101 protein-coding genes and 1 pseudogene (2 of these 102 only partly in view) are annotated in these 115,343 nt (G+C 55.1%); 37 read left to right on the top strand and 65 right to left on the bottom strand.

Annotated features, from left to right (window positions below; genetic code table 11):
• Positions 1–43, top strand: partial view of a tRNA (N6-threonylcarbamoyladenosine(37)-N6)-methyltransferase TrmO gene (gene tsaA, locus K5Y32_RS17730; RefSeq protein WP_192235639.1) — the final stretch only. The gene continues 665 nt to the left of window position 1, outside the view; only the last 43 of its 708 coding nucleotides appear in the window; its start codon lies off the left edge, out of view; the stop codon is at positions 41–43.
• 89 nt (positions 44–132) lie between these two features.
• On the top strand, positions 133–1,851 hold the full coding sequence (gene proS / locus K5Y32_RS17725) for a proline--tRNA ligase (RefSeq protein WP_222185307.1): 1,719 nt from the start codon (positions 133–135) through the stop codon (positions 1,849–1,851).
• 30 nt (positions 1,852–1,881) lie between these two features.
• Here the strand turns inward: proS and arfB are convergent, their stop codons facing one another.
• Positions 1,882–2,292 (bottom strand): alternative ribosome rescue aminoacyl-tRNA hydrolase ArfB, encoded by a 411-nt coding sequence (gene arfB / locus K5Y32_RS17720; RefSeq protein ID WP_101762033.1) that lies wholly within the window; start codon positions 2,290–2,292, stop codon positions 1,882–1,884.
• A 214-nt stretch (positions 2,293–2,506) separates the two neighbouring features.
• Here arfB and K5Y32_RS17715 point away from each other — a divergent pair, with 214 nt between their 5' ends.
• Complete coding sequence (locus K5Y32_RS17715) at positions 2,507–2,707, top strand: YaeP family protein (protein ID WP_036622231.1); 201 nt, start codon at positions 2,507–2,509, stop codon at positions 2,705–2,707.
• Entirely contained in the window at positions 2,694–2,957 is a 264-nt protein-coding gene (gene rof, locus K5Y32_RS17710) for a Rho-binding antiterminator (RefSeq protein ID WP_210080832.1), read from the top strand. Before K5Y32_RS17715 ends, rof begins: the two co-directional genes overlap by 14 nt.
• Before the next feature lie 39 nt (positions 2,958–2,996).
• On the opposite strand, the gene K5Y32_RS17705 is transcribed toward rof, so the two are convergent.
• The 21 genes from K5Y32_RS17705 to rpsB form a co-directional block, all read right to left on the bottom strand.
• Positions 2,997–3,305, bottom strand: a complete 309-nt coding sequence (locus K5Y32_RS17705; RefSeq protein WP_222185316.1) for a cytochrome c — start codon at positions 3,303–3,305, stop codon at positions 2,997–2,999.
• A gap of 14 nt (positions 3,306–3,319) precedes the next feature.
• Positions 3,320–4,621, bottom strand: coding sequence for a tRNA lysidine(34) synthetase TilS (gene tilS / locus K5Y32_RS17700; RefSeq protein WP_222185306.1), 1,302 nt, complete (start codon positions 4,619–4,621; stop codon positions 3,320–3,322).
• 54 nt (positions 4,622–4,675) lie between these two features.
• Positions 4,676–5,065 carry a VOC family protein gene (locus K5Y32_RS17695; protein WP_008108470.1) on the bottom strand — a complete coding sequence of 130 codons (390 nt, stop codon included), beginning with the start codon at positions 5,063–5,065 and terminating at the stop codon, positions 4,676–4,678.
• A 75-nt stretch (positions 5,066–5,140) separates the two neighbouring features.
• Complete coding sequence (locus K5Y32_RS17690; RefSeq protein WP_222185305.1) at positions 5,141–7,291, bottom strand: lysine decarboxylase LdcC; 2,151 nt, start codon at positions 7,289–7,291, stop codon at positions 5,141–5,143.
• A gap of 258 nt (positions 7,292–7,549) precedes the next feature.
• Complete coding sequence (gene accA, locus K5Y32_RS17685; protein WP_101762038.1) at positions 7,550–8,509, bottom strand: acetyl-CoA carboxylase carboxyl transferase subunit alpha; 960 nt, start codon at positions 8,507–8,509, stop codon at positions 7,550–7,552.
• 12 nt (positions 8,510–8,521) lie between these two features.
• A complete protein-coding gene (dnaE, locus tag K5Y32_RS17680; RefSeq protein WP_101762039.1) occupies positions 8,522–12,004 on the bottom strand; it encodes a DNA polymerase III subunit alpha in 3,483 nt (1,160 codons plus the stop codon).
• 31 nt (positions 12,005–12,035) lie between these two features.
• Complete coding sequence (gene rnhB, locus K5Y32_RS17675; protein WP_222185304.1) at positions 12,036–12,662, bottom strand: ribonuclease HII; 627 nt, start codon at positions 12,660–12,662, stop codon at positions 12,036–12,038.
• Complete coding sequence (gene lpxB, locus K5Y32_RS17670; protein WP_101762041.1) at positions 12,655–13,803, bottom strand: lipid-A-disaccharide synthase; 1,149 nt, start codon at positions 13,801–13,803, stop codon at positions 12,655–12,657. Before lpxB ends, rnhB begins: the two co-directional genes overlap by 8 nt.
• Positions 13,804–13,806: 3 nt before the next feature.
• Complete coding sequence (lpxA, locus tag K5Y32_RS17665; RefSeq protein WP_101762042.1) at positions 13,807–14,595, bottom strand: acyl-ACP--UDP-N-acetylglucosamine O-acyltransferase; 789 nt, start codon at positions 14,593–14,595, stop codon at positions 13,807–13,809.
• A 3-nt stretch (positions 14,596–14,598) separates the two neighbouring features.
• Positions 14,599–15,054 carry a 3-hydroxyacyl-ACP dehydratase FabZ gene (fabZ, locus tag K5Y32_RS17660; RefSeq protein WP_007893924.1) on the bottom strand — a complete coding sequence of 152 codons (456 nt, stop codon included), beginning with the start codon at positions 15,052–15,054 and terminating at the stop codon, positions 14,599–14,601.
• A gap of 191 nt (positions 15,055–15,245) precedes the next feature.
• Positions 15,246–16,271 (bottom strand): UDP-3-O-(3-hydroxymyristoyl)glucosamine N-acyltransferase, encoded by a 1,026-nt coding sequence (lpxD, locus tag K5Y32_RS17655; protein ID WP_110867574.1) that lies wholly within the window; start codon positions 16,269–16,271, stop codon positions 15,246–15,248.
• Between the two features lie 3 nt (positions 16,272–16,274).
• The gene (locus K5Y32_RS17650; RefSeq protein WP_007893920.1) at positions 16,275–16,775 is read right to left on the bottom strand and encodes an OmpH family outer membrane protein; all 501 of its coding nucleotides are present in this window, start codon (positions 16,773–16,775) and stop codon (positions 16,275–16,277) included.
• Between the two features lie 95 nt (positions 16,776–16,870).
• On the bottom strand, positions 16,871–19,282 hold the full coding sequence (gene bamA, locus K5Y32_RS17645; RefSeq protein WP_222185315.1) for an outer membrane protein assembly factor BamA: 2,412 nt from the start codon (positions 19,280–19,282) through the stop codon (positions 16,871–16,873).
• Positions 19,283–19,333: 51 nt separating this feature from the next.
• On the bottom strand, positions 19,334–20,683 hold the full coding sequence (rseP, locus tag K5Y32_RS17640) for a sigma E protease regulator RseP (protein ID WP_101762045.1): 1,350 nt from the start codon (positions 20,681–20,683) through the stop codon (positions 19,334–19,336).
• A 12-nt stretch (positions 20,684–20,695) separates the two neighbouring features.
• Entirely contained in the window at positions 20,696–21,553 is an 858-nt protein-coding gene (gene cdsA, locus K5Y32_RS17635; RefSeq protein ID WP_101762046.1) for a phosphatidate cytidylyltransferase, read from the bottom strand.
• Positions 21,554–21,571: 18 nt separating this feature from the next.
• Positions 21,572–22,324: a (2E,6E)-farnesyl-diphosphate-specific ditrans,polycis-undecaprenyl-diphosphate synthase gene (gene ispU, locus K5Y32_RS17630; RefSeq protein ID WP_222185303.1), complete on the bottom strand. Its 753-nt coding sequence runs from the start codon at positions 22,322–22,324 to the stop codon at positions 21,572–21,574.
• 166 nt (positions 22,325–22,490) lie between these two features.
• The gene (gene ispC, locus K5Y32_RS17625) at positions 22,491–23,693 is read right to left on the bottom strand and encodes a 1-deoxy-D-xylulose-5-phosphate reductoisomerase (protein ID WP_176970649.1); all 1,203 of its coding nucleotides are present in this window, start codon (positions 23,691–23,693) and stop codon (positions 22,491–22,493) included.
• Between the two features lie 114 nt (positions 23,694–23,807).
• Positions 23,808–24,365: a ribosome recycling factor gene (gene frr / locus K5Y32_RS17620; RefSeq protein WP_036649587.1), complete on the bottom strand. Its 558-nt coding sequence runs from the start codon at positions 24,363–24,365 to the stop codon at positions 23,808–23,810.
• 142 nt (positions 24,366–24,507) lie between these two features.
• The gene (gene pyrH, locus K5Y32_RS17615; protein WP_007893903.1) at positions 24,508–25,233 is read right to left on the bottom strand and encodes a UMP kinase; all 726 of its coding nucleotides are present in this window, start codon (positions 25,231–25,233) and stop codon (positions 24,508–24,510) included.
• A 154-nt stretch (positions 25,234–25,387) separates the two neighbouring features.
• Positions 25,388–26,239: a translation elongation factor Ts gene (gene tsf / locus K5Y32_RS17610; RefSeq protein ID WP_101762048.1), complete on the bottom strand. Its 852-nt coding sequence runs from the start codon at positions 26,237–26,239 to the stop codon at positions 25,388–25,390.
• Positions 26,240–26,421: 182 nt separating this feature from the next.
• The gene (gene rpsB, locus K5Y32_RS17605; RefSeq protein WP_007893898.1) at positions 26,422–27,141 is read right to left on the bottom strand and encodes a 30S ribosomal protein S2; all 720 of its coding nucleotides are present in this window, start codon (positions 27,139–27,141) and stop codon (positions 26,422–26,424) included.
• 318 nt (positions 27,142–27,459) lie between these two features.
• On the opposite strand from rpsB, the gene map reads away from it, so the two are divergent.
• From map to K5Y32_RS17585, 4 genes are all read left to right on the top strand, one after another.
• On the top strand, positions 27,460–28,254 hold the full coding sequence (gene map, locus K5Y32_RS17600; protein ID WP_008108487.1) for a type I methionyl aminopeptidase: 795 nt from the start codon (positions 27,460–27,462) through the stop codon (positions 28,252–28,254).
• A gap of 70 nt (positions 28,255–28,324) precedes the next feature.
• Complete coding sequence (gene glnD / locus K5Y32_RS17595) at positions 28,325–30,979, top strand: bifunctional uridylyltransferase/uridylyl-removing protein GlnD (RefSeq protein WP_101762367.1); 2,655 nt, start codon at positions 28,325–28,327, stop codon at positions 30,977–30,979.
• A 76-nt stretch (positions 30,980–31,055) separates the two neighbouring features.
• Positions 31,056–31,880 carry a 2,3,4,5-tetrahydropyridine-2,6-dicarboxylate N-succinyltransferase gene (gene dapD, locus K5Y32_RS17590; RefSeq protein ID WP_008108489.1) on the top strand — a complete coding sequence of 275 codons (825 nt, stop codon included), beginning with the start codon at positions 31,056–31,058 and terminating at the stop codon, positions 31,878–31,880.
• Positions 31,881–32,173: 293 nt separating this feature from the next.
• Entirely contained in the window at positions 32,174–32,566 is a 393-nt protein-coding gene (locus tag K5Y32_RS17585; protein ID WP_007893894.1) for a DUF3461 family protein, read from the top strand.
• Positions 32,567–32,608: 42 nt separating this feature from the next.
• Here K5Y32_RS17585 and K5Y32_RS17580 read toward each other — a convergent pair whose 3' ends face one another.
• The 4 genes from K5Y32_RS17580 to dgt form a co-directional block, all read right to left on the bottom strand.
• On the bottom strand, positions 32,609–33,835 hold the full coding sequence (locus K5Y32_RS17580; RefSeq protein ID WP_222185302.1) for an alginate lyase family protein: 1,227 nt from the start codon (positions 33,833–33,835) through the stop codon (positions 32,609–32,611).
• Positions 33,835–34,992: a CdaR family transcriptional regulator gene (locus K5Y32_RS17575; RefSeq protein WP_222185301.1), complete on the bottom strand. Its 1,158-nt coding sequence runs from the start codon at positions 34,990–34,992 to the stop codon at positions 33,835–33,837. The genes K5Y32_RS17580 and K5Y32_RS17575 overlap by 1 nt, the downstream gene beginning before the upstream one ends.
• A gap of 184 nt (positions 34,993–35,176) precedes the next feature.
• Entirely contained in the window at positions 35,177–36,619 is a 1,443-nt protein-coding gene (degP, locus tag K5Y32_RS17570) for a serine endoprotease DegP (protein ID WP_222185300.1), read from the bottom strand.
• A gap of 136 nt (positions 36,620–36,755) precedes the next feature.
• Positions 36,756–38,249: a dGTPase gene (gene dgt / locus K5Y32_RS17565; protein WP_222185299.1), complete on the bottom strand. Its 1,494-nt coding sequence runs from the start codon at positions 38,247–38,249 to the stop codon at positions 36,756–36,758.
• Between the two features lie 98 nt (positions 38,250–38,347).
• Here dgt and mtnN point away from each other — a divergent pair, with 98 nt between their 5' ends.
• The 3 genes from mtnN to K5Y32_RS17550 all read left to right on the top strand — a co-directional run bounded on the left by mtnN (position 38,348) and on the right by K5Y32_RS17550 (position 40,208).
• Positions 38,348–39,046 carry a 5'-methylthioadenosine/S-adenosylhomocysteine nucleosidase gene (gene mtnN / locus K5Y32_RS17560; protein WP_222185298.1) on the top strand — a complete coding sequence of 233 codons (699 nt, stop codon included), beginning with the start codon at positions 38,348–38,350 and terminating at the stop codon, positions 39,044–39,046.
• The gene (gene btuF / locus K5Y32_RS17555; RefSeq protein ID WP_222185297.1) at positions 39,039–39,848 is read left to right on the top strand and encodes a vitamin B12 ABC transporter substrate-binding protein BtuF; all 810 of its coding nucleotides are present in this window, start codon (positions 39,039–39,041) and stop codon (positions 39,846–39,848) included. Before mtnN ends, btuF begins: the two co-directional genes overlap by 8 nt.
• A 108-nt stretch (positions 39,849–39,956) precedes the next feature.
• Positions 39,957–40,208 carry a hypothetical protein gene (locus K5Y32_RS17550; protein ID WP_222185296.1) on the top strand — a complete coding sequence of 84 codons (252 nt, stop codon included), beginning with the start codon at positions 39,957–39,959 and terminating at the stop codon, positions 40,206–40,208.
• A gap of 35 nt (positions 40,209–40,243) precedes the next feature.
• Here K5Y32_RS17550 and erpA read toward each other — a convergent pair whose 3' ends face one another.
• The gene (gene erpA / locus K5Y32_RS17545) at positions 40,244–40,591 is read right to left on the bottom strand and encodes an iron-sulfur cluster insertion protein ErpA (protein WP_007893884.1); all 348 of its coding nucleotides are present in this window, start codon (positions 40,589–40,591) and stop codon (positions 40,244–40,246) included.
• A gap of 200 nt (positions 40,592–40,791) precedes the next feature.
• Between erpA and hemL the strand changes: the two genes are divergently transcribed.
• Positions 40,792–42,072 (top strand): glutamate-1-semialdehyde 2,1-aminomutase, encoded by a 1,281-nt coding sequence (gene hemL / locus K5Y32_RS17540; protein WP_101762056.1) that lies wholly within the window; start codon positions 40,792–40,794, stop codon positions 42,070–42,072.
• Between the two features lie 131 nt (positions 42,073–42,203).
• Positions 42,204–44,237: a glycosyltransferase family 9 protein gene (locus K5Y32_RS17535; protein ID WP_222185295.1), complete on the top strand. Its 2,034-nt coding sequence runs from the start codon at positions 42,204–42,206 to the stop codon at positions 44,235–44,237.
• Between the two features lie 2 nt (positions 44,238–44,239).
• Here K5Y32_RS17535 and fhuB read toward each other — a convergent pair whose 3' ends face one another.
• The 6 genes from fhuB to hrpB form a co-directional block, all read right to left on the bottom strand.
• Complete coding sequence (fhuB, locus tag K5Y32_RS17530) at positions 44,240–46,213, bottom strand: Fe(3+)-hydroxamate ABC transporter permease FhuB (protein WP_222185294.1); 1,974 nt, start codon at positions 46,211–46,213, stop codon at positions 44,240–44,242.
• Positions 46,213–47,091, bottom strand: coding sequence for a Fe(3+)-hydroxamate ABC transporter substrate-binding protein FhuD (gene fhuD / locus K5Y32_RS17525; protein ID WP_222185293.1), 879 nt, complete (start codon positions 47,089–47,091; stop codon positions 46,213–46,215). Before fhuD ends, fhuB begins: the two co-directional genes overlap by 1 nt.
• Before the next feature lie 9 nt (positions 47,092–47,100).
• A complete protein-coding gene (fhuC, locus tag K5Y32_RS17520; RefSeq protein ID WP_007888799.1) occupies positions 47,101–47,895 on the bottom strand; it encodes a Fe3+-hydroxamate ABC transporter ATP-binding protein FhuC in 795 nt (264 codons plus the stop codon).
• Positions 47,896–47,950: 55 nt separating this feature from the next.
• Positions 47,951–50,149: a ferrichrome porin FhuA gene (fhuA, locus tag K5Y32_RS17515; RefSeq protein WP_222185292.1), complete on the bottom strand. Its 2,199-nt coding sequence runs from the start codon at positions 50,147–50,149 to the stop codon at positions 47,951–47,953.
• Positions 50,150–50,363: 214 nt separating this feature from the next.
• Positions 50,364–52,907, bottom strand: a complete 2,544-nt coding sequence (mrcB, locus tag K5Y32_RS17510) for a bifunctional glycosyl transferase/transpeptidase (RefSeq protein WP_101762062.1) — start codon at positions 52,905–52,907, stop codon at positions 50,364–50,366.
• Positions 52,908–53,005: 98 nt separating this feature from the next.
• Positions 53,006–55,480: an ATP-dependent helicase HrpB gene (hrpB, locus tag K5Y32_RS17505; protein WP_222185291.1), complete on the bottom strand. Its 2,475-nt coding sequence runs from the start codon at positions 55,478–55,480 to the stop codon at positions 53,006–53,008.
• Positions 55,481–55,516: 36 nt separating this feature from the next.
• On the opposite strand from hrpB, the gene thpR reads away from it, so the two are divergent.
• The 9 genes from thpR (at position 55,517) to panD (ending at position 62,524) form a co-directional block, all read left to right on the top strand.
• Positions 55,517–56,056, top strand: coding sequence for an RNA 2',3'-cyclic phosphodiesterase (gene thpR / locus K5Y32_RS17500; protein WP_222185314.1), 540 nt, complete (start codon positions 55,517–55,519; stop codon positions 56,054–56,056).
• Entirely contained in the window at positions 56,057–56,761 is a 705-nt protein-coding gene (gene sfsA / locus K5Y32_RS17495; protein ID WP_101762065.1) for a DNA/RNA nuclease SfsA, read from the top strand.
• Positions 56,762–57,006: 245 nt separating this feature from the next.
• Positions 57,007–57,462, top strand: coding sequence for an RNA polymerase-binding protein DksA (dksA, locus tag K5Y32_RS17490; protein WP_007888770.1), 456 nt, complete (start codon positions 57,007–57,009; stop codon positions 57,460–57,462).
• Between the two features lie 70 nt (positions 57,463–57,532).
• Positions 57,533–58,462 carry a tRNA glutamyl-Q(34) synthetase GluQRS gene (gene gluQRS / locus K5Y32_RS17485; protein ID WP_222185290.1) on the top strand — a complete coding sequence of 310 codons (930 nt, stop codon included), beginning with the start codon at positions 57,533–57,535 and terminating at the stop codon, positions 58,460–58,462.
• A gap of 38 nt (positions 58,463–58,500) precedes the next feature.
• Positions 58,501–59,913 (top strand): polynucleotide adenylyltransferase PcnB, encoded by a 1,413-nt coding sequence (pcnB, locus tag K5Y32_RS17480; protein WP_206098210.1) that lies wholly within the window; start codon positions 58,501–58,503, stop codon positions 59,911–59,913.
• The gene (gene folK / locus K5Y32_RS17475; RefSeq protein ID WP_222185289.1) at positions 59,910–60,395 is read left to right on the top strand and encodes a 2-amino-4-hydroxy-6-hydroxymethyldihydropteridine diphosphokinase; all 486 of its coding nucleotides are present in this window, start codon (positions 59,910–59,912) and stop codon (positions 60,393–60,395) included. Before pcnB ends, folK begins: the two co-directional genes overlap by 4 nt.
• A gap of 42 nt (positions 60,396–60,437) precedes the next feature.
• On the top strand, positions 60,438–61,232 hold the full coding sequence (gene panB, locus K5Y32_RS17470; RefSeq protein WP_222185288.1) for a 3-methyl-2-oxobutanoate hydroxymethyltransferase: 795 nt from the start codon (positions 60,438–60,440) through the stop codon (positions 61,230–61,232).
• Between the two features lie 15 nt (positions 61,233–61,247).
• Positions 61,248–62,102 (top strand): pantoate--beta-alanine ligase, encoded by an 855-nt coding sequence (gene panC, locus K5Y32_RS17465; protein WP_222185287.1) that lies wholly within the window; start codon positions 61,248–61,250, stop codon positions 62,100–62,102.
• A gap of 41 nt (positions 62,103–62,143) precedes the next feature.
• Entirely contained in the window at positions 62,144–62,524 is a 381-nt protein-coding gene (gene panD / locus K5Y32_RS17460) for an aspartate 1-decarboxylase (protein WP_007888760.1), read from the top strand.
• 83 nt (positions 62,525–62,607) lie between these two features.
• Here panD and K5Y32_RS17455 read toward each other — a convergent pair whose 3' ends face one another.
• The 3 genes from K5Y32_RS17455 to hpt all read right to left on the bottom strand — a co-directional run bounded on the left by K5Y32_RS17455 (position 62,608) and on the right by hpt (position 65,030).
• Positions 62,608–63,378: an ABC transporter permease gene (locus K5Y32_RS17455; RefSeq protein WP_101762076.1), complete on the bottom strand. Its 771-nt coding sequence runs from the start codon at positions 63,376–63,378 to the stop codon at positions 62,608–62,610.
• Positions 63,375–64,301 (bottom strand): ABC transporter ATP-binding protein, encoded by a 927-nt coding sequence (locus K5Y32_RS17450; RefSeq protein WP_008108526.1) that lies wholly within the window; start codon positions 64,299–64,301, stop codon positions 63,375–63,377. The genes K5Y32_RS17455 and K5Y32_RS17450 overlap by 4 nt, the downstream gene beginning before the upstream one ends.
• A 192-nt stretch (positions 64,302–64,493) precedes the next feature.
• Positions 64,494–65,030 carry a hypoxanthine phosphoribosyltransferase gene (hpt, locus tag K5Y32_RS17445; RefSeq protein ID WP_222185286.1) on the bottom strand — a complete coding sequence of 179 codons (537 nt, stop codon included), beginning with the start codon at positions 65,028–65,030 and terminating at the stop codon, positions 64,494–64,496.
• A gap of 165 nt (positions 65,031–65,195) precedes the next feature.
• Between hpt and K5Y32_RS17440 the strand changes: the two genes are divergently transcribed.
• The gene (locus K5Y32_RS17440; protein ID WP_222185285.1) at positions 65,196–66,485 is read left to right on the top strand and encodes a cystathionine gamma-synthase family protein; all 1,290 of its coding nucleotides are present in this window, start codon (positions 65,196–65,198) and stop codon (positions 66,483–66,485) included.
• Here the strand turns inward: K5Y32_RS17440 and cueO are convergent.
• Positions 66,478–68,067: a multicopper oxidase CueO gene (gene cueO / locus K5Y32_RS17435; protein ID WP_222185284.1), complete on the bottom strand. Its 1,590-nt coding sequence runs from the start codon at positions 68,065–68,067 to the stop codon at positions 66,478–66,480. The two genes, K5Y32_RS17440 and cueO, sit on opposite strands and share 8 nt — an antisense overlap.
• Positions 68,068–68,244: 177 nt before the next feature.
• Between cueO and K5Y32_RS17430 the strand changes: the two genes are divergently transcribed.
• A complete protein-coding gene (locus tag K5Y32_RS17430) occupies positions 68,245–68,592 on the top strand; it encodes a YacC family pilotin-like protein (protein WP_007888732.1) in 348 nt (115 codons plus the stop codon).
• Positions 68,593–68,774: 182 nt separating this feature from the next.
• On the opposite strand, the gene K5Y32_RS17425 is transcribed toward K5Y32_RS17430, so the two are convergent.
• The 5 genes and pseudogenes from K5Y32_RS17425 to K5Y32_RS17405 all read right to left on the bottom strand — a co-directional run bounded on the left by K5Y32_RS17425 (position 68,775) and on the right by K5Y32_RS17405 (position 74,035).
• Positions 68,775–69,536 carry a DeoR/GlpR family DNA-binding transcription regulator gene (locus tag K5Y32_RS17425; RefSeq protein ID WP_101762081.1) on the bottom strand — a complete coding sequence of 254 codons (762 nt, stop codon included), beginning with the start codon at positions 69,534–69,536 and terminating at the stop codon, positions 68,775–68,777.
• Positions 69,537–69,542: 6 nt separating this feature from the next.
• Positions 69,543–69,629: pseudogene (locus tag K5Y32_RS17420) on the bottom strand (hypothetical protein); the annotation flags it as partial.
• Positions 69,630–69,670: 41 nt separating this feature from the next.
• Positions 69,671–70,033, bottom strand: coding sequence for a protein YacL (yacL, locus tag K5Y32_RS17415; RefSeq protein WP_101762088.1), 363 nt, complete (start codon positions 70,031–70,033; stop codon positions 69,671–69,673).
• Between the two features lie 170 nt (positions 70,034–70,203).
• Positions 70,204–72,801 carry a bifunctional aconitate hydratase 2/2-methylisocitrate dehydratase gene (acnB, locus tag K5Y32_RS17410; RefSeq protein WP_101762089.1) on the bottom strand — a complete coding sequence of 866 codons (2,598 nt, stop codon included), beginning with the start codon at positions 72,799–72,801 and terminating at the stop codon, positions 70,204–70,206.
• A gap of 238 nt (positions 72,802–73,039) precedes the next feature.
• Positions 73,040–74,035, bottom strand: coding sequence for an aldo/keto reductase (locus K5Y32_RS17405; RefSeq protein ID WP_222185283.1), 996 nt, complete (start codon positions 74,033–74,035; stop codon positions 73,040–73,042).
• A gap of 98 nt (positions 74,036–74,133) precedes the next feature.
• On the opposite strand from K5Y32_RS17405, the gene K5Y32_RS17400 reads away from it, so the two are divergent.
• Together K5Y32_RS17400 and K5Y32_RS25070 are read left to right on the top strand one after the other, a co-directional pair.
• Positions 74,134–75,033: a LysR family transcriptional regulator gene (locus K5Y32_RS17400; protein WP_222185282.1), complete on the top strand. Its 900-nt coding sequence runs from the start codon at positions 74,134–74,136 to the stop codon at positions 75,031–75,033.
• A gap of 283 nt (positions 75,034–75,316) precedes the next feature.
• The gene (locus K5Y32_RS25070; RefSeq protein ID WP_222185281.1) at positions 75,317–75,463 is read left to right on the top strand and encodes a Hok/Gef family protein; all 147 of its coding nucleotides are present in this window, start codon (positions 75,317–75,319) and stop codon (positions 75,461–75,463) included.
• A gap of 144 nt (positions 75,464–75,607) precedes the next feature.
• Here the strand turns inward: K5Y32_RS25070 and lpdA are convergent, their stop codons facing one another.
• The 4 genes from lpdA to pdhR form a co-directional block, all read right to left on the bottom strand.
• Positions 75,608–77,032, bottom strand: coding sequence for a dihydrolipoyl dehydrogenase (gene lpdA, locus K5Y32_RS17390; protein WP_008108560.1), 1,425 nt, complete (start codon positions 77,030–77,032; stop codon positions 75,608–75,610).
• Between the two features lie 173 nt (positions 77,033–77,205).
• Complete coding sequence (gene aceF, locus K5Y32_RS17385) at positions 77,206–79,101, bottom strand: pyruvate dehydrogenase complex dihydrolipoyllysine-residue acetyltransferase (protein ID WP_192235708.1); 1,896 nt, start codon at positions 79,099–79,101, stop codon at positions 77,206–77,208.
• A gap of 14 nt (positions 79,102–79,115) precedes the next feature.
• Positions 79,116–81,782: a pyruvate dehydrogenase (acetyl-transferring), homodimeric type gene (gene aceE / locus K5Y32_RS17380; protein ID WP_110867538.1), complete on the bottom strand. Its 2,667-nt coding sequence runs from the start codon at positions 81,780–81,782 to the stop codon at positions 79,116–79,118.
• Between the two features lie 127 nt (positions 81,783–81,909).
• Positions 81,910–82,674 (bottom strand): pyruvate dehydrogenase complex transcriptional repressor PdhR, encoded by a 765-nt coding sequence (gene pdhR / locus K5Y32_RS17375; protein ID WP_008108566.1) that lies wholly within the window; start codon positions 82,672–82,674, stop codon positions 81,910–81,912.
• Between the two features lie 513 nt (positions 82,675–83,187).
• Between pdhR and aroP the strand changes: the two genes are divergently transcribed.
• From aroP to K5Y32_RS17360, 3 genes are all read left to right on the top strand, one after another.
• Positions 83,188–84,543: an aromatic amino acid transporter AroP gene (gene aroP, locus K5Y32_RS17370; protein WP_110867537.1), complete on the top strand. Its 1,356-nt coding sequence runs from the start codon at positions 83,188–83,190 to the stop codon at positions 84,541–84,543.
• A 162-nt stretch (positions 84,544–84,705) separates the two neighbouring features.
• The gene (locus tag K5Y32_RS17365) at positions 84,706–86,112 is read left to right on the top strand and encodes a glycoside-pentoside-hexuronide (GPH):cation symporter (RefSeq protein ID WP_222185280.1); all 1,407 of its coding nucleotides are present in this window, start codon (positions 84,706–84,708) and stop codon (positions 86,110–86,112) included.
• On the top strand, positions 86,109–87,062 hold the full coding sequence (locus K5Y32_RS17360) for a family 43 glycosylhydrolase (protein WP_101762097.1): 954 nt from the start codon (positions 86,109–86,111) through the stop codon (positions 87,060–87,062). Before K5Y32_RS17365 ends, K5Y32_RS17360 begins: the two co-directional genes overlap by 4 nt.
• Here the strand turns inward: K5Y32_RS17360 and ampE are convergent.
• Together ampE and ampD are read right to left on the bottom strand one after the other, a co-directional pair.
• Positions 87,044–87,898 carry a beta-lactamase regulator AmpE gene (gene ampE, locus K5Y32_RS17355; RefSeq protein ID WP_222185279.1) on the bottom strand — a complete coding sequence of 285 codons (855 nt, stop codon included), beginning with the start codon at positions 87,896–87,898 and terminating at the stop codon, positions 87,044–87,046. The genes K5Y32_RS17360 and ampE overlap by 19 nt on opposite strands.
• Positions 87,899–87,914: 16 nt before the next feature.
• Positions 87,915–88,466: a 1,6-anhydro-N-acetylmuramyl-L-alanine amidase AmpD gene (gene ampD, locus K5Y32_RS17350; RefSeq protein WP_192412383.1), complete on the bottom strand. Its 552-nt coding sequence runs from the start codon at positions 88,464–88,466 to the stop codon at positions 87,915–87,917.
• A gap of 182 nt (positions 88,467–88,648) precedes the next feature.
• Between ampD and nadC the strand changes: the two genes are divergently transcribed.
• The 4 genes from nadC to hofC all read left to right on the top strand — a co-directional run bounded on the left by nadC (position 88,649) and on the right by hofC (position 92,747).
• On the top strand, positions 88,649–89,545 hold the full coding sequence (gene nadC, locus K5Y32_RS17345; RefSeq protein WP_222185278.1) for a carboxylating nicotinate-nucleotide diphosphorylase: 897 nt from the start codon (positions 88,649–88,651) through the stop codon (positions 89,543–89,545).
• 178 nt (positions 89,546–89,723) lie between these two features.
• Positions 89,724–90,167, top strand: coding sequence for a prepilin peptidase-dependent pilin (gene ppdD / locus K5Y32_RS17340; RefSeq protein WP_222185277.1), 444 nt, complete (start codon positions 89,724–89,726; stop codon positions 90,165–90,167).
• Positions 90,167–91,555, top strand: coding sequence for a type II secretion system protein GspE (gspE, locus tag K5Y32_RS17335; RefSeq protein WP_222185276.1), 1,389 nt, complete (start codon positions 90,167–90,169; stop codon positions 91,553–91,555). Before ppdD ends, gspE begins: the two co-directional genes overlap by 1 nt.
• Positions 91,548–92,747 (top strand): protein transport protein HofC, encoded by a 1,200-nt coding sequence (gene hofC / locus K5Y32_RS17330; protein WP_222185275.1) that lies wholly within the window; start codon positions 91,548–91,550, stop codon positions 92,745–92,747. The genes gspE and hofC overlap by 8 nt, the downstream gene beginning before the upstream one ends.
• Positions 92,748–92,780: 33 nt before the next feature.
• Here hofC and K5Y32_RS17325 read toward each other — a convergent pair whose 3' ends face one another.
• Positions 92,781–93,821 carry a GMP reductase gene (locus K5Y32_RS17325; protein WP_222185274.1) on the bottom strand — a complete coding sequence of 347 codons (1,041 nt, stop codon included), beginning with the start codon at positions 93,819–93,821 and terminating at the stop codon, positions 92,781–92,783.
• Positions 93,822–94,039: 218 nt separating this feature from the next.
• On the opposite strand from K5Y32_RS17325, the gene coaE reads away from it, so the two are divergent.
• Genes coaE through yacG form a run of 3 tightly spaced genes read left to right on the top strand, consistent with a single transcriptional unit; the run spans position 94,040 to position 95,602 of the window.
• A complete protein-coding gene (coaE, locus tag K5Y32_RS17320) occupies positions 94,040–94,648 on the top strand; it encodes a dephospho-CoA kinase (protein ID WP_222185273.1) in 609 nt (202 codons plus the stop codon).
• Between the two features lie 4 nt (positions 94,649–94,652).
• Positions 94,653–95,396, top strand: a complete 744-nt coding sequence (zapD, locus tag K5Y32_RS17315) for a cell division protein ZapD (RefSeq protein ID WP_222185272.1) — start codon at positions 94,653–94,655, stop codon at positions 95,394–95,396.
• Between the two features lie 8 nt (positions 95,397–95,404).
• Positions 95,405–95,602 carry a DNA gyrase inhibitor YacG gene (yacG, locus tag K5Y32_RS17310; protein WP_064737573.1) on the top strand — a complete coding sequence of 66 codons (198 nt, stop codon included), beginning with the start codon at positions 95,405–95,407 and terminating at the stop codon, positions 95,600–95,602.
• 27 nt (positions 95,603–95,629) lie between these two features.
• On the opposite strand, the gene mutT is transcribed toward yacG, so the two are convergent.
• Positions 95,630–96,025, bottom strand: a complete 396-nt coding sequence (gene mutT, locus K5Y32_RS17305; protein WP_222185271.1) for an 8-oxo-dGTP diphosphatase MutT — start codon at positions 96,023–96,025, stop codon at positions 95,630–95,632.
• A 138-nt stretch (positions 96,026–96,163) separates the two neighbouring features.
• Here mutT and K5Y32_RS17300 point away from each other — a divergent pair, with 138 nt between their 5' ends.
• Positions 96,164–96,598 carry a response regulator gene (locus K5Y32_RS17300; protein WP_255602682.1) on the top strand — a complete coding sequence of 145 codons (435 nt, stop codon included), beginning with the start codon at positions 96,164–96,166 and terminating at the stop codon, positions 96,596–96,598.
• 40 nt (positions 96,599–96,638) lie between these two features.
• Here the strand turns inward: K5Y32_RS17300 and secA are convergent, their stop codons facing one another.
• The 15 genes from secA to K5Y32_RS17225 form a co-directional block, all read right to left on the bottom strand.
• Positions 96,639–99,344 carry a preprotein translocase subunit SecA gene (gene secA / locus K5Y32_RS17295; RefSeq protein WP_154154201.1) on the bottom strand — a complete coding sequence of 902 codons (2,706 nt, stop codon included), beginning with the start codon at positions 99,342–99,344 and terminating at the stop codon, positions 96,639–96,641.
• Positions 99,345–99,420: 76 nt separating this feature from the next.
• Positions 99,421–99,921, bottom strand: coding sequence for a secA translation cis-regulator SecM (gene secM / locus K5Y32_RS17290; protein ID WP_222185270.1), 501 nt, complete (start codon positions 99,919–99,921; stop codon positions 99,421–99,423).
• Between the two features lie 274 nt (positions 99,922–100,195).
• On the bottom strand, positions 100,196–101,113 hold the full coding sequence (lpxC, locus tag K5Y32_RS17285) for a UDP-3-O-acyl-N-acetylglucosamine deacetylase (protein WP_007888639.1): 918 nt from the start codon (positions 101,111–101,113) through the stop codon (positions 100,196–100,198).
• A 101-nt stretch (positions 101,114–101,214) separates the two neighbouring features.
• A complete protein-coding gene (gene ftsZ, locus K5Y32_RS17280) occupies positions 101,215–102,369 on the bottom strand; it encodes a cell division protein FtsZ (protein WP_008108602.1) in 1,155 nt (384 codons plus the stop codon).
• A 71-nt stretch (positions 102,370–102,440) separates the two neighbouring features.
• The gene (gene ftsA, locus K5Y32_RS17275) at positions 102,441–103,697 is read right to left on the bottom strand and encodes a cell division protein FtsA (RefSeq protein WP_007888634.1); all 1,257 of its coding nucleotides are present in this window, start codon (positions 103,695–103,697) and stop codon (positions 102,441–102,443) included.
• The gene (gene ftsQ / locus K5Y32_RS17270) at positions 103,694–104,533 is read right to left on the bottom strand and encodes a cell division protein FtsQ (RefSeq protein WP_222185269.1); all 840 of its coding nucleotides are present in this window, start codon (positions 104,531–104,533) and stop codon (positions 103,694–103,696) included. Before ftsQ ends, ftsA begins: the two co-directional genes overlap by 4 nt.
• A gap of 1 nt (position 104,534) precedes the next feature.
• Entirely contained in the window at positions 104,535–105,455 is a 921-nt protein-coding gene (locus tag K5Y32_RS17265) for a D-alanine--D-alanine ligase (RefSeq protein ID WP_222185268.1), read from the bottom strand.
• A complete protein-coding gene (gene murC / locus K5Y32_RS17260; RefSeq protein WP_222185267.1) occupies positions 105,448–106,923 on the bottom strand; it encodes a UDP-N-acetylmuramate--L-alanine ligase in 1,476 nt (491 codons plus the stop codon). The genes K5Y32_RS17265 and murC overlap by 8 nt, the downstream gene beginning before the upstream one ends.
• Before the next feature lie 70 nt (positions 106,924–106,993).
• Positions 106,994–108,052 (bottom strand): undecaprenyldiphospho-muramoylpentapeptide beta-N-acetylglucosaminyltransferase, encoded by a 1,059-nt coding sequence (gene murG / locus K5Y32_RS17255; protein ID WP_222185266.1) that lies wholly within the window; start codon positions 108,050–108,052, stop codon positions 106,994–106,996.
• The gene (ftsW, locus tag K5Y32_RS17250) at positions 108,049–109,263 is read right to left on the bottom strand and encodes a cell division protein FtsW (protein ID WP_222185265.1); all 1,215 of its coding nucleotides are present in this window, start codon (positions 109,261–109,263) and stop codon (positions 108,049–108,051) included. The genes murG and ftsW overlap by 4 nt, the downstream gene beginning before the upstream one ends.
• Entirely contained in the window at positions 109,263–110,579 is a 1,317-nt protein-coding gene (gene murD / locus K5Y32_RS17245; RefSeq protein ID WP_222185264.1) for a UDP-N-acetylmuramoyl-L-alanine--D-glutamate ligase, read from the bottom strand. Before murD ends, ftsW begins: the two co-directional genes overlap by 1 nt.
• 2 nt (positions 110,580–110,581) lie before the next feature.
• Entirely contained in the window at positions 110,582–111,664 is a 1,083-nt protein-coding gene (gene mraY / locus K5Y32_RS17240) for a phospho-N-acetylmuramoyl-pentapeptide-transferase (RefSeq protein ID WP_007888613.1), read from the bottom strand.
• Complete coding sequence (gene murF, locus K5Y32_RS17235; RefSeq protein ID WP_222185263.1) at positions 111,658–113,019, bottom strand: UDP-N-acetylmuramoyl-tripeptide--D-alanyl-D-alanine ligase; 1,362 nt, start codon at positions 113,017–113,019, stop codon at positions 111,658–111,660. Before murF ends, mraY begins: the two co-directional genes overlap by 7 nt.
• Positions 113,016–114,503 (bottom strand): UDP-N-acetylmuramoyl-L-alanyl-D-glutamate--2,6-diaminopimelate ligase, encoded by a 1,488-nt coding sequence (gene murE / locus K5Y32_RS17230; RefSeq protein WP_137385152.1) that lies wholly within the window; start codon positions 114,501–114,503, stop codon positions 113,016–113,018. Before murE ends, murF begins: the two co-directional genes overlap by 4 nt.
• Positions 114,490–115,343: the 3' end of a peptidoglycan glycosyltransferase FtsI gene (locus K5Y32_RS17225; protein WP_222185262.1), read on the bottom strand. 913 nt of this gene lie beyond the right edge of the window; only the last 854 of its 1,767 coding nucleotides appear in the window; its start codon lies beyond the right edge, outside the window — the gene reads right to left on this strand; the stop codon is at positions 114,490–114,492. The genes murE and K5Y32_RS17225 overlap by 14 nt, the downstream gene beginning before the upstream one ends.

Genomic DNA, 115,343 nt, shown 5'->3' with positions numbered 1-115,343 from the left:
TGATGAGGCAGGAACCGAGGTGATCGCCCTCGATCCCCGTTAAAACCCGCTTTTGAGTGATTGATCTCGCTGGTACACTAGCCGCCAGAAAAATTTTGTCAGTTTCCTTCCGTATAACTGGAATCGTAATCAATGCGTACTACTCAATATCTGCTCTCCACTCTGAAGGAGACACCTTCCGATGCAGAAGTGATCAGCCACCAGCTGATGCTGCGCGCCGGCATGATCCGCAAACTGGCTTCCGGTCTCTACACCTGGTTGCCGACCGGGATTCGCGTGTTGCGAAAAGTTGAAAACATCGTGCGTGAAGAGATGAACAACGCCGGTGCGATTGAGATCTCCATGCCGGTTGTCCAGCCTGCCGATCTGTGGGAAGAGAGCGGCCGTTGGGAGCAGTACGGCCCGGAACTGCTGCGCATTAAAGATCGTCACGAGCGTCCCTTCGTGCTGGGTCCAACCCACGAAGAAGTGGTCACCGATTTGATCCGCAACGAGCTGAGCTCTTATAAACAGCTGCCGCTCAATCTGTATCAGATCCAGACCAAATTCCGCGATGAAGTGCGCCCGCGTTTTGGTGTGATGCGTTCACGCGAGTTCATCATGAAAGATGCTTACTCGTTCCACACCACGCAGGAATCGCTGCAGGAAACCTACGACGCGATGTACCGCGCCTACAGCCAGAGCTTCAGCCGTATGGGCCTGGATTTCCGCGCCGTACAAGCTGACACCGGTTCTATCGGCGGCAGCGCATCACATGAATTCCAGGTGCTGGCGCTGAGCGGTGAAGATGACGTGATCTTCTCCAGCGAATCTGATTACGCGGCCAACATTGAGAAAGCCGAAGCCTTAGCGCCGGCTGGCGAGCGTCCGCAGGCCACAGAAGCCATGACGCAGTTCGATACGCCAAACGCCAAAACTATCGCCGAGCTGGTTGAGCAACATCAGTTGCCGATTGAGAAAACCGTTAAGACGCTGTTCGTCAAAGCCACCGAAGAGAGCGGCCACACGCTGGTTGCCCTGCTGCTGCGCGGCGATCATCAGCTGAACGAAATTAAAGCGGAGAAGCTGGATATCGTCGCTGAACCGCTGGAGATGGCGAGCGAAGAACAGATTCGCGCGCTGCTGGGTGCCGGTCCAGGCTCGCTTGGCCCGGTCGGTTTGACCATGCCAGTGATCGCCGATCGTACCGTGGCGAAAACCAGCGACTTCTGCGCTGGCGCGAACATTGATGGCAAGCATTTGAGCGGCATCAACTGGGGACGCGATCTGCCAGAACCTCGTGTGGAAGATATCCGTAACGTAGTGGAAGGCGATCCAAGCCCAGACGGCAAAGGCACGCTGCTGATTAAGCGCGGTATCGAAGTCGGCCACATCTTCCAGCTGGGTACCAAGTATTCCGAAGCGATGAAAGCGGCGGTACAGGGCGAAGATGGTCGTAACCAGGTGATGACCATGGGTTGCTACGGCATTGGTATTACGCGCGTTGTGGCGGCTGCGATTGAGCAGAACAACGACGAGCGCGGTATCATCTGGCCTGCGGCATTGGCACCGTTTGAAGTGGCAATTCTGCCAATGAATATGCACAAATCTTTCCGTGTGCAGCAGTTGGCTGAAGAGCTGTACAACACGCTGCGTGCCAAAGGCATTGACGTGATTCTGGATGACCGTAAAGAGCGTCCAGGCGTGATGTTCGCGGATATGGAGCTGATTGGCGTGCCGCACACCATCGTAATTGGCGATCGTAATCTCGATAACGAAGAGATTGAGTACAAGGCGCGTACCGCCAGCGAGAAGCAGATGATTAAGCAACATGACATCGTCGACTTCCTGGTGAAAGCACTCAACAAGTAACGCTAAAACGCCTCCAGCCGGAGGCGTTTTTTATTGCACCTTTCCGCGCATCGCCTTCACGTTACTGCGCCGCGTTTTACCTTCCAGCCGCCTCACTTTAGAGCCGTGCGTCGGTTTGGTCGCACGCCGCACTTTTTCCACCGTGGTTAACTCCCGAATCAGATTTATCAGCCGCTGCACGGCCGCTTCCCGATTCATTTCCTGGCTGCGATGTTCCTGTGCTTTGATGATCACCACGCCTTCCGCGGTAATCAAATGATGGCTTGCCGCCAGCAGCCGCTCTTTATAAAACGGCGGCAGCGATGAGGCATGAATATCAAATCGCAGGTGAATCGCCGTCGACGTTTTATTCACATGCTGGCCACCGGCACCTTGCGCACGGATGGCACTGAGTTCCACTTCATTATCTGCAAGTGAAAGCGATCGAGACAGCACAATCATCTGTCACCTACCGTTTGGCTCGACGTTGCGTCGCGTAATAACCTGTTCATCAACTTAACCTTTTGTGCGCACGCTGAATGCATAAGACCAGCGCGAAATGTCACTTTTGCCCATTTGCTTGCATCATTCCCGTGACGACCGGGCTGATTTCGATGAAATTCCTGTGATATAGTCGCCTATCATCCAGAGTATCAACTCTGCTGAGGAGGTGTATGTGCAAAAGTATTGTGAGTTAGTTCGCCAGAAGTATGCCGAAATTGGTAGCGGCGACCTTGGGTATGTGCCAGACGCCATAGGTTGTGCGTTGAAGGCTCTCAACGATATTGCCGCTGATTCTGCGCTAAACTCTTCTCTCAGGGAACAAGCAGCGTATGCCGCTGCAAACTTATTGGTGAGCGACTATGTTGACGAATGAAGCCTACAAACCCATCAACTGCGATGATTACGACAACCTTGAACTCGCCTGCCAAAAACACTGGACGCTGTCGTTAGAGTTAAAAAACGGCGATCAGCTCAAGGCGAAAGCCGTGGACATGGTCTCACGTAAAAACGTCGAGTACCTTGCCGTCGATCTCTCAGGCGAGACCCGCGAAGTGCGGCTCGACCACATCGCCAGCTTCACACATCCGGAGCTGGGCACCGTCATCGTCAGCGAAGACGAGTAAAACCTCTCTCGGGCGGGAACCACATCCCGCCCACCTCGCTTAAGGTTTTAACGAACTGTAATACGCTGATAAATCTGCCATATCCTGATCGCTCAATCCCGCCACAAACGCTTTCATCACTTCCGCCTGGCCGCCGCTCCGCTCGCCTTTTTTATAAGCTTGCAGTGAATGGAGCAGATAAGGCGCATGTTGCCCGGCCAGATTGGGATAGAGCGGCACGGCGCTTTTGCCTTCCGCACCGTGACACGCCATGCAGCTTGCCGCTTTTTGCGCGCCCGCGTTCACATCGCCGTCGGCCAACGCCGGCAGCGCCGCAGCGAATAACATCGCTGTCAGCCAAAGTTTCATCATTGCTCTCCATTTTATTGTTGTGGTAACCAGATCGCCTGCCAGCCTTGCTCATGGCTGGCCGCGCCTTCGCGGGTGATAAACAGCCCCGGCGCGCTAATTAGCGTCTGGTTAAAGTAAATCAACGGGATACGTTCACGCAGCCAGGGCGCAATGCCCAGCTCTTGCCACAGCTTCTTCATCTCGCGGCCACCTGCGCGCCCCTGTATATGATAATAACCCTGCGCCTGGAAGCGGATCGTGATCGCTTCATCCGCTGCAGGCTGGCGCAGCTCGGCAATCCACGCATTCGCGTGCAGCGAACCTAAACCAGCGGGTAAATTAAGCGGCTGCGTGCGGTCTTGCCAGGTTAGCAAGTGCTGACTAAGTGATGGCTGCGGCGTTAACCAATAGAGTTGCTGGCGATAGCGGCGTAGCTCAAAAGCGCCGAAGCGCAAACAAGGTTTGGCGTCTTCACGGCTGTTGATGACTTCATCGGTGATACGTTTTAATGCCTCGCGCGAAGGCATCGCGCCGCCTTGTTGAGCAATCCAGCGGCGTAACAGCGCATGACGCCGCGCTTCGCTCATGTTCATTAACGGCGGGAAGTGCAGCGCGCCCTGTGCATCGCTAAGCTGCGCCAGCTGTTCCGCCAGCAACTCGTCGAGCAGTTGCTCCTGCTCGCCACAGAGCGCGGCGCTGCGTGCACTGGCGGCACTGAAGTGCGGCCAGCGTGCCTGCAGCTGCGGCAGAATCTGCTGACGCAGGAAGTTGCGGTCATAGCGGCTATCGGTGTTGCTTTCATCTTCAATCCAGCGCAGTTGATGCTCGGCAGCATAGTTTTCCAGCTGCTGACGGCTAACGTCGAGCAACGGACGCAGATGCCAATGTTCACCCACGCTGCGCTGCAGCGGCATCGCGGCCAAACCCGCCGGTCCGCTGCCGCGTTTTAACGCCAGCAGCAGCGTTTCCGCCTGATCGTCAAGGTGCTGAGCGGTAAGTAAGTGTTCACCGGGTTGCAGATGCTGAAACAGCGCCTGATAGCGTGCTTCGCGGGCAGCCGCTTCAATGCCGTTGGCGCGGCCATCAACCTGCACATGCAGCACTTCACAGGGAATCTGCCACTGCTGGCAAACTTGCTGGCAATGCAGCGCCCAGCTATCGGCATTCGGGCTAAGACCATGATGGACGTGTAACGCGCGCACGCGTAGCGCTGGCTGCTGACGTTGCCAGCAGACCAATTGATGCAGTAGCACGGTGGAATCAAGTCCGCCGCTGAACGCCAGCACATAGCCAGCGTCGGGTGTCAGCAGCGAAGCAAGATGAGATAAAGACATGAGCGCGTTCCGTCCGGGCGAGCCACCGAATTGCGGCTCGCGGCGGACGCTAGTTTACGCCTGATACAGCTCCAGCGGCAAACCATCCGGATCGGGGAAGAAGGTGCAGGCTTTACCGGTTAACGCATCGATACGAATCGGCTCACACGTCACGCCCTTCTCCGCCAGCGCCGCTATGGACTGCTCAACATCCTCAACGCAAAACGCCAGATGACGCAGGCCGCAGGCTTCCGGTCCACTAACGCGTGGTGGCGGCGAGGGGAAAGAGAACAGTTCGATGGTATAAACCCCATTCAGGCCAAGATCGCCTTTCCACGAGTCACGCTCGGCGCGGTAATATTCACCCAACAATTCAAAGCCCAGCACATCACAATAAAACGCCTTACTGCGCTGATAATCGGTGGCAATAATGGCGATGTGATGGATCTGTTTAATCTGCAGCATAGCGACTCCGGTTTTCACATAAGCCGCTTACCCTACGTGGCAAATGCGACGATGAAAAGAGGTGATTGTCCTAAGTTAGCCTTCATCATCTTCACGCAATACGCGCACCAGATAGCGCCCATCGTCCGTCAACGTCGCACCGTGAATGTCGGTCTCGAAGCCGGGATAGTGCCGGCCGATGGTGCATAGCATCAGCAGAAAATCGAGTACGGAACGGCTCTCTTCGGTGATCATCTCGCCCGGCATCACCACCGGCACGCCAGGCGGATACGGCAGAATCATGTTGGCGGAAATGCGCCCCACCAGCTCGCGAATATCCACCGTTTCCACCTGACCTTTTACCTGGCGCTGAAATGCCTGATGCGGCGTCATCTTCATCTCCGGCAGCACGTCGAACGCTTTCAACATCAGGCGCGGCAGATCGTGTTGCAGGATCAACTGATGAATGCCCTGCGCCAGCGTTTGAATACGCATGTTGCGGTAGAAGTCGGGATCTTCAGCGTAGAGATCCGGCAGCATGTTTTTCACCCGCAGGTTGAGATCGTATGCGCGCTTAAACTCCGTCAGCCCACGCAGCACGCTCATCGCTTTTGTTTTATCAATGCCGATGCTGAACAGGAACAGCAGATTGTATGGCCCGGTTTTCTCCACCACGATGCCGCGTTGATCGAGGAACTTCGCCACCAGCGCGGCTGGAATGCCCTCTTCCGCCATGTTACCCAGCTCGCTCATGCCCGGCGTCAGAATGGTGACTTTGATCGGATCGAGATACATATGATCGCGATCGGCATGGGTGAAACCGTGCCAATCCTCCTCGCCCGGCTGGATAGGCCAGCATTCGGCCTGATCGACCTGCTCCGGCTGCCAGATATCAAAGAACCAGCCGTCAGACTCTTCCCGCAAGCGCTGAATCTCACGACGAAAATGCAGCGCACGTTCAACCGAGCGGTTGATCAGTCGCTTACCCGGATTGCCGCGCAGCATCGCCGCCGCGGTTTCAATCGACGAGACAATCGCGTAGCTCGGCGAGGTGGTGGTATGCATCATGTAGGCTTCGTTGAAGGTGTGCTCGTCGTAATCACCTTTGATGTGAATCAGCGAAGCCTGCGAGAACGCCGCCAGCAGTTTGTGCGTCGATTGCGTTTCATAGATCACTTTGCCGGAAATACGATCGCCACTCATGCCGCTTTTACCGGCATAGATCGGATGGAAATTGGTGTACGGCACCCACGCAGAATCAAAGTGGATCGATGGCACATCCAGCGTCTGTTTGATGAACTGCGTGTTGTACAGCAGGCCATCGTAGGTTGAGTTGGTAATCACCGCATGCACCGGCCAGCTGGCACGCGGCGTGCCGTTGACCTTTTGCTGGATGCTGTCACGCGTAAACTCGCGCTGCGGAATGCCGCCCAGAATGCCGAGCGCGTTTCGCGTCGGTTTGAGCCAGATTGGGATGATGTCGCTCATCATCAGCAAATGGGTCAGCGATTTATGGCAGTTGCGGTCAATCAGCACCGTGCTGCCCGATGGAGCCGCATACATGCCGACGATTTTGTTCGAGGTCGAGGTGCCGTTGGTCACCATATAGCTTTGCTCGGCGCCAAAGGTGCGCGCGACGTACTCCTCCGCTTCCAGATGCGGGCCGGTGTGATCGAGCAATGAACCCAATTCCGTGACCGAGATCGAGACATCCGCTTTTAAGGTGTTCGAGCCAAAGAAGTCATAAAACAGGCTGCCCACCGGGCTTTTCTGGAAGGCGCTGCCGCCCATGTGACCCGGCGTGCAGAAGGTGTATTTGCCCTCTTTGACGTAGGTGAACAACGCTTTAGTTAGCGGCGGCGTGATGTTATCGATGTACTCATCGGTGTACTGACGAATATGCAGCGCGATGTCATCGGCAGCGCTCAGGGCATACTCGAAGAAGTGCAGCGCCATGCGCATCTCGTTGATGCTGACATCCATCTGCGAATGGGTGTTGATGAAGGCATAGAGCGGCAGATATTCATTAAGCTGATTGATGTCGCTACACAGCGCCAGACTGTAATCGTCCCAGTCAAAAATCACACCGCAGATACGCGGATTGTGTTCAATCAACTTCAGCAGGTCGCTGGCATTATTGGGGTAAACGGTTTGGAAGCCTTGCAGCTTGAGGGCAGCATCCAGTTCGCGAATAGGCTCATCTTTGTAGAAAGCGCCGTGCAGTCCCATGATCGCAATAATATTCAATGCTCACCTCCTGTGGTGTTGTGGCAATGAATAAGGATAGCGAAAAGCGCGCGCGGATAAACCTGGAATGCTCTGCTGTTGAGCTTCATAGCGCTTTGGGTTGTGTGCTGAGGCCAGAAAAGGTCGCCATTAATGGCGACCCTACGGAAGACGGTGCGGTTTTGTAGGGGCGCCATTTATGGCGACCAATGCGAAATTACCGATCAGCAGACATAAAAAAAGCGGACCGAGGTCCGCTTCTTGCTTAGCTCTGATGTATCAAGCGTAGCCGTAGTTCATCAGGCGCTGATAGCGACGGTTGAGCAACTCTTCGGTGCTCAGCACATCGAGATCGGCCAGATCCGCTAACAGCTGCTGCTTAAGAGAAGCCGCCATGTCTACCGGTTGACGATGCGCGCCGCCCAGCGGCTCAGGAATGATGGAATCGATCAGCTTCAGCTCTTTCAGACGCTCAGCTGTGATACCCATCGCTTCGGCAGCCAGCGGAGCTTTGTCGGCGCTTTTCCACAGGATCGACGCACAACCTTCCGGTGAAATCACCGAATAGGTGCTGTACTGCAGCATGTTCACTTTATCGCCCACGCCGATTGCCAGCGCACCACCGGAACCGCCTTCGCCGATTACGGTACAAATCACCGGAATTTTCAGGCCAGACATTTCACGCAGGTTGCGTGCGATCGCTTCAGACTGACCGCGCTCTTCCGCACCCACGCCCGGATAAGCTCCCGGTGTGTCGATGAAGGTGATCAGCGGCATCTTAAAGCGTTCAGCCATTTCCATCAGACGCAGCGCTTTGCGATAGCCTTCTGGTGCCGGCATACCGAAGTTACGACGGATTTTCTCTTTGGTTTCGCGACCTTTCTGATGACCAATGATCATCACTGGACGACCGTCGAGACGGGCAATACCGCCGACAATCGCTTTATCATCGGCATAAGCACGATCGCCAGCCAGTTCGTCGAAATCATCAAACGCGTTGCGGATATAGTCCAGTGTATAAGGACGCAGCGGATGACGCGCGAGTTGCGCCACTTGCCATGCGCCTAAATCGGAGAAGATTTTACGGGTCAGCTCAACGCTTTTTTCGCGCAGACGCTGCACTTCCTCATCCAAATTAATATCGTGTTTCTCATCCGAACGGCCAATCGATTTTAACGAGTCGATTTTCGCTTCAAGCTCTGCGATTGGCTGTTCAAAATCCAGGTAATTAAGACTCATAATGTTCCTGTTTTAGTCAAACTCCAGTTCCACCTGCTCCGATCCTACTAACGACCGCAAATCGTTGAGTAAACGATCGCTGGGCGAAATACGCCACGCTGCACCAAAGCGTAGCTTCGCTCGCGCATCGGCTCTCTGATAGTAGAGATGCACCGGAATGGTCCCGGAGCGATGAGGCTCCAGAGACTGGCGGAGACGGTTTAAAAGCTGGTCATCAATTTGCCTGTCCGTCAGCGAGATAGCAAGTCCGCGCGCGTATTTTTCCCGCGCTTCGTCGATGTCCATAACTTCTCGAGCGGTCATTTTAAGGCCACCGCTAAAGTCATCAAAGCTGACCTGTCCACTGACGATCAGGATACGGTCCTTCTCCAGCAACTGCTGGTATTTATCTAACGCATCGGTAAATAACATCACTTCAAGACGACCAGAACGATCGTCAATGGTACAAATACCAATTCGGTTGCCGCGTTTAGTGACCATCACGCGGGCGGCAATCACCAGCCCCGCTGCGACGGTTACTTTACCACGATCTGTCGGATGCATGTCTTTCAGCCGCATGCCGCCGACGTAACGCTCAATTTCTTTCAAATACTGATTAATTGGATGGCCGGTAAGATAGAGACCCAAAGTCTCTCGTTCGCCATCCAGTTGAATTTGTTCCGGCCACGGCGTGATGCTGGCGTAGGATTTCTCCACCTGCTCCGGCTCTTCCGCCAACACGCCAAACATATCGGCCTGGCCGATGGCTTCGGCTTTGGCATGTTGATCGGCCGCTTTTAAGGCATCGCCAAGCGCGCTCATCAAGGCCGCGCGATGCGGGCCGAGACGATCGAACGCGCCCGACATGATCAGTTTTTCCATCACGCGACGGTTGATCTTTTTGGTGTCGGTGCGCGCGCAGAGATCAAACAGCTCTTTGAAGTAGCCGCCTTCATTACGCGCATCAATGATCGCTTCGATCGGACCTTCACCCACGCCTTTGATCGCGCCGATGCCGTAAACGATCTCGCCTTCGTCATTGACGTGGAACGGATACAAACCTGAGTTGATGTCTGGCGGCAGAACTTTAAGGCCCATGCGCCAGCATTCGTCGACCAGGCCAACCACTTTCTCGGTGTTATCCATATCGGCGGTCATTACGGCCGCCATAAACTCTGCCGGATAGTGTGCTTTCAGCCACAACGTTTGATAGGAAACCAGCGCGTAAGCGGCGGAGTGCGACTTGTTAAAGCCATAACCGGCGAACTTCTCTACCAGATCGAAGATTTTCATCGACAGTTCGCCGTCGACGCCCATCTTCTCCGCACCATCCCGGAACACCGAACGCTGCTTCGCCATCTCTTCGGGTTTCTTTTTACCCATCGCACGACGCAGCATGTCCGCGCCGCCCAGCGTGTAGCCAGACAGCACCTGCGCAATCTGCATCACCTGTTCCTGATACAGAATGATGCCGTAGGTCGGCTCCAGCACCGGCTTCAGGGTTTCGTGCTGCCACTGAATATCCGGATAAGAGATCTCTTCGCGACCGTGCTTACGGTCAATGAAGTTATCTACCATGCCCGATTGCAGCGGTCCCGGACGGAACAGCGCCACCAGTGCGATCATATCTTCGAAGCAGTCAGGCTTCAGACGTTTGATCAGATCTTTCATGCCGCGCGATTCAAGCTGGAACACCGCCGTGGTTTCCGAGCGCTGCAGCATATCAAAGCTTTTCTTGTCATCCAGCGGAATGGCGGCGATATCAATCGGTGGCAAACCCTGCTTTTCACGGCGCGGGTTAATCATCTTCAGCGCCCAGTCGATGATGGTAAGCGTACGCAGGCCGAGGAAGTCAAACTTCACCAGCCCGGCATATTCCACGTCATTCTTATCAAACTGGGTAACCGGGAATTGCCCGTTTTCATCGCAGTACAGTGGCGCAAAATCGGTGATTTTGGTCGGCGAGATCACCACACCACCAGCATGTTTACCGGCGTTACGCGTGACACCTTCCAGTTTGCGCGCCATGTCGATCAGCGCTTTCACCTCTTCATCAGCCTCGTAGATCTCCGGCAGCTGCGGTTCAGCCAGGAAGGCTTTCTCCAGCGTCATGCCCGGATCCGGCGGGATCAGTTTCGAGATACGATCAACAAAACCGTACGGATGGCCGAGTACGCGGCCCACATCACGGATAACCGCTTTTGCCGCCATGGTACCGAATGTGATGATCTGTGATACCGCATCGCGTCCATACATATCGGCCACGTGGTCGATTACCTGGTCGCGCTTCTCCATGCAGAAGTCGACGTCGAAGTCGGGCATCGAGACACGTTCCGGGTTCAGGAAGCGTTCGAACAGCAGGTCAAACTCCAGCGGATCGATATCGGTAATTTTCAGCGCATACGCCACCAAAGAACCGGCACCCGAACCACGGCCTGGGCCGACGGGAATGCCGTTGTCCTTCGACCACTGGATAAACTCCATCACGATCAGGAAGTAGCCGGGGAAGCCCATCTGGTTGATAACGGTGAGTTCAATCTCCAGACGTTCATCATATTCCACGCGTTTTTCAGCGCGCACCGCCGGATCCGGGAAGAGGAATTCCATACGCTCTTCCAGGCCTTCGCGCGACTTCGCCACGAGGAAGTCTTCGGTGCTCATGTCACCGGTTGGGAACTGCGGCAGGAAATATTCGCCGAGGCGCACCGTAACGTTACAGCGCTTAGCAATCTCTACGCTATTTTCCAGCGCTTCCGGGATGTCCGAGAACAGCTCGCACATCTCCTCTTCACTGCGCATATATTGCTGAGGACTGTAATTGCGCGGACGCTTGGGATCGTCCAGCGTGTAGCCGTCATGAATCGCGACGCGAATTTCATGCGCATCAAAATCTTCTTCATTCAGGAAGCACACTTCGTTGGTGGCAACGACGGGAATGCCTTCGGCAACCGCCAGCTCGACGGCGGCATGCAGATACGCTTCTTCATCGGCGCGACCGGTGCGCATTAATTCGAGGTAATAACGATTCGGGAAGTGTTCCTGATAGAAGCTCAAACACTGCGCTACCATCGCGCTATTGCCGCGCAGCAGGCTGCGGCCGACATCGCCGCGACGTCCGCCCGACAGCAGAATCAGGCCTTCACCCAATTCCAGCAGCCAGTCGCGATCGATGATGGGGCCCGCGATGCCGTAACCGCGCTGATACGCACGCGAAATCAGCAAGGTCAGGTTTTGATAACCGGTGTTATTGGCCGCCAGCAGCGTTAACTGCGTCAGCTCATCGCCCATCAATTCGCTGGCAACCTGGAAGTCAGCACCAATAATCGGCTTGATCCCCGCGCCGTGTGCGCTACCGTAAAAACGCACCAGCCCGCACAGGTTGATGTAATCGGTAATGGCAATCGCCGGCATGCCCAGCGCAGCCGCCTTCTTGACTAAGGGTCCGGTTTTCGCCAGACCATCAACCATGGAGTAATCACTGTGGACGCGCAGATGTATAAAACGAGGTTCAGCCATATCAGTTTCCGGTTAAAACAGCGTCAGGCTATTAAAGCGTAGTTGGCTGGCGGGCTGCCAGCACATCGGCATCAATCAAGGCGTTACGCACCGGCGCAAAGCTGCGACGATGATGAGGTGTGGCGCCGTGCTGCGTCAGCTTTTCCATGTGCAGCGCGGTTGGATAGCCTTTGTGTTGCGCAAAGCCATATTGCGGGAACAGCAAATCCAGCTCGGTCATTTCACGATCGCGCGTGACTTTTGCGATGATCGAGGCGGCACTGATCGCTTGCACCAGGCTATCACCCTTCACCACCGCCTGCGAGGGCATCGGCAGCGCCGGGCAACGGTTACCATCGACCAGTACGAAGTCCGGAGCAATGTGCAAACCCGCGACCGCGCGCTGCATCGCCAGCATAGTAGCGTGCAGAATATTGAGCTGATCGATCTCCTCTGGCTCGGCACGACCAAGGCTCCAGGCCAGCGCCTTCTCTTTGATCTCGTCATACAGCGCCAGACGACGCTTCTCGGAGAGCTTTTTCGAGTCGGCCAGTCCGGCAATCGGGTTGGCGGGATCGAGGATCACCGCCGCCGTGACCACGGCGCCAACCAGCGGGCCGCGCCCTACTTCATCAACGCCAGCAATCCGCTGCGCGTTGGGATAGATAAATTCAGCCATTGATGATCTCCAGTACCGCATCCGCCGCCTGCTCATCGGCATTCCAGCGAATCTGTTGATGCAGTTCGGTGAAGGTTTTCAGTAGCGCTTCGCGCTCAGGGCCAGCGTGCAGTAACGGCTCCAGCGCCGCGGCGAGCGCGTCGGGCTGGCATTCGTCCTGCAGCAACTCTTTCACCAGCTCGCGACCGGCCAGCAGATTTGGCAGGGAAACGTACGGCGTTTTTACCAGACGTTTTGCCAGCCAAAAAGTAGACGGCTTCATGCGATAACCGACCACCATCGGGCATTTCGCCAGCATGCACTCCAGCGCGGCGGTGCCAGACGCAAGAATAGCGGCATCGCTGGCCAGCATCGCCTGACGGCCTTTGCCATCCAGCAAATGCATCGGCAGTTCTGGCGCAACTTGCGCTTTGATCTGCTCAAACTGCGCGCGGCGTTTGGCATTCACCAGCGGCACCACGATTTCCAGCGTGGGATAGCGCTGACGCAGCAGCTGCGCGGCGCGCAGGAAATCGGCGCTGAGCATTTCCACTTCGGCACCGCGACTGCCCGGCAACAAGCCAAGGCAAATCGCCTCGTCAGCAATGCCTAACTCGCGGCGCGCCGCCAGCTTATCGGGCTGCAACGGCATCGCATCAGCCATGGTGTGGCCGATAAAGCGGCACGGCACGTTAAAGCGATCGTAGAAAGCTTTTTCAAACGGCAGAAATGCCAGCACCAGATTGGTGTTGCGGCCGATTTTGAAAACGCGCTTTTGACGCCACGCCCAAACGGAAGGGCTGACGTAATGAATTGTGCGAATGCCCGCGCGCTTAAGGCGACCTTCCAACGTGATATTGAAATCCGGCGCATCAATGCCCACGAACACATCCGGCTTGAGTTCGGTGAAGCGCTGCGTCAGGTCACGACGAATTTTCAGCAGACGCCGCAGGCGTCCCAGCACTTCGACGATGCCCATCACCGCCAGCTCTTCCATCTCATACCAGGCTTCGCAGCCTTCGGCCTGCATCAGCGGACCGGCCACGCCAACAAAGCGCGCATCAGGATGGCGCGCTTTTAACGCACGGATGAGACCTGCACCAAGAATATCGCCGGAGGTTTCTCCGGCGACCAGGGCAATCGTTAGGGGACGCGCTGACATGGATTAACGAATCAATCCACGCGTTGAACGGGCAAAGAAGTCATAGAAAGGCTGCACTTCGCTGTGTTGTTTCGCCAGCTCTTCAATCTCTGGTTTCACTTCATCCAGCGTTTTGCCGCTGCGGTACAGCAGTTTGTACGCGTTGCGAATGGCATGCAGCGCTTCTTTGCTAAAGCCGCGACGCTTCAGACCTTCGATGTTGATACCGTATGGCGTTGCGTGGTTGCCCTGCGCAATGACATAAGGCGGCACATCCTGCGCGACGCCTGAACAACCGCCAACCATCACGTGAGCACCAATGGTGCACCACTGATGTACCGCCGTCATGCCGCCGATAATCGCAAAATCATCAACGGTGACGTGACCGCCCAGCGTGGCATTGTTAGCAAAGATGCAGCGATTACCGATCACGCAGTCATGCGCGATGTGAGCATTCACCATCAGCAGGTTATCGCTGCCGACTTTAGTCACATTGCCGCCCTGCGTAGTGCCACGATGAATGGTGACGCTCTCGCGGATGCGGTTACGATCGCCAATTTCAACGCGCGTCGGTTCGCCCGCATATTTCAGGTCCTGATTCACTTCACCAATGGAAGCGAACTGGTAGATCTGATTGTCTTTGCCGATACGCGTGTGGCCGTTCACCACCACGTGCGATTTGAGTACGGTTCCTTCACCAATTTCCACATTAGCGCCGATAAAGCAGAACGGGCCGATATGAACATTGGCACCGATGACGGCACCCTCTTCAATGACAGAACTGGGATGGATATTGGCGGTTGAATCAATCACTTATTATGCCTCCCGGCTACGGGCACACATCATGGTCGCTTCACAGACAATTTTACCGTCCACGGTCGCCACGCCTTTAAAGCGCGTCAGACCACGACGGGTTTTCTCGAAGGTCACTTCCATGATCATCTGATCGCCCGGCACAACCGGACGTTTGAAACGGGCTTCATCGATACCAGCGAAGTAATAGAGTTCGCCTGGTTCCAGTTTCCCAACGCTTTTGAACGCCAGAATACCGGTCGCTTGCGCCATCGCTTCCAGGATCAGAACGCCTGGGAAAATCGGCTTACCAGGGAAATGTCCCTGGAAAAACGGTTCGTTAACAGAAACGTTCTTCACCGCGCGCAGATATTTATGCTCTTCAAAATCCAGCACGCGATCAACCAGCAAGAAAGGATAGCGGTGTGGCAGCAGTTCTAAAATCTCTTCAATTTTCAGAGTATGCGTTTCAGTAGTCAAAATACTCTTCCTGTCCTAAAAAATCTGATGGCAACAATAACACGGCCTGCACCGATCAAAATGATCTTCCGCAGGCCGCAAATTAGTTCGGGGCGTTTCGCTTTCTTACGATACCTGCTGCCATTCTCGGGTGACCCGAAGGTGGAAGAAAGTACACTTCTTGTTATGAAAGCGAGTAGCGTGGGATGCGTTTAGTCGTCTTTGCCGACCTTACGTTCGATGGCTTTTAAGCGTTTGCTTATTTCATCGATGTTCATCACCAGCGCTGCTGTTTTACGCCAGGTTTTGTTGGGTTGCAGTGGAATACCCGACGAATACACGCCTGGCTCTGTGATAGGGCGCATTACCATGCCCATGCCCGTTACGGTCACTTTGTCACAGATTTCCATATGGCCGTTAATGACGCTGGCGCCGCCGATCATACAGTAACGTCCAATCTTCAGACTACCCGCCATGATCACACCACCCGCAACTGCGGTGTTATCACCAATCACGACGTTGTGCGCAATCTGACACTGGTTATCTATGATAACACCATTGCCGATCAGAGTGTTATCCAGCGCGCCGCGATCGATGGTGGTACAGGCACCAATTTCTACCCGATCACCAATCACTACGGTACCCAGCTGCGGGATTTTCACCCAATTGCCGCGATCGTTAGCATACCCGAAACCATCAGCACCAATGACGGTGCCGGACTGAATCAGACAATCCTGACCAATCTGGATTTCGTGATAAATCGTGACGTTAGCCCACAAACGTGAGCCGCGACCGATACGCGTCTGCTTACCAACAAAACATCCTGCGCCAATAACGACATCGTCACCCAGCTCTACACCGGACTCGATCACCGCATTTGCGCCTACCGAAACGTTGTTACCCAGCTTAGCCGTTGCATCGATCACCGCGCTGGGCGCGATATTCTGCGCGGGCTGCGGCGTTGTGTCCAGCAGTTGTGCCATGCGGGCATAAGTCAGGTAAGGATTTTTCACCACCAGGGCGGCCGTTTTACACCACTCCAGATCCGCTTCCGTCAGCACCACGGCTGAAGCCTGGATAGTAGCGAGCTGCTCGCGGTAGCGGCTGTTTGCAAGAAAAGTGATTTGGCCAGTTGTGGCGGATTGCATAGAAGCAATGCCGGAGATGACGATATCGCCATCTCCGTGCAATTCTGCATCCAACTGCTGGGCTAAATCAGCCAGTCGAATTGATGACATCAATTATTTAACCTGTTTTACAACGTCAGCAGTGATGTCTTTAGCATCAGAAGAAGAGTACAGCACGGCCTGAGAGTCCAGAACCAGATCGTAACCTTCGCTTTTCGCTACAGACTGAACAGCGGTCTGGATTTTAGCCAGCAGCTTGTTACGCTCCTGCATCTGACGAGTTTGGTTGTCTTTGTCAAAAGCCTGTGCTTTTTGTTCAAAGGCAGCACGCTCAGAAGAGATTTGCTTCTCTTTCTTGGTGCGGTCGCTCGCTTTCATGGTCGATGCATTACGCTGCAGATCCTGAATTTCTTGCTGGATCTTCTGCTGCTGAGACTGGAGGTCAGAGGCGCGGCTCTGGAATTCACCTTCAAGCTGTTTAGCAACAGCGGCACGCTGCGGAGACTGCTGGAAAACCTGGCTCAGGTTCACGACGGCAACTTTATCAGCCGCTTGGGCACCCGCAGAAGCAGCTAATGCAACACCCAGAGCAGCAGCACAGAACAACTTTTTCACTATAAACTCCTTACCTCAACGTGTGTGTTTGCAGCGTGCCGCATTATCAGGCAGCACGCGTGCAAGACGGTATTTTCACTTCCCTGCTCAGAGCCTTACCAGGTTTTACCAATGTTAAACTGGAATTGCTCTGACTTGTCTCCCTCGACTTTCTTCATCGGCTGGGCGTATGAGAATACCAGCGGTCCTAACGGTGACATCCACTGCAGTGCCACACCGGCAGAGACGCGAATGTTATTAGGATCGCTGTAATCTGGCACACCCGCCGCGCGTGTTTCCGCGGTGTTCTGCCATTTAGTATCCCAAACGGTACCGGCATCCATAAACACCGAGGTACGCACGGAATTCGCATACTTCTCGCTCAGGAACGGCGTTGGCGTGATCAGCTCAAGGCTGGCAATCGCCATGGCGTTACCACCGACCGCATCATCCGACTTACAGACGCCGTTTGGATCAGAGATATTACAGGTTGACGAGCCATCGTTCAGATACGCAGCTTTAGGACCAATGGTATTGGACTGGAAGCCACGAACCGTGCTCGAACCACCGCCGTAGAAGTTCTCATAGAACGGCATCTCTTTTCCATTAAGTCCGTCACCATATCCAACACGGCCACGGCCTAACACCACCCACGTACCATCGCGGTTCAGCGGCACATATTGCTGGCTATCCAACGTCGCTTTGTAGAACGCGTTATCAGAGCCTGGAATCGTCACTTTACCGTTCAGGTTGGTACGGTTACCGCGCGTTGGGAAGAAGCCACGGTCTAAGGTGTTATAGGTCCAACCGTAGTTGAAGGTGAAGTCATCTGCAGAGAAATCACCGTCATCGTTCAAGCCTTGATGGCGACCGACCGAATCCAGATAACGCCACATTGCAACCTGTGGACGCATGTTGGACAGGTCGTTATGCACGTAACCTAAACCAACACGCAGCGTGTTATTTTCGTTAACCGGGAAGCCCAGCGTACCGTCGAGACCATAACTTTTGTTGGTATAGTCAGACAGATCCGCGTTATCGGCCTTAAAGTCGTTGTAGAACAAACGACCGCCAAGGCTCACACCGTCAACCGTGAAGTACGGATCGGTTAGTGAGAACTCAGCATAGGTCTGGTAATCGTTTTTGGTACCGCTAAGGCCAACGGTGTTACCGGTGCCGAGCCAGTTTTCCTGAGTCACGCCCACCTGGAAACTGACGCCACTTTCAGTACCGTAACCGACACCAAAGTTGAAGGTACCGGTGTTACGCTCTTTCACCTTGTAGACCACATCAACCTGATCCGGTGCACCCGGAACACGTTGCGTATCCACATCTACGGTTTCGAAGTAACCGGTACGATTCAGACGCTCTTTACCCTGATCGACGAGGTCGCTGCCCAACCAGGCACCTTCCATCTGACGCATTTCACGGCGCAGCACTGAATCTTTTGAGGTGTCGTTACCTTCAAAGCGCACTTTACGCACGTAGTAACGGTTGCCCGCATCCACGTTGATGTGCAGCTTGACGGTTTTGTCAGCATCGTTGATTTCTGGCTGCGTCATTACGCGCGGATAGGCGTAACCGTAGCGACCCAGCAATTTCTTGATGTCATCTTCCATCTGGGTGACTTTGGTGCCGTTATACAGCTCACCCGCTGGAATTCTGGTCATCTTTTCGATTTCAGCAGAATGGCCCGCCATGCTGCCGTTCACGATCACGCCGGCAATCTTGTACTGATCGCCTTCGTTGATGTTCACGGTGATGTAGATGCCTTTCTTATCTGGCGTCAGGCTCACCTGCGTGGAATCGATGTTGAAACGCGCATAACCGCGATCCAGATAGAAGCTGCGCAGGGTTTCGAGATCGCCCGCTAACTTCTGTTTCTGGTATTTACGATCGCCCACCACGTTCCACCACGGCACTTCGTCACGCAGTGAGAAGCGCGAGATCAGTTCGTCAGAGCTAAATGCTTTATTACCGACGATGTTGATCTGCTGGATCTGCGCTGAAACGCCTTCCTGGAAGACGAACTTTAGATCCACACGGTTGCGCGGCAGCGGCGTAGCAATCGCTTTGACGCTGGCGGTGTATTTACCGACGCTGTAGTAGAAGTCTTCCAGGCCCTTCTCGATTGAAGAGAGCGTGGTGCGGTCCAGCGCTTCGCCAACGCGAACGCCAGACGCTTCGAGGTTCTGTTTCAGCTGATCTTCTTTCACCGCTTTGTTGCCGGAGAAAGTGATGTTGGCAATGGTTGGACGCTCTTTTACCTGAACAATCAGGGTTGTACCGTCACGCAGAACCTGCACATCTTCAAAGTTACCGGTGGCGAACAGTGAGCGAATGGTGTTTCTGACGTCATCGTCATTCACCGTATCACCGACACGTACCGGCATGCTGAGCAGAGCCGCGCCGACGGCGACTCGCTGGAGACCTTCGAAATGAATGTCCTTCACTACGAAATCGTCTGCACCGTAAACGGTGGCGCTGCTAAACAGCAGCGACGCTATGAGCAACTTTTTCATCGCCATCGTTGTTATGCGTTTTCCTAACACATCCCGCGCCTGTATGCGTTCCAGCTATTACAGACGAGAGAAATCATTGAAAAGTGCAAGCCCCATTAACAGCACTAGCAAGATTGAGCCAATGCGATAACTAAAGTCCTGAACTCGCTCGGACACCGGTCCACCTTTGATCTTTTCGATCGCCAGAAAGAGCAGATGACCACCATCTAAAACCGGCAGAGGGAACAGGTTAATGATGCCCAGGTTGACGCTGATCAGCGCCAGGAACATCAGGTAATAAATCACCCCGTACTCAGCTGATAACCCGGCACCCTGCGCGATCGAAATCGGCCCGCTCAGGTTATTCAGCTTCACATCCCCGATTATCAACTTGCCCAGCATGGAGACTGTTAGCTTCATCAACTGCCAGGTTTTTACACTGGCTTCGCCGATCGCCGCAAAAGGTCCATACTGCCTTACCGTTTTGTACTCATCAGGCAGCGGAATCACACGCGGGATGACACCCGCGAAGCCTTCCGCTTCATTGCCCGGTTTCGCTTCCGGCGTTAACGTCAACGCCACAGGTTCGCCGTTGCGCTCGATATCTAGCGCCATGTTTTTGCCCGGATTATCCCGCACCTGTGCCGCAAAAGCCTGCCACTGTGACAATGGCTGACCATCGACTTTAACGATCCTATCGCCCGCTTGCAAACCAGCATTGCTTGCCGGTGAGTTTGCCTGAACTTCAGCTAAGGTCGTTTCAATCTGCGGCCCACGTGGACGAATACCTAAAGCGACCACCGGATCCTGTTTATCAGGCTCAAATTGCCAATCGCGCAAATTTAATTGCTTTTGCTGCGTGGCTTCTTCGCCAAATTGCGAGACGGTAAGCGTGGCATCGCTGTCGCCGATTTTACCGATCAGCGCCATACGCACAGCATCCCAATCAGGCGTTTCGATACCATCTACCGCTTTAAGTTCCATGCCGGAGGTAATTTGCGCTTCGGCAGCGACGGAACCGTTCAGAATTTCACCAACTACAGGACGCACACCTGGCACGCCGTGAATAAACACGACCCAGTAAGCAAAGATGGCGAAGATGAAGTTGGCGATAGGACCGGCTGCGATAATCGAAGCACGCTGCAGCACGGTTTTGTTATTGAAGGCTTGATGACGCAGTTCGGCGGGAACGCTTTCCACGCGTTCGTCGAGCATTTTGACGTAGCCGCCAAGAGGGATCAGCGCGATGACATATTCGGTGCCCTGACGATCGCTGCGACGCCACAGCGCTTTACCGAAGCCAATCGAGAAACGTTCAACTTTAACACCGCAGCGGCGCGCCACCCAGAAATGGCCAAACTCGTGCACGGTAATTAGCACGCCAAGCGCCACGATAAAGGCGGCAAAACTCCAGAGTATACTCAACATCGCCAGCTATCCTCAGAGGGTGCGAAACACCAACAGCAGCAGGCAGGCAAACACCGGCACCGCAGCAGTCAGGCTATCAATACGATCGAGAATACCACCGTGCCCCGGAATCAAGTTACCGCTGTCTTTAATGCCCGCTTCACGCTTGAACATACTTTCTGTCAGGTCGCCCAATACCGATGCCAGCGTTGCAATCACCGCACAGATAATCAGCGTGCCCGGCGCCACCGAAAGCGGTGCCAGCAGAGCAAACAGCCAGGCGATGATGGCAGATGACAACAGGCCACCGAAGAAACCTTCCCAGGTTTTACCCGGAGAGACTTTCGGTGCCAGCTTGTGTTTGCCAAACAGACGACCAAACATGTAAGCACCGGAATCTGCGCCCCAGACGAGGAACATCACGAACAGCAGCCACCATGCGCCGGCGAAATGATCGGTATCGTAATGATACTGACGCAGCGCCATCATGCCCCAGAAGAACGGTATCAAGGTGAGCACGCCAAACAGCAGGCGCAGCGTACGTGAGTGACGCCACAACGCGGCAGAAGCGGGATAGAACAGTACTAAGATGAGCGCGACAATCCACCACAATAGCGATGCCCAGAGCGAGCCTTCCATCTGGAATTGGTGCAGATTGCGTTGATAGGGTTCAAGGGTAAAGAGCATCGCGGACAGCAACAGGCCGCAAAGCACGGCCAGCCAGATACGTTGCTGACGCGTTTTCATGCCAGCAAACTGCCCCCATTCCCAGGCGGCAAGCATGCAGATGATGATAGTGATAATCGCAAAACCGGACAGGGGTAACCAGAACAGTGCAGCGATCACCAGCGGAATCAAAATTAACGCGGTAATCAGACGAGACTTCAGCAAAGGTTACCCCCAAATTGCTTAGGCGCCGCCTGGTGCAGTACCGCCATAGCGTCGCTCCCGCGTAGAGAATGCATTCAGTGCACCTTCAAAAACGTTTTCATCAAAATCAGGCCAAAGAACATCGGTAAACCAAAACTCAGCATAGGCGATTTGCCACAGCAGGAAGTTGCTAATCCGATGCTCTCCCCCGGTCCTTATCACTAAATCCACTGGCGCCAGCTCCTGCATACACAAATACGGAGCCAGGCTTTCTTCGGTAATCTGGTCAGGACGCAGTAAACCTTCCTGAACCTGTTCGGCCAATTTTCTGGCACCCTGGATAATATCCCAACGGCCGCCATAGTTGGCAGCAATGTTAAGGGTCAGTCCATTATTTTGCTGAGTCAGTTCCTCGGCGCGGCGAATGCGTTCCTGAATACGGTTATTGAAACGACTGATATCACCAATAATGCGCAGACGCACATTGTGCTTGTGCAGGCTTTTGACTTCGCTGTCGAGCGCCCAGACAAACAACTCCATTAACGCTGTCACTTCCTGAATCGGACGGCTCCAGTTTTCACTGCTGAACGCATAAAGCGTGAGCGCTTCCAGTTTATGGCTGACCGCAAAGCTGACAGCCCGGCGTACTGATTTTACCCCGGCTTTGTGGCCTGAAATACGCAGTTTGCCCTGATTTTTTGCCCAGCGACCATTACCATCCATAATGATGGCCACGTGACGTGGCGTGCAGTACGACTCGTCATCGATTGTGTTGTGATTGTTGGACAACATAACGCGTAATAATTCCTTTCATCAGAAATGCTGTGGTTTCTGAATACATTGCGCCTGCAGCAAACTCCGGCAAACACGCCAGATGACATCGAAACAATGTCGGGCTGTGAAACGCGAGCGAGCGACTATACCATTTTCACCCAGAGCGAACAAATAGCGGGAACTATCAACCTGCTAAACGAAAGCGCGGTAACAATTCATTGGCACGCACGCGCGCTAACCGATCGATCTCCATCACCTCGTCAATGCTGCCCGGCTCCTGACAACTCAGGGACGCCAGCACTTCGCTGTTGATGGCGGCGATATCGGTAAAGCGAATCTGGTGCTGCAGAAAAGCTGCCACCGCCACTTCATTCGCTGCATTCAGCGACGTCGTCGCGGCCTGACCTGTGGCACAGGCATCAATCGCAAGCTTCAGGCAGGGATAGCGCTCGTAGTCCGGCTCGGCAAACGTCAACGACTTCATGCGCGTGAAGTCGAGCGGCGTTACGCCCGCAGAGATACGTGCTGGCCATGCCATGCTGTGCGCGATAGGCGTCCGCATATCCGGAGAGCCCAGTTGCGCCAGCACGCTGCCGTCGCAATAACGCACCATCGAATGGATAACCGACTGCGGATGCAGGATTACCTCCATCTGCGCGTCAGTCGCATTAAACAGCCAGCGGGCTTCAATGTATTCAAGACCTTTATTCATCATGGTGGCCGAATCAACGGAGATTTTACGCCCCATTGACCAGTTCGGATGCGCACAAGCCTGATCCGGCGACATACCGGCTAAATCCGCTAATGGCGTGTCACGAAAAGGACCACCCGATCCCGTAAGGAGAATCGACTCGATGCCGTTTCCCCGCAGATCAGCGTACCCCAACTGATGCTGTATGGAAGCGGGTAAACTCTGAAAAATGGCGTTGTGCTCGCTATCGACCGGCAGCAATTGCACCTGATGTTGGCGTACCGCCTCCATAAACAGACGGCCGCATGTGACAAGCGACTCTTTGTTGGCCAGCAGCACGGTTTTACCAGCGCGAATTGCTGCCATGGTGGGCTGTAAACCTGAGGCGCCAACAATCGCCGCCATCACCTGATCCACGTCATCCAGCGCGGCCAATTCGCAGGCTGCCTGAACGCCGGAGAGCACTTCGGTATTAACGTTGAGTGCTTTCAGTCGCTCACGCAGCGCTTGTGCGGAAGTCTCGTCGGACATCGCAGCATAGCGCGGTTGGAATTGCAGGCATTGCTCAGCCATCAACGCCACATTCTGGCCGGCCACCAGCGCGGTCACCTGATAAAGTTCAGGATTTGCGGCAATCACCGCCAGCGTGCTGGTGCCAATGGAGCCGGTTGAACCCAGCAGAGTTAATCGCTTCATCATGCTATCCCTGTGAAGTCGTGGAGGGTGTCCGCAACAGCGCCGGACACAATGTAAAACGCCGCCAGAGTCGAACACGTCTCTGAACGGCGTTTTGAAAAGCAGTTGATGGAATTAGAAGTCCATCAGTTCCTTTTCTTTATCGGCCAATGCCGCATCAACACTCTTGATGTGCGCATCGGTCATTTTCTGGATCTCGTCCTGCGTACGACGTTCGTCGTCTTCGCTGATCTCTTTATCTTTCAGCAGCGCTTTGATCTTGTCGTTCGCGTCACGACGGACGTTACGTACAGAGACACGGCCCTGCTCAGCTTCGCCACGCACGATCTTGATCAGATCTTTACGACGCTCTTCGGTCAGCGCTGGCAGCGGCACACGAATATCGCTACCGGCTGAGCTTGGGTTAAGCCCCAAATCAGACGTCATAATCGCTTTCTCAACGGCAGCGCTCAGCGAGCGATCAAATACGTTGATTTTCAACGTACGTGAATCCTCTACCGTCACGCTAGCCAGCTGGCGCAGCGGCGTAGGTGTACCGTAATAAGGAACCACAATGCCGTCGAGCAGTGAAGGCGAAGCACGGCCGGTGCGGATTTTGCTGATGTTGTTTTTAAATGCATCCACACATTTTTCCATGCGCGTGTCTGCATCTTTTTTAATGTCGTTAATCACGTTGAAACCCTTGAATTCGGTTGACCTGGCCATTTCCGGGCTAACCGGAAGCGGTATCGATAAACATCGATCATCCTAATTGCTGCGCGATGTCAGAGCATCGCGGCAAAAGAATATACCTTATTTTAACGCGCGTCGGGTATTAATGCGTAATCAGGGTGCCTTCTTTTTCACCCATCACGACGCGACGCAATGCGCCAGGCTTGTTCATGTTGAAGACGCGGATAGGCAGCTTGTGGTCACGCGCCAGCGTAAAGGCGGCGAGATCCATTACTTTAAGCTCTTTATCCAACACTTCTGCATAGCTCAGTTGGTCATACAGCGTGGCATCCGGGTTTTTCACCGGATCTTCAGAGTAGACGCCGTCTACTTTGGTGGCTTTCAGTACCACGTCGGCTTCGATTTCGATGCCGCGCAGGCAGGCTGCAGAGTCAGTGGTAAAGAACGGGTTGCCGGTACCGGCCGCAAAGATCACGACGCGGTTATTACGCAGCAGGCTGATCGCTTCTGCCCAGCTATAGTTATCACACACGCCGTTCAGCGGAATCGCTGACATCAAGCGCGCATTGACATACGCACGGTGCAGCGCGTCACGCATTGCCAGGCCATTCATCACTGTTGCCAGCATGCCCATATGGTCGCCGACCACACGGTTCATGCCCGCCTGGGCCAGACCTGCGCCGCGGAACAGGTTACCGCCACCAATAACCACACCCACCTGAATGCCCAGCTCAACCAGCTCTTTCACCTCTTGCGCCATGCGGTCAAGCACGCTCGCGTCGATGCCAAAACCTTCGGCACCTTGCAGTGCTTCGCCACTCAGTTTTAGCAGGATACGTTGATATACAGGTTTTGCGTTGGTCGCCATGGTCAGTTCTTCCTGGAAGATATGATGAAAAGGAGAAGTAAAATCTGGTCGATCATCCGCAAAGACCGCGAGAAAAGCTATTGGGATGAGACTGAAAGTGCTGCACTAAATCGCAGACAAAAAAGAACCGCCTTGTGGCGGTTCTTTCGGACCATTAAGACTGTTTGGACATTGCAGCAACTTCTGCTGCGAAGTCAGCTTCAACTTTCTCAATGCCTTCGCCCACTTCGAAGCGGATGAAGTTGATGACGTCAGCGTTTTTCTCTTTCAACGCCTGGCCAACGGTTTTGCTTGGGTCAATAACGAAAGCCTGACCGGTCAGAGAAACTTCGCCGGTGAATTTCTTCATGCGGCCTTCAACCATTTTCTCTGCGATTTCTTTTGGCTTGCCAGACTGCATGGCGATATCCAGCTGAACCTGGTACTCTTTCTCAACCACGTCTGCAGACACGTCTTCTGGCTTAACGAATTCTGGCTTGCTTGCAGCGATGTGCATAGCAACTTGCTTGCTCAGTTCTTCGTCAGCACCGGTGGTAGAAACAACCACACCGATACGTGCGCCATGCTGATAGCTGTTCAGCTCAGCGCCTTCCAGGATAGCAATACGACGGATGTTGATGTTCTCACCGATTTTCGTAACCAGCGCTACGCGTTCTTCTTCGAACTGCGCTTTCAGAACTTCCACATCGGTAACTTTGCCAGCGACAGCTGCATCCAGAACCTTGTCAGCAAACGCCTGGAAACCGCCATCTTTTGCAACGAAGTCGGTCTGGCAGTTTACTTCAAGGATCGCCGCGAAGCCGTCAGCGATTTTGGTTTTGATCACGCCATCAGCAGCAACGTTGCCTGCTTTCTTAGCCGCTTTGATTGCGCCAGATTTGCGCATGTTCTCAATCGCCAGCTCGATGTCGCCGTTCGCTTCGGTCAGCGCTTTTTTGCAGTCCATCATGCCTGCGCCAGTACGCTCACGCAGTTCTTTTACCAATGCAGCGGTAATATCAGCCATTCCAGAATCCTCGATTCGTCTCTGTGTGCTCACACACTGTCAGAAACTTGTTGCGGAAAATTTACTCTGCCCCGCTCGCTCTGCAGTGAGCGTGACAGACTTAGATAAAATAAAGGGGCCTGAACGGCCCCCTTAACAGATAACATCTGATGTCTAAGGGCTCTTAGAAAGAGCGAACCTTATTAAGCTTCAGCAGCTTCTTCAGCCTGCTCAGCCAGATCCTGTGAACGGCCTTCGCGCACGGTAGTGGCAACGGCAGTCAGGTACAGGCTTACAGCACGGATCGCATCGTCGTTACCTGGGATAACGAAGTCAACGCCGTCTGGATCAGAGTTGGTATCAACGATAGCAAATACTGGGATACCCAGGTTGTTTGCTTCTTTGATAGCGATGTGCTCGTGATCAGCGTCAACAACGAACAGTGCATCCGGCAGACCGCCCATATCTTTGATACCGCCCAGGCTGTTTTCCAGCTTGGCCAGTTCGCGAGTGCGCATCAGCGCTTCTTTCTTGGTCAGTTTGTCGAAAGTACCGTCCTGAGACTGAGACTCAAGATCTTTCAGGCGTTTGATTGACTGACGAACGGTTTTCCAGTTAGTCAGCATGCCACCCAACCAGCGGTGGTTTACGAAGAACTGGTCGCAGCTCAGAGCTGACTCTTTTACCGCTTCGGCAGCAGCGCGCTTAGTACCAACGATCAGGATCTTACCTTTACGGGAAGAGATCTTTTTCAACTCAGCCAGAGCGTCGTTGAACATTGGCACAGTCTGCTCGAGGTTGATGATGTGAACCTTGTTACGTGCGCCGAAGATGAATGGCTTCATTTTCGGGTTCCAGTAACGGGTCTGGTGACCAAAGTGAACACCAGCCTTGAGCATGTCGCGCATTGAAACAGTTGCCATGATTACCTCTAAAGTTTGATTTGGGGTTGGGCCTCCATGTATCCCATACGACCGACCTCTTTCAAGGCACCCCGGCGTATGTGTCGATACATGTGTGTTTTAGTACACATAATGAGTTTTATGCGTTTCCTGCCAGCCAAACGTCGGTGACAGAGAATCGTCGGCGCGCTTTATACCACAATGCGCAGGAATACGCCAATAGTAGTTGAGCGCCGCAGGCGCAGACAATCGCCATTTGGCAGCCCTTTTGCTGGCTGCTAACATGACTGCCACAGAACTCATTATTGTCGAAAAATTCGACGATTGCGGATTAATTTAATGGCTATTTCAATTAAAACCCCTGAAGAAATCGAAAAAATGCGCGTGGCGGGCCGCCTGGCCGCTGAAGTGCTGGAGATGATTGCCCCGCACGTGGTGCCTGGCGTCACCACCGGTGAACTGGATCGTCTCTGCCACGAACACATCACGCAGAAGCAGCAGGCGATTTCCGCCTGCCTCGGCTATCACGGCTTCCCGAAATCGGTGTGTATTTCGGTGAATGAAGTGGTATGTCACGGTATTCCGAGCGACGATCGCGTGCTGAAGGATGGCGACGTAGTTAACGTCGATGTCACGGTGATCAAAGATGAGTATCACGGCGATACCTCAAAAATGTTCATCGTCGGTAAAGCCACCATTCAGGGCGAGCGCCTGTGTCGCGTTACTCAGGAAAGTCTCTATATCGCGCTGCGTCTGGTGAAACCGGGTATTCGTCTGCGTGAACTGGGCCGCGCGATTCAGCAGTATGTCGAAGCACAGGATTTTTCGGTGGTGCGCGAGTATTGCGGTCACGGCATCGGCAAAGGCTTCCATGAAGAGCCGCAGGTACTGCATTACGACGCGGATGATAGCGGCGTGGTGTTGCAAGCAGGCATGACCTTCACCATCGAACCGATGGTCAATGCCGGTGATTACCGCATCCGCACCATGAAGGATGGCTGGACCGTGAAAACCAAAGATCGCAGCTTGTCCGCGCAGTATGAGCATACTATTGTGGTGACAGAAAACGGCTGTGAGATTCTGACGCTGCGTGAAGACGACACCATTCCAGCGGTGCTCGAAAACGTCGCGTAATCATCTCGCTAACAGTACCAGGCCGGCTTATCGCTGGCCTTTTTTATGTGCGTAATGAAGAGGCATGTTGATGAGTGGTAGCGTGACCGAAGCAGTACACAAAGGCCTGACCGATTCCCCCGCCAGCTGGCCGGATGACGCCCTGACGCGCGACAAGCTCAAACACTATCTTGAGCAATTCCAGCAGCACCTGGGCATTGCATTTGATGCGGGCACCGATATTGAATCTCTGATTGATGCCCGCACGCTGTTTATCGACCGCTTATTGCGTCGTCTGTGGCGCTTCTTTGGTTTCGACCAGATGAAGGAGATCGCACTGGTTGCCGTTGGCGGTTATGGTCGCGGCGAACTGCATCCGCTCTCCGATATTGATGTGCTGATCCTCAGCCGCCAGCCGCTGGACGACACAGCCGCGCAGCGCACCAGCGAGCTGCTAACGCTGATGTGGGATTTGAAGCTGGAAGTTGGTCACAGCGTACGTACGCTGGAAGAGTGCCTGCTGGAAGGTTTATCCGATCTTACGGTCGCCACCAACCTGATTGAATCGCGCATGCTCACCGGCGATGTGGCGCTGTTTCTCGAACTGCAAAAGAACATCTTCAGCGATGGTTTCTGGCCGTCTTCACGCTTCTTCGCCGCCAAAATTGAAGAGCAGCAGGAGCGCCACCAGCGCTATCACGGCACCAGCTACAACCTTGAACCGGATATCAAAAGCAGCCCCGGTGGCCTGCGCGACATACACACGCTGCAATGGGTGGCGCGTCGTCACTTTGGCGCCACCACCATGGATGAGATGGTCGGTTTCGGCTTTATCACCGAAGCGGAACGCAATGAAATCAACGAGTGTCAGGAATTTTTGTGGCGCATTCGCTTTGCGCTGCACTTAACGCTGCCACGCTATGACAATCGTCTGCTGTTTGATCGCCAACTCACCGTCGCTCAGCGCCTCAACTATCTGGGCGAAGTCAACGAGCCGGTTGAGCGCATGATGAAGGATTTCTACCGCGTCACGCGCCGTATCGGCGAACTCAATCAGATGCTGCTGCAGCTGTTCGATGAAGCGATTCTGGCGCTGTCGACCACTGAAAAACCGCGCAACATTGATGACGATTTCCAGATTCGCGGTGACCTCATCGACCTGCGCGATCTCACGCTGTTTGAGCGTGAGCCGCAAGCCATCCTGCGTATGTTCTACGTGATGGTGCGTAACGAAAACATCAAAGGTATTTACTCCACCACGCTGCGGCAGCTGCGCTATGCGCGCCGCCATTTGAAGCAGCCGCTGTGTCAGATTCCTGAAGCGCGTGAAACCTTTATGGCGATTCTGCGTCATCCTGGCGCGGTTAAGCGCGCGCTGGTGCCGATGCATCGTCACAGCGTGTTATGGGCCTATACGCCGCTGTGGGGCAACATCGTTGGCCAGATGCAGTTCGATCTGTTCCACGCTTACACGGTGGATGAGCACACCATCCGCGTGCTGCAGAAGCTGGAGAGTTTTGCCGACGAAGCCACACGCCCGATGCATCCGCTGTGCGTTGAACTCTGGCCGCGCCTGCCACAGCCGGAACTGTTGCTGATGGCTGCGCTGCTGCACGATATCGCCAAAGGCCGCAACGGCGATCACTCCATTCTCGGCGCGCAGGATGCGCTCGACTTTGCCGAATTACACGGACTGAACTCCCGCGAAACGCAGCTGGTTGCCTGGCTGGTACGCCATCATTTATTGATGTCAGTCACCGCGCAGCGCCGCGATATTCAGGATCCCACCGTGATTCAGCAATTCGCCGAAGTGATGCAGAACGAAAATCGCTTACGCTATCTGGCGTGCCTGACGGTTTCCGATATCTGCGCCACCAATGAAAGCTTGTGGAACAGCTGGAAGCAGAGTTTGTTGCGCGAGCTGTTCTTCGCGACCGAAAAACAGCTGCGCCGCGGCATGGAAAACAGCCCGGATCTGCGCGAGCGCGTGCGCCATCATCGTCTGCAAGCGCTGGCGCTGCTGCGGATGGAAAACCTCGACGAAGAGCGTTTGCACCATATCTGGAGCCGCTGCCGCGCCGACTATTTCCTGCGCCACACACCGAATCAGCTCGCCTGGCATGCGCGTCATTTAATTCATCACGATCTCAACAAACCGCTGGTGCTGGTCAGCCCGCAGGCCACGCGCGGCGGTACCGAGATCTTTATCTGGAGCCCGGATCGTCCGCACCTGTTTGCGGCGGTGGCCGGCGAGTTGGATCGCCGCAATCTCAGCGTGCATGATGCGCAGATCTTTACCAGTCGCGATGGCATGGCGATGGACACTTTTATTGTGCTGGAGCCGGATGGCAGCCCGCTGGCAGCCGATCGCCATCCGCTGATCATTCAGGCGCTGGAACAAGCCATCACGCAAAACGAATGGGTTCCACCGCGTACGCGTCGCCAGTCTGCGCGCCTCAAGCATTTCAGTGTCGATACCGAAGTCAATTTCCTGCCGACGCACACCGACCGCCGCAGTTATCTGGAATTGGTCGCGCTCGATCAGCCCGGCTTACTGGCGCGCGTGGGTGAAGTGTTCGCCGATTTGGGCGTGTCGCTGCACGGCGCACGCATCAGTACGATTGGTGAACGGGTTGAGGATCTTTTCATCCTCGCCGATAGTGAGCGACGTGCGCTTGGGGTGGAAATGCGCAATGTGTTGCAACAGAGGTTGACAGAGGCCCTTAATCCAAACGATAAAGTGTGACCGCAATCGATTAATCAAATTTATTTACCGTGCCAGTGCGATGCTGGCACCCGTATTACAGACTTAGGAAATCATTATGCAACAGTTACAGAGCGTTATCGAATCTGCCTTTGAGCGCCGCGCCGACATCACGCCATCTAGCGTAGACAGCGCGACCCGCGATGCTATCACCCAGGTTATTGGCCTGCTGGATAGCGGTGAACTGCGCGTGTCTGAAAAGATCAACGGTGAGTGGGTAACGCATCAGTGGCTGAAGAAAGCAGTGCTGTTGTCGTTCCGCATCAACGACAATCAGGTCATGGAAGGTTCTGAAACCCGCTTCTACGACAAAGTGCCAATGAAGTTTGCTGGCTGGGATGAAGCGCGTTTTAAAAACGCCGGTTTCCGCGTTGTGCCACCTGCTGCCGTGCGTCAGGGCGCATTCATCGCACGTAATACCGTGCTGATGCCTTCCTACGTCAACATCGGCGCTTACGTTGATGAAGGCACCATGGTTGATACCTGGGCGACTGTGGGTTCTTGCGCGCAGATCGGTAAAAACGTCCACCTGTCAGGCGGCGTGGGCATCGGTGGCGTGCTGGAGCCGCTGCAGGCTAACCCAACCATCATCGAAGATAACTGCTTCATTGGCGCACGTTCAGAAATCGTTGAAGGCGTGATCGTCGAAGAAGGTTCCGTGATCTCCATGGGCGTTTACATCGGCCAGAGCACCAAAATCTTTGACCGCGAAACCGGCGAAGTGCATTACGGCCGCGTTCCAGCGGGTTCCGTGGTGGTTTCCGGTAACCTGCCGTCTAAAGATGGTAGCTACAGCCTGTACTGCGCGGTAATTGTGAAGAAAGTTGACGCTAAAACGCTCAGCAAAACAGGCATTAACGAACTGCTGCGCAGCATCGACTGAGCTTCTCCTGCCTGAAGATCTTCCCGACGGGCCTGCCTACAGGCCCGTAATTATTTGTTTACACTCCCGCCAGAATTACCTGTTTCGCGCCGCGAATTAACACGTGCGTTTATTTTTCAAACAGTTCATAATCCGCGCCAAGTTAACTCCGGTCGCGCACTGTTCATCCCGGTTTTTGTGTCTACAGTTGATTAAGTATGCCGTAAGCGTTCCGGTTGCCGCGTTTCTGCTGCATCCCGAATGATGATGATAGTCCTGCGCGCTCACCCACTCTTAGATGGAATATAAACGCTATGTACGACAACCTGAAAAGCTTAGGTATCAGCAACCCTGACGACATCGACCGTTACAGCCTGCGTCAGGAAGCTAACAACGACATTCTTAAAATCTACTTCCGCAAAGACAAGGGTGAATTCTTCGCTAAAAGCGTGAAATTCAAATATCCACGTCAGCGCAAAACCGTTGTCGCCGATCACACCAGCCAGGGTTACAAAGAAGTGCAGGAAATCAGCCCGAACCTGCGTTATGTGATCGATGAGCTGGACCAGATTTGCCAGCGCGACCAGGTTGAAGTGGATCTGAAGCGCAAAATTCTGGCGGATCTGCGCCATCTGGAAAGCGTGGTTTCGAACAAGATCGCTGAAATCGAATCAGACCTTGATCAGCTGACCCGCAACAACCGTTAATTTCGCGCTTTAGATAACAGGCCAGCCAATGCTGGCCTTTTTTTATGGCTGCTGATAAGGCAGCGAAAGCAGCCAGGTATCACGCTGTGCCTGCCTCACCGCCCCACTCTTTTGATCTTTCCATTGCGTCTGCATGATCCACTGTTGATAACGCGGCTGCTGCAGGCTGTTATCGGCCATTGAAAGCAGCGGAATGATGCGCTGGCTCACGCGATCGCGGTTTTTCCACGGCCAGAGTTTAGTGGCATCGCTGTACGGCGCCATCATGTCGAGCGCAGCCAGCAACGATCCGCCCGGCTGCTGGCTATGCCATAAATCGCCTAACCCTGCTTTACCGGCTAGCTGCGCCAATGCGCTAAGCGCCTGCAGATTGAAGTAGCTGTAATGGAAGGATCGCGTGCGCGCTAACTCTGCGGGCTGGCTGCCATCGGCACGAATTTGCAGCGCAATTTTATTGCGCGCCAGCTCTACCATCGCTGTGACTGTCTCACGATCGCCCAGATACCACGCGATTCCCGCCACCTGCGTGCAATACCAACTGCCATGATTATTCACCGCCGCCGCTTCTTGCAGTGCTAGCGGATTGTGCCGCAGCCAGTGCAGATACTCGCGAAACCACTGCTGCATTGCCTGCTGATCGGCTGGCTGCCAACCGGGCGCATTGCGTAGCAAAGTCAACGCATCCACCACGCGCGTGGCAAAGTAGCGTCCATCGAGCACGCCATCATGGCGGCCTGCGGATCGGCCCGGAATGCCTTGGGCAAAATTAAGGTTGGGATGCATACGGCTGGCGGGATTGATAAACCAGTGACGCATCATCGCCAGCGCTTTGTCGGCATAACGTTGATCGTGAGAAAAATACCAGGCCAGCGTCAGCGCCTGAAAATCAGCGGTAAAGCGCGCCAGCCTTACGCCATCACTTTGATCATTCTTACTGGCAGGATTCACTTCGCCATCACGACGCTGCCACGGCAGGCCGTCGGCGCTGCTGGCGTCCGGCCACCAATAGGCGCTCAGGCTTAAATAATCCTGCTTCGAGCCGCTCGGCGGCATCATACCTTTATCGGTGACGCTGGGATTGGGGTGTTGCAGCGCGTTATCCGCTTGCTGTTTAAGCTGATGCCAGGCGTCGAGCGTTGGCGGCGCGGCCTGATGATGTGCCAGCTGCTGCTTAACTTTCTGCAGATCGTTTAAAGAGAGAAAGGTTGGATCGTTAGCCAAACTTAGCGCGCTATACAGCCACAGCAACGCAATCCACAGGTTTCTCATTAACTTTGCTCATCCAGTTGAAGCGCCACGTACAGCAGCAAACGATCGTCAAAATTGCCCAGATCGAGCCCGGTAAGCTCGGAAATACGGTTGAGGCGATACTCCAGCGTGTTGCGATGAATGAATAGCGCGCGTGCCGTGGCGCTGGGTTGCACGTTGTGGCTGAACCACGCCACCAGCGTGCGTCGCAGCAAGCCATTGTTATCCATGCTTTTCAGCTTTGCCAGCGGGCGCGCCAGTTCGTTGGCCTGCCAGCCGCCGCGTAAACTGTCGAGCAGCACCGGCAGCACCAGATCCTGATAAAAATAGCTGCGCTGTTCCGGCATGCGCTGTTTGCCCACCATCATGGTGGTACGCGCGGTGCGGTACGAACGTGCGATGCTGCCGGGACCGGTAAAGTAGTTGCCGAGCGCGATGCGCATTCGCACCTGGCCGCTCTCCTTCATGCGTTGCAGCAGTTGATCCACGCGACGACGATGATCGTCCTGATCGTAGCGGCCATGCGTATTCAGTGCCGGTTTCAGCACCACCATTTCGGTGAGTGAAACAATCGCAATCAGGTTGTCGCGCTCTGGCGTGGTCAGCAGCGTTTGCAGCTGTTGCAGCTCGGACATGGCGCTATCAACGCCGAGCTGGCCGCTGTCCACTTCCACCACCGCCACCACGCGCGGTTGATTGAGATCGATGCCGAGCCGCTGCGCCCATTCGCTGAGCGCTGGCGATAAGGTTTCGCTGCGCACCAGATTCAGCACCAGCTCTTCTCGCAAGCGGCTATCCTGCGCCAGCATGTGTAGCAAACGCGCCTGTTCCAGCATCATTTCGGCGGTCATACACACCAATTCGCCGTAGTGACGCAGCGTTGCCGGTTGGCCGGTCAAACCGATCACGCCAACGATATCCCCATCAATACGCAGCGGCAAATTGATGCCAGGACGCACGCCGTGCAGATGTTTTGCCACCGCTTCGTCGATGTCTACCACGCGCCCTTGTGACAGCACCAAAAGCGCCCCTTCGTGCAATTCGCCAATGCGCTCACGATCGCCACTGCCGATGATGCGACCACGCGCATCCATCACGTTGACATTGCTGTCAATAATTTGCATGGTGCGGGCAACAATATCCTGAGCCAGTCGCGCATCGAGATGATAGGTGGCCATCAAACACTCCGGAGATAAGGACGAACAGACAGAATACGCATCCGTTACGGCGCTGACATTGTGCAACTGCACATAGCCAGCGGGATTATGCGGGATTTGCGGTAAGCGTCACATTCAGTACCGGACATTTGCACAGACACAAAAAAGGCGAGCCAAAGCTCGCCTGTTATCAACAACCTGAAACTTACTGCATCAGCAGATACAGGCTGCTGTCACCGCGCTGCACGTTCAGTGCCAGCACCGAAGGTTTGGTGTCGAGCACTTTACGCAGCTCGCCAAGATTAGCTACGGCTTGCTGATTGACACCGAGAATCACGTCACCTTTCTTCAAGCCAATTCGCGCCGCTGCGCTGCCAGGCTTGACGCTATCGACGCGCACGCCTTTCTGGCCGTTGGTATCAATATTGCTGAGATCGGCACCTTCAATACCGGTGTAAATGGTGGCGGACTGCACTTTATCCTGCGAGCTCTGCTGCAGTTCAACCGTGACGTTCACCGGTTTGCCTTCGCGCAGCAGGCCCAGCTGCAGCTTGGTACCGACCGGCAGCGAGCCGACTTCGGCACGCAGCGCTGCAAAGCTCGTCAGCGCTTTACCGTTCATCGACACCACCACGTCACCCGCTTTCACGCCGGCTTTCGCCGCAGCAGAGTTCGGCAATACCTGGCTAACAAAGGCGCCGCGCTGCGCATCGACTTTCATCGCTTTCGCCAGCTCTGAGTTGAGCTCGGTGCCCATAATGCCCAGCTCGCCGCGTTTCACCTGGCCGTATTCAACCATCTGCGCGGTAAGGTTTTTCACCATTGAGCTTGGGATCGCAAAGCCGATACCGATGTTGCCACCGTCCGGAGCCAGAATCGCGGTGTTAATACCGATCAGCTCGCCGTTAAGGTTAACCAACGCGCCGCCGGAGTTACCACGGTTAATCGCCGCATCGGTCTGGATGAAGTTTTCATAGTTTTCAACGTTCAGGCCGCTGCGGCCCAGCGCCGAAACAATTCCCGAGGTCACCGTTTCGCCAAGGCCGTACGGGTTACCGATCGCCACGGTATAATCACCGACGCGCAAGTTGTCGGAATCGGCAATCTTGATTGCGGTGAGGTTTTTCGCATCCTGCAGCTGAATCAGCGCGATGTCTGACTGCGGATCTTTACCGATCACTTTGGCGTCATAACGACGGCCATCGCTGAGCTGCACCTGAATTTTGGTCGCGTTATCCACCACGTGGTTGTTGGTCACCACATAGCCTTTATCCGCGTTAATCACCACGCCGGAACCGAGCGCGCGGAACTGCTGTTTCTGCGCGTTAGCACCGCCATCCGCGCCGCCGCCGTCACCGCCGTTTTGACACATGGGTGAGCTTTGGAACGGTGAACCGTCCTGGCAGAATGGAGAATTATCACCAAAGAATTGCTGGAACTGCTGCGGCATACGCGGCGTTTTAACTGTCGTCGAGCCTTCCACGCTGATACTCACTACGGAAGGCATAACTTTTTCCAGCATCGGTGCCAGGCTTGGCAGCTGCTGGCTGGAAGAAGAAGCGGTCTCTGCGGCAAATACACTCACAGGGCTCAACGCCGTCGCGCCGAAACTCAGCGCCAACGCCAGCATAATTGTGTTTTTTTTCATTTATCTGTGTCTCTCTAAGAATTACGGCCAGACCATTGCTGTGGTCGTGATGGTGAGATTAAGTTTTTAGCGCGAAGTTCCTAATAAAGTTTTAGGTAAAGGTAAAAAATTGTTCTTCATCTTTACAATTGTGCGCTTATTCAACCGCCATTAAACGACGATATTCATCCCAGGCATAATTGTCCGTCATCCCACTAATGTAGTCCTGAATCAGGCGCGCACGATAATAACGTTCCCACAACAAGCGCTGATATTTATGCTCAACAATCAATGAACGCATGTGTTGCTGATAAGCTTTGCGATGTTTGCCGGAAAGCTTATGAAACAACCGGGTTTCAATCGGATGCTTTGCCAGAAAATCCTCGTTCATTAAGGTGGAAAATTGCTCGTAATCCAGCAACAGCAAGGATTGATATATTTCGAGCAGACCTTTAATCACCCGATAACCCTGCAATTCCAGTTGTTCAACTTCCGGATGATTAAACACTTTCTGACGCGCGACCGTTTTAAACAGGTTCAGCAAGCGCCCTTCTTCGCCATCATCTTCCAGTAAAGCGTGATTAAAATCGCCTTCGAAAATAGCCGGCAGGTTGTCGATAAAACGCTTAACCGCATGGCTAACCAGCACGTTTTGTACGTTAACCCGCAATGACATAAAGAATTGATCGCTGATACTACGGCGTTTTTTCTGATTAGCCTCTTTCCAGGCATCGCCGATAGTGCGGCTGAAAACATCGCCGTTTTTTACTGTGCCCCAGGCATCCAATAAATGCTTATACAGCGTTTCAACATGGAAAATATCTTTTTCCACGGCGTCATCCAAATCGGCAATGCAATAAGAGATATCGTCGGCGGCTTCCATTATCCAGGTAAGCGGGAAACGATGGTGCTGTTTAATATTGGTCGCTTCACGCAACTCAGCCACATATTCTCGCTCAGATAAATAGAAGCCCGGCTTTTTCATTAATACGCTAAATTCGGCCGGTTTATCGCCTTGCCACCATGCGGGCGCGGTATATTTCAAAATACAGGCGACCTGCGCATAGCTGAGATTGAGTTGCAGCAGCGTATGCACCAGGCGAATCGCCTGCGCGTTACCCTCGAAATGGCATAAATCTTGACGAATCATTGCATTCAACTGGTCAAAAGCGGCGCGCTCAGCCTCATCGGCAACGCCCGCCACCAGCGGATCGACCAGCTCGGCAGGCAGATTTTCGTCGAACCAGTCATTGATCGCCGCCTCGCCAAAATGACCAAACGGCGGATTGCCGACATCGTGCAGTAAACAGGCCATCTCAATCAGGCTTTCGAAGGCACCTTCAAACTCATCCAGCCCATAATTCGCCAGCCCGCCGCCCTGGGTTTTCAGTGCTTGCAGAATCTCTTTGGTGATATATCGCCCGGTTTGCTGCACTTCCAGCGAGTGCGTTAGACGCGAACGCACCGCCGCATTGCGCTCGAGCGGGAATACCTGGGTTTTCTGTTGCAGACGACGAATGGCGGCGGAGTTAATAATACGTCCGCGATCGCTTTCAAAGTGGCGGGTAATAAAGTATTCCCCTTCGGGATCTTTGCGGCTGGTATAAGGGCGGGTGAAACTGATCTTCTTCCTGAAATTGATCGTCGCCATAATTACCCCTTATTTTTTTCGTGAATTCTTCCTCAATCAGCCATGTTAGACTATGCCTCACTTTTGCGGGTTACATCCATTAAATTAGCGAGATTCTTATGAAAGTAGGCATTATTGGCGCGATGGAGCAGGAAGTTACTCTGCTGCGTGACAAAATCGAAAACCGCCAGACACTGACGCTGGCCGGCTGCGAAATTTATACCGGCACGCTGAACGGTGTTGAGGTGGCGCTGCTGAAATCAGGCATCGGCAAAGTGGCAGCAGCGCTCGGCACCACGTTGCTGCTTCAGCTGTGCAAGCCGGATGTAGTAATTAACACCGGTTCTGCCGGCGGCCTGGCGCCAACGCTGAAAGTGGGCGATATCGTGGTGTCGGATGAAGTGCGCTATCACGATGCCGACGTCACCGCCTTCGGTTACGAGCCAGGCCAAATGGCCAGCTGCCCCGCCGCTTTCGTGGCAGATGACAAACTGATTGCCGCCGCTGAGCTGGTTATCAAGCAGCTCGATCTCAACGCGGTACGCGGTTTGGTGGTGAGCGGCGATGCATTTATCAACGGCGCTGCACCGCTGGAACGCATCCGCACCACCTTCCCGCAGGCGATTGCGGTGGAGATGGAAGCGACCGCGATTGGTCACGTTTGCCATCAGTTCAAGGTGCCATTTGTGGTGGTACGCGCCATTTCTGACGTCGCCGATCAGGAATCACACCTCAGCTTCGACGAGTTCCTCAGTGTTGCGGCAAAACAATCTTCACTGATGGTTGAAAACCTGCTGGTTCAGCTGGCGCGTGGCTAAAATCCTGCTGCTTGGGCTGTTGCTGCTGTGCAACAGCCTGTTCGCCGCCGCGCCGCGCGTCATCACTCTTTCGCCCCATCTGACGGAACTGGCTTTCGCCGCAGGCATTACGCCGCTCGCCGTCAGCGCCTTCTCCGATTATCCCGCGCAGGCCAACGCGCTGGAACAGGTGGCGAACTGGCAAGGCATTAAAGTGGAACGCATTCTGCAACTGAAGCCGGATGTGGTGCTGGCGTGGCGCGGCGGTAATCCACAGCGGCAAATTGAACAGCTGCAGCGTTTCGGGATTAAGGTTGAGTGGATCGATCCGCAAACCATTGACCAAATGATCGATGCGCTGGCGGCGTTACAGCGCTGGAGTCCGCAGCCGCAGCAAGCCATCGATGCGGCGCAGGCATTACGCGCGCAGGAAGCGGCGCTGCGCAAGCAGTATCAGCAAAGTACGCCGCTGCCGCTGTTTTTGCAGTTTGGTCAGCAGCCGCTGTTTACGGCTTCGCGTAACACCATGCAAAACCAGGTCATTGAGCTGTGCGGCGGCAGGAATATTTTTGCCGATAGCGGCGTTAGCTGGCCGCAGGTGAGCCGCGAACAGGTGCTGATGCGCCATCCGCAGGCGATTGTGATCGGGGGTGATGCCGCTCGGGCCGCCAGCATCGCGCAATATTGGCAGCCGCAATTGGATGTGCCGGTGATCGCCATCAATGACGACTGGCTTAGCCGTCCGGGGCCTCGCATGCTGCTGGCAGCGAAACAGCTGTGTGCAGATTTATATCCGACGAAAAAAAGCACCAATAAAGATTAAAGATCCGGCAGAAATTGTCGTAAATCATAATACAAGGCGCAGCGGCCACGTATGCTCTGTGCCCATTTTTAGCGCTTAGCGCAATTTTGTCTTCACCAGGAACTATTCATGACCAGAGCACTGCTGCTGGCCATAGGGCTCGTGATCGCTGCACCTCTGAGTGCGGCCACGTCGACCGGCTCTATCGCCGTCACCTTAACGTTATTCTCGCGTTGCGATATCTCACGCCAGAGTGAACATACTCTGCCCAAAGTGGATTGTGGACGTCACTTCAGCGCGCAGCCGCGCATTACTGAACGAGTATTAAAACGCGATGCTAAACGCCGCGAATCTGCGCGTTTAGTGACTATTGAATGGTAGGAATCTGGCTACCAGAACGGCAGCCAGAACCAGCATTAGATGCTGAAGGAAGAACCACAACCGCAGGTGGTTTTGGCATTCGGGTTGGTCACGATAAAACGTGAACCTTCCAGGCCTTCGGTGTAATCCACGGAACCGCCCACCAGATATTGCAGGCTCATCGGATCCACCACCAGCGCCACGCCTTGTTTCTCGATGGTCATGTCACCGTCATTCATTTGATCGTCAAACGTGAAGCCGTACTGGAAACCGCTGCAACCGCCGCCGGTAATGTAAACGCGCAATTTCAGCTCGGGATTTTCTTCATCAGAAATCAGGTTTTTCACTTTTTTTGCTGCTGCATCAGTGAATTGCAAAGGCAGCGCTGCTAAGTCGTCACTCATCTTTTACTCCGGGTAAACGTCGAGGTCAGAAAACGACCTTAATCTCGCTATTATCTGCCAGCCGTCCAGTGCAATCAAGTGTCACGCTTGACACTGCGTGCCGCCGCATGCGCAGGAAAGTATATACCCTAAACTTTAGCGCAAGCCGTTATTCCCGTAGAATGGCGCCAGATTTTTTCCCGAACAGCAGGAGCAGAACAATGAGTAAGTCAGAAAACCTGTATGCCGCAGCGCAACGCCTGATCCCTGGCGGTGTGAACTCCCCGGTACGTGCATTTACCGGTGTGGGCGGTGTGCCGCTGTTCATCGAACGCGCTGACGGTGCGTATCTGTATGACGCCGACGGCAAAGGCTATATCGATTATGTCGGTTCGTGGGGCCCGATGGTGCTGGGTCATAACAACGCCAACATCCGTAACGCAGTGATTGAAGCGGCTGCGCGCGGTCTGAGCTTCGGCGCGCCAACCGAGATGGAAGTGAAAATGGCCGAGCTGGTGTGCGAGCTGGTGCCAAGCATGGACATGGTGCGCATGGTTAACTCCGGCACCGAAGCCACCATGAGCGCCATTCGCCTGGCGCGCGGCTTCACCCATCGCGACAAAATCATCAAGTTCGAAGGCTGCTATCACGGCCACGCCGACTGCCTGCTGGTGAAAGCCGGCTCCGGCGCGCTGACGCTCGGCCAGCCAAACTCGCCGGGCGTACCGGCCGATTTCGCTAAGCACACGCTGACCTGCACCTATAACGATCTCAGCACTGTGCGTGCAGCTTTCGAGCAGTATCCTGAGGATATTGCCTGCATCATCGTTGAGCCGGTAGCGGGCAACATGAACTGCATTCCACCGCAGCCAGACTTCCTGCCAGGCCTGCGTACGCTGTGTGACGAATTCGGTGCGCTGCTGATTATCGACGAAGTGATGACCGGCTTCCGTGTCGCATTAGGCGGTGCTCAGGCCTATTACGACGTGACGCCAGACCTGACCTGTCTTGGTAAAATCATCGGCGGCGGCATGCCGGTCGGTGCCTTTGGTGGTCGTCGTGATGTGATGGATGCGCTGGCACCAACCGGTCCGGTTTATCAGGCCGGTACCTTGTCCGGTAACCCGATTGCCATGGCGGCGGGCTTCGCGTGTCTGTCGCAAATTGCGCAGCCAGGCACCCACAGCACGTTGACCGATCTGACCACGCAGTTAGCACAAGGCTTGCTGGCCGCAGCGAAAGCCGAAAATATTCCGCTGGTGATCAACCACGTGGGCGGTATGTTCGGGATTTTCTTCACTGATGCCGATGAAGTAACCTGCTATCAGGACGTCACTCAGTGTGACGTTGAGCGCTTTAAGCGTTTCTTCCACCTGATGCTGGAAGAAGGCGTTTACCTTGCGCCATCTGCTTTTGAAGCGGGCTTTATGTCGCTGGCGCACAGTAAAGAAGATATTCAACGCACCATCGATGCGGCACGCCGCAGCTTCGCCAAACTCTAATCAGGGTGGGCTGGGATAGAACCAGCCCATTCTTATTTTCCGGAAACCCTACTTCCTCACACCTCATCAAATTATTGATAAATAAGAAAGTTAATCTTGGCGCGATTTTTGCTAGTGATTAGTTTTCTGTGATGATGAGAGTTATTAAAGTGAAGGTATCGTTAAAAATCTATTCTCTGGAGATGGGATTCTCTCGGCTCGCCATGTTGGTTGACTATCTTGAAACCAAGCTCGATTCCCGTGTCATTCATGTATTCATTGCTGCACCAGGCACCTTGAATAGCAAATATCTAAATGTGAATAACAGTCTTATTATTGAGAAGGATGTTTATCTCAATGCTCGCCTGCAACAGACGCTGCAATCGCTGAACAAAAAATTTCATTACACGCTCGTTACCGTTTTTAGCCAACAAAACATGCTGCTTACTATCATGCAACAAATCTTGCAGAGCCTGCCTGGATCAGTGGCAAAGTCACTTCATCTCAACATTTATGATGGTAATCACAGCGATGTCGAAAAACGTCAGCAGTTGTTCGCCTATCCTGAGATATCTCTGGCATCGCTGATGAACATTGAAGAGCAGCAACTCAGTAATTGGCTTAAAAAGCCTGAAATCCCATTGGTTAATGGTGGCAAGCAAATTTCACATCTGCTATGGCAACGTTTTTACTCCACCACTTACTTCTGGTTGGACATTACGATGTTACAGAGCACATCATCGTTGGCCTCTGAATTGAGCCAAGACATTTATAAGTTGCCTTTACCTGCTAACAAACATCTTAGCCAGATAGACAAATTAACCCTCTGTAAATTATTAAACATTCCAGCTAAAGTGCTCAGCAACCTGATCAATCCTGGTCTTCCTTTATTATGGATAATGGATAGCAATGAAATGCCCTGGTTTAAGCCTATACCTGCACTGAATATATATCGCGAAAGTATTCAGCATGAAGGGAATATTATATATCAAACCTTCGCATCAAATTTAAATGACATGCCCTCGGCTGCCCAAGTACAGATGTTACCCTGGTGGGTTTCGCCAGAAATTGCCACATTTTTCCCACAAGACGAGATGAAAAGTGCGGGAGACGTTGAGATTTGGAATCAACTTAAAGTGGAGGCCACATCGCATGACGCGGCTATTCTTCGGGAAGATTACTGGGTATTTAATATGGAAGCATCGATGGGCGACTTACTCTTTTTGCTCAGTACGCTGCCTACTTTCCGCGCTAAATACGCTGGCGAAATCGTTATTAACTTACCGAAAATATATCATTCGCTCGCTCTGCGATCGCCCTATGTAGATGCCGTTTGGGATATTGATCATCCCATTAAACATTATGAGGAGTTGCAGCGAGCAATTAAAAAAAATAAATACATCAATATTATAGATTGGCAAACTGTCCTTGCTCCCGAACACATGCAATCAGCAATATGCACAAAATTATCCATCTCTTACCGAGAGACTGAACAGCAATTAATCTTGCAAAAAACAGTCGATGATCAAAAGCGGGTTGAACAATTTATTCAGCAGCACCAACTCTTGAATGTTAAAACCGTCCTATTGCATCCGGCGATCGGGGCTCCTAATCGCTCATGGCCGCAACAGCATTGGTCAGCCCTTTGCAATAATTTCCTGGATAATGGCTGGCGCGTGGTATTCATTGGCAGTAATCACAATAAGTACAAACAAAAAGGCATGCCGGTTTGGGATGATCCGCGCATTGTCGATGCCATTGATGTGTTCTCACCAATTGAAAGCACGATTTTAATGGACCACTGCGATTTACTGGTCAGTTGCGATGCAGGCCCAGTAGCTTTAGCCGCCAACAGCAACATTGCCATTTGCGCGCTCTATTCAAACATTCCTGGACAGTATCGTCTTCCCATACGCAAGGGAAAAATGGGCTGGAATGCTAGCGCGATAAATCGCGGCTGTCAGTTTGGTCAATGTGGTGAAACCTTTATTAATGAAGCGTTCAGAATACCAACCCGCCCGGAAACACAGCAATATTTCTCTGGTGAAGCATTCGCGAAATGGTGCCCTAATGAGAACGAATATGCCTGCCTGAATGAATACTCTCCAGCGCACTTCTGGCAAGCAATTCAAGACTTCCTGGATTCGGACCATTACATTCCATTCGCCGATCGCCTACCCTTTTAACGTCAACGCCGCAATAGCCAGATAAAGTATGGTGCACCAAAGAAGGTCGCCATCAATCCGGCGGGGATCTGATCAGGAAACGCCAACACCCTGCCGCACCAGTCGGCGAACATCATCAAACCGCCGCCCAACAAACCGGCCATCAGCACCTGCGGTAATGCACGGCGGAACCCGAGCATGCGCACGATATGCGGCGCCATCAGCCCGATAAAGCTCAGCGGCCCGATGGTTAACGTGGCCGTGGCGGTCAATGACGCCGCCAGCAACAGCAGGCTGAGTCGCGAAGTGGTGAGCGCCATGCCCGCTGAACGCGCGGTAGCGCTACCGAGTGGTAATAGCGTCAACCAGCGACTCGCCAGCGGCGCCAGCGCCATCAGCACCAAACCCACCACCGCACTTTGCACGGCCTGTTGCATATTGATGTTGTAGGTTGAACCGGAAATCCAGCTCAGCAAGCCCGCCATGCGCGGATCGCCGCTGGCCAGCAGCACCATCAAAAGTGTGACAAACGCGCTGTTAAGCGCCATGCCCGCCAGCAACATGCGTTCTGGCGAGAAGCCGCCGCGACTCGCCACCAGCATAATAATCAACAGCGTCAACGCCGCCCCCAGCGCACCGGCAGGCAACAGCCACGCCACCGCATCGCCCGGCACGAAGAACATCATCACCACCACGCCGCACGCTGCACCCGAGCTAATGCCCAACACTTCCGGGCTCGCCATCGGATTACCGGTAAGCCGCTGGATCAGCGCACCCGCCACGCCGAGCATCATGCCCACCATCAGCGCGGCCAATACGCGCGGTGCGCGCCACGGCAGCAGCTGCTGCAGCATATCGCCGCCCACCCACGCAAAGCCGTGCGCATCGCGGCCAAAGGTGATGCCAACCCAGCTAAACACGGCCAGAATCAGCAAACCGACCAGACACCAGCGCAAGACGTTCTGCCGCTCAGCCGGCACGCTATCGCCCTGATTAAGCGCTGGCGGCACCGATCCGGTACGCAGGCGCGGCAGCAACCAAAGCAGAATCGGCACGCCGATTAGCGCGGTCGCCGTGCCGGTAGACACTTCACGCCAGTGGCTGGTCAGCCATAGCACGCACTGATCGGCCAGCCACAGCAGCAGCGCACCGATCAGCGGCGCCAGCATCATGCGGCTGATCAGGCGACGCCCGCCGAGCATCTTCGCCAGCAGCGGCGCGAACAGGCCGATAAAGCCGATGATGCCTGCAACATTGACCAGTTGCGCGCTAAGTAAAATCGCCAGCGCCAGCGCAGCAATACGTGCCGCCGACAGCGCCAGACCGAGGTTTTTTGCTACGCCATCGTCGAGCCCCATCAGCGTCAGCGGACGCAGCAGCGCCAGCGCCACCACAAACGCCAGCAGCAGACGCGGCCACAGCTGCGCCACATTGTGTCCATCCAGCTGGTTGAGCGCGCCGGTGCTCCACAGGAACATGTTCTGCAACTGATCGTGATTGAAAATAGCGAAGATTTGATTCACCGAACCGGCGTACAAACTCAGCACCAGGCCAGCCAGAATCAGTGTCACCGGCGACAGACGTTTGCCCCAGGCCACGCCGAACACCAGAATACCGACAATCACCGCGCCGCCCATCGCCGCAAACTGCTGCGTTAGCTCGCCGCCCGGCAAATGCCACAACGTCGCGACGGTAATCCCCAGCTGAGCGCCCGACGACACGCCCAGCGTGGTGGGTTCCGCCAGCGGATTACGCAGCACCTGTTGAAACAGCAAACCAGCCAGGCCAAGGCCTGCGCCAACCAGCAGCGACAGCGCCAGCCGCGACAACAAGCTGTGATGAAACACCACTTGCTGGATGTTGTTGATGTCCGGGGCGAAAAACGCCTGCGACCACTGATCGCTCGGCAGCGCCTGGCGCAGATTGATCACGCTTAAGGCCAGCGCCAGCAGAAAGACCGCACTCAGCAGCGCGACGGGAAAAAGACGATTGCGCATCAGTGCGACTCCAGCGCGTGTTCCAGCACGCGGACAAATTTCAGCGCCGAATAGGTCGCGCCGTAATACCACACCGCCGGCACGCGCTGGAAACGCTGCGCACGCACAAATGGCAGCGCCTGCCACAGCGCGGTAGCCATCACTTGCTGCATATCGCGATCGTTATCGTGATCGAAGCAGATCACCTGCACATCACCCACGTCCGCCAGCCGCTCCAGCCCAACGACTGCGCTGCCCCAGAAGTTGGTTTCGCCCTGCCAGGCATTGCTCAAGCCAAGGATCTCCATCACCTCAAGGAACAAACTATTTTTACCGAAGGTAATCGCGTGGCGGCTGTCCATCAGCGACATCAGCAGCACCGGACGATCGGCCCACGGCTTGAGGCGTTCACGCGCCGCCGCCAGCTGTTCATCCACATACTGCAGATGCTGCACGGCCTGCGCTTCACGGCCAAGACGCATGCCGAGCGCCTGCAATGAGTGACGCGCGGTGCTGAGCGGTTTGCCATCGCCGCTATTGAGGTCAAAACCCATGGTCGGCGCGATGCGCTGCAGCTTATCCAGCGCCGGACCGTAACCATTGGAGTGCAGAATGAGTGAAGGTTCGAGCTGCGTCATCAGCTCCAGATTGGGTTCGGTGCGCAGGCCAAGATCGATAACGCTGGACGGCAGCTGCGGATCGCCGACCCAAATGTTGTAGTTGTGCATGTCGGCCACGCCGAGTGGCGTCACGCCGAGCGCCATCAGCAGCTCCACCGGCAGCCACTCCAGCGCCAGAATGCGCTGTGCATCCGGCACGGCGGCACGCAGCGGCAACGCGGACATCAACGGGGAAAGCGCCAGCGCCGTCAGCAGGCGGCGGCGAGAAATGTCGAACATGGCGAGGCCTTAGTAAACGAAACTGACGGGCGCGCCGCCCAGCGGATGCGGCAAAATGCCCATCGGAATACCGTAAATGTTGCCCAGCACATCGGCCTGCATAATCACCTCGGGGCCGCCTTCGGCAATCACTTCGCCACCGCGCAATGCCACCAGACGATCGCAATAGCGCGCCGCCATGTTGAGATCGTGCAGCACCGCAATCACCGTCAGCCCACGCTCGCGGCTGAGACGCTGAATCAGCGCCAGCACATCAACCTGATGCGCGATATCCAGCGCCGATGTCGGTTCATCCAGCAACAGGCAGCGACTGTTCTGCGCCACCAGCATCGCCAGCCAGGCACGCTGACGCTCGCCGCCGGAAAGGCTATCCACCAGACGCCCGGCAAAAGGCTTTAATCCCACCAGCGTAATCGCCTCTTCCACTCGATCGCGATCTTCCTGACCATAACGGCCCAGCGCGCCGTGCCACGGATAGCGGCCAATCGCCACCAGCTCGCGCACCGTCATGCCTTCCGCTGCCGGCAGCTGCTGCGGCAGATACGCCACCTGACGCGCAAAATCTTTGCTGCCCCAGTTATCAACCGCGTCCTCATTCAGCAACACGCGCCCTTCACTCGCCGCATGGTGACGACCAAGCATTTTTAGCAGCGTGGATTTGCCGGAACCGTTATGACCAATCAGCGCGGTGACTTTGCCCGGTGCAAAAGTAAGAGACAGCGGATGCAGCAGCGTGCGGCCTGGCACACGAAAACTGACGTTATCCAGCCTGAAGGTGGTTTCTGCGTGGTGCGGATGCTGCATGATAATCCCTGGTTAATCAGTAGAGTCGCCATTTATGGCGACCTACGTAACACGATTAGAAACGGAAAGTCGCAGTACCGACAATCTGGCGCTCAGCGCCCCAGTAGCAGGCATAATCGCGGTAGCAGCTGGCGACGTATTCACGATCGAACAGGTTATTGACGTTAACGCCGATGGTGGAGCCCGGCATGCCAAAGCGTGCGAGATCGTATTTCAGCGCGGCATCAACGGTGGTGTAACCGGCTACGTCGAAGTTTTGGTTCACATCGTCGCCGCTGGCGTACAACCCTTTGCTCTCGCCCACATAACGCACACCCGCACCCACGGTCATGCCCGACAGCGCCGTCTCATGGAAGGTGTAATCACTCCACAGCGATGCCATATGCTTCGGCACCTGCACTGGCGTTTTGCCTTTCAGATTAGTGTCTTCGGTGTATTCCGCATCGGTGTAGGTATAAGACGCGGTCATATTGATGTTGGCATTCAACGCGGCTTTGGCTTCCAGCTCCACGCCACGCGAGCGAATTTCACCACTCTGAATGCTGGCATTTGGGTGGTTAAGGGTATCCGGATCGGCTGTCAGGTTTTTGGTTTTAGTCAGCTGATAGACCGCTGCAGTTAATACCACCGGACGATCTTTCGGTACGTATTTCACACCGGCTTCATATTGCTTCGCGCGTGAAGGATCGAAGGCTTGGCCATCAAAGGTTGAACCTGAGTTCGGAATGAAGGCTTCGCTGTAACTGAAGTAAGGCGCGATACCGTTATCAAACACATAGTTCAGACCGCCACGCCAGGTGAAAGCCTGATCGTTCTGGCGATCAACGCTATTGGCTACGCGATTGTAAACCGAGTTCATAGCGTAGTCGTAACGGCCGCCGAGGGTTAACACCCAGCGGTTCCACTCCATCTGATCCTGCGCGTATAAACCGGTTTGGCGCTGCTTATTAAGGTGCTGATAAGGATCAGGGAACGGCGTAACGCTGTCGTCGCCATATTGTGGATTAACGGCATTCAGCGGTGATGCAGTACCAAATTGCGCATCAATATCGTTACGCGTGCGCTGGAAATCGACACCCAGCAAAAGTGTGTGATCAACCTGTCCCGTCGCAAATTTAGCCTGCGCCTGGTTATCGACTGCAAACTGATTCAGCTTTTCATTAGAAACCGCTGAACCGCGGGTGATTTGCTGTGTCTCGGCATTAAAACCATTGCCATAAATACTGCGATAATCCGTTCTCAGATCCGCATAGCGCAGATTCTGCCGCACCGTCCAGGTGTCGTTGAAGCTGTGCTCGAAGTTGTAGCCCACCATCTTGGTGTTGCGCGAAATCTTGTTGCTGTCTTCGCCTTCATCAAAGTTGGTCGGCAGCTTGTAGCTGCTGCCGTCAGGACGCGTGATGCCCACCACGGTGCCCTGACGCGGCAACCAGCCGTAGTAGCCAGTTTCCGGTTCGTTCTGGAAGTAGGTCAGCAGATCGAAACGCGTATTTTCATCCGGACGCCAGCTGAACGACGGCGCAATGGTGTAGCGCTTCTCTTTGTTCATATCCTGCTGCGCATCGGCGCTGCGCGCGAGGCCGGTCAGGCGATAGCTGTAAACGCCGTCATCATCCAGCGAGCCGCCGAAATCAAAACCGGTGGAAAACTGATTGTTGGTGCCCATCTTGAACTGCACTTCACGCAGCGTCTCCTGCGTAGGACGCTTACTCACCAGCGACACCACGCCGCCCGGATTGCTCTTGCCGTACAGCACCGAAACCGGACCGCGCAACAGTTCGGCGCGCTCGAGGAAATAGGGATCGATAGCAAACTCAGAGTAGTTATCACCCTGCAGTTTCAGGCCATCAAGATATTGGTTGGTGTTGGTTTCGCTGAAGCCGCGAATAGATAGCGCATCGATGACATTGGAGCTACCGCGGTTACCGGTCAACACGCCTGGCGTGTAGTTGAAAGCCCCTTTCACGCTGGTGACGTTTTTCATCGCCATCTCTTCCTGCGTAACCACCGAGATGGACTGCGGGTTCTTCTCAATCGGCGTATCGGTTTTGGTGCCGGTGGCGCTGCGTTTGGCCGCGATGGTTGGCGACGGGCCCCACGCTTTCTCTTGCTCAACACCGCTGCCGCCATCGGCGCTAACAACCACAGTATCTTCTGCCAACGCCTGCACGCTGAACGTACCCAGAGTCAGTGAAATAAACCAAGCCAGCGAACGCGGGCGTAAGAAACAAGGATTGGTGTTTCGCGTATTCATAAGTGAGGTCTCTCGAAAAAAAGTCGATGCAGGCGAATACAAACGAGAATGATTATTATGACGCACGGATTTTAGGCGAAATAGTGTCATATTCGCAACGATTAATGGCTTTTCGCGGGGCGTTAGCGCCCATATCGCGTATATCCATGATCGTGCTTAACGAAAATGCAGGCATGAAAAAGGGCGCCGCAGCGCCCTGTGTTTTCTCAGCAACTTATTTGCTGCCGAACATATCTTTAATCCAACCCGCCACGCCGTCAGAATCTTTCTGCTCATTCTGTGGCTGCTGCTGTTGTTGCTGCTGTTGCTGTTGCTGCTCTTGTTGCTGCTGCAACTGCTGCTGTTGTTGCTGAACCTGCTCTTGCTGCTGCTGACACAGCGCGTTCGGATCCAGCGACCACACTGGCAACGAACGCCATGTGCTGCTGCCCGTACCGCAGATAAAGTTACCGGCAGAATCGATATTCATCTGCGTGATATCTTCCGGCGGCGTCAGCACCAGCGGCATTGGCGCCTGGTTGTCGAGATAGCGACGATAAAGCTGCATTGCACCGCTGGCACCGTACAGCTTCGAGGTTTGGTTGTTATCGCGGCCAACCCAGGTAATCGCCACTTCTTTGCCATCAATACCGGCGAACCAGCTATCGATCAGGTCATTGGTGGTACCGGTTTTGCCAGCCAGATGCGCTTTAGGATAACGCGCACCCAGCGCACGCGCAGTACCGTGATCGGCGACCTGCTGCATGGTGTAGAGCGTCAGATACGCCGCCTGCGCCGGTTCAACACGCTGCGCCTGCGGATAGCTCTGATACAGCACCGTGCCATCTTCCGCAATCACCGAACGTACCGCCGACAGCTCAGCGCGGTTACCGCCGCTGGCGATCGACTGGAACGCCTGCGCCACTTCAATCGGCGTCAGGTTCAGCGCACCGAGAAGCATTGACGGCACCGGATGCAGCTGATCTTTCGGCACGCCGAGCTTGTTCCAGGTATCGACAACCGCATCCAGTCCCAGCGTCATACCGAGGTTGACGGTTGGCACGTTCATCGAGTTGGTTAGCGCATCCACCAGCATCACTTTGCCGCTGAAACGACGATCGTCATTCATCGGTTTCCAGATGGTGCCGTTCGGTTGTTTCAGCGCAATCGGCTCATCGGCGATCCAGCTGTTGAGGCGATAGCTGTTCGGCTGGCTCAGCGCGGTAAGATAGGTGGCCGGTTTTGCTAGCGAGCCAATCGAACGACGTGCCTGCAGCGCGCGGTTGTAACCGGCAAACTGCGGATCGGCACCGCCGACCATGGCGCGTACTTCACCGCTGAAGCGGTCAACCACCACCATCGCGGTTTCCAGATCTTTCAGGCCACGCTGTTTTTTCAGCGTTGGAATGCCTTCAATTACCGCTTTCTCGGCGGCATCCTGCGAAATCGCATCCAGCGTGGTGAAAATCTTCACGCCGGAGAGATCTTTCATTTTGTCGCCGAGCTTGGCCTGCAGCTCGTTACGCACCATCTGCATAAACGCTGGCTGAGGCGTGATCACACCGCCTTTCGGCTGCACGCCAAGCGGACGCGCCGACAGCATGTCATACAGTTCCTGATCGATGACGTTCTGCTGCTGCAACAAACGCAGCACCAGATTACGTCGCTCCAGCGCCAGTTTCGGGTTACGCCACGGATTGTACAGCGACGCGCCTTTCACCATGCCGACCAGCATCGCCTGCTGATCGAGGCTCAGCTCATCCACCGGACGACCGAAGTAGTAAAGACTCGCCAGCGGGAAGCCGCGGATCTGATCGTTGCCGGTCTGGCCGAGATACACCTCGTTGAGATACAGCTCGAGGATGCGATCTTTGCTGTAGCGCGCATCCATGATCACCGCCATATAGGCTTCACGCGCTTTACGCCACAGCGAACGCTCGTTGGTGAGGAACAGGTTTTTCACCAGCTGCTGCGTCAGCGTACTGCCGCCCTGCACCGCTTTACCGGCGGTGATGTTGGCGAGGAACGCACGACCAATTGAGTACGGGCTAATGCCGTCGTGCTCGTAGAAGTGGCGGTCTTCGGTGGCGATCAAGGTGCTAACCAGCAGATCCGGGAAGCCGGCGCGCGGCACGAACAGGCGCTGTTCACCGTTCGGCGACTGCAACATGGTGATCAGGCGCGGATCGAGGCGGAAGAAGCCAAAATCGCGGCCGGTATCGAGGTTTTTAATCTCGCTCAGCTCATTGTTGCTAAAGGTCAGGCGCGCGTTGATCTGCCCCTCTTTGCTGTCCGGGAAATCAAACGGACGGCGCAGCAGATCAATGGTGTTGCCTTTGACGCTAAACTCGCCCGGACGGGTAATGCGCGACACTTCGCGATACTGCGTGCCTTCCAGCAGCGCAATCATCTCTTTTTTGTCGTACGACATGCCCGGTTCGAGGCTGACCATGCGGCCATAAACGGCAGCAGGCAGTTGCCACACTTTACCGTCGATGCGGCTGCGGATTTCCGAGTCGAGATAGACGCCCCAGGCGGCCATCACCACCACAAAGACCAGGAAGAGTTTAATCAACCAGCCCAACCAGCGACGTTTGCCGCGTGGCGGACGTTTTTTACTTTTTGGTGGCACCGGTCCACTCTCCTCATCTTCTTCGTCAAAATCGTCCTGATCGATATCATCATCAAGTTCCCTGCGGCGACCCCGCCGCGCACTGCTGCGCGGCGGCTTTGGCGCTTTTCCTTTGCGCCCGATAGGTTCGCGATCGTTCCCAGACATGCTTTTATTCTCCAGGTATTGCTACGGCGGCGGCCGTTACTCTAACTGCTTTCTCATGCGACGCATGGCAGAACCCTCTGAATTCGATCCACGGCGTTTCACGATGAAAATTTCTTGGTCCGCCTTGTGGGTAAGGCGTTGGCCGGATCGTCCGGCCACGGATGCTTTGGATAGCGCCCTTTCATCTCTTTCTGCACTTCGGGATACGCACCACGCCAGAACGCCGCGAGGTCACGGGTGATCTGCAGCGGACGATGCGCGGGCGAGAGCAGCTCTAACACCAGCGGTACGCGGCCATCGGCCACCGCCGGGTTCTGTGCTTCGCCAAACATCTCCTGAATCCGCACCGCCAGCGCGGGTGGCTTCTCTGCATCGTAGCGGATCGGCAGGCGGCTTCCGGTCGGCACAGTGTAATGAGTTGGCAGCACAGTATCCAGCCGCTGACGTTGTGACCATGTCAGCAAATGTAATAATGCGCTGACAAGGTTGATGCTCTGCAATCCTTTCAGATCGCGTACCGCGCTCATCTCCGGCAGCAGCCAGCTTTCAAGCGTATCGAGCAGGCTTTCATCGTCCAGCGCCGGCCACGCCTCTTCCGGCAGCCACTGCGCGGCACAGTGCACCCGCAAGCGTAGCTGTTCGGCGTCTTCTTTCCAGCCCAGCACCGACAATCCTTTTTCGCGGATCCAGCGCAGCATCGCCGGATGCAATATTTCCGCCTCCGGGCGTGCCTGCGGCTGCGCTTTTAGGACCAGCGCGCCGATCAGTTCGCGTTTCCACGCGCGCAAGGTGCCTTTCTCTTCGTCCCACTCCACATCGGTACGCTGCTCAATTAAGGTGGGGCATTCGCGGCGCAGCGCGTCGATATCCACCGGCAGCGCCAGTAACATACGCGCATCGGCGGCGCTGGCGCCCTGCAGCAGTGTCGGTGCAATTAGCCACTCATAGCGGCTCAAACCATCCTGCTCGTTGAGCATCGCGCCAATGCCGTTCGCCAGCTGATAGCGCGCGCTGTCGCCACGACGCTGCGCCAGACGATCGGCAAAACCGGCGGCCAGCAGCTGCGGGAACAGGTCGGGATTAATGGTGCCGCCGCTGGCGTTGAGGCGCTTCTGCCACTGACGCGCGCGGCGCTGCCAGTGCGACTGCGGATGGTTAAGCGCATCACGCAGATCGGCGCTGCCGCTGCGTGGCGGATCTTCAAGAATCGCCACCAGCAGCGCGGCGCTGGCGATGGCATCGTTGTTTTGCCCGGCGGCCACCAGAATCGCGCTCAGGCGCGGATCGCTGCCCAGCGCGGCCATTTTTCGACCGCGCGCGTTGAGCTGGTGATTCTCCAGCGCGCCTAGCTGGGTTAACCGCTCGCACGCCGCACGCACGTTGCGCGGCGGCGGCGCGTCAAGCCACATAAGCTGCGACGCATTCTGACATCCCCATTGCAGCAGATCGATCTGCAGCGAGGTCAAATCGCTATTGAGAATTTCCGGTTCACTCTGCGCCGCCGCACGCAGCGCCTGCTCTTGTGGCAGTAAGTGCAGGCAGATGCCAGGTTCCAGACGACCAGCACGACCGGCGCGCTGCGTCATCGACGCCTGGCTGATACGCTGCGTTTGCAGCCGCGTCACGCCGCTGCGCACGTCAAACTGCGCCGAGCGCTCCAGCGCGCTATCGACCACTAAGCGGATACCTTCGATGGTCAAGCTGGTTTCGGCGATGTTGGTCGCCAGCACCACTTTTCGGCGGCCCGCCGGAGACGGCAGGATGGCGCGGCGTTGCGCCTCCAGCGACAGCGCGCCATATAAAGGAGAAAGATCCACCTCGTCACTGACCCGCGCTTCCAGCTCGCGCTTAACCCGTTCGATCTCCGCCACGCCGGGCAGGAACAGCAGCAGCGATCCTGACTCTTCGCGCAGCAATTGCGCCACCTCGCGCGCTACCGCTTCTTCAAAACGTTGCTGGCTGTTGAGCGAAGCATAGCGGCGCGTGACCGGGAAACTGCGGCCCTCAGAGACCACAAAGGGCGCATCCGGCAGCAGCTGACGCAAACGCTGATTATCGAGCGTGGCAGACATCAGCAGAATTTTCAGATCGTCGCGCAATCCTTGCTGCACATCGAGCAGCAGCGCCAGCGCGAGATCGGCCTGCAGGCTGCGTTCATGGAATTCATCGAGGATCACCAGCGAGACGCCTTCCAGCATCGGATCGCGCTGCAACATGCGCGTCAAAATGCCTTCGGTGACCACTTCGAGGCGCGTGTTGGCACCGCAGCAGTTTTCACCGCGCATGCGATAGCCAACGATGCCGCCCGGCTGCTCGCCAAGCTGTTCTGCCAGACGCTGCGCCACGTTGCGTGCCGCCAGTCGGCGCGGCTCCAGCATGATGATGCGGCCGGGCAATGGGGCGTGTTGCAGCAGTTGTAACGGCAGCCAGGTCGATTTACCTGCGCCGGTCGGCGCCGCCAGCAACACCTGCGGCGACTGCGCCAGCGCGTCCAGCAACGCAGGCAGCACCTCGCTTACCGGTAACTCACTCAAACTCAACTCCCAAAATGCCTGTGCTAAGATGGCGCGCATTGTAGCACTCTGAGGCGCGGATTACCGGAGGCCAACCTGGCAACGCAACGTCTGTTTTTTGCTCTTGAACTGCCCGCTCCGCTCCAGCAACAGTTGGTGCAGTGGCGCGCGGATAATTTTGCTGCCGAAGCCGGGAAACCGGTGGCGGCGGCTAACCTGCACCTGACGCTGGCGTTTCTCGGCGAGGTCAGCGATGAGACGTCACGCAAGCTGCAGCGGCTGGCCTCACGCATCGAACAGCCCGGTTTTGCCCTCGATTTGGATGACGCCGGTCACTGGCCGCGTCCCGGCGTGGTGTGGCTCGGTTGTCAGCGGGCGCCGCGCGGATTACTGCAGCTCGCCAGCCTGCTGCGCGCACAAGCCGCACGTCATGGCTGCGCACAGAGCCCGCAGCCGTTTCATCCGCACGTCACGCTGTTGCGCCAAGCAGCGTCACAGATCGCGCTGCCGCCGCGCGGTTTTCACTGGCACACCGATATCCGCCATTTTGCGCTGTTCACTTCGAACGTAACGCGCGGCCGCACACGTTATCAGGCGCTGGCCCGCTGGCCGCTACTATCATCCACAGGAGAGTAAATGGAGTTCGACCCACCGCTTAAACCCGCCCGCTTGATTGCCCGTTACAAACGCTTTTTAGCCGATGTAGTTACGCCAGAAGGTGAAACGCTGACCATTCACTGCGCCAATACCGGCGCGATGACCGGCTGCGCCACGCCGGGCGATACCGTGTGGTATTCGACGTCCAGCAGTGCCACGCGGAAATATCCGCACAGTTGGGAACTCACCGAGACCCAACAAGGCCATTGGATCTGCGTGAATACGCTGCGCGCCAATCAGCTGGTGCGCGAGGCGCTGACGCTCGACACGATTCCGGAATTATCCGCTTACAGCCGCTGCCAGCCTGAAGTGAAATACGGCACGGAAAAAAGCCGAATTGACTTCCTGCTGCAAGCGGATGGCCGATCCAACTGCTATATTGAAGTCAAGTCCGTCACCCTTTTACAGGCAGGTAAAGGCTATTTTCCGGATGCGGTGACGGCTCGTGGACAGAAACATCTGCGCGAATTGAGCACCATCGTGGCAGAAGGTCATCGAGCCGTTTTGTTGTTCGCAGTTCTGCATACGGGGATTGAGGACGTTTCCCCGGCACGCCATATCGACGTGCACTACGCAGAACTACTGGAACAGGCGCAGCGTGGTGGTGTGGAAGTTTTGGCGTATCAAGCTCAAATTTCACCGTTAAAGATATTACTTACGCAACCGATTAACGTAGCGTTGTAATATTTAAAGCAATTTGGTGTGATAGGAATGTTCTGGGCGAGGCGCTGAATACGCGATTGTTCAGAGGCTTGTCAAGTAGTGGTCAGGAATAATTGCCAACCTTGATTGCTTCTGCTATTTATAGCGGCCTGTTTTTTTCCCTTTATGGGAATCGATAAGCCCTAAATCGTTTAGGTTGCAGGCACACAGTCAACACATGCAACTTGACGTATCTAGGGAAGTGCGTGTTATCCAGGAGAAACAACATGCAAGAAGGGCAAAACCGTAAAACATCGTCCCTGAGTATCCTCGCCATCGCTGGAGTGGAGCCGTATCAGGTGAAACCGGGCGAAGAGTATATGAACGACGCCCAGCTAGGCCATTTCCGTAAGATTCTGGAAGCCTGGCGCAACCAACTTCGGGATGAAGTAGATCGCACTGTGTCACATATGCAGGACGAAGCTGCCAACTTCCCGGATCCGGTCGACCGTGCTGCGCAGGAAGAAGAGTTCAGCCTGGAATTGCGTAACCGCGATCGTGAGCGCAAACTCATTAAAAAGATTGAGAAAACGCTCAAGAAAGTGGATGACGACGATTTCGGTTACTGCGACTCCTGCGGTGTAGAAATTGGTATTCGCCGCCTTGAAGCGCGTCCGACTGCCGATCTCTGCATTGACTGCAAAACGCTGGCAGAAATCCGCGAGAAGCAGATGGCTGGCTAATGGCCGTAAGCAAATTGCTACCGCACAGCCGGGAAAATCCCTGTTTTCCCGACGTGCGGTACACTTCGTTATGAATCCTTCAAACTGCATTGGGCGTTTCGCTCCCTCTCCTTCTGGTGACCTCCATTTTGGTTCGCTGATTGCTGCGTTAGGCAGCTACCTGAGTGCGCGCGCGCAACAGGGACGCTGGCTGGTGCGCATCGAAGATATTGATCCCCCGCGTGAAGTTCCCGGTGCCGCAACGCGTATTTTGCAGCAGCTGGAACATTATGGTCTTTACTGGGATGGCGACGTTTTGTGGCAGTCACAGCGCCACGATGCCTATCGCGCCGCGCTGAGCTGGCTGCAAACCCATCGACAAAGTTACTTCTGCACCTGCACGCGCAGCCGCATCCAGCAGCTGGGCGGTTTTTACGATGGTCACTGCCGCGATTTGCAACTGCCGCCGGACAACGCCGCGCTGCGTCTGCGTCAACATGCGCCGGTTAACGGCTTTGACGATCGCCTACGCGGCCATTTGCAGGCTGAAGCGCAGCTGGCGCAGGAAGATTTTATTATCCATCGCCGTGATGGGCTTTTTGCCTACAACCTCGCGGTGGTGGTTGATGATCATTTTCAGGGCGTGACGGAAATCGTGCGCGGCGCGGATTTAATTGAGCCAACGGTGCGCCAGATTGCGCTGTATCAGCAGTTTACCTGGCCGGTGCCGGATTACCTGCATTTGCCGCTGGCGGTTAATCGCGATGGCAACAAGCTTTCCAAGCAGAATCATGCGCCCGCGCTGCCCGATGGTGATGCGCGGCCACTGTTGGTGCAAGCGTTGCGCTTTCTTGGCCAGCCGGTTTCGTCAGGCTGGCAGGATGAATCGCTGGAAAGCCTGTTGAAACAGGCGGTCGCGCAGTGGAATATCCGCCTGATTCCGTTGCAGAACGGTCTTAAAGAGGATGAAACGACATCACCATTCCTAAATGGTTCTCAACAGGCTATGATTAGCCGCTGATTTTATTAACACCCTTTTTCTCACTGTCGAGGTGTCCCATTTTTACCCGAGTCGCTAATTTTTGCCGGAGAGTCCTCAAGCGTGATGAGGAGGCGCCTGAAGAGGTGGAAGCTGAAAGTCCTGGTCAGATGACTGTCATTCCACGAGAAAGCCACAACATCTCACGCAAAGATATCAGCGAAAACGCCCTCAAAGTGCTCTATCGCCTGAACAAAGCCGGATTCGAAGCCTACCTTGTTGGCGGCGGCGTGCGCGATTTGCTGCTCGGCAGCAAGCCGAAAGACTTTGATATCACCACCAACGCCACGCCTGAACAGATGCGTAAGCTGTTCCGCAACTGCCGTTTGGTTGGTCGTCGTTTTCGTCTGGCACATGTGATGTTCGGTCCGGAAGTGATCGAAGTCGCCACCTTCCGTGGTCATCATCATGAAGAGAGCGAAGAAGATCGCAACAGCTCGCAGCGCGGCCAGAACGGCATGCTGCTGCGCGACAACATTTTCGGCAGCATTGAAGACGATGCCCAGCGCCGCGATCTCACCATCAACAGCCTCTATTACAGCGTGGCCGATTTCACCGTACGTGATTACGTCGGTGGCTTGCACGATCTGCACGAAGGCATCATTCGTATGATTGGCGATCCGGAAACGCGCTATCGCGAAGATCCGGTGCGCATGCTGCGCGTGGTGCGCTTCGCCGCCAAGCTGCAGATGCGTATCGCGGCAGAAACTGCCGAGCCGATCCCGCGTCTGGCGACGCTGCTGAATGACATTCCGCCGGCGCGCATGTTTGAAGAGTCGCTCAAGCTGCTGCAGGCCGGTTACGGCTACCGCACCTATCAGATGATGCGTGAATATCAGCTGTTCCAGCCGCTGTTCCCGATGCTGACGCGCGGTTTCACCGCCGAAAGCGACAGCCTGATGGAACGTATGCTGGCGCAGGTTCTGAAAAATACGGATACCCGCCTGCAAAATGATATGCGCGTCAATCCGGCCTTTCTGTTTGCCGCAATGTTCTGGTATCCGCAGCTGGAATCCGCCGAACGTATTGCGCAGGAAAGCGGCCTAACCTATTACGATGCTTTCGCCTTGTCGATGAACGAAACGCTGGATGAAGCCTGCCGCGCGCTGGCGATTCCCAAACGTATCACCACGCTGATTCGTGATATCTGGCAGCTGCAGCTGCGCATGTCGCGTCGTCACGGCAAACGTGCGTGGAAGCTGATGGAGCATCCTAAGTTCCGTGCCGCTTACGATTTGATGGCGCTGCGTGCCGACGTGGAAAACAATCCTGAGCTGCAAAAGCTGACGCATTGGTGGGGCGAGTTCCAGGCGGCGGCACCGGTGCAGCAGAAAACCATGATGACCACGCTGGGCGACGATCCGGCCCCGCGCCGTAAACCGCGCCGTCCGCGTCGCCGTCCAACCGGGCCTCGCACAAACAGTCCGCAATGACCCGCGTTTACCTCGCTTTAGGTAGTAATCTGGCCGATCCGCTGCATCAGGTTGATGCAGCGTTGGCCGCGCTCGATGCCATTCCGCACACCTCGCGCATCGCCACATCTTCCCTGTATCGCACACCGCCGTACGGCCCGCCGGATCAGCCTGATTACCTTAATGCGGTAGTGGCGCTGAAAACCGCGCTGGACGCCGACGCGCTGCTCGATCATACCCAGCGCATTGAGCTGGAACACGGTCGCGTGCGCAAAGCTGAACGCTGGGGACCGCGCACGCTGGATCTCGATATCATGCTGTTTGGCGACGCCACCATTAACACGCCGCGCCTGACCGTGCCGCATTACGACATGCACAATCGCGCCTTTATGCTGGTGCCGCTGCTGGAAATTGCCCCGCAAGTGTCGCTGCCGAATGGACAAGCCTTATCTGTGATTCTTGCCACCCTGGATCGCAGCGCTATCCGTTTGTGGTCTGAGTAAGCCGTAGTACACTGCGCGCATCAGAAAACTCTGGAGCGTGTGATGAAACCAACAACCCTCTCCCATTTACGCCAGCTCAAAACCAGCGGCCGCAAATTTGCCACGCTGACGGCGTACGACTTCAGTTTTGCCCGCTTGTTTGCCGATGAAGGCATTCAGGTAATGCTGATTGGCGATTCGCTCGGCATGACCGTGCAGGGCCACGAATCAACCTTGCCGGTCACCGTGGATGATATCGCCTATCACACCGCCGCCGTGCGCCGTGGCGCGCCGCTGGCGCTGCTGATGGCCGATCTGCCGTTTATGAGTTACGCCACGCCGGAACAGACCTTCAACAACGCCGCACAGCTGATGCGCGCGGGCGCCAATCTGGTGAAGCTGGAAGGCGGCGAGTGGCTGGCGGAAACCGTGCGAATGCTAACCGAGCGCGCCGTCCCGGTGTGCGGTCATCTGGGCCTGACGCCGCAGTCGGTGAACATCTTCGGTGGCTACAAAGTGCAGGGCCGCGATGAAGCTGCCGCTGAACGTCTGCTGGCCGATGCGCTGGCGCTGGAAGCCGCCGGTATGCAGCTGCTGGTGCTGGAGTGCGTGCCGGTGGCGCTGGCGGAACGCGTGACCAAAGCGCTGTCGGTGCCGGTGATCGGCATCGGCGCGGGCAACGTCACTGACGGCCAGATTCTGGTGATGCACGACGCCTTTGGCATTACCGGCGGTCACATTCCCAAATTTGCCAAAAATTTCCTCGCAGAAACCGGCGACATTCGTGCGGCGATTCGCCAATATATCGCCGACGTTGAAGCGGGCCTCTATCCAGCCGCTGAACACAGTTTCCAGTAAATCAGGAGATTTGCAGTGCTGATCATTGAAACACTGCCGATGCTGCGTCGTGAGATTCGTCGCTGGCGTCAGGCAGGTAAACGTATCGCGCTGGTGCCCACTATGGGCAACCTGCACGACGGTCATCTTACGCTGGTTGATGAAGCGCGCGAGCGCGCCGATGTGGTGGTGGTATCGATTTTCGTCAATCCGATGCAGTTTGATCGTCCCGACGATCTGGCGCGCTATCCGCGCACGCTGCAGGACGACTGCGAGAAGCTAAATCGTCATAGCGTGGATCTGGTGTTCGCACCCGCGCCCGCGGATGTCTATCCGAAAGGCCTGGATAGCCAAACCTTCGTGGAAGTGCCGGGTTTATCATCGCTGCTGGAAGGTGCCAGCCGTCCGGGACATTTCCGTGGCGTCTCCACCATCGTCAGCAAACTGTTTAATCTGGTGCAGCCTGACATCGCCTGCTTTGGCGAGAAGGATTTCCAGCAGCTGGCGATCATCCGCAAGATGGTGGCGGATATGGGCTTCGATATTGAGATTGTGGGCGTGCCAACGGTGCGCGCGAAAGATGGTCTGGCGCTGAGTTCGCGCAATGGCTATCTCACCGCCGACGAGCGTAACATCGCGGCCGGTCTCAGCCAGGTGATGAACAGCATGGCCGCACGTCTGAGCAACGGCGAGCGTCATGTCGAAGAGATTATCGAGCAAGCGGAAGTGGCGTTGCGTGAGAAGGGTTTCCGTCCGGATGGACTGGCGATTTGCGATGCCGAAACCCTACAAGCACTGAACGTGGACAGCCAGCGCGCGGTGATTTTGATGGCCGCATGGCTCGGCAATGCGCGTCTGATTGATAATCAGCAAGTGGATCTGACGGAGTAGTTTTCCGTCGTTTATTGGCAGCTTAACAAGGTTAGACAGTTATGATTCGCACCGTACTTCAAGGCAAACTGCATCGCGTTAAAGTCACTCAGGCAGATTTGCATTACGAAGGTTCCTGCGCCATTGACCAGGATTTCCTCGACGCATCCGGCATTCTGCAATATGAAGCCATCGACATCTACAACGTCACCAACGGCCAGCGTTTTTCCACTTACGCGATTGCCGCTGAACGTGGCTCGAAGATCATCTCAGTCAACGGTGCCGCCGCGCGCTGCGCCTGCGCTGGCGATATCATGATCATCTGCTCTTACGTGCAGGTCGAAGATGAAGTCGCGCGCAGCTGGCAGCCGAAAGTCGCCTACTTCGAAGGCGATAACGAAATGAAGCGCCTCGCCAAAGCGTTGCCGGTTCAGGTGGCCTGATACAACAAGGGCGGGATTAAATCCCGCCCTTGTTATCGTAGGGTCGCCATTCATGGCGACCTTCTTAAACGCCGCACTAAAACCTACGTCCGCAACCCGCGCCCACGCTGAATCAGCGAATACACCAGCACATAAAACACCACGATAAAGGCGATCAACACCGACAGCGTGAACACCAGCGGCACATCGTTGATGCCGAGGAAACCGTAACGGAAGCCGCTAATCATATACACCACCGGATTCAGCTTCGACACCGCTTGCCAGAACGGCGGCAGCAGCGTCAGCGAATAGAACACGCCGCCGAGGTAGGTTAACGGCGTCAGCACAAAGGTGGGAATCAGGCTGATATCGTCAAAAGTGCGTGCGAATACCGCATTCAGCAGGCCCGCCAGCGAGAACAGAATCGCCGTCAGCAGCAGCGTCAGCGCCACCATTGACCATGAATGCACGTGGAACGGTACGAAGAACAGCGAAATCGCGGTAACCAAAATCCCCACGCACACGCCGCGCGCCACGCCGCCGCCGACATAACCGGCGATGATGATGTGCGTTGGCACCGGCGCTACCAGCAGCTCTTCAATGTTGCGCTGGAATTTGGCGCTAAAGAACGACGACGCCACGTTGGCGTAAGCGTTGGTGATCACCGCCATCATGATCAGGCCCGGCACGATAAACTGCATGTAGCTGAAACCGTGCATATCGCCGATGCGTGAACCGATCAGGTTGCCGAAGATGATGAAGTAGAGCGTCATGGTGATCACCGGCGGCACCAGCGTCTGAATCCAGATGCGGGCGAAGCGGTTGATCTCTTTGCTCCAGATGCTCTTGAGCGCCACCCAATACAAGTGCGTCATGCTTTCACTCCTGTTTTTCCCTGTGTCAGGCTGACGAACAGCTCCTCAAGGCGGTTAGCTTTATTGCGCATGCTCAGCACCTGCACGCCTTGCGCGCTCAGCTGGCTGAACACGCTGTTCAGACCTTGCTCACGCATCACTTCCACTTCCAGCGTCGAGGTATCGACCAGTCGATACTGGAAGCCTTCCAGCTGCGGCAGCGGGCTGCGCGGTGCCAGATCGAGAATAAAGGTTTCGGATTGCAGCTTGGAGAGCAACCCTTTCATCGAGGTGTTCTCCACCAGCTCGCCGCTCTGAATAATACCGATATTGCGGCACAGCATTTCCGCCTCTTCCAGATAGTGCGTGGTGAGGATAATGGTGGTGCCTTTGATATTCAGCTCTTTCAGGAAGCTCCACATCGAACGGCGCAGTTCGATATCTACGCCGGCGGTCGGTTCGTCGAGGATCAGCAGCTTCGGCTCATGCATCAGCGCACGCGCGATCATCAGGCGGCGCTTCATACCGCCCGAAAGCATGCGCGCACGTTCGTTGCGTTTACCCCACAGGTCGAGCTGATTGAGGTATTTTTCCGCGCGTTTATTAGCTTCAGCGCGTTCAACACCGTAATAACCAGCCTGATTGACCACGATCTGCATTACGGTTTCAAACGGGTTGAAGTTGAACTCCTGCGGCACCAGACCGAGCTGGCGCTTGGCGTTGACCACGTCTTTTTGCAGGTCGTAACCAAACACGCGCACGCTGCCGCCGGTTTTATTCACTAACGAGCTGATAATACCGATGGTGGTGGATTTACCGGCGCCGTTTGGCCCCAGCAAGGCGTAAAAGTCGCCCGCTTCCACGTTGAGATCGAGTCCTTTCAGCGCCTGTACGCCGCCGGGATAGGTTTTGGTCAGCCCGGAAATTTCCAGTGCATATGTCATTGCGAATCCATACCTTGTTGTAGAGACATCAAAGGCCTATGAAAATGATAATGCGCACGAGCGATGTCGCGGTCATTAACATTAAGAAATCAATGGAGTTTAGCAGAGAGTCGAGCCAGCCCATAAACCGTTGGCTTACGGGCTGCGCAGTGTATCGCAGGCGAGGAAGTTTAGCCTTGGACGATTGTGCGGTTATTCACCGGTCGGGATAACTTTGCCGATATACGGCAGATGGCGATAGCGCTGGGCGTAATCGATACCAAAGCCGACCACGAACTCATCGGGAATGGTAAAGCCAACGAATTCGACGGTGACGTCCACTTCGCGACGCTCTGGCTTATCCAGCAAGGTACAAATCGCCAATGACTTTGGCTCGCGCAGGCGCAGGATTTCACGCACTTTGCTCAGCGTGTTGCCGGAATCGATGATGTCTTCCACGATCAGCACATCCTTGCCACGAATATCTTCATCAAGATCTTTGAGGATTTTCACATCGCGGCTGCTCGACATGCCGCTGCCGTAGCTTGACGCAGTCATAAAATCGACTTCATGCGGCACGTCGATGGCGCGGCACAAATCGGCCATAAACATAAAGGAGCCGCGCAGCAAACCCACCAGCACCATTTCGCTGCCGCTGTCGCGGTAGTGCTCGTTGATCTGCTTGCCCAGTTCGGCAATTCGGGTTGCGATCTCTTGCTCGGAGATCATCACGTCGACGGTATGTTTCATTGCATGCGTCCAGTTACGGTTTTTGGAAAGCCACGAAGTCTATCATAGTCGAGCCAGCGTCTAACGCCGCGCACAGAACGCAAACGATTCCGTAGCGAAATTTATCGCGCTGGCGTTAACTGTAGGAACACGTCCGCCCCTTTACCGCCGAGTTCTGGAGTTCCTATGACCGCTTCATCCAGTAAAAAAACCAAGATTGGTACGCGCGAGCTGCACCCGGAAACGCAGATGCTGAATTACGGTTACGATCCGCAGTTATCAGAAGGCGCGGTGAAACCGCCGGTGTTTCTCACCTCCACCTTTGTGTTTAACAGCGCCGAAGAGGGGCAGGACTTTTTCGATTTCGTCGCCGGGCGCAAGCAGCCGCCGGAAGGCAAAAGTGGCGGACTGGTCTATTCACGCTTCAACCATCCGAACAGCGAAATCGTTGAGGATCGGCTGGCGGTGTATGAAGGCGCGGAAAGTGCGGCGCTGTTCTCCTCCGGCATGTCGGCGATTGCCACCACGCTGCTGACGTTTGCGCGTCCGGGTGAAGTGATTCTGCATTCCCAGCCGCTGTACGGCGGCACCGAAACGCTGCTGAGCAAAACGCTGCACGATTTGGAGATTAAAGCGGTGGGTTTCAGCGATGGCACCGATGAAGATAAGGTGCATGAAGCGGCGAAGCTGGCGTGGCAGCGCGGACGCGTGGCGCTGATTCTGATTGAAACGCCCGCCAATCCCACCAACAGTTTGGTGGACATCCAGTTGATGCAGCAAGTGGCGGATGTGATTGCGCAGCAGCAAGGTTCACGGCCGATTCTCGCCTGCGATAACACGCTGCTCGGGCCGGTTTTTCAGCAGCCATTGCTGCATGGCGCAGATTTGTCGCTCTATTCACTGACCAAATATGTCGGCGGCCATTCGGATCTGATTGCCGGTGCGGTGCTGGGTAGCAAAGCGCTGGTCGGCAAAGTGCGCTCACTGCGCAGCGCCATCGGTACGCAGCTGGATCCGCACTCCAGCTGGATGATTGGCCGCTCGCTGGAAACGCTGTCGTTGCGTATGGAGAAAGCCACCAGCAATGCCGAAAAAGTGGCGGCGTTTTTACGCGATCATCCGCAGGTGGAAAAACTGCATTGGCTGCCGTATCTGGCGGCTGAAAGTCCGGCGGGCAAAACGTATCAGCGCCAGTGCAGCGGCGCGGGTTCAACTTTCTCGTTTGATATTCGTGGCGGGCAAGCGGCGGCGTTCCGTTTCCTTAATACGCTGGAACTGTTCAAGCTGGCAGTGAGCCTCGGCGGCACCGAGTCGCTCGCCAGCCATCCTGCCAGCACCACCCATTCGGGCGTGCCGCAGGATGTACGACAGCGTATTGGCATCACCGATGCGACCGTGCGCTTGTCGATTGGTATCGAACATCCTGACGACCTGATTGAAGATATGCGCCTGGCGCTGGAGGCGTCGGTTAACTGACGCTAAAACCGAGCATCATGCCGGTATCTTCATGCTCCAGCAGATGGCAATGCGCCATGTACGCATTGTCGGCGTTGGCGACATAGTTGAAGCGCACCAACACTTCGCTGCGCCAGCCGTTAACGCTGACGATGTCTTTCCAGCCTGCGCGATGTGGCGCAGGCGGTTTGCCGTTTTCGGACAGGATGCGGAACTGCGTGCCATGAATATGGAACGGATGCAGCATGTGATCGCCTTCACCGGAAATCGTCCACTTCTCGACTTTGCCCAATTCCATGTTGAACATCGGCTTGGTCATGTTAAATGCCTGGCCGTTGATCTTGTTGCCGTTATGGAAATCATAGGCGACAGTTTTGCCGTGGCTGCCGTGATCCATCGCCATCTCGCCATGATCCATCGGCTTCGTGCTATCACTCATCGCCATGCTGCCATGATCCATTTTCATGCCGCCCATGGCTTTATCGCCGTAACGATCCATCAGCGCTTGCATGCCTTGCTGATCAAGCTGCGGATCCATCATCAGCTGCAGCCAGCGGCTTTGCAGGCCTTCGGTGGCTGGAATGGGCGGCAGATCCACCAACTTGTCCGGCAGCGTTCCGCTGGCCATCACGCGCAGCGGCAGAATGTTGACCAGCGGCAGCGGTTGATCGAACGGCGCCAGCGTCATGCCCATCTGCGTCACCGGCAGCGTCACCACGTCGAAAGCTTTGCCATCTGACGTATCCACCAGCACTTCAAAACGCTCGCCCGGCAGCAGCGGCAAGCTATCGACTTTCACCGGCTCGGCCAGCAATCCGCCGTCGCTGCCAATCACATACAGCGGACGTTGATCGCTAGTGGCAATGTGCAGCGAACGCGCGTTACAGCCGTTAAGCAAACGCAGACGCAGCCAGCCGCGTGGCACCGCATGCTGCGGATATTGCACGCCGTTGGTGAGCATCAGATCGCCAAACCAGCCGACGGCGGCACGCATGATATCGAGCTGATAATCGATTTGCGTTCCCGCTTTGTTCAGCTGCTTATCCTGGAAAATCAGCGGCACATCGTCTTCGCCCCACTGCATCGGAAGACGCAGCTTGCCGGACGCTTCATCTTCCAGCAGCACCAAACCAGCGAGACCTTGCGCCACCTGATAACCGGTTTTGCCGTGGTGATGCGGATGGAACCAGCAGGTCGCTGCGGGTTGATCAGGGGTGAAACTGACCTGACGCGTCGCGCCGGGCGCAATAATCCCTTGCGGGCCGCCATCAACATCGCCGGGGATCTCCAGCCCGTGCCAGTGCAAGGTGGTGGCTTCCGGCAGCTGGTTATGGATGTTCACCGTGACGGCTTTTTCGCGTTGCAGACGCAGCGCGGGTCCGAGCAATCCACCGTTGTATCCCCAGGTAGGCACCGCTTTGCCATTCCATTGGCTGCTACCGGTCATGGCAGTCAAGGTGTATTGCCCGCGGGCATCAGGCTGCAAAATGGAGGGAATCGGTAATAATGGGCGCGTGGCGGCCATTAGTGAGCGGCTCCACAGCGGCAGCGCACCGGCGGCGCTGAGTGCGGCAGTCAACTTTAGAAAATGACGACGTTGCATATTCTTATCCTTGTCGTGAATAAGGGCACAGCGTAAACCTTTACCCTGCGGGAGGGTCAAGCCCTGAAACAGATTGCACTGATAAAATTGGTGGGAATGGCCCGAAAGGGCAAATTTAGCGGAATACCGGCAATAACTGTGCTAACGTCAATAAATTGTCCCTTGTTGAGAATGATTATGACGAAAAGCATCAAGATCCTGCTGCTGGCGGGACTCCTTGGCTTCTCCTCCACCAGTTTTGCCCTGAGCGAATCCGAAGCAGAAGATCTGGCCGACCTCACCGCCGTGTTCGTTTATCTCAAGAACGATTGTGGCTATCAGGATTTGCCGGACGCACAGATTCGTAAAGCGCTGGTGTTTTTTGCCCAACAGAACCGTTGGGATTTAAGCAACTACAGCAATTACAACATGAAATCGCTGGGTGAAGAGAGCTACAAGGATTTGAGCGGTATCGCCATCACTAACGACAAGAAGTGTAAGTCGCTGGCGCGCGATTCGTTGAGTTTGCTGGCTTACGTTAAGTAATCATTGCCCGCTGTCCCCCTCCTCGAATGGTGCTTGCTGTCCCCCTCCTCGGTCCTCCCCCACAAGTGGGGGAGGAAGATGCTGCAATATGCGGCTCTGAGGTTGCATGTGGCAGCGTCTCCTTCCCCCGCTGGCGGGGGAAGGCAGGGATGGGGGACAGCCAGCACAATCTCAATCTAAATCTAAACCGTCAACTCCAAGCCAATACCACGCTCGCGCAGGTCGCGGCACACCGCTTCATCCAGACGGGCATCCGTTACCACATCGGTCAGGCTATCAATCGGCGCGGCGCAATACAGCGACCATGAACCGTATTTACTGCTGTCAGCCAGCAGAACGCGGCGGCGCGCGTTGGCCAGCAGATCCATCTTCAATCCGGCTTTCTCTTCGGTTGGCGTGGTAATCCCGCGTTCGATGCTCCACGAGTTGCAGCTGACAAAGGCAATATCAGGATTGATGCTGCGCAGCAAACGGCGACCGTGTTCGCCAATGCACGACTGGCTGGAATCGTCGATACGTCCACCAATAATGGTGGTTTCGATTTGCTTAAACTCCGACAGAAACAGCGCGATATGCAGATCGGCGGTGATGACCCGCAGCTTGAGGTGCGTCAGCTGGCGCGCCAGCTCCAGCATGGTGGTGCCGGCATCCAGCACCACCGCATCACCCGACTGCACGTAGCTGGCGGCAAACTGCGCGATGGCCTGCTTCTCGGCGAGATTACGCTGCATCTTCTCCAGCGTGGTCGGCTGATTGGGGATAAAGCGATTCAGCGTAACGCCGCCATGGCTGCGGCTGATAACGCCTTCTTTATCCAGCTTGATCAGATCGCGGCGGATCGTCGCTGGCGAGGCAGAAATCGCGCTCACCAGTTGTTCAACAGTGACCAAATTATGGCTCTTCAGATAATCCATAATCTGGTCGAGACGGCTTTGTCCCTTCATCTTTCCCTATGCAAGCTGCATCGCGAGTTTAATGGAGATCGCCATGCTCGCAGAGTTCGCTTTACCTGTCCAGGCGATATCAAACGTGGTGCCAGAGGTGCTTATCCACGTCTATCATAATCTGAGTACAGCTGTTATTTACCGGCAATAAACAGCCGATAAGCGGCAATCACTGCGAGAAAATCGTCGACGCCACAGAAAGAGAGGCTCTCTTCGTCGTAATAAGTCATGCCCTCTTCCATGCCGTCATCTTCCAGCGCCAGCTGGTTGGCACGAATCATCACCTCTTCATCATCCAGCCACAGCGTGTACTCATGCCCGACACGCTGCCACTGATTGATGGTGCCTTTCACCTGTTGGGCGGCGGCCTCAACCTCATCCAGCAACGGCAGATTGTCTTTGACCTCTTCGTTGAACCAGTGCCCCACCGCTTCGTGGTCCATCGACATACGCACTTTGACCTGACCGGTCAAATCACGCAGAAATTCATATTCCATGATTGCCTCATACTGATGACGCGCTGTGCAGCACAGTGTTAGTGCATTTTGTGCGCAGCACGCTGAATAAAGTGGGATCGCGCTCGCATTATGCCTGGAGATGTCAGCGGAAAAAAGGGCATAAAAAAAGGGACGATTTTCATCGTCCCCTTGTTCATCCCGATAACCGATTAAACGGCAGTCTGGAAGATCACTGTGTCGGCTTTGTCAGTGTATTGTCCCAGCTGATCAAAGTTGAGGTAGCGATACGTGTCAGCCGCGGTTTTATCAACCTGCAGCATGAACTGTTGATACTCGTCCGGCGTTGGCAGCTTGCCAAGCAGCGAAGCGACCGCCGCCAGTTCCGCTGACGCCAGGAAGACGTTCGCACCGGTACCCAGACGGTTCGGGAAGTTACGGGTTGAGGTGGAAACCACCGTCGCGCCGTCTGCCACACGCGCCTGGTTACCCATGCACAGTGAACAGCCTGGAATTTCGATACGCGCACCGCTCTTACCAAAGACGCTGTAATAGCCCTCTTCGGTCAGCTGTGCGGCGTCCATTTTGGTTGGCGGCGCAACCCACAGACGTGTTGGCAGTTGGCCTTTATGGGCATCCAGCAGCTTACCGGCCGCGCGGAAGTGACCGATGTTGGTCATGCACGAACCGATGAACACTTCGTCAATCTTCTCGCCCTGCACGTCAGACAACCAACGCGCGTCATCTGGATCGTTCGGTGCGCACAGAATTGGCTCTTTGATCTCGGCCAGATCGATATCGATCACCGCCGCGTACTCAGCATCCGCATCGCCTTCCAGCAGTTGCGGATCGGCCAGCCATTTCTGCATGCCTTCAATGCGGCGCTCCAGCGTACGACGATCGCCGTAGCCTTCCGAGATCATCCACTTCAGCAGCACGATGTTCGAGTTGAGATACTCGATGATTGGCTCTTTATCCAGCTTAATAGTACAGCCGGCAGCAGAACGCTCAGCCGAGGCATCGGTCAGCTCAAATGCCTGCTCAACTTTCAGTTTCGGTAGACCTTCGATTTCCAGCACGCGGCCAGAGAAGATGTTTTTCTTCCCTTTCTTCTCAACGGTCAGCAAGCCAGCTTTGATCGCATACAGCGGGATGGCGTGTACCAGATCGCGCAGGGTGATACCCGGCTGCATTTCGCCTTTGAAGCGCACCAGCACCGATTCCGGCATATCCAGCGGCATCACGCCCGTCGCAGCAGCAAACGCCACCAGACCAGAACCTGCCGGGAAGGAAATACCGATTGGGAAACGGGTGTGTGAGTCACCGCCGGTACCCACGGTATCTGGCAGCAGCATACGGTTCAGCCAGCTGTGGATAACGCCATCGCCCGGACGCAGCGACACGCCGCCACGGTTCATGATGAAGTCTGGCAGCGTATGGTGCGTGGTCACGTCAACCGGCTTCGGATAGGCGGCGGTGTGGCAGAATGACTGCATCACCAGGTCAGCGGAGAAGCCGAGGCACGCCAGGTCTTTCAGTTCATCACGGGTCATTGGACCGGTGGTGTCCTGAGAACCGACAGAGGTCATTTTTGGTTCGCAGTATGAGCCCGGACGGACCCCCTCTACGCCGCACGCGCGGCCAACCATTTTCTGCGCCAGCGAGTAACCGCGGGTGCTAACAGCCACATCTTTGGCTTGCACGAACACATCGCTATGCGGCAGACCCAGCGATTCGCGCGCTTTGGTGGTCAGGCCACGACCGATGATCAGCGGAATACGACCGCCAGCACGGACTTCGTCCAGCAGCACGTCGGTCTTCAGCTCGAAGGTCGCCAGCAATTCGTCGGTTTCGTGATTGCGCACTTCGCCTTTGTACGGGTAAACGTCGATGACATCGCCCATGTTCAGACGATCAACGTCAAGCTCGATCGGCAAGGCGCCAGCATCTTCCATGGTGTTGAAGAAGATAGGAGCGATTTTACCGCCGAGGCACAGACCGCCGCCCTTCTTGTTCGGCACGTAAGGAATATCGTCGCCCATAAACCACAGCACCGAGTTGGTGGCGGATTTACGTGAAGAACCGGTACCGACCACGTCGCCGACGTAGGTCAGCGGGAAGCCTTTGGTCTGCAGTGCTTCGATCTGTTTGATCGGGCCAATGTTACCAGCATCGTCGGGTTCGATGCCTTCACGGGCGTTTTTCAGCATTGCCAGCGCGTGCAGTGGAATATCCGGACGTGACCATGCATCCGGCGCCGGAGAGAGGTCGTCGGTGTTGGTTTCGCCGGTCACTTTGAACACGGTGGTGGTGATTTTTTCAGCCAGTTTTGGACGCTTCAGGAACCATTCGGCATCGGCCCAGGACTGGATAATTTTTTTCGCGTGTGGGTTACCCGCTTTGGCTTTCTCTTCGACATCGTAGAAGTTATCGAACATCAGCAGCGTGTGAGACAGGGCTTCAGCAGCAATCGGTGCTAAGGCTTCATCTTCTAGCGCTTCAATCAGCGCATGGATGTTATAACCGCCCTGCATGGTGCCCAGCAGCTCAACGGCTTTTTCGCGAGTAACCAGAGGAGAGTGGGCTTCGCCCTTAGTGACAGCTGCCAGGAAACCGGCTTTTACGTACGCCGCTTCATCAACACCTGGTGGGACACGGTTGACCAACAGGTCGGTCAGGAATTCTTCTTCACCCGCTGGCGGGTTTTTCAGCAGTTCAACCAGCGCGGCCATTTGGGAAGCATCTAACGGCTTAGGTACGATTCCCTGGGCAGCACGCTCGGCAACGTGCTTACGGTATTCTTCTAGCACGACGTTCTCCTCGCTCTCATTGTATAGCTTTCCGGTGCACCCCTTGATGCTGTCGAACAGTAGGGTGAGGTGCCCGGTTCCGCGTGGGGCAGCATAGCAGCATTTCGCCTGATTGTTAATCTGTTTACAAAAAAGCAACATTCGTGCGTTTTTTAGCAGCTTCATCTGCAAATTGAGCGGGATCACATAAAAAAGCAGGCTATGAAAGCCTGCTTGTTCTCATGTACGCAGAAGAGTGTTAACGATCAACCAGCATAAATTCGCTGTCGTTATAGCGTTCGCCCAGAATATTTTTCTCGCTAAATAACTCGTCCAGCGTGGCGACATCCGTATGAAGTATTGCTAAATCGGCGGCGGCACAGTTCTGTTCCAGATGGGCGATTTTACTGGCGCCTGGAATCGGCACAATAGACTCGCCTTTTGCCAGCACCCACGCTAACGCCAGCTGAGCGGCTGTTGCATCATAACCTGCAGCCATCTCGGTAAGTTGATTTACTAACTTCTGGTTATGAGCCTGCGCATCCTGCTGAAAGCGCGGTAGCGAACGACGGAAATCATCTTCCGCTAAGGTGGCGGCAGCCGGGAATTTGCCGGTCAGAAAGCCGCGTCCCAGCGGGCTGTAAGGCACAAAACCGACGTTCAGTTCACTACATGTGGCGAGGACATCTTGCTCCGGATCGCGTGACCACAGCGAATACTCACTTTGCAGCGCCGAAATCGGATGCACCGCATGCGCGCGCCGCAAGGTGGCGGATGATACCTCAGACAAGCCGAGATATTTCACCTTCCCTTCCCGCACCAGATCGGCCATCACGCCCACCACGTCCTCGATTGGCACCGCCGGATCGAGACGATGCTGATAGAGCAGTTCGATAGTTTCCACACCAAGACGCTGCAAGGAACCTTCGACCGCATGACGAATATGCGCCGGATAGCTATTCACCCCGGTAATCCGCTGCCAGCCTTCGCCCTGATCGGTAATGCGAAAACCAAACTTGGTGGCGACTTTGATATCGCTGCGCCCTTTTATTGCTTTTGCCAATAAGCTCTCGTTGGTGAATGGACCATATACTTCGGCGCTATCGAGAAAATCGACCCCCAGCTCAAATGCCCGCGCCAGCGTGTTCAGCGCCTGTTTCTCATCATTTTGCCCATAGGCGAAGCTCATGCCCATGCAGCCTAATCCCAGCGCCGACACCACCAGTCCCTGATTGCCTAATTGACGTTGTTGCATTGTTTAATCCTCTTCGCTGTTGGTGTTAATGTTATAAACCTCAGCAATCACGGCAACAATTGAGGCATTCTTGCCGATTTAGTGAGTAAAACTCAGCAATGAATAAATACCGTGCGTCTATGCTGGAACTGGAGATGTTTGCTGCCATCGCGCAGCATCTGAGCTTTCGCAAAGCAGCGGAGGAGCGCAACGTCACGCCTTCCAGCCTGAGCCACGCGATGCGCCATTTCGAAGCGCGTTTAGGGGTGCGGCTGCTCAATCGCACTACGCGCAAAGTGGCGCTGACTGAAGCCGGTGAACGCTTTTTACAGCGCATTCAGCCTGCGCTTGCCGATTTGTCGCAAGCGGTGGATGAGCTCAACGACTGGCGCAACGATCCACGCGGCGTATTGCGCATTAGCATGCCGCGCTCGGCGGAAGCGCTGTTCTTCGATACGCTCATTTTGCCGTTCTTGCTGCGCTATCCCGAGATCACACTGGAGATCGACAGCAACGATTCACTGCTGGATATCGTAGAGGCCGGATTTGATGCCGGCGTGCGCTATGGCGATGTGCTGGCGCAGGATATGGTGGCGGTGCCATTTGGCGCACCGATGCGGGCGCTGGCGGTGGCAAGCCCGGCTTTTATTGCACAGCATGGCGTACCGCATCAGCCTGCTGAACTATTGCAATATCCCTGCATAGAAAGACGCTTTCCCAGTGGACGACGTTATCGCTGGGAATTCTGGCAGGATGGCCGCAAACAGGAAGTGGCGGTGAAAGGGTCGCTGGTGCTGGATAACAATGAGCGGATATTACAGGCAGCCCGTGCGGGCGTAGGCATTGCCTTTCTGCATCAAGGTACGGTGCGGGAAGATTTAATTCGCGGTGACTTAGTAGAAATACTGGCGGACTTCACTCAGGTAGAAGAAGGATTCTGGCTCTACTATCCGAGCCGTAAATATCTTTCTGCTCCGCTAAGGCATTTTATTGATTGGCTTAAAGAAATTAATATATAATTAAAAACATCCATTACTCGATCTATTTAAATGGTTAGATAATATATGAATCCATTAATCATAAATAATTTTATAATTAAGGTGAAATATAAAAAGTTTGGCGTACACTGCCTGCGGGCGCTTGAGGCAACTTGCTTCAAGCTGAAAAGATTGGGGTAGGTTGTGGAGAGTGAACCCGTGAGATTAATTTTCATTAACCACACGGGTGAGCGACTTAACACCCTAACACCTAGACAATGTCAGGGTAGTCGCTTGCTCGTGCTAAATCAAGAGGAACGTGACTATGAAGTCTATATTCAGCAAGCTGATTATCAGCGAGCTCATTCTATTAGGATTGTGTCTGGTTAATCGCAGTTCACTCTGTGAATTACGATTACGGATATTCACTGCTGAATTATCGGCTGTTATGGCTTACGAAGCACAACAGTAAAACTTCATTAGCGGGAGTTCGCTCCCGCTATTCCGGCATTGCGCATGTGTTAGCTCTCGCGCCTTTTTTATCTCTTTATTTAAATAGAACCACTAATAAAAAACGGCTCCTTAAAGGAGCCGTTAATTTATTCTAAGCGCAAACTTATTTCTTTTTCGCTTTCGGGTTCGGCAGGTCAGTGATGCTACCTTCGAACACTTCGGCAGCCAGGCCAACTGATTCATGCAGCGTTGGGTGCGCGTGAATGGTCAGAGCGATATCTTCGGCATCACAGCCCATTTCAATCGCCAGACCGATTTCACCCAGCAGCTCGCCGCCGTTGGTGCCGACAATCGCACCACCGATAACACGGTGAGTCTCTTTGTCGAAGATCAGTTTAGTCATGCCGTCTGCACAATCAGACGCAATAGCACGGCCTGAAGCTGCCCACGGGAAGGTGGACACTTCGTAGCTGATGCCTTTCTCTTTGGCTTCTTTCTCGGTCAGACCAACCCAGGCAACTTCTGGCTCGGTATAAGCAATGGATGGGATCACTTTCGGGTCGAAGTAGTGCTTCAGACCCGAGATCACTTCCGCCGCTACGTGGCCTTCGTGCACACCTTTGTGCGCCAGCATTGGCTGACCCACGATGTCACCGATAGCGTAGATGTGCGGTACGTTGGTGCGCATCTGCTTGTCGACGCGGATAAAGCCGCGATCGTCCACTTCCACGCCTGCTTTACCCGCATCAAGGCCTTTACCGTTCGGTACGCGACCAATCGCCACCAGCACCGCATCATAACGCTGTGCGTCAGCTGGCGCTTTTTTGCCTTCCATCGATACGTAGATACCGTCGTCTTTCGCTTCAACAGCGGTCACTTTGGTTTCCAGCATCAGGTTGAATTTCTTGCTGATACGCTTGGTGAAGACTTTGACCACGTCTTTATCGGCAGCCGGAATCACCTGGTCGAACATCTCAACCACGTCGATCTCTGAACCCAGCGCTTTATAAACGGTGGCCATTTCCAGACCGATGATGCCGCCGCCCATAACCAGCAGACGCTTCGGCACTTCTTTCAGTTCCAGCGCATCGGTTGAATCCCACACGCGCGGATCGTTGTGCGGAATGAATGGCAGTTCGATTGGACGAGAACCGGCCGCGATAATCGCGTTATCGAAGTTAATGGTGGTTGCGCCACCTTCACCTTCGACCACCAGCGTGTTAGCACCGGTGAATTTGCCGAGGCCAGTCACCACTTTCACTTTACGACCTTTCGCCATACCCGCGAGGCCGCCAGTGAGCTGGTTGATCACCTTCTCTTTCCACGAACGAATTTTGTCGATGTCAGTTTGCGGCTGGCCAAACACGATACCGTGCTCTTCCAGGGCTTTTGCTTCGTCGATCACTTTGGCGACGTGCAGCAGCGCTTTTGACGGGATACAGCCTACGTTCAGACAAACACCGCCAAGGGTGCTGTAACGCTCAACGATTACGGTTTCCAGACCTAAATCAGCGCAACGGAAGGCTGCAGAGTAACCTGCAGGACCTGCCCCAAGTACCACGACTTGAGTTTTAATCTCTGTACTCATCATGACCTCTTGTTTGATTACCGGCAGTCAGGAAAAAGCTTTTCCCAAGCTCTAATGCCCTATATCCGCCGGGACATTTCACCGCGAGAGTTTACAGAATTGTTAACAAACTGCCAACCGCGGCAACATTGAATGCTTACAACAAGGCCGGCTTTCGCCGGCCTTGATTAACTTCACATCACCAGACGGCGAATGTCGGACAGTGTGTTGTTGATGATGGTGATAAAGCGCGCACCATCAGCACCGTCGATCACACGGTGGTCGAAGGAGAGTGAGATCGGCATCATCAGACGCGGCTCAAACTCTTTACCGTTCCACACCGGTTCCATCGCTGACTTGGAAACACCGAGGATAGCCACTTCCGGCGCGTTGACGATTGGCGCGAAGTGCGTGGTGCCCAGGCCGCCAAGGCTGGAGATGGTGAAGCAACCGCCCTGCATGTCGCCGGCGGTCAGCTTGCCATCACGCGCTTTCTTGGAAATCGCCATCAGCTCGCGGGACAGTTCAGTGATGCCTTTCTTGTTCACATCTTTGAACACTGGAACCACCAGACCGTTTGGCGTATCAACCGCCACACCGATGTTGATGTATTTCTTCAGCGTCAGTTTCTGTGCATCTTCAGACAGTGAACTGTTGAAGCGTGGCATCTGCTCAAGAGCAGCGGCAACGGCTTTCATGATGAACACCACTGGCGTGAATTTCACATCCAGTTTGCGTTTCTCTGCTTCGGCATTCTGCTGTTTGCGGAACGCTTCCAGATCGGTGATATCGGTTTTGTCGAAGTGTGTAACGTGCGGGATAACCACCCAGTTACGGCTCAGGTTGGCACCGGAGATTTTCTGGATACGGCCCAGTTCCACTTCTTCAATTTCGCCGAACTTACTGAAGTCCACTTTCGGCCAAGGCAACAGACCTGGCAGGCTTCCGCCGCTGGCTGCTGCAGCCGGAGCCGCTTCAGCGCGTTTCACCGCGTCTTTGACGTAAGTCTGCACGTCTTCTTTCAGGATGCGACCTTTACGGCCGGTGCCTTTGACTTTCGCCAGGTTAACACCGAACTCGCGCGCCAGACGACGAATCACCGGCGTCGCGTGTACGTAAGCATCGTTCTCAGCGAACTCGCCTTTCGCATCGGCTTTCGCTGCTACTGGGGCCGCTGCCGGTTTCGCGGCTTCTGCCGCTGGAGCCGCTTCCTGCTTAGCCGCAGGCGCCGCAGCCGGTGCCGCGCCTTCCACTTCGAACACCATGATCAGTTTACCGGTGCTGACTTTATCGCCAGTCGACACTTTCAACTCTTTCACGGTACCGGCGAACGGTGCAGGCACTTCCATTGAGGCTTTGTCGCCTTCAACCACGATCAGGGATTGCTCAGCAGCGACTTTGTCGCCCACTTTCACCAGGATCTCGGTGACTTCAACTTCGTCGCCACCAATGTCCGGCACGTTGACGTCTTTAGCGCCAGACGCCGCAGGTGCTGCTGCTGGAGCCGCTTCCTGTTTAGCTGCTGGAGCAGCCGCCGGCGCAGCGCCTTCTGCTTCGAACACCATGATCAGTGAACCGGTGTTCACTTTGTCGCCGGTGGAGATTTTGATCTCTTTCACCACGCCCGCGAACGGTGCCGGGACTTCCATTGAGGCTTTGTCGCCTTCAACGGTGATCAACGACTGCTCAGCCGTTACGGTGTCGCCCACTTTGACCAGGATCTCAGTGACTTCAACTTCGTCGCCGCCGATGTCCGGTACGTTGACTTCTTTGCTGACCGCAGCAGCGGCAGCAGCTGGAGCAGGAGCGGCTTCCGCTTTCTTCTCTTCTGCTGGCGCTGGCGCCGCTTCTGCGGCACCTTCTGCGTCAAAAATCATAATCAGCGAGCCGGTTTCTACTTTGTCGCCGGTCGAGATTTTGATCTCTTTAACCACGCCCGCCTGCGGCGAAGGCACTTCCATGGAGGCTTTATCGCCTTCCACGGTGATCAGCGACTGTTCAGCTTCAACTTTGTCGCCCACCTTTACCAGGATTTCGGTGACTTCAACTTCGTCTGCCCCGATGTCCGGTACGTTAATTTCGATAGCCATTACTCTCTTACCTCTTATGCCAGACGCGGGTTAACTTTATCGGCGTCGATATTGAATTTGGTGATGGCTTCTGCCACCACTTTCTTATCGATTTCACCGCGTTTAGCCAGCTCACCCAGCGCAGCCACAACCACATACGATGCATCCACTTCGAAGTGGTGACGCAGGTTTTCACGGCTGTCAGAACGACCGAAGCCATCGGTACCCAACACGCGATAATCGCTGGAAGGCACGTAGCTGCGAACTTGTTCTGCGAACAGCTTCATGTAGTCGGTCGATGCGACGGCCGGTGCTTCGTTCATCACTTGCGCGATGTAAGGTACGCGTGGCTCATCGGTTGGGTGCAGCATGTTCCAGCGCTCACAATCCTGACCATCACGCGCCAGCTCGGTGAACGAGGTTACGCTGTAGACGTCAGAAGCGATGCCGTAATCTTTCGCCAGGATCTGCGCGGCTTCACGCACGTGACGCAGAATTGAACCTGAACCCAGCAGCTGCACTTTGCCTTTGCTACCTTCTACGGTTTCCAGCTTGTAGATACCCTTACGGATACCCTCTTCCGCACCCTGCGGCATCGCAGGCATGTGGTAGTTTTCGTTCAGCGTGGTGATGTAGTAGTAGATGTTTTCCTGCGCTTCGCCGTACATACGCACCAGGCCATCTTGCATGATGACCGCGATTTCGTACGCGTAAGACGGATCGTAAGAGATACAGTTCGGGATAGTCAGCGACTGAATGTGGCTGTGACCATCTTCGTGCTGCAAACCTTCGCCGTTCAGCGTAGTGCGACCTGAAGTACCGCCAACCAGGAAGCCGCGTGCCTGCATATCGCCGGCCAGCCACATCAGATCGCCGATGCGCTGGAAGCCGAACATCGAGTAATAGATGTAGAACGGAATCATCGGCAGGTTGTTGGTGCTGTAAGAGGTCGCCGCCGCCAGCCAGGATGAACCTGCGCCCAGCTCGTTGATCCCTTCCTGCAGAATCTGGCCTTTCTCGTCTTCTTTATAGTACGCAACCTGCTCGCGGTCCTGCGGGGTGTACTGCTGACCGTTCGGGCTGTAGATACCAATCTGACGGAACAGACCTTCCATACCGAAGGTACGGGCTTCGTCGGCAAGGATTGGAACCAGACGATCTTTGATCGACTTGTTCTTCAGCATCACGTTCAATGCACGCACGAAGGCGATGGTGGTGGAGATCTCTTTATTCTGCTCTTCCAGCAGTGGACGGAACTCTTCCAGCGTTGGCATTTCCAGCTTCTCGCTGAACTCAGCCTGACGCGTTGGCAGGTAGCCGCCCAACTTCTCACGCTGACCGTGCAGATAGTTGTACTCTTCAGAGCCTTTTTCGAAGGTGACGTATGGCAGCTCTTCGATTTTGTCATCGGCCACCGGCACATTGAAGCGATCGCGGATGTAGCGAACGCCATCCATGTTCATCTTCTTAACCTGGTGCGCGATGTTTTTACCTTCAGCAGTGTCACCCATGCCATAACCTTTGATGGTATGGGCCAGAATCAGCGTTGGCTGACCTTTGGTGTCCTGCGCTTTTTTCAGTGCAGCGTAGACTTTCTTCGGATCGTGGCCGCCGCGGTTCAGCGCGAAGATCTCTTCGTCTGACCAGTCTTTCACCAGAGCTGCGGTTTCCGGATATTTACCGAAGAAGTGCTCACGTACGTACGCGCCGTTACGGGATTTGAAGGTCTGATAATCGCCATCAACGGTTTCGTTCATCAGCTGAATCAGCTTGCCGCTGGTGTCCTGACGCAGCAGTTCATCCCAACGACCGCCCCAAATCACTTTGATCACGTTCCAGCCAGCACCGGCAAAGATGCCTTCCAGCTCGTTGATGATCTTACCGTTACCGGTGACCGGGCCGTCCAGACGCTGCAGGTTACAGTTGATGATGAACACCAGGTTGTCCAGCTTCTCACGGGTAGCGATGGTGATCGCACCTTTGGATTCCGGCTCATCCATCTCGCCATCACCGAGGAAGGCGTAAACGGTTTGTGCTGAGGTGTCTTTCAGACCGCGGTGTTCCAGATACTTCAGGAATTTCGCCTGATAGATCGCGTTCAACGGACCCAGGCCCATTGATACGGTTGGGAACTGCCAGAAGTCCGGCATCAGTTTCGGGTGCGGGTAAGAAGAGAGACCTTTGCCCTGCACTTCCTGACGGAAGTTGTTCATTTGGTCTTCGCTCAGACGACCTTCAAGGAAGGCGCGGGCGTAGATACCTGGAGAAATGTGACCCTGGAAGAAAACCAGATCGCCGCCGTCTTTGTCGCTACGCGCGCGGAAGAAGTGGTTAAAGCACACTTCATAAATGGTCGCGGAAGACTGGAAGGAGGACATGTGGCCGCCAAGCTCCAGATCTTTCTTCGACGCACGCAGCACCGACATGATGGCGTTCCAACGAATTGCGGAACGGATACGACGTTCAAGAGAGGTGTTGCCCGGATAGTCCGGCTCATCTTCAACAGCAATAGAGTTAATGTAGTTGCTGATTGCAGAGGAACCTGCGGCAACTTTCACGCCACCTTTGCGTGCTGCACTCATTACCTGATCAATCAGATACTGCGCGCGCTCAACACCTTCTTCACGGATGACCGATTCGATCGCTTGTAGCCAATCACGAGTTTCGATCGGATCCACGTCATTCTGTAAACGTTCTGACATGGGGTGTATTCCTTATCTGTGTCTAATACGTTGAAATTATCAGGAGCCTGTCTTCTTGTGCTTTGCTTCTGGTTCACAGCACAAGAAGACAGGCCCGTCGTGTTTTCCGCACGTTCGTTGCCGTGCGTTATTCCTTACGTTGCTGTAAACGACGCAGGGAGCGTTCACGACGACTCTGCTCCCGACTTCTATCCAGCAAGATTTCCTCAATGAACGCCAGGTGACGATGAGATGCCTCGCGTGCTTGTTCTGGCTCACGAGCCACAATCGCCTCGTAGATACTGGCGCGGTGACCGCTCACTTTCGCCAGCATTTCCCGACGAGCGTAGAGCAATTCAAAATTCTGACGGACGTTTTGTTCCAGCATAGGGCCCATGGAACGCAGCAGATGCAGCAACACCACATTATGGGCGGCTTCTGTGACAGCGATCTGATACTTCATCACTGCATCCGCTTCGGCGTCGAGATCGCCGCTGTCCTGTGCCTGCTGAATATGAACATGGCAGTCGCGGATGCGCTGCAGATCTTCATCGGTTCCCCGTAGTGCCGCGTAATAGGCAGCAACGCCTTCCAGCGCGTGGCGGGTTTCCAGCAGGTCAAACTGAGATTCTGGATGTTCGGCAAGCAGACCGACCAGCGGGTCGCTCAGGCTTTGCCAGAGATTTTTTTGGACGAAGGTGCCGCCGCCCTGACGACGTAGCAGCAGGCCTTTAGCTTCCAGGCTCTGAATCGCTTCGCGCAGGGATGGACGTGAGACATCAAACTGTTTCGCCAGTTCACGCTCAGGGAGCAGTTTTTCACCCGGCTGGAGCGTCCCTTCCATAATGAGGGATTCCAGCTGTTGCTCAATCGCATCGGAGAGCTTGGGTTGGCGAATTTTACTGTAGGCCATCTTCCCTTCTTATCAGCCAAACGTCCGGAGTAAATTGGTAATACCAATTGAAAAATGGTGCCGGTAAAGTAACAAAGTATTCACCTTGTGTCTATATGGGTGCGGTCACACTTCATGTGATGATCGCAGCGCTGGTGCGCCAACCTACCGGCATCAAGCGAGAAATCCCCCGCACGCGGCAAATGTTAATGAATTGCACTTTTACCTAACCTTACACTGAGTTAGCGCCCAGAAAACGGCCCAACCATAAGGGAAACCTATTCGTGTTCACCCTTTTTTCATGGCAGAAATACTGCGACGGGCGCGCAGAGGATGCTGCTGCTTTTTCAGTCATCTCTCAGCACAAAAAGCAAAAGCAGGTGCAAACTGACGCGCTTATCACTATTCTGAACGCCGTGGTAGCTCATGCATGCACACAGCACGCCAGATACCGTAAAGAAAAGAATACATTAAGGTAAACAGCCTTACAGTGCGCGCACTGCAGGTGCACAATAACAACATCACGAGGTTTGTATGGAACAACAGCATGGCGACACGCTGCACCGCGGCTTAAAGAATCGCCATATTCAGCTGATTGCGCTGGGCGGAGCCGTAGGTACTGGCCTGTTTCTGGGTAGCGCATCAGTGATTCAATCGGCCGGTCCGGCCGTGATTCTGGGATATGCGATTGCCGGTTTTATTGCCTTTCTGATCATGCGCCAACTCGGCGAGATGGTGGTTGAAGAGCCGGTTGCCGGCAGCTTCAGTCACTTCGCCTACAAATATTGGGGCAACTTCGCCGGTTTCGCCTCGGGCTGGAACTATTGGGTTCTGTATGTGCTGGTTGCCATGGCCGAACTCACCGCTGTGGGCAAGTACGTACAATTCTGGTGGCCTGACTTCCCTACCTGGGCCACCGCCGCCATCTTCTTTGTATTGATCAACGCCATTAACCTGACCAACGTCAAAGTGTTCGGTGAGATGGAGTTCTGGTTCGCGATTATCAAAGTGGTCGCGGTCATCGGCATGATTCTGTTCGGTGGTTGGTTGCTGTTTAGCGGCAACGGCGGCCCGCAGGCGAGCGTCAGCAACCTGTGGGATCAGGGCGGCTTCCTGCCTCACGGCATGACCGGATTGGTGATGATGATGGCAATCATTATGTTCTCGTTTGGTGGTCTGGAGCTGGTGGGCATCACTGCCGCAGAAGCCGACAATCCACAAGAGAGCATCCCGAAAGCCACCAATCAGGTGCTGTGGCGTATTCTGATTTTCTATATTGGCTCACTGGCGGTGCTGCTGTCGCTGCTGCCGTGGACGCGCGTGACGGCGGATACCAGCCCGTTCGTGCTGATTTTTCATGAGCTGGGCGATGCCTTTGTGGCCAACGCGCTGAACGTGGTAATCCTGACGGCGGCGCTGTCGGTCTACAACAGCTGCGTTTACTGCAACAGCCGCATGCTGTTCGGCCTGGCGCAACAGGGTAACGCGCCGAAAGCATTGCTGAAAGTGGACAGTCGCGGCGTGCCGGTCGCCACCATTTTGGTCTCAGCCGTAGCGACCCTGCTGTGTGTACTGATCAACTACCTGATGCCAGGCGAAGCCTTTGGCCTGCTGATGGCGCTGGTGGTTTCCGCACTGGTGATCAACTGGGCGATGATCAGCCTCGCGCATCTGAAATTCCGTAAAAAGAAAGACCAGCAAGGTGTCACCACGCGCTTCAAAGCGGTGCTCTATCCGCTGGGTAACTGGATCTGCCTGGTGTTCCTCGCTGGTGTGTTGGTCATTATGCTGATGACGCCGGGTATGGCGATTTCGGTATGGCTGATCCCGGTTTGGCTGGTGATTCTGGCTATCGGTTACACCATCAAGAACAAACTACAGAAAGCGTAATGTTGTTACCTGCCCGGCACGCTGTTGCCGGGCAGCACTTCTGATCTGGCTCACACTTTTCCCCGCCCGCGCGTTTTGTCCATCTACCCGACCATTTGCTCCCCAGCAGATTACTGATTTTGCACAGATAATTCCTGCTCATCATATCGCTGGAGACGATCAATGAAAGGAGCAGCCCTCTCGTTCAGAGAGAAACTGGGATATGGCATGGGCGATGCCGGATGCAACATGATTGGCGGTGCCATCATGCTGTTCCTCAATTATTTCTACACTGATGTGTTTGGTTTAGCCCCGGCGCTGGTCGGTACGCTATTACTGTCGGTACGCGTACTTGATGCGGTAACCGATCCGATCATGGGCGCGATTGCCGATCGTACGCACAGTCGCTGGGGCCGCTTCCGTCCATGGCTGCTGTGGGTTTCCGTGCCTTACGTGCTGTTTAGCGTGCTGATGTTCACCACGCCGGAGTGGAGCTACGACAACAAGGTTATCTGGGCGTTTGTCACTTACTTCCTGATGTCACTCACTTACACCGCCATCAACATTCCTTACTGCTCGCTGGGCGGTGTGATCACCAACGATCCGGGTGAGCGCGTGTCATGCCAGTCCTATCGCTTTGTGATGGTGGGCATTGCCACGCTGATCCTCTCACTTTCGCTGTTGCCGATGGCCGAATGGTTTGGCGGCGACAACAAAGCGCGCGGTTACCAAATGGCTATGGGCGTGCTGGCGCTGATCGGTTTGGCAATGTTCCTGTTCTGTTTTGCCAATGTGCGTGAACGCATTCATCCTGCGACGCCAAGCAACGATGATTTGAAACAAGATTTGCGCGACGTGTGGAAAAACGATCAGTGGGTGCGCATTCTGCTGCTCACCTTCTGCAACGTCTGCCCCGGTTTTATCCGCATGGCTGCCACCATGTATTACGTTACCTGGGTGATGGGGCAATCAACGCACTTTGCCACGCTATTTATCAGCCTTGGCGTCATCGGCATGATGTTCGGCAGCACGCTGGCGAAAATCCTCACCGATCGCTGGTGCAAGCTCAAGGTGTTCTTCTGGACCAACATCGCGCTGGCGCTGTTCTCCTGCGGCTTCTACTGGATTGATCCGCACGCCACCGTCACGGTAGTCATCGCCTACTTCCTGCTGAATATCCTGCACCAGATTCCCTCGCCGCTGCACTGGTCGCTGATGGCCGACGTGGATGATTACGGCGAATGGAAAACCGGCAAACGCATCACTGGTATGAGCTTCTCCGGCAACCTGTTCTTCCTCAAAGTGGGGCTGGCGGTTGCGGGGGCGATGGTCGGTTTCCTGTTATCGATTTATGGCTACGATGCCGGCGCAAAACAGCAGGCCCCCAACGCGATTAACGGCATCATGCTGCTGTTCACGGTGATTCCGGGCGTGGGATATCTGATCACTGCCGGCGTGGTGCGTTTAATGAAAGTGGATCGCAACTTAATGCGTACGATTCAGGCCGACCTGGCGCTGCGCCGTGCCCATTCACACCACGAATCCCCTATCGCGTCCTCTGCGACCGCGCAACCTGGAGAGATCAAATGAGCTGGCCCAATCCTTTTATTACGCAACGCGCCGATCCCTTTATTCTGCGCCATGCCGATGGCTACTATTTTATCGCCTCGGTGCCGGAATATGACCGACTGGAGATTCGCTATGCCTCAACGCTGGCTGGCCTGATTGAGGCAGAAGCGGTAACGGTGTGGCACAAACCGGATACCGGCCCGTTTAGCGCGCTGATCTGGGCGCCAGAACTGCATCACATCAACGGGCAATGGGTGATCTATTTCGCCGCCGCACCGACGCGGGCGATAAAAGATGGCCTGTTCCAGCACCGCATGTATGCGCTGGTGTGTAATGATGCCGATCCGCTGAGCGGTAACTGGCAGCCCTGCCGCCGCGTACATACGCCCATCGACTCCTTCTCACTGGACGCCACCTACTTCCACCATCAAGGTAAACACTGGTATCTGTGGGCGCAAAAAGATCCGGCGATTCCCGGAAACTCTAACCTGTATCTCGCCGAGTTGCTCAATCCGTGGACGCTAAAAAGCGCCCCGCTGATGCTGAGCCGACCGGAGTATGAATGGGAGTGCGCAGGATTTAGCGTTAATGAAGGACCGGCGGTGATTCAGCATGGCGACCAGCTGTTTGTCACCTATTCCGCCAGCGCGACCGATGAAAATTACTGTCTGGGGATATTAAGCATTGATGTGTTGGCCGATCCGCTCAACATCAACGCCTGGCGTAAATCCGCGCGACCGGTATTTGCCACCAGCTGGGATAATCAGCAGTACGGGCCGGGACACAACAGCTTTACGGTGGATGAAGCGGGAAGAGCGGTGCTGGTGTATCACGCGCGCAATTACACCGAAATTGAGGGCGATCCGCTGTGGGATCCGAATCGCCATACGCGCTTGAAATATTTCGACTGGCGTGAAGACGGCACACCGGATTTTGGCGTGCCGCCAGCCGATCACACCAGCGTGCCGTAGATCGTCAACAGCGCGACCACCACCACCAGCACCAGAGAAATACGTTTCGCCAACGCCACTGCAACACGTGGCGTTTCGACTTTATCCATGTGCGGATCGCGCGCCAGCGAGAACTGCGCGAGGCTGGTCAGCACCTGATATTGCGGGCGATGCAGATCGCCCAGCGCGGCAAACCACGCTGGCAGCGCACGTTCGCCGTGGCCGAGCAGCGCGTAAGCCACGCCGGCCAAACGCACGGGGATCCAGTCCAAAATGTGCAGCAGACGATCAACGCCAGACTGCGAGCGCGCCAGCGGCGTCTGATGCTTCGCCAGCCAGCTCTGCCAGGCGCGCAGAAACGCATAACCCACCAGCAGCACCGGGCCGTAAGGTCCACCGACCACAAACCAGAACAGCGGCGCAAGATAGAAGCGGAAGTTAATCCAAATCAGCGCGTTCTGCAGTTCACGCAGGAACTCGCGCTCGCTGCACTCAACCGGCACGCCGTGAATCAGCGTCAGTTCGGCCGCCATCGCCTGATGCGCCGCTTCATCGTCATGGCTCGCGGCTTTGAGATAGCTGTGATAGTGCAGTCGCACCGAACCCGCGCCGATACACAGCAATCCCACCAAAATCCAGAACAGCAGTTGCGCCACGCCAAACAAGATGCCTTTCAGGCTCCACACCACCAGCCAGACGATCAGCATCGCTACCACTGTCATCATCAGCGTGCGCAGCAGGGAAAAACGCTGGCGGCCACGAAACAGCGGCTCCAGCCGATGGTCCAGTTGCCAATGCTCACCCAACTTAAACAGGCGTTCCCAACCTAAAACTAATAACAAGCTAAACAACGTCATACCCGCTCCTGCTGTATCAGGGATTCTCCTGCCTGATGGATTCTTTATAGCGCAACCAGTCAAAAGAGGAACCGGGATCGGTTTTCCGCTCTGGTGCGATATCGCTATGGCCGGTGATGCGCGCAGGCGTCAACGGATAGTGCTGCAGCAGGAGTTGAGTCACCTGCTGCAAAGTCACGTACTGGGCATCGGTATAGGGCAGCGTATCAGTGCCTTCCAGTTCAATGCCCATGGAAAAGTCGTTGCAGCTTTCACGCCCTTCAAACTGCGACACACCGGCGTGCCAGGCACGCTGATCGAAAGAGACGTATTGCACCAGCTCGCCGTCGCGGCGGATTAAACAGTGCGCCGCCACGCGTAAATGGGCGATATCAGCAAAATAGGGATGCGCATCGGCAGGCAACGTGCCGGTAAACAAGCGATCGATCCACGGCCCGCCAAACTCACCGGGCGGTAAGCTGATGTTATGAATCACCAACAGCGAGGGCACTTCATCATTTGGACGCTGATTGAAGTGTGGTGAAGGTACTTTACGCGCGCTGGTAATCCAGCCCTCTTCCAGTTTCATGCTGTTAAATCCTAAGCAAAATCAGGCTGAGAATAACATGTTTCACCCAGCAGACTTGCGACTTAATGCGCCGACGCAGCTGAGTTCAGGATACTAAACATTTCACCGCCAGCAACTGGCAATGACCGATAAATCAGGCTAAGGTGAGCGCACAAAATCTCGTCTTGTGGAGTGGCAAAACCATGGCAACGCGTCGTTACGATCCCGATCATCGCCGTCAGGAACTGATTAAACGTATTGAAAAGGATATCCCGGAAGCCGTTGCCCGGGCGCTTCAGGAGGATTTAGGCGGCGAAGTGGATGCGGATCGCGATATCACTGCGTTGCTGCTGCCGGCAGAAAAACAGGCGGTGGCAAAAGTCATCACCCGTGAAGCCGGTGTTTTTTGTGGTAAACGCTGGGTGGAAGAAGTCTTTATCCAGCTTGGCAATAAAGTCACTCTTACCTGGCATGTTGAAGATGGACAAACACTGGTTGCCGATCAGCTGCTGTTCGAGCTTACCGGTCCGGCGCGCCTGCTGTTAACCGCAGAGCGCACCGCGCTCAATTTCGTGCAAACACTGTCCGGCGTGGCCACCGAGGTCAACCGTTATGTCGCCCTGCTGGCGAGCAGCGAAACCCAGCTGCTTGATACACGCAAGACCTTGCCAGGCCTGCGTACCGCACTGAAATATGCGGTGCTGTGCGGTGGCGGTAACAACCATCGTTTAGGCCTGTCGGATGCTTTTCTTATCAAAGAGAACCACATTATCGCCAGCGGCTCGGTGCGTAACGCCGTAGAAAAAGCGCTGTGGCTGTCGCCTGATGTGCCGGTAGAAGTTGAAGTCGAATCGCTGACGGAACTGCAGGATGCCATCGATGCTGGAGCGGACATCATCATGCTCGATAACTTCAGCCTTGAGATGATGCATGAAGCGGTTGCGCTAACCAACAAGCGAGCTTTACTGGAAGTCTCTGGCAACGTAACCGAAACCACGCTGCCGCAAATTGCCCAGACCGGCGTTGATTATGTTTCTGTCGGCGCGCTGACCAAACATGTGCATGCGCTGGATCTGTCGATGCGTTTCCGCGAACTCTAATGCTCTAAGTCTGCCGCCTGTTAGCGCGGCAGATATGCGAGCTGGCTTCAAAAATGCTGTTATCCCCGCTGTAATCCTGACGATTCTCTGCGCGATGCTTTCCAGCCTCACGCAGGCCTGACTTCCGCTTTCTCTCGCCCTTTTCTACCGTAGCGGCTCCACAACAAGGAGCCTCACTATGGACAGACAACGCGGTTTTACCCTTATCGAATTGATGATTGTGATTGGCATCGTCGCCATTCTCAGCGCCATCGGTTTACCGGCCTATCAAAACTACCTGCAACGCGCAGCGCTTACCGACATGCTGCAAACCATGGTGCCGTACAAAACAGCAGTTGAACTCTGCTCCATTGAGCGCGGCGGACCGGCACAGTGTCAGGCAGGACAACGCGGTATTCCGGTGGCCAAAGGTTCGCGCTATGTGGCGACACTCAGCGTCGTTAATGGAACCATCAACCTGACCGGCCAGGAAAGTCTCAGCGGATTAACGGTTGAAATGCTGCCGATTTGGAGCGCAACCGATGGCACGTTGAGCTGGCAACGCACTTGTACCAGCGATAACAGCAGCCTGCGCGATAGCTGCCTCGAGCAGTTCCGCTTTGCCGACAAGGATGCCAACTGATGGACAATCCTAATAGTGCGCTGCAAGCCTTGTGCGCCCGTTATCAGGCGGTGATTCTGCACCATGACGCCACACTACTGCGCGTAGCGGTAGCCGACACGCCCGATCCGCTGCTGCTGGAAGCGCTACAGTTCGCCAGCCAATGTAAGGTGGAGGTCGAGTGCTGGCCTGCCGCACGACTTGAGCAGTTGCTGCACGAACCGGATGCCGCCGCAGCACCGCGTGAACATGCCAGCGCTGAGTCAGCGATTAACGCGGTCGATCAGATTTTGCGCCAGGCCATTCAGCGCCGCGCCTCAGATGTGCATTTCGAACCGCAGCGCCATGGATTGCGGGTGCGTCTGCGCATCGATGGCGTGTTGCATAAACTGCCTCAGCCTTCTGAAGCACAACCCGCTGCGATTCTGGCGCGCCTGAAAATCCTCGGTGGATTGGATATCGCCGAACGGCGTCTGCCGCAGGACGGACAGTTTACGCTGGAGATAGAGGACAAACTGGCGGCGTTTCGACTCTCAACGCTGCCGGTAAGCCAGGGTGAAAAAGCCGTGGTGCGGCTGCTGCAAAGTGAAAACAGCGCCATCACCCTCGATAAACTCGGCATGCCCGCAGCACAGCTGCGTTTGCTGAAAAACGCGCTGGCGAAACCGCAGGGTTTGATTCTGGTTACCGGCCCGACCGGCAGCGGTAAAACCTTCACGCTCTATAGCGGGTTAAGCGCGCTTAACGTGCCGGAGAAGAATGTATGTAGCGTAGAAGATCCGGTTGAGATCCCGCTGGATGGCATTAATCAAACACAGATCCAGCCGCGCAGCGGACTTGATTTCAATCGTGTGCTGCGCGCACTGCTGCGCCAGGATCCCGATGTGATTATGGTGGGGGAAATCCGTGATGCCGAGACGGCCAGCATCGCCGTTAAAGCTGCGCAGACCGGCCATCTGGTGCTTTCAACACTGCATACCAACTCGACCGCTGAAACGCTAACGCGCCTGCGCCAGATGGATATTCCCGGTTATCTGCTGGGCCCCGCTTTGCAGTTGGTGGTGGCGCAGCGTCTGGTCAGACGCTTGTGCGTGCATTGCCGTCAGCCGGGACAAGCCATCGCCCATCTGCCGGCCGAACTCTGGCCGGGCACGCTGCAAACCTGGCGCGCACCGGGCTGCGATCACTGCTTCTCCGGCTATTACGGGCGGCTGGCGCTGTTTGAAGTCTTGCCGCTAACCACCAAATTGCAGAATGCTATTTCGGCAGATATGCCGCTGGAGCATCTGCTAACGCTGGCAAATGAGCAGGGAATGAAAACTTTGCTGGCTGCGGGGCTTGAAGCGGTAAGTCGCGGCGATACCTCCTTTGAAGAGATGCAGCGCGTGGTGGGATTGGGCGATGGCTAATCTCTATCATTTCCGCTGGCAGGCTCTTGATACCATGGGCGTGCTGCAGGAAGGCGAATCACTCAATGCCAGCCAGGATGCGTTGCTCAATCAACTCTCCGATCGCGGCATGCTGCCGGTGAACTGGCAGCGTGGAAAATGCTGGCGTTCGCGCGACTGGAAGTGGCAACAGAAAATCGACCTGGTGCGGCAACTGGCGACGCTGCTCAAGGCCGGCTTACCGCTGGCCGAAAGTCTGATTCTGCTGGCAGAAGGCCATCCTCATGCCGGTTGGCGGGTATTACTGAAAGGATTGCAGCGCCGCGTCATCGCTGGTGAGCCCTTCTCGCAAGCCTTGCAAGAGTGGCCGCAAATCTTTCCCCCGCTGTTTCCCGCTTTGATGCAAGTGGGTGAATTAACCGGCCAACTCGACGAGTGCTGTCGCCAGCTGGCGCAGCAGCAAAGCAAGCAGCAATACTTACGGCAAAAAGTGGTGAAGGCGCTGCGCTATCCCCTGTTTATCTTGCTGGTAGCGCTCGCGGTCAGTGCTGGCATGCTGCTGTTTGTTTTGCCAGAATTTGTCTCTGTCTATGCCAGTTTTGATGCGCCGCTGCCCGCTTTTACTGCTGCGGTGATGTCGTTGTCAGAACTGCTGCAGAAGGCCGCGCTGCCGCTGTCGCTGGTAGGTGCCGTATTACTGATGATTGTGCAGCAGACTTATCGACGTTCGGTACCGTGGCAAAAGCGCGTACATCAATGGTTACTGCGCATGCCACTGTTATCTGCGCTGTGGCGCGGCGGGCAGCTCAGCCAGATTTACGCCATCCTGCAACTTACACAGCAATCCGGTTTAACCCTGCTGCAAAGCCTGCAGGCGGTTGAAGTGACCTTGGTATCACGACTGTGGCGCGATGCCATCATTCAGTTGCAGCAGCACATTGCTGCGGGTGCGCCGCTGCATCAGGCGCTGCAACAGCATCTGCTGTTTACGCCCCTGTGTGCCCAACTCATCCGAGTGGGTGAAGAAGCGGGTGCGTTAGATGTGATGCTGGCACGGCTGGCGGAGTGGCATGAGGCGCAAACATTAGCGCGCGCTGATGCTCTGGCGGCATCGCTGGAACCGATGATGATGGTGGTAATCGGCGGGATTGTTGGCACCTTAGTGATTGCAATGTATCTGCCGGTATTTGGTCTTGGCGATGCCATTCGATGACGGGCACGCGCGATGCGCGCCCGTTGGCAGAGATTAACGAGTGAACACGCGGTTCTCTTGTTCAGCGACGCGGATAAAGGTGGTGCGTTTCGTCAGCTCTTTCAATCGTTCAGCACCGACGTAGGTACAGGCCGAACGTAAACCGCCGAGGATATCTTTAACCGTCTCCTCAACCGGCCCGCGCACTGGTAACCGCACGGTTTTGCCTTCCGCCGCACGGTATTGTGCGACACCGCCAACGTGGCGTTTCATCGCCGATTCGGAACTCATGCCGTAGAACAGCATAAATTTCTCACCCTGTTCTTCAACGATGGTTCCTTCACACTCGTCATGTGCCGCAAGCATGCCGCCGAGCATGGTGAAATCTGCACCGCCCCCGAAAGCTTTGGCAATGTCACCTGGAACCGAGCAGCCGCCGTCGCTGACGATCTGTCCGCCTAAACCGTGTGCCGCATCAGCGCACTCGATAACGGCAGAAAGCTGAGGATAACCAACGCCGGTCTTCACGCGTGTGGTGCACACTGAGCCGGGGCCAATACCCACTTTGACGATGTCTGCGCCAGACAAAATCAGTTCTTCCACCATTTCACCGGTAACCACGTTGCCTGCGCAGATGGTTTTACCAGGGAAGCTTTCACGCACGCGCAACAGAAACTGAACGAAGTGCTCAGAGTAGCCGTTAGCAACGTCGATACAGATAAAGTTGAGCTGCGGTGATAACGCCAGAATGGCGGATAACTTCGTGAAATCTGATTCTGATGTACCGGATGAGACCATCACATAACTCAGCGCCGCCGCTGGCGCGCGCTGCACAAATGCCTGCCACTCTTGCACGCTGTAATGTTTATGCACTGCGGTCAGTACGTTAAAACTCGCCAGGGCTTCAGCCATCGTGAAAGTGCCGACGGTATCCATGTTGGCGGCAATGATTGGAATGCCACTCCAGTTCAAGCCTGAGTGTTTAAAAGTGAAGGTGCGTTCCAGCTCAACCTCGGAACGGCTTTTCAACGTGGAACGTTTTGGGCGGATCAAAACATCTTTAAAGCCCAGTTTTAGATCTTCTTCAATGCGCATAGCTAATTATCCTGGTTAGTGACGACGAACCGCGGTTCGGGTAGCGCTCACGGCTCCAGTGTCGTTATCATACGCGCCATTCGTTCCGCGACAAGACTGCGAATTTCACTTTATTTAGGCTACAATCCCTTAAATTTAGCTGAGAGAATTGATTGTGATCATGCTCTCATCTTGCTGTGGTTGATCGCCGCTCACGATATAAATTTTGCGAGAACGCTATGCCTTATACCGTTGCGCTCACCGGCGGCATTGGCAGTGGTAAAACCACTATTGCCAACGCTTTCGCAGCGCTAGGCGTTGATATTATTGACGCTGACGTCATTGCCAGAGAAGTTGTTGAGCCCGGAACGCCTGCACTAAAGGCGATTGCTCAGCGTTATGGAGATACCATTCTGACGGCAGAAGGCACGCTCTATCGTGCACGGCTTCGTGAAATTATTTTCCAGCAGCCACAAGAGAAAAACTGGCTCAATCAGTTGCTTCATCCACTCATCAACGCCCGCACGCAACAATTAAAGTTACTGGCTACTTCACCTTATGTGCTTTGGGTGGTACCGCTGTTGGTCGAAAACGGCTTACAGCATCAGGCCGATCGCGTGTTGGTCGTAGATGTGGATACCGCCACGCAGTTGCAACGCACCCAACAGCGGGATGGCATTTCGCTGAGTCAGGCGAAAAATATTCTTGCCGCACAGGCCAGTCGCGAACAGCGTCAAGCCTGTGCGGATGACATCATTGATAACAGTGGTACGCCTGAACAGGTGCTACCGCGCGTTGCTGAGCTTCACCAGCGCTATCTACGCCTGGCAGCAACCGGAAAGGATTAACATCATGAGCACTGTTGTTCTGTTTGAACACCCTTTGAATGAGAAGATGCGCACCTGGCTGCGAGTTGAATATCTGATTGATCAGCTGTATGAAACGGTGCCGGTTAGTGGTTCGGTTTCAGCACTTGGCGTGTTCCGCATCCTTAGCGATTTACTGGATATTTTTGAGCGCGGGGATATGCGCACTGAACTGCTAAAAGAGCTGGAGCGCCAGCAGCAAAAATTGCGCGCGTGGCTGGATGTGCCAGGCATTGACGAATTGCGTGTGAATAATCTGCGTCAGCAGTTGAAGCAATGCTCAAGCGAACTCATGGCGGCACCGCGCATGGGCCAACAGTTACGTGAAGATCGCCTGGTTGCTCTGGTACGTCAGCGTTTGAGTATTCCCGGCGGCTGCTGCAGTTTCGATCTACCAAGCCTGCATATCTGGCTGCATCAGGAGCAAGCGGTGCGGGATGTTCAGGTGAATGGCTGGCTGGAATCACTGAATCCGCTGCGTAATAGTTTGACGATGATCCTTGATTTAGTACGCCAGTCTGGCGTATTTCGTCATCAAACCAGCCTCAACGGCTTTTATCAGGATAACGCCGAAGGATCCGATTTACTGCGCCTGCAATTAACTCTGGAAGACGCGCTGTATCCGCAAGTCTCGGGCCATAAAAGCCGTTATGCGATTCGTTTCCTGCCGTTAGACAGCGAACGCGGAGAAGTGCCAGCCCGACTGAATTTTGAATTAGCTTGTTGTTAGAGGAAGTTATGCCGGAAGAGATGATTACCGTACCTTGCCCCAATTGTCGTCGCGATGTGATTTGGGATGAGTTGAGCCCGTGGCGGCCATTCTGCAGTAAACGCTGCCAGCTGATTGATTTAGGTGAATGGGCAGCAGAAGAGAAACGCATTCCCAGCAGCGGTGACCAGATGGACAGCGATGACTGGAGCGAAGAACAGCAGTAAAAAGTAAGGGGCCTAGCGCCCCTTCACTTAAATCTCGCCAGCCACTAATCGGCTGATCAGTTCATGGTTCGCAGGCGGAAATTCATCCGCGACCAAATTCTGCTGTTCGACCCAACGCTGTGGCTGACCTTCACGACCATAAGGTTCGCCGTTCCAGCCTTCAACCAGGAAGAAATGCAGCGTAACGCGCAGATCTTCATAACTGTGGTCGGCCTGGCCAATCGCGCTTGCCGATGTGACTTCGATACCGGTTTCTTCCATCAGCTCACGCTTGAGCGCCTGCTCGGCAGATTCATCTTGTTCAATTTTTCCGCCAGGAAACTCCCACTTATTTGCCATGTAGGAGCTTGCCGCACGCTGGGCAAGGAAGATTTGACGTTCTGTATTGCGAATGATGCCCACCGCAACCTGCAGGTGTTTCATAAGCTGGATTCCACTTTTAATAAATGAGCGCTGAGTGTAAATCAGTCATGAAGTGATGTTAACCGTTGAGAGGAAAGTGACGCCCTGCGCCGCACAAAAGCCAGTGATTAAGACATGTCGTAAGGATCGCAACCGGGAATGTTGGGAATACTCGCAGCCACTTTCTTCTGCCAAACCCGACTACCTATGGAATTCAAAGAAACAACGTTTCTGGCGCAAAATACGCCGGAACAATTACATGCCCTACGCCATTTGGTATTTCATGACATCCTGACGTTAGACAGCGCTAAGAACACCTTAACATGGTGGCCTGAACACAAAGTTATTTCGTTGAATGAAGCGCAAAAAAGATTCTTCTCCTGCCTGTTGCTGCGCATTACCTCGAAGCGTCAGATTATTGCTACGGTGTGGAATGAGAGCTATCCGAGCATCAGCGATAATAATTACCATCAACTCCTGTTCCAAAGCCGGGCGCTGTTGAAGCGAGCTGGCCTACCGGATGGTCTGCTGGTGACGCTGCCCTATCATGGCGTGCGCCTAAACGAAGAGAAACTAATGGCGATAACACGCTAAATCGTTATTAAAAAAAAGGAGCCCGAAGGCTCCTTTTTTATCAGGCCAGACGACCGTGGCACTGTTTGTATTTTTTGCCGGAACCACATGGGCAGAGATCATTACGGCCCACTTTACGCTCCCCGCCTTGTGCGGCTAATGCTTCGGCGGCAGCGGTGGCATCATCAACGTGGCTCAACTGCTGCTGTTGCGCTAAACGCTCAGCTTCTTCACGGCGCTGCTGTTCCATCGCTTCAACTTCTTCTGGCATGCGCACCTGAACTTTGCTCAGGGTGCTGATCACTTCGTATTTCAGTGACTCCAGCATCGCCGCAAACATAGAGAAGGATTCACGCTTGTATTCCTGCTTCGGATCTTTCTGGGCATAACCGCGCAGGTGGATGCCCTGACGCAAATAATCCATCGCCGCCAGATGCTCTTTCCACAACGAATCCAGCGTTTGCAGCATCACGCCTTTCTCGAAGTTACGCATCATCTCTTCGCCAACCACTTCTTCTTTGGCAGCATAGTTTTCCGCGGCGTGGGTCATGATGCGTTCGCGCAGCGTCTCTTCGTGAAGATCGGGCTCTTTATCCAACCACTCAGCAATAGGCAGGTTCAGATCGAAGTCGTTACGCAGACGCTCTTCCAGGCCGGCAACATCCCACATCTCTTCCAGTGACTGCGGCGGAATGTAGGTATCAATGGTGGTTTTGTAGACATCTTCGCGGATGCTGTTGATGGTTTCCGACACATCAGACACATCCAGCAGTTCGTTACGCTGGCTATAGATAGCACGACGCTGATCGTTAGCCACGTCATCGTATTCCAGCAGCTGCTTACGAATATCGAAGTTGCGGCTTTCCACTTTACGCTGCGCGTTGGCAATCGCTTTGGTCACCCATGGATGCTCAATTGCTTCGCCTGGTTTCATGCCCAGTTTACGCATCATGTTCGATACGCGATCTGAAGCGAAGATACGCATCAATGCATCTTCCATCGACAGATAGAAGCGTGAAGAACCGGCATCACCCTGACGACCCGCACGACCACGCAGCTGGTTATCGATACGGCGAGATTCGTGACGCTCAGTACCAATGATGTGCAGACCGCCTGCAGCCAGCACCGCATCGTGACGCAGTTTCCACGCCTCTTTCATCGCCTGAATCTGCTCTTCGGTTGGCTCGTCCATCGCGGCAAGCTCAGCCTGCCAGCTACCGCCCAGCACGATATCGGTACCACGACCGGCCATGTTGGTTGCGATGGTGACCGCTGCAGGTTGACCTGCCTGAGCAACAATATCCGCTTCGCTGGCGTGGAATTTAGCGTTCAGTACGCTGTGTTTAATGCCTGCGCGCGTCAGTTCGTTGGACACGACTTCCGATTTCTCAATCGAAATCGTACCCACCAACACCGGCTGCCCTTTGGCAGTACAGGCACGGATGTCTTCGATAATGGCATCGATCTTCTCTTTCTCGGTCATGTAGACCAGATCGGCCATATCTTTACGCACCATCGGACGGTTGGTTGGCACCACGATAGTGTCGAGCTTGTAAATGGAGCTGAATTCGAATGCTTCGGTATCCGCGGTACCGGTCATACCTGCCAGTTTCTCATAGATACGGAAGTAGTTCTGGAAGGTAATGGAAGCCAGCGTCTGGTTTTCATTCTGGATTTCCACGCCTTCTTTCGCTTCAACCGCCTGATGCAGACCATCTGACCAGCGGCGACCTTGCATGGTACGACCGGTGTGTTCATCAACGATGACCACTTCGCCATCTTTAACGATGTAATCAACATCGCGGGTGAAGAGTGCATGAGCACGCAGCGCCGCAGTAACGTGGTGCATCAGCATGATGTTGGTTGGGGAGTAGAGTGACTCGCCCTCTACCATAATGTTTTGGCTAACCAGCAGCTCTTCAACTTTTACCAGGCCGCGCTCGCTCATGTGTGCCTGGCGCGCTTTTTCATCGACCCAGAAATCGCCTTCGCCCTGGAAGGTTTCAGAGTCTTCTTTTTCCTGACGCACCAGATGCGGGATGATCTTGTTAACTTTGGTATACAGCTCAGAGCTGTCTTCCGCCGGACCAGAGATGATCAGTGGCGTACGTGCTTCATCGATCAGGATTGAGTCGACTTCATCCACTAATGCGTAATGCAGCTTACGCTGCACGCGCTCTTCCGGGCTGAACGCCATGTTGTCGCGCAGGTAGTCGAAGCCGTATTCGTTGTTGGTGCCGTAGGTGATGTCAGCGGCATAAGCTGCACGCTTCGCCACAGCTGGCATGTTTGGCAGGTTAATGCCGATGGTCAGGCCAAGGAATTCAAACAGTGCACGGTTATTTTCGGCGTCACGCTGCGCCAGATAGTCGTTGACGGTAACAACGTGCACGCCTTTGCCGCTCAGCGCGTTCAGGTAAGCGGGCAGGGTCGCAGTCAGGGTTTTACCTTCACCGGTGCGCATCTCTGCGATGCAACGTTCGTTGAGCACCATGCCGCCAATCAGCTGCACATCAAAGTGACGCATACCGAAGACGCGCTTACTTGCTTCACGTACGGTGGCAAAGGCTTCTGGAATCAGGCTCTCAAGGCTTTCGCCTTTTTTCAGGCGCTCGCGGAACAGGTCAGTTTTCGCTTTCAGTTCATCGTCAGAGAGCTTTACGAAATCCGGCTCCATCTTATTGATGACGTCGACGATTTTGCGCATACGGCGCAGAGTACGATCATTGCTGCTGCCGAATACTTTAGTTAATAATTTGATTAACATGATAAATTTTTCTCAATTCAGCCGTGATTTCACGGGCTGCAAAATCTGATTCAGGATGTGGAAAAAACGTTAGCAGTTAAGCAATGAAAGGCCCGGCGCGGATGCCATGAATAGCAGCTTGCCAATCAGCAGAGGAAAGGATTTGTGGTTCGTTGTGACGCAGGTTTTGTTGCGGCTCAACAACAGTCAGCGATTGCGCCGGAGAAGTCAGCAACGCCTGAAGCGAACCTATCAACGCCAGCTTTTGTGCCGTTAGCGGCACAGCTTGATCGGCTTCCGCCTGAGCGGGCGGCGTCATACTAAAGGAAAGGTGGCGAATAACGGTGCGAATCGCATGCTGGTGCCAGTAATCGACGTTGAAATTCGGTCGACGCGCGCTTTCCTGCAGACGAATCAGATGGTCAAAATGGACAACATTGCCGACAAACAGGCTGCTGATCGGCGAATCATTTGCTTTCGGCTCAGAACTTTGCGCACAGGCAGGCAAACCTAAACTGGCCGCCACCATCCCCAACAGGAGATGTGGCCAGAAATAGCGTCTGCCTAATTGTCGCCAGCGTGAGAAAATCCCGATCACAATCCGTCCACAATGCGTTGAATAAAGTGATAAAGCGGTGGCAAAAATCTGCGTTACCCGGCTTATATGAGCGCCAGATGATAGCACTTATGTGCGGCTTCGACACCAGTCATTAAAGGGGCTTCGGCGGAATTCACGTTTTTTTGTACAGGGTTTCGCCAGTTGCTACAGCGAAATGAGATCGGTTTGGCAGGATTGAAAATGAGGCAATAAAAAACGGCAGGTTCAACTGACCGGAGAGGGTGTCAGCGAAACCTGCCGTTTTAGGTCTGACTTACGCCAGAACTAAATTTGGTGCTTTGAATGCCAGTGGCAGTTCAGCTTCATCTTCGAAGGTCGCCCATTCCCAGGCTTCCTGCTTAGCAAGAACCGCTTGCAGCAACTTGTTGTTCAACGCATGGCCCGATTTAAAGGCGGTAAACGCGCCAATAACATTGTGGCCGCACATGAACAGGTCACCGATCGCATCGAGCATTTTATGACGAACAAATTCGTCTTCAAAGCGCAGACCGTCTTCGTTTAATACGCGGAAATCATCGAGGCCAATCGCACAATCTAAACTACCGCCCAGGCACAGGCCTTTAGACTGCAGATATTCGATTTCACGCATAAAGCCAAAAGTGCGCGCACGGCTGATTTGGCGAACAAAGTTCTCAGCCGAGAAGTTGAGCTGGTAACGCTGCGAGCTTGAGTCAATCGCTGGATGTTTGAAGTCGATAGTGAAGTCGAGTGAGAAACCGTTATACGGTTTGATCTCGGCCCACTTATCGCCATCCTCCACACGCACCGTTTGCTTAACGCGTACGAATTTCTTCGCGCTGTTCAGCTCTTCGATGCCTGCGTCCATCAGCAGATAGACAAAAGGTGCGGCACTGCCATCCATGATTGGGATTTCCGGTGCATCAACTTCAACAATGATATTGTCGATGCCCAAGCCCGCCAATGCGGCGTTCAGGTGTTCAACTGTTGAAATACGCACGCCTTCATCATTCACCAGGCAAGTACTCAGCATGGTGTCGCGCACATATTTTGCATCAGCCGGGAAATCTACCGGTGGATTCAAGTCAGTGCGACGATAGATGACCCCGGTGTTAGCCGACGCAGGGCGTAACGTCAGTGTGACTTTCTTGCCGGTATGTAAACCGACGCCAGTCGCCTGAACAATACGTTTTAATGTCCTTTGTTTGATCATCGCTTTATCTCGCAATATTACCCTTCCGACCGCCAGTATAAATTACCAGCGGGGGGATACTTTAGCACAAAGAGCGGGGAATCCCAATTCTCGGGATATTCTTAGTCTGCCTGCTTACGCAAGAAGGCTGGAATATCAAGGTAATCGGGTTCTTTGCTGGATGCCGCCGGTTGGTCATTCACCACTTTCGCGGCTGGTTTTTGCTCCTGCGGCAGCGGCGCCATGCCGTGCTGCTGGTAGCGATGATCCATCACTGGCTGAGTGGCCGGTTTGTTGGTCACCAGAGTGATTTCCGGACGCTTATCCATGCCGATGCCGGTTGCAACTACGGTCACACGCAGTTCGTCGTTCATCTCTGGATCCAGAGAAGTACCGATAACTACGGTTGCGTTGTCAGAAGCGAAGGCACGGATGGTGTTACCCACGGTTTCGAACTCATCAAGACGCAGGTCGAAGCCCGCAGTGATGTTGACCAGCACGCCGCGCGCGCCAGACAGATCGATGTCTTCCAACAGTGGAGAAGAGATCGCCATTTCTGCCGCTTCTTCCGCACGATCTTCACCACATGCCACACCTGAACCCATCATGGCGTAACCCATTTCTGACATCACGGTACGCACGTCCGCGAAGTCGACGTTCATCAGGCCAGGACGCGTAATCAGTTCAGCGATACCCTGCACTGCGCCTTTCAATACGTCGTTGGCTGCGCCGAACGCATCCAACAGAGAAATACCGCGCCCCAGAACTTTCAGCAGCTTGTCGTTTGGAATAGTGATCAGTGAATCGACATGCTTAGACAGTTCAGCGATACCTTGCTCAGCAAAAGCCATACGCTTTTTACCTTCAAAGTTGAATGGCTTAGTCACCACCGCAACCGTCAGGATACCCAAATCTTTTGCCACTTCAGCCACGACTGGCGCTGCACCGGTACCAGTACCGCCGCCCATGCCAGCTGCGATAAATACCATGTCTGCACCATCCAGCGCAGCACGCAGTGCTTCGCGATCCTCTTCTGCAGAGTTACGGCCCACTTCTGGGTTCGCACCTGCACCAAGACCTTTAGTGATATTGGTCCCGATCTGGATCGTCTGGCCGACCGCTGTCTTACGCAACGCTTGCGCGTCGGTGTTTACAGCGAAGAATTCCACACCTTCGATACGCTCGCGTACCATGTGCTCTACGGCGTTGCCACCGCCACCGCCGACGCCGATGACTTTAATCACCGCGTCATTGGTTAATTCCATAGGTTCAAACATGATTTCTCTCCGTTATGTGCCTGTCGCCTGGAGATCATAAACATTGCCAGCATGATCTCCTTTTTCAAAAATTAAAACTCTTTCTTCAGCCAGCTGTTGATCCGCTTGAACCAGTTGCCCACTGAAGCACGTTTTTCCGTTTCTGCATCACCGTTCATGTGTGACTCTTTGCCGTAATGCAGCAGGCCAACCGCCGTAGAGTAATACGGCTCCTGCGCATAATCCGTCAGGCCGGTGATGTTAAGCGGCTGTCCGATGCGCACTTGCGTGTGGAACACGCGCTGTGCGCAGGCTGCCAAACCTTCAATCTGCGCCGCACCACCGGTCAGCACGATACCGGCCGCCAGATGATGTTTCACGCCTTGCTGGCGCAGCTGCTCCTGTAATTGCAGAATCTCGTCGTTGACCAGATTCAACAGTTCGGTGTAACGCGGCTCGATGACTTCAGCCAGCGTTTGACGCTGCAGGCTACGTGGTGGACGTCCACCTACGCTCGGCACTTCGACATTTTCGTCTTTGCCGACAATCGAGCCCAATGCACAACCGTGACGCACTTTAATCGCTTCTGCGTCGGTCGGCGGTGTACCAAAAGCGTATGCAATATCGCTGGTTACCACGTTCCCGGCATACGGGATCACTTTGGTGTGACGCAGTGCACCGCCAGTATAGACAGCGATATCCATTGTACCGCCACCGATATCAACAACACAGACGCCCAGCTCACGTTCATCTTCCGTCAGTACAGAGAAACTGGATGCCAACCCAGCAAAAATCAGTTGGTCAACTTTCAGGCCGCAACGTTCAACGGCTTTGACAATATTTTTTGCCATATCGTTGTGGCAGGTGATCAAATGTACTTTCGCCTGCATACGCACGCCGGAAAGTCCCACTGGATTCTTAATGCCTTCCTGATAATCGATGGCATATTCCTGCGGAATGACATGCAGAATACGATGCTCATCACGTACGCGAACGGATTTCGCCGTATGCACCACGTTCTCTACATCATCCTGAGTCACTTCCTCTTCCGAAATCGGAACCATCCCGATTTCGTTCTGGCAACTGATATGTTTGCCCGATAAAGCAAGGTAGACCGATGAAATCTGGCAATCCGCCATCAATTCAGCCTGATCGATGGCGCGCTGTACGCATTTCACCACCGACTCCAGATCGTTTACGCCGCCTTTATCCATGCCGCGAGACGGGCAACTGCCCACCCCAATAATATTGACCATACCATCGGGCAGAATTTCCCCAACCAGGGCGGACACCTTCGCGGTGCCAATTTCGAGTCCTACTACCAGTTTTCTGTCCGTTGCCTTGATCATTGTGGTTTAGCCTGTGCCTGGTTCTGTTGCTGATTACTGTCCTGTCGCTCTATCGGTGCAGCGGCCCAACCGACTGCGGCGCCCGAATCGTAGCGCAAATCAACGTACGTGATGCGCTGGTTCTGACTCTGGCCCTGCTGCTGCAAATCCGGATAAAGCTCAATAAAACGGTTCAGACGCTTCATGGTATCGCTACGACCTAATTCGATGCGCACATCGTCACTGGTCACTAATTGCCACGAGCGCCGCGCCGTCATCGACGCGACCTTCAGGGTAAACTTGTTAGCCTTTAACACATCACTCATGGTGTGATAGCCGGCTAACACCTCATTTTCACTGCCTTCCGGGCCGTACAACATTGGCAACGTTTCTTTGCCAACGTGACTGGCCGGGACGCTGAAGGAGACGCCAGCGGCGTCCACCATATGTGAGTCGTTCCAGCGTGCAACCGGAACATACTCCACCAGATTTATCTTCAGCTCATCAGGCCACTGCTTGCGCACACTGACCTGCTTAATCCAGGGTAAACGCTCAATCTGCTGCTGGATGATATCCACGTTCTGCGACATGAAGGTCCCCGGCGCGCCAAGCGATAAAATGGCCTGACGAATATCATCATGCGTGGTGTAGTGGGTTTGCCCGGTCACCACCAGCTTCGATAACGGCAAGCGTGACGCGTCATTCATCCACTTCAGCACCACGAGGCCGCCCGCCACCATAATGCCCAGCACAATCAGCAGGAACACCATGCCAAACAGTCGCGCACCGTTGCTACGCCCGGAGCGTGTCCGCTCCTGAGGTTCGCGATTGCGTACTCGTATCGCTGCCTGAGACATATCAGTCAGCCAGCTCCAGAATACGCGCCACCAGCTGCGGGAAGCTGTATCCCGCTTGCTTTGCGGCCATCGGCACTAAACTGTGGCTGGTCATGCCAGGCGAAGTATTCACTTCCAGCAGCTGGAAATTGCCCTCACCGTCAGCCATCACGTCCACGCGGCCCCAGCCGCTGCAACCCAATGCGCGCCAGGCTGACCACACCAACGTCTGCAATTCTGCTTCCTGCTCGACGCTTAAACCGCTCGGGCAGAAGTATTCAGTATCGTCAGAAATGTATTTCGCTTCATAGTCATAGAACTCGCTGGCGGTTTTAATTCTGATGGAAGGCAGAATTTGCTCACCTACGATGCCCACGGTGTACTCCGCGCCGCTCAGAAAAGCTTCAATCAGCACGTCATCATCATGACGAAAGGCTTCTTCAAGCGCTGCGGGTAATGCATCCGCATGGTTCACGCGGCTGATACCAACGCTAGAACCTTCGCAGCTTGGCTTTACAAACAGCGGTAAGCCCAGCGCCTCAATAGCTTTGGTGGTATCCGCGTCTAAACCTTGTTCATGCTGCTGACGCGTCAGCCAGACAAATTTGCCTGATGGTAATCCCCTGCCCTGCCACAGCAATTTGCTGCGCAGTTTGTCCATAGTGATAGCCGAAGCCATCACGCCGCTGCCGGTGTAAGGCAATTGCAGGAATTCCAGCACCGCTTGCAGCGTGCCGTCTTCACCACCACGACCGTGCAAAGCAATAAACGCTTTAGCGAAGCCTTGCTGTTTCAGTTCCAGCACCGACACATCACGCGTATCGACCGCATGCGCATCAATGCCCATTTCACGCAGTCCGGCCAGTACCGCCGCACCGGACATCAGCGATACGTCACGCTCTGCCGAGGTGCCGCCCATCAATACTGCAACCTTCTCAGTCATGGCGCGCCTCCGACTTAACGGCAGGCTGTAATTCGTTTTCGGCCAGCTTGCGGGCAATCTTGCCGATGTTGCCTGCGCCCTGCACGATCACCAGATCGTCGCCCGATAGCAACGGCGCCAGCGCATCTGGCAGCGCGTCATGCTCAGAGACCAGAATCGGATCAACCTTGCCACGGTTACGAATCGCACGGCACAGCGAGCGGCTGTCAGCGCCGGGAATCGCCGCTTCACCCGCCGGATAGACATCCAGCATCAGCAACACATCCACCTGCGACAACACATTAGCGAAATCATCAAACAGGTCACGCGTACGCGTGTAACGATGCGGCTGGAACACCATCACCAGCTTCTTCTCAGGCCAGCCCGCACGTGCGGCTTTGATGGTGACATCCACTTCGGTGGGATGATGGCCATAATCGTCGACCAGCATCGCACTGCCTGGATTACCGTTGACGGCGGCGGTATCGAACTCGCCCAGCACGTCAAAGCGGCGTCCGGTGCCCTGGAAGCTCTCCAGCGCGGCCAGAATCGCGTTATCTTCAATGCCTTCTTCGCTGGTAACAGCTACCGCGGCAGCCGCGTTCAGGGCGTTATGACGGCCAGGCGCGTTCAGCGTCACTTTCAGCACCGGCTTATCCTGACGGATAATGGTGAAGTGCCCTTGCGCGCCACGCTGCTCGTAATTCTCGATACGCACATCCGCATCATCGCTGAAGCCGTAGGTTGTCACCTGGCGGCCCACGCGCGGAATCAGGTCACGAATCACCGCATCATCCACGCACATCACCGCGCGTCCGTAGAACGGCAGGTTGTGCAGGAAGTTAATGAACGTCTGCTTCAGGTTCTCAAAATCGCCCTGATAGGTGTCCATGTGATCCGCTTCAATGTTGGTGACAATTGCCACCATCGGTTGCAGATGCAGGAAGGACGCATCACTTTCATCTGCTTCAGCAATCAGGTAACGGCTGCTACCGAGGCGCGCATGCGTACCGGCGGCTTTAACCAAGCCACCGTTAACAAACGTGGGATCCAGTCCGCCTTCCGCGTAAATGCTGGTCACCATCGCGGTGGTGGTGGTTTTACCGTGCGTGCCCGCAACGGCAATGCCATGACGGAAACGCATCAGTTCAGCCAACATCTCAGCGCGACGAATCACGGGAATACGCTGCTCACGAGCGGCAACCAGTTCAGGGTTATCCTGCGCCACGGCCGTCGACACCACGACAACGCTGGCTTCAGTGACGTTTTCAGGACGATGGTTGAAATAAATCGTCGCGCCCAGCGCAGCCAGATGCTGTGTCACCGCGTTCGGCGCCAGATCAGAACCGCTGATGTGATAGCCTTCGTTCGCCAACACCTCGGCAATACCGCCCATGCCAGCACCGCCGATGCCGACAAAGTGAATGTGCCGGACGCGACGCATCTCGGGCACAATAGAACGCAGTTTTGCCAATTGTTGTGTATTCATCTGTTTCAATTACCTGTTTTTCCCGTTTGTACCTGCTAAGGGTACGGGCCAAATCAACTGGCCGATTAATTTACTTCGCGGCGCGCGCCACTTCATTTGCAACCCGCTCGGTTGCATCGGGAATCGCGACCTGACGGGCTTTTTCTGCCATCGCCAACAATGTGGTGCGATCCCAGTGACGCAGCGTGTCCGCTACCACAGCCGCGGTGAACTGCGGCTGCTCGAAAATTTTGGCTGCGCCCGCTTTTTCCAGCGGCAGCGCATTCCAGTACTGCTGACGATCTTTGTGCTGAAACGGTACGAAAATCGCCGGTAAACCTGCGGCCGCCACTTCGCTTACCGTCAATGCGCCCGAACGGCACACTACGACATCGGCCCAGGCGTAAGCTTCGGCCATGTCATCGATAAACTCCGTGACTTTATGCTGCGGCTGGCCCGCTGCGCGGTAAGCCTGCTGCACGGTTTCCAGTCCGCCTTTACCGGTTTGATGCCAAACCGTAATGGCTCCACCCAACTCTGCGGCCACTTGCGGCACGGTCTGGTTGAGGATGCGCGCGCCCTGGCTGCCGCCGACTACCAGCACGCGTATCGGGCCGAAACGTGCACTTAGGCGCTCTGCCGGTAACGGCAGCGCTAACACATCGGTACGCACCGGATTGCCAACCACTTCAGCATTTGGAAACGCCCCCGGAAACGCCTGCATCACTTTGGTGGCGATCTTCGCCAGCCACTTGTTGGTCAGTCCGGCAATGCCGTTCTGCTCATGCAGCACCACCGGAATACCGCAGCTCCACGCCGCTAAGCCGCCAGGACCCGAAACGTAGCCGCCCATTCCCAGCACCACATCCGGCTGCCAGCTCTTCATGATGCGACGCGCCTGGCGCCATGCATTGAAGATGCGTACCGGTGCCAGCAACTGCGCTTTAACACCTTTACCGCGTAAACCGCTGATGCGGATAAAATCAATTTCAATGCCGTGTTTCGGCACCAAATCCGCTTCCATTCGGTCAGCGGTTCCCAGCCAGCGCACCTGCCAGCCTTGTTCCATCAGGTGATGGGCAACGGCCAGACCGGGGAACACATGTCCGCCAGTACCGCCTGCCATGACCATCAACCGTTTGCCACTCATCGTGCACCTCGGGTAAACGCCTGCGCTTTTGCCAAACGCGTTTCATAATCTATGCGCAATAAAAATACGATGGCGGTCGACATGATGATCAGACTCGAACCACCGTAACTGATCAGCGGCAGCGTCAGACCTTTGGTTGGCAGCATACCTGCGGCCGCACCCACGTTAACCAGCGCCTGGAAGCTAAACCACACGCCAATTGAGCAAGCGAGGAAGCCTGAGAAGCGCTGATCGATCTCCAGAGCACGGCGACCAATCGACATCGCGCGAAAAGCGACGAAGAATACCATCAACAGCGCTAAAACCACACCGACATAACCCAACTCTTCACCGATGATGGAGAAGATAAAGTCGGTATGTGCTTCCGGCAGATATTCCAGTTTCTGTACCGAGTTGCCTAAGCCCTGCCCCCAGAACTCACCGCGCCCAAACGCCATCAACGATTGCGTCAGCTGGTAGCCGCTGCCGAAGGGATCTTCCCACGGGTTCCAGAAGGAGGTCACACGGCGCATACGGTACGGTTCGGCGATGATCAGCAGCACTACAGCGAAAATGCCGGAGCCGATGATCGCCAGGAACTGCCACATTTTCGCCCCGGCGAGGAACAGCATCGCCAGCGTGGTAACAAACAGCACAACGACGGTACCGAGATCCGGCTGCGCCAGCAGCAGCACGGCCAGCACCACCATCACGCCCATCGGCTTACAGAAGCCCCAGAAGTTGTTACGCACCTCTTCGACTTTGCGCACCAGATAGCTGGCGAGATAGCAGAACAGCGTCAACTTCGAAAGCTCGGCCGGCTGAATACGCAGCGGGCCAAGGGCAATCCAGCGCGATGCACCGTTCACCGAGCTACCGACGACCAATACGATCAGCAGCATCACCACGGACACCATCAGCATCACGTTGCTGTAGCGCTGCCAGAAATCCATCGGGATGCGCAAGGTCACCAGCGCCATACCAAACGCCAAAGCGATATAGAATGCATCACGCTTGGCAAAGTAGAACGGATCTTCATTCAGACGTTGACCGACCGGCATCGACGCCGACGTCACCATCACAAAACCAATCAGCGCCAGCCCAAAGGTCAGCCACAGCAACGTGCGATCGTACAGCACCACCGGCGCATCATCATTGTCGCGCGCGCCCATCACCCATTCACGCAGGCGCAACGACAGATAGTTGGCGATACCGGCTCCAGGAATGCGCATCAGCTCAACTCCTTCGCCAGTTGCGCGAACTGATCGCCGCGCTGTTCAAAATTACGGAACTGGTCAAGGCTGGCGCAGGCCGGTGATAACAGCACCATATCGCCGGCTTTAACCTGGGCGGCAATCTGCGTCATCGCCTGCTGCATGGTTTCAGTGCGCGTGGCGATCTCCGGACGCAATGCCGCTAACGCATCGCCATCACGCCCAAAACAGAACAGCTTCACATTGTCGCCCTGCAGATAGCGCGCCAGCGGGCTGAAATCAGCCGATTTGCCGTCGCCGCCCAGCAGCAGCCACAAGGTGCCTTTTACCTGCAGGCCATTCAGCGCCGCTTCGGTGCTGCCAACGTTGGTGGCTTTGGAATCGTTAATCCAGCGCACACCGTTGGCTTCATGCACCAGTTGGAAGCGGTGCGCCAGGCCGGTAAAGGTGGTTAACGCTTTCAGGCTGGAAGCGCGCGGAATGTTCACTGCGTCGGCCAATGCCAGCGCTGCCAGCGCGTTGGTGTAATTGTGTTGACCAACCAGCGTCATCTCATCGGTGTTCAGGACTTTCTCGCCCTTCGCCCGCAGCCAGGTGCTGCCCTGCTGCTGATTGAGATGATAATCGCCGAGGTTGATGCCGAAGCTCACGCAGCGCTGATCAACACCGCGCACCGGCATGGTCATGCCATCGTCAGCATTCACTACACAGACGCTGGCGTTTTCGTAAATGCGCAGCTTGGCGGCACGATACTGCTGCATGCCGAGCGGATAGCGATCCATATGATCCTCGGTGAGATTGAGGATCGTCGCCGCAGCCGCTTTCAGGCTGTGGGTGGTTTCCAGCTGGAAGCTGGAGAGTTCGAGTACATAAAGCTGTGCTGGCGATTTCAACAGCGTTAACGCTGGCAAACCGATGTTGCCGCCCACGCCCACCTGCCAACCTGCAGCACGCGCCATTTCGCCCACCAGCGTCGTCACGGTGCTTTTGCCGTTGGAACCGGTAATCGCCACAATCGGTGCCTGCGCTTCACGACAGAACAGCTCGATATCGCCAATGATTTCAATCCCGGCATCGGCGGCTTCGCTCAAGGCAGAATGCGCCAGCGCGATGCCGGGGCTGGCGATAATCAGATCGGAGGCCAGCAGCCAATCGCTATTAATACCGCCAACATAGCGCTCAACCGAGGCTGGCAGTTTGTCCAGCCCCGGCGGCGAGACACGGGTATCCATCACGCGTGGCGTTACGCCTTGCGTGAGGAAGAAATCAACACAGGAGAGGCCAGTAATGCCTAATCCAATGATGACGACTTTTCTGCCCCGATAGTCAGCCATGATTAACGTACCTTCAGCGTTGCCAGGCCAATCAGCACCAGCATCAGCGAAATAATCCAGAAGCGCACGATGACGCGCGGCTCCGGCCAGCCTTTTAATTCATAGTGATGATGAATCGGCGCCATACGGAAAATGCGTTGACCGCGCAGCTTGAACGATCCCACCTGCAGAATCACCGACAGCGTTTCGACCACAAACACGCCGCCCATGATTAACAGCAAGAATTCCTGACGCAGCAGCACGGCGATGGTGCCGAGCGCGCCACCCAGCGCCAGAGAGCCGACATCGCCCATGAACACTTGCGCTGGATAGGTGTTGAACCACAAAAATCCGAGTCCGGCTCCGACAATCGCGGTGCAGACAATCACTAATTCGCCCGCGTGCCGTAAATAAGGAATGTGCAGATATTCGGCAAACTTGACGTTACCGGTCGCCCACGCCACCAGCGCAAAGCCTGCTGCCACGAACACCGTTGGCATAATGGCTAAGCCATCAAGGCCATCCGTTAAGTTAACCGCGTTGCCGGTACCGACAATCACGAAGTAGGCCAGCACCACGTAGAACAGGCCCAGCTGCGGCATCACGTCTTTAAAGAATGGCACCACCAGCTGCGTTGCAGGCGTATCTTTTCCGGCGATAAACAGCGCGAACGCAACCGCCAGCGAAATCACTGACATCCAGAAATATTTCCAGCGCGCGATCAGGCCTTTGGTGTCTTTGCGCACCACCTTACGATAGTCATCCACAAAGCCGATGATGCCAAAACCGACCAGCACCACCAGTACGCACCAGACGTACGGATTGGACGGATAGGCCCACATCAGTACCGAAATGGTGATGGAGGTGAGGATCATCACGCCGCCCATGGTTGGCGTGCCGCGCTTGCTGAAGTGTGACTCTGGACCGTCGTTACGCACCACCTGACCGATCTGCAGTTTCTGCAGCCAGGCAATCAGGCGCGGGCCCATCCACAGAGAAATGAACAAGGCGGTCAGCAGGCTGACAATGGCGCGAAACGTCAGATACGAGAAGACGTTAAAGCCGGAATAAAATGCGACCAAATGTTCGGCCAGCCAGACTAGCATGTTCCTTTCTCCTGTAAGCTCTGTACTACCTGCTCCATGGCGGCACTACGTGAACCTTTAACCAAAATAGTGATGTCCTGATGTTCGGACAGCAATGTGCGTAAACGTTCAGTCAGCGCGGCTTTCGTGGCGAAATGCTCGCCTTTACCGCTGCTTTCGCCAATCAGCTGGCTCAGCGTTCCGGTGCTAAGCACGCGATCGACACCGGCCGCTTTGGCCGCATCGCCGACCTGGCGATGACACAGTTCGGCTTCATCGCCCAGCTCCGCCATATCGCCCACCACCATCACGCGGTAGCCAGGCATATCGCCCAGCACCTGCGCGGCGGCAGTCATGGAACCGACGTTGGCATTGTAGCTGTCATCCAGCAGCAACTGATTTGCCGCCAGACGAATCGGGAACAGTCGACCAGGAACAGGCTGCAAGGTTTTAAGGCCAGCTTGAATCGCCGTTAGCGGCGCATCTACTGACAATGCCAGCGCTGCAGCGGCTAACGCATTCGCGATGTTATGACGGCCTGGCAGCGGCAGTTCCACGGCGGTATCACCGCGTGGCGTGTGCAGCGTAAATAGCGTGGCATCGGCACGCAGCACGATTTCACTGGCGCGGAACTCTGCATCAGCCATCGGCTGCGGCGAGAAGCGCCACAAAGTTTTGTCTACAAATTGTGATTGCCAGTTGGCCAGATCGTTGCTGTCAGCGTTAACGATCGCGGTGCCGTGTACCGGCAAGCCGCCAAAAATTTCGCCTTTGGCTTTCGCCACACCCGCCAGCGAACCAAAGCCTTCCAGATGGGCGGCAGCAAGGTTATTCACCAGCGCAGTTTCCGGACGCACCAGATCGGTGGTGTAGGCAATTTCACCCTGATGGTTGGCACCCAGTTCGATCACCGCATAAGCATGCTCTTTAGTGAGACGCAGCAGCGTCATCGGTACGCCGAAGTCGTTGTTCAGGTTGCCAGCGGTGTAAAGCGTTTCGCCACACTGGCGCAAAATCGCGGCGGTCATCTCTTTGACCGAGGTTTTGCCAGATGAACCGGTCAGCGCAACCACGCGAGCTTTCGCCTGTTGGCGTACCCACGCGGCGAGTTGCCCAAAAGCAATCCGCGTATCAGCCACAACCACTTGCGGGACAGAAACCGGCAGCAGTTGACTGACCAGCAGCGCCTGTGCGCCCTTAGTAATGGCATCGTTAGCGAAATCATGAGCATCAAAACGTTCGCCCACTAGCGCCACAAACAGGCTGCCGGCGGTAACTTTGCGAGTATCGGTGGTGACATCGGCAAGGGTTAAATCAGCGCCGTGCAGTTGACCGCCGCTGATTTCGGCCAGCGTATTGAGAGAAACGGGAATCATGCCATCACCCCCAACAAACGGGCGACGGTGTCGCGGTCGGAGTAATCCAAACGGCGGTTGCCAATGATTTGATAATCTTCGTGGCCTTTTCCGGCTACCAACACGATGTCATCGGCGCCGGCTTGCATCACGGCGTTGGTGACCGCCTGCGCACGACCGGAAACCACGCGTGCGCGGCCCGGATCGAGCAAGCCGGTGAGAATGTCATTCACAATCGCCATCGGCTCTTCGCTGCGTGGATTATCGTCGGTGATCACGACGATGTCGGAGAATTGCTCAGCAATCGCGCCCATTAGCGGACGTTTGCCTTTGTCACGATCGCCACCGCAGCCAAACACGCACCACAGCTGGCCTTTACAGTGCAGACGCGCCGCTTCCAGCGCTTTTTCCAGCGCATCCGGCGTGTGAGCGTAATCGACAACCACCGTAGGTTTGTCTGGCGCAGTGAATACTTCCATGCGACCACACACCGGCTGCAGCTGCGGTGCAGTGGCAACCAGCGCATCAAGCGGATAATCCAGCGCCAGCAGCGTACCCAGCGCCAGCAATAGGTTGCTCACGTTGAAAGCGCCCATCAGGCGGCTATCAAACTCGCCGTTGCCCCAGCTGGAGCTGAACTGAATATGCGCACCGCCGTCGTGATAATCCACCGCCGTAGCTTTCAGCCAGCGGCCATGACAGCCCGATTGCAGATTGTCTTCCATGGTGACCGCTACCGCATCCGGCAATTTTGCCAGCCAGCGACGCCCCACTTCATCATCAGCGTTGATGATGGCTTCAGCGACCTGATGCTCAGAGAACAGTAACCATTTAGCGGATTCATAACTCTGCATATCACCGTGATAATCGAGGTGATCGCGGCTCAGGTTAGTAAACACCGCGGCCGCAAACGGCAAGGCGGCAACGCGATGCTGCACCAAACCGTGTGAGGAGACTTCCATTGCCGTTAGGGTTGCGCCCTGCCCGACTAAATCATTCAGCACATGCTGCACATCCACCGCAGAACCGGTGGTGTTTTCGGTTGCCACCAGTTGACCGTAAAGGCCATTGCCTACCGTGCCCATCACTGCGCCGGTTTCACCGAGCAGATTGGCCCACTGCGCCATCAATTGCGTGGTGGTGGTTTTGCCGTTGGTGCCAGTAACACCAATCAATTTCAGTTTGCTTGCAGGCTGCTGATAAAAGCGTCCGGCCAGTGCAGAGAGACGCTGCTGCAACTGCGCCAGATAGATAACCGGGACGCCATGCATCTCGCGGATATCTCCATCGCTGGCTTCGCCTTCGGCTTCGGCAATCACTGCCGCTACGCCTTGTGCAATAGCCTGCGGAATAAAACGACGTCCATCAGCATGATGGCCCGCCACGGCGATAAACAGATCGCCAGAAGCCGCCGCGCGGCTATCTAGTGTCATGTCACGGAGTGGACGCGCCGGCGCACCCGGCACCCACGGGGCCAGTAAGTCGCGCAGGTTACGATCTGTCACTTGATTCCTCACTTCTATTCTTCACCAACTCGTTCTTATCAACTGTTGGCAGCGCATCAGGTTCGATATTCATGGTACGCAATACGCCGCCCATGATGGCGCCAAACACCGGTGCTGAAACCGCACCACCATAATATTTACCGGCCTGGGGATCGTTGATCACCACCACCAGCGCAAAACGAGGACGGCTGGCAGGCGCAACGCCTGCGGTATAAGCAATGTATTTGTTGACGTAACGTCCATCCGGTCCAACTTTCTTGGCGGTACCGGTTTTGATGGCAATGCGATAGCCCTTGATGGCGGCTTTCACCCCACCACCGCCAGGCAACGCAACGCTTTCCATCATGTGCATCACCGTTTTCACCAGGTCTTCCTGGAAAACGCGTTCACCCGCCACTGGCGGGTCAACTTTGGTGATCGACAGCGGGCGATTGATGCCGTAGCTGCCAATGGTTGCGTAGACTCGCGCTAACTGTAACGGCGTTACCATTAGCCCGTAGCCGAAAGAGAAGGTGGCCCTCTCTATGTCAGACCACCGTTGTTTTTGAGGGTATAAGCCACTACTTTCCCCGACCAGCCCCAAATTGGTCGGTTTACCCAGTCCAAAGCGCGCGTAAGTATCTACAAGTGCTGAGGAGGGCATCGCTAACGCCAAACGTGAAACCCCGACGTTACTCGACTTCTGTAAAACCCCGGTAAGGGTCAATTCGTTGTAGCGCGCCACGTCTTTGATCTCATGACCATTGACGCGGTACGGCACGGTATTCAGTACGCTGTTCTCTTTCACCACACCGCGCTGCAAAGCCGTCATCACCACCATCGGTTTCACGGTGGAACCTG

The organism is Pantoea sp. DY-15, from assembly GCF_019795935.1.
In the GTDB taxonomy this organism is placed as follows: Bacteria; Pseudomonadota; Gammaproteobacteria; order Enterobacterales; family Enterobacteriaceae; genus Pantoea; species Pantoea leporis.
This window is presented reverse-complemented; position numbering and strand designations above follow the sequence as displayed.

Excerpts from the sequence above, each read along its gene's own strand:
- rof (WP_210080832.1), top strand. The coding sequence starts at position 2,694 with ATGTTGACGAATGAAGCCTACAAACCCATCAACTGCGATGATTACGAC.
- K5Y32_RS25070 (WP_222185281.1), top strand. The coding sequence starts at position 75,317 with ATGAAGTCTATATTCAGCAAGCTGATTATCAGCGAGCTCATTCTATTA.
- aceE (WP_110867538.1), bottom strand. The coding sequence starts at position 81,782 with ATGTCAGAACGTTTACAGAATGACGTGGATCCGATCGAAACTCGTGAT.
- mrcB (WP_101762062.1), bottom strand. The coding sequence starts at position 52,907 with ATGTCTGGGAACGATCGCGAACCTATCGGGCGCAAAGGAAAAGCGCCA.
- K5Y32_RS17425 (WP_101762081.1), bottom strand. The coding sequence starts at position 69,536 with ATGAAGGGACAAAGCCGTCTCGACCAGATTATGGATTATCTGAAGAGC.
- hemL (WP_101762056.1), top strand. The coding sequence starts at position 40,792 with ATGAGTAAGTCAGAAAACCTGTATGCCGCAGCGCAACGCCTGATCCCT.
- K5Y32_RS17705 (WP_222185316.1), bottom strand. The coding sequence starts at position 3,305 with ATGAAACTTTGGCTGACAGCGATGTTATTCGCTGCGGCGCTGCCGGCG.
- glnD (WP_101762367.1), top strand. The coding sequence starts at position 28,325 with ATGAGTGGTAGCGTGACCGAAGCAGTACACAAAGGCCTGACCGATTCC.
- K5Y32_RS17300 (WP_255602682.1), top strand. The coding sequence starts at position 96,164 with ATGTTGGGAATACTCGCAGCCACTTTCTTCTGCCAAACCCGACTACCT.
- coaE (WP_222185273.1), top strand. The coding sequence starts at position 94,040 with ATGCCTTATACCGTTGCGCTCACCGGCGGCATTGGCAGTGGTAAAACC.
- folK (WP_222185289.1), top strand. The coding sequence starts at position 59,910 with ATGACCCGCGTTTACCTCGCTTTAGGTAGTAATCTGGCCGATCCGCTG.
- fhuC (WP_007888799.1), bottom strand. The coding sequence starts at position 47,895 with ATGCAGCATCCGCACCACGCAGAAACCACCTTCAGGCTGGATAACGTC.
- fhuA (WP_222185292.1), bottom strand. The coding sequence starts at position 50,149 with ATGAATACGCGAAACACCAATCCTTGTTTCTTACGCCCGCGTTCGCTG.
- K5Y32_RS17360 (WP_101762097.1), top strand. The coding sequence starts at position 86,109 with ATGAGCTGGCCCAATCCTTTTATTACGCAACGCGCCGATCCCTTTATT.
- tilS (WP_222185306.1), bottom strand. The coding sequence starts at position 4,621 with ATGTCTTTATCTCATCTTGCTTCGCTGCTGACACCCGACGCTGGCTAT.
- ispC (WP_176970649.1), bottom strand. The coding sequence starts at position 23,693 with ATGAAGCGATTAACTCTGCTGGGTTCAACCGGCTCCATTGGCACCAGC.
- panD (WP_007888760.1), top strand. The coding sequence starts at position 62,144 with ATGATTCGCACCGTACTTCAAGGCAAACTGCATCGCGTTAAAGTCACT.
- K5Y32_RS17695 (WP_008108470.1), bottom strand. The coding sequence starts at position 5,065 with ATGCTGCAGATTAAACAGATCCATCACATCGCCATTATTGCCACCGAT.
- map (WP_008108487.1), top strand. The coding sequence starts at position 27,460 with ATGGCTATTTCAATTAAAACCCCTGAAGAAATCGAAAAAATGCGCGTG.
- rnhB (WP_222185304.1), bottom strand. The coding sequence starts at position 12,662 with ATGGCTGAATTTATCTATCCCAACGCGCAGCGGATTGCTGGCGTTGAT.
- ftsZ (WP_008108602.1), bottom strand. The coding sequence starts at position 102,369 with ATGTTTGAACCTATGGAATTAACCAATGACGCGGTGATTAAAGTCATC.
- lpdA (WP_008108560.1), bottom strand. The coding sequence starts at position 77,032 with ATGAGTACAGAGATTAAAACTCAAGTCGTGGTACTTGGGGCAGGTCCT.
- K5Y32_RS17455 (WP_101762076.1), bottom strand. The coding sequence starts at position 63,378 with ATGACGCACTTGTATTGGGTGGCGCTCAAGAGCATCTGGAGCAAAGAG.
- ppdD (WP_222185277.1), top strand. The coding sequence starts at position 89,724 with ATGGACAGACAACGCGGTTTTACCCTTATCGAATTGATGATTGTGATT.
- bamA (WP_222185315.1), bottom strand. The coding sequence starts at position 19,282 with ATGGCGATGAAAAAGTTGCTCATAGCGTCGCTGCTGTTTAGCAGCGCC.
- tsf (WP_101762048.1), bottom strand. The coding sequence starts at position 26,239 with ATGGCTGATATTACCGCTGCATTGGTAAAAGAACTGCGTGAGCGTACT.
- K5Y32_RS17325 (WP_222185274.1), bottom strand. The coding sequence starts at position 93,821 with ATGCGCATTGAAGAAGATCTAAAACTGGGCTTTAAAGATGTTTTGATC.
- K5Y32_RS17405 (WP_222185283.1), bottom strand. The coding sequence starts at position 74,035 with ATGCAACAACGTCAATTAGGCAATCAGGGACTGGTGGTGTCGGCGCTG.
- fhuD (WP_222185293.1), bottom strand. The coding sequence starts at position 47,091 with ATGTTCGACATTTCTCGCCGCCGCCTGCTGACGGCGCTGGCGCTTTCC.
- K5Y32_RS17450 (WP_008108526.1), bottom strand. The coding sequence starts at position 64,301 with ATGACATATGCACTGGAAATTTCCGGGCTGACCAAAACCTATCCCGGC.
- K5Y32_RS17400 (WP_222185282.1), top strand. The coding sequence starts at position 74,134 with ATGAATAAATACCGTGCGTCTATGCTGGAACTGGAGATGTTTGCTGCC.
- K5Y32_RS17535 (WP_222185295.1), top strand. The coding sequence starts at position 42,204 with ATGATGAGAGTTATTAAAGTGAAGGTATCGTTAAAAATCTATTCTCTG.
- hrpB (WP_222185291.1), bottom strand. The coding sequence starts at position 55,480 with ATGCGCGCCATCTTAGCACAGGCATTTTGGGAGTTGAGTTTGAGTGAG.
- hofC (WP_222185275.1), top strand. The coding sequence starts at position 91,548 with ATGGCTAATCTCTATCATTTCCGCTGGCAGGCTCTTGATACCATGGGC.
- fhuB (WP_222185294.1), bottom strand. The coding sequence starts at position 46,213 with ATGCGCAATCGTCTTTTTCCCGTCGCGCTGCTGAGTGCGGTCTTTCTG.
- arfB (WP_101762033.1), bottom strand. The coding sequence starts at position 2,292 with ATGATTGTGCTGTCTCGATCGCTTTCACTTGCAGATAATGAAGTGGAA.
- K5Y32_RS17440 (WP_222185285.1), top strand. The coding sequence starts at position 65,196 with ATGACCGCTTCATCCAGTAAAAAAACCAAGATTGGTACGCGCGAGCTG.
- pyrH (WP_007893903.1), bottom strand. The coding sequence starts at position 25,233 with ATGGCGACCAACGCAAAACCTGTATATCAACGTATCCTGCTAAAACTG.
- proS (WP_222185307.1), top strand. The coding sequence starts at position 133 with ATGCGTACTACTCAATATCTGCTCTCCACTCTGAAGGAGACACCTTCC.
- ampE (WP_222185279.1), bottom strand. The coding sequence starts at position 87,898 with ATGACGTTGTTTAGCTTGTTATTAGTTTTAGGTTGGGAACGCCTGTTT.
- gluQRS (WP_222185290.1), top strand. The coding sequence starts at position 57,533 with ATGAATCCTTCAAACTGCATTGGGCGTTTCGCTCCCTCTCCTTCTGGT.
- yacG (WP_064737573.1), top strand. The coding sequence starts at position 95,405 with ATGCCGGAAGAGATGATTACCGTACCTTGCCCCAATTGTCGTCGCGAT.
- ftsQ (WP_222185269.1), bottom strand. The coding sequence starts at position 104,533 with ATGTCTCAGGCAGCGATACGAGTACGCAATCGCGAACCTCAGGAGCGG.
- K5Y32_RS17365 (WP_222185280.1), top strand. The coding sequence starts at position 84,706 with ATGAAAGGAGCAGCCCTCTCGTTCAGAGAGAAACTGGGATATGGCATG.
- rpsB (WP_007893898.1), bottom strand. The coding sequence starts at position 27,141 with ATGGCAACTGTTTCAATGCGCGACATGCTCAAGGCTGGTGTTCACTTT.
- zapD (WP_222185272.1), top strand. The coding sequence starts at position 94,653 with ATGAGCACTGTTGTTCTGTTTGAACACCCTTTGAATGAGAAGATGCGC.
- gspE (WP_222185276.1), top strand. The coding sequence starts at position 90,167 with ATGGACAATCCTAATAGTGCGCTGCAAGCCTTGTGCGCCCGTTATCAG.
- murF (WP_222185263.1), bottom strand. The coding sequence starts at position 113,019 with ATGATTCCCGTTTCTCTCAATACGCTGGCCGAAATCAGCGGCGGTCAA.
- secA (WP_154154201.1), bottom strand. The coding sequence starts at position 99,344 with ATGTTAATCAAATTATTAACTAAAGTATTCGGCAGCAGCAATGATCGT.
- hpt (WP_222185286.1), bottom strand. The coding sequence starts at position 65,030 with ATGAAACATACCGTCGACGTGATGATCTCCGAGCAAGAGATCGCAACC.
- lpxC (WP_007888639.1), bottom strand. The coding sequence starts at position 101,113 with ATGATCAAACAAAGGACATTAAAACGTATTGTTCAGGCGACTGGCGTC.
- K5Y32_RS17580 (WP_222185302.1), bottom strand. The coding sequence starts at position 33,835 with ATGAGAAACCTGTGGATTGCGTTGCTGTGGCTGTATAGCGCGCTAAGT.
- nadC (WP_222185278.1), top strand. The coding sequence starts at position 88,649 with ATGGCAACGCGTCGTTACGATCCCGATCATCGCCGTCAGGAACTGATT.
- K5Y32_RS17265 (WP_222185268.1), bottom strand. The coding sequence starts at position 105,455 with ATGACTGAGAAGGTTGCAGTATTGATGGGCGGCACCTCGGCAGAGCGT.
- murC (WP_222185267.1), bottom strand. The coding sequence starts at position 106,923 with ATGAATACACAACAATTGGCAAAACTGCGTTCTATTGTGCCCGAGATG.
- degP (WP_222185300.1), bottom strand. The coding sequence starts at position 36,619 with ATGAAAAAAAACACAATTATGCTGGCGTTGGCGCTGAGTTTCGGCGCG.
- pdhR (WP_008108566.1), bottom strand. The coding sequence starts at position 82,674 with ATGGCCTACAGTAAAATTCGCCAACCCAAGCTCTCCGATGCGATTGAG.
- aceF (WP_192235708.1), bottom strand. The coding sequence starts at position 79,101 with ATGGCTATCGAAATTAACGTACCGGACATCGGGGCAGACGAAGTTGAA.
- accA (WP_101762038.1), bottom strand. The coding sequence starts at position 8,509 with ATGAGTCTTAATTACCTGGATTTTGAACAGCCAATCGCAGAGCTTGAA.
- yacL (WP_101762088.1), bottom strand. The coding sequence starts at position 70,033 with ATGGAATATGAATTTCTGCGTGATTTGACCGGTCAGGTCAAAGTGCGT.
- aroP (WP_110867537.1), top strand. The coding sequence starts at position 83,188 with ATGGAACAACAGCATGGCGACACGCTGCACCGCGGCTTAAAGAATCGC.
- K5Y32_RS17575 (WP_222185301.1), bottom strand. The coding sequence starts at position 34,992 with ATGGCCACCTATCATCTCGATGCGCGACTGGCTCAGGATATTGTTGCC.
- ftsW (WP_222185265.1), bottom strand. The coding sequence starts at position 109,263 with ATGCGCATTCCTGGAGCCGGTATCGCCAACTATCTGTCGTTGCGCCTG.
- dgt (WP_222185299.1), bottom strand. The coding sequence starts at position 38,249 with ATGGCGACGATCAATTTCAGGAAGAAGATCAGTTTCACCCGCCCTTAT.
- murG (WP_222185266.1), bottom strand. The coding sequence starts at position 108,052 with ATGAGTGGCAAACGGTTGATGGTCATGGCAGGCGGTACTGGCGGACAT.
- murD (WP_222185264.1), bottom strand. The coding sequence starts at position 110,579 with ATGGCTGACTATCGGGGCAGAAAAGTCGTCATCATTGGATTAGGCATT.
- panB (WP_222185288.1), top strand. The coding sequence starts at position 60,438 with ATGAAACCAACAACCCTCTCCCATTTACGCCAGCTCAAAACCAGCGGC.
- ftsA (WP_007888634.1), bottom strand. The coding sequence starts at position 103,697 with ATGATCAAGGCAACGGACAGAAAACTGGTAGTAGGACTCGAAATTGGC.
- mtnN (WP_222185298.1), top strand. The coding sequence starts at position 38,348 with ATGAAAGTAGGCATTATTGGCGCGATGGAGCAGGAAGTTACTCTGCTG.
- dnaE (WP_101762039.1), bottom strand. The coding sequence starts at position 12,004 with ATGGCTGAACCTCGTTTTATACATCTGCGCGTCCACAGTGATTACTCC.
- rseP (WP_101762045.1), bottom strand. The coding sequence starts at position 20,683 with ATGTTGAGTATACTCTGGAGTTTTGCCGCCTTTATCGTGGCGCTTGGC.
- mutT (WP_222185271.1), bottom strand. The coding sequence starts at position 96,025 with ATGAAACACCTGCAGGTTGCGGTGGGCATCATTCGCAATACAGAACGT.
- K5Y32_RS17550 (WP_222185296.1), top strand. The coding sequence starts at position 39,957 with ATGACCAGAGCACTGCTGCTGGCCATAGGGCTCGTGATCGCTGCACCT.
- K5Y32_RS17585 (WP_007893894.1), top strand. The coding sequence starts at position 32,174 with ATGTACGACAACCTGAAAAGCTTAGGTATCAGCAACCCTGACGACATC.
- K5Y32_RS17430 (WP_007888732.1), top strand. The coding sequence starts at position 68,245 with ATGACGAAAAGCATCAAGATCCTGCTGCTGGCGGGACTCCTTGGCTTC.
- erpA (WP_007893884.1), bottom strand. The coding sequence starts at position 40,591 with ATGAGTGACGACTTAGCAGCGCTGCCTTTGCAATTCACTGATGCAGCA.
- dksA (WP_007888770.1), top strand. The coding sequence starts at position 57,007 with ATGCAAGAAGGGCAAAACCGTAAAACATCGTCCCTGAGTATCCTCGCC.
- lpxD (WP_110867574.1), bottom strand. The coding sequence starts at position 16,271 with ATGTCATCAATTCGACTGGCTGATTTAGCCCAGCAGTTGGATGCAGAA.
- dapD (WP_008108489.1), top strand. The coding sequence starts at position 31,056 with ATGCAACAGTTACAGAGCGTTATCGAATCTGCCTTTGAGCGCCGCGCC.
- lpxB (WP_101762041.1), bottom strand. The coding sequence starts at position 13,803 with ATGTCAGCGCGTCCCCTAACGATTGCCCTGGTCGCCGGAGAAACCTCC.
- ampD (WP_192412383.1), bottom strand. The coding sequence starts at position 88,466 with ATGAAACTGGAAGAGGGCTGGATTACCAGCGCGCGTAAAGTACCTTCA.
- sfsA (WP_101762065.1), top strand. The coding sequence starts at position 56,057 with ATGGAGTTCGACCCACCGCTTAAACCCGCCCGCTTGATTGCCCGTTAC.
- ispU (WP_222185303.1), bottom strand. The coding sequence starts at position 22,324 with ATGTTGTCCAACAATCACAACACAATCGATGACGAGTCGTACTGCACG.
- cueO (WP_222185284.1), bottom strand. The coding sequence starts at position 68,067 with ATGCAACGTCGTCATTTTCTAAAGTTGACTGCCGCACTCAGCGCCGCC.
- mraY (WP_007888613.1), bottom strand. The coding sequence starts at position 111,664 with ATGCTAGTCTGGCTGGCCGAACATTTGGTCGCATTTTATTCCGGCTTT.